The organism is Asticcacaulis solisilvae, assembly GCF_052327315.1.
GTDB classification, from domain to species: Bacteria; Pseudomonadota; Alphaproteobacteria; order Caulobacterales; family Caulobacteraceae; genus Asticcacaulis; species Asticcacaulis solisilvae_B.
In genome coordinates, this window is the sequence record NZ_CP166196.1 from 3,223,647 (window position 1) to 3,336,508 (window position 112,862).

Annotated in this window: 109 protein-coding genes (2 of these 109 cut by a window edge); 66 read left to right on the forward strand and 43 right to left on the reverse strand. The window is 64.0% G+C overall.

Going from position 1 to position 112,862, the window contains the following annotated elements:
• Positions 1–1,551 carry the 3' portion of an MFS transporter gene (locus AB8717_RS15300; protein WP_443748184.1) on the forward strand. It extends 39 nt beyond the left edge of the window, so only the last 1,551 of its 1,590 coding nucleotides appear in the window; the start codon falls outside the window, past its left edge; its stop codon occupies positions 1,549–1,551.
• 53 nt (positions 1,552–1,604) lie between these two features.
• On the opposite strand, the gene AB8717_RS15305 is transcribed toward AB8717_RS15300, so the two are convergent.
• Positions 1,605–2,615, reverse strand: a complete 1,011-nt coding sequence (locus AB8717_RS15305) for a sterol desaturase family protein (protein ID WP_443748185.1) — start codon at positions 2,613–2,615, stop codon at positions 1,605–1,607.
• A gap of 185 nt (positions 2,616–2,800) precedes the next feature.
• Between AB8717_RS15305 and AB8717_RS15310 the strand changes: the two genes are divergently transcribed.
• Entirely contained in the window at positions 2,801–3,829 is a 1,029-nt protein-coding gene (locus AB8717_RS15310; RefSeq protein WP_443748186.1) for an adenosine deaminase, read from the forward strand.
• Here AB8717_RS15310 and AB8717_RS15315 read toward each other — a convergent pair.
• From AB8717_RS15315 to AB8717_RS15330, 4 genes are all read right to left on the reverse strand, one after another.
• Entirely contained in the window at positions 3,791–4,366 is a 576-nt protein-coding gene (locus AB8717_RS15315; protein WP_443748187.1) for a hypothetical protein, read from the reverse strand. The two genes, AB8717_RS15310 and AB8717_RS15315, sit on opposite strands and share 39 nt — an antisense overlap.
• A gap of 7 nt (positions 4,367–4,373) precedes the next feature.
• Complete coding sequence (locus AB8717_RS15320; protein WP_443748188.1) at positions 4,374–4,973, reverse strand: DUF1287 domain-containing protein; 600 nt, start codon at positions 4,971–4,973, stop codon at positions 4,374–4,376.
• Positions 4,974–5,064: 91 nt separating this feature from the next.
• The gene (locus AB8717_RS15325; protein WP_443748189.1) at positions 5,065–5,190 is read right to left on the reverse strand and encodes an entericidin; all 126 of its coding nucleotides are present in this window, start codon (positions 5,188–5,190) and stop codon (positions 5,065–5,067) included.
• A 76-nt stretch (positions 5,191–5,266) separates the two neighbouring features.
• The gene (locus AB8717_RS15330; protein ID WP_443748190.1) at positions 5,267–5,395 is read right to left on the reverse strand and encodes an entericidin A/B family lipoprotein; all 129 of its coding nucleotides are present in this window, start codon (positions 5,393–5,395) and stop codon (positions 5,267–5,269) included.
• 134 nt (positions 5,396–5,529) lie between these two features.
• Between AB8717_RS15330 and AB8717_RS15335 the strand changes: the two genes are divergently transcribed.
• The 5 genes from AB8717_RS15335 to AB8717_RS15355 all read left to right on the forward strand — a co-directional run bounded on the left by AB8717_RS15335 (position 5,530) and on the right by AB8717_RS15355 (position 13,034).
• The gene (locus AB8717_RS15335) at positions 5,530–6,720 is read left to right on the forward strand and encodes a TIGR03862 family flavoprotein (RefSeq protein ID WP_443748191.1); all 1,191 of its coding nucleotides are present in this window, start codon (positions 5,530–5,532) and stop codon (positions 6,718–6,720) included.
• 62 nt (positions 6,721–6,782) lie between these two features.
• Positions 6,783–9,905 carry a bifunctional proline dehydrogenase/L-glutamate gamma-semialdehyde dehydrogenase PutA gene (gene putA / locus AB8717_RS15340; RefSeq protein ID WP_443748192.1) on the forward strand — a complete coding sequence of 1,041 codons (3,123 nt, stop codon included), beginning with the start codon at positions 6,783–6,785 and terminating at the stop codon, positions 9,903–9,905.
• A 228-nt stretch (positions 9,906–10,133) separates the two neighbouring features.
• Entirely contained in the window at positions 10,134–11,021 is an 888-nt protein-coding gene (gene cysT, locus AB8717_RS15345) for a sulfate ABC transporter permease subunit CysT (RefSeq protein WP_443748193.1), read from the forward strand.
• Positions 11,021–11,866, forward strand: a complete 846-nt coding sequence (cysW, locus tag AB8717_RS15350) for a sulfate ABC transporter permease subunit CysW (protein WP_443748194.1) — start codon at positions 11,021–11,023, stop codon at positions 11,864–11,866. The genes cysT and cysW overlap by 1 nt, the downstream gene beginning before the upstream one ends.
• A gap of 136 nt (positions 11,867–12,002) precedes the next feature.
• A complete protein-coding gene (locus AB8717_RS15355; RefSeq protein WP_443748195.1) occupies positions 12,003–13,034 on the forward strand; it encodes a sulfate/molybdate ABC transporter ATP-binding protein in 1,032 nt (343 codons plus the stop codon).
• On the opposite strand, the gene AB8717_RS15360 is transcribed toward AB8717_RS15355, so the two are convergent.
• Entirely contained in the window at positions 13,022–13,738 is a 717-nt protein-coding gene (locus tag AB8717_RS15360; RefSeq protein WP_443748196.1) for a hypothetical protein, read from the reverse strand. The genes AB8717_RS15355 and AB8717_RS15360 overlap by 13 nt on opposite strands.
• A gap of 210 nt (positions 13,739–13,948) precedes the next feature.
• On the opposite strand from AB8717_RS15360, the gene AB8717_RS15365 reads away from it, so the two are divergent.
• The 5 genes from AB8717_RS15365 to AB8717_RS15385 all read left to right on the forward strand — a co-directional run bounded on the left by AB8717_RS15365 (position 13,949) and on the right by AB8717_RS15385 (position 18,898).
• Positions 13,949–14,371 (forward strand): RrF2 family transcriptional regulator, encoded by a 423-nt coding sequence (locus tag AB8717_RS15365; RefSeq protein WP_443750899.1) that lies wholly within the window; start codon positions 13,949–13,951, stop codon positions 14,369–14,371.
• 49 nt (positions 14,372–14,420) lie between these two features.
• The gene (locus tag AB8717_RS15370; protein ID WP_443748197.1) at positions 14,421–14,642 is read left to right on the forward strand and encodes a YezD family protein; all 222 of its coding nucleotides are present in this window, start codon (positions 14,421–14,423) and stop codon (positions 14,640–14,642) included.
• A 177-nt stretch (positions 14,643–14,819) separates the two neighbouring features.
• Positions 14,820–16,196 carry an OprO/OprP family phosphate-selective porin gene (locus AB8717_RS15375; RefSeq protein ID WP_443748198.1) on the forward strand — a complete coding sequence of 459 codons (1,377 nt, stop codon included), beginning with the start codon at positions 14,820–14,822 and terminating at the stop codon, positions 16,194–16,196.
• Positions 16,197–16,258: 62 nt separating this feature from the next.
• Positions 16,259–17,269 (forward strand): sulfate ABC transporter substrate-binding protein, encoded by a 1,011-nt coding sequence (locus tag AB8717_RS15380; protein ID WP_443748199.1) that lies wholly within the window; start codon positions 16,259–16,261, stop codon positions 17,267–17,269.
• Positions 17,270–17,491: 222 nt separating this feature from the next.
• Entirely contained in the window at positions 17,492–18,898 is a 1,407-nt protein-coding gene (locus AB8717_RS15385) for a glycoside hydrolase family 125 protein (RefSeq protein ID WP_443748200.1), read from the forward strand.
• Here the strand turns inward: AB8717_RS15385 and AB8717_RS15390 are convergent.
• The gene (locus AB8717_RS15390) at positions 18,887–19,726 is read right to left on the reverse strand and encodes a LytTR family DNA-binding domain-containing protein (RefSeq protein ID WP_443748201.1); all 840 of its coding nucleotides are present in this window, start codon (positions 19,724–19,726) and stop codon (positions 18,887–18,889) included. The genes AB8717_RS15385 and AB8717_RS15390 overlap by 12 nt on opposite strands.
• 92 nt (positions 19,727–19,818) lie before the next feature.
• On the opposite strand from AB8717_RS15390, the gene AB8717_RS15395 reads away from it, so the two are divergent.
• Together AB8717_RS15395 and AB8717_RS15400 are read left to right on the forward strand one after the other, a co-directional pair.
• Positions 19,819–21,006, forward strand: a complete 1,188-nt coding sequence (locus tag AB8717_RS15395) for an acyltransferase family protein (RefSeq protein ID WP_443748202.1) — start codon at positions 19,819–19,821, stop codon at positions 21,004–21,006.
• Between the two features lie 25 nt (positions 21,007–21,031).
• Positions 21,032–22,759 (forward strand): tetratricopeptide repeat-containing sulfotransferase family protein, encoded by a 1,728-nt coding sequence (locus AB8717_RS15400; protein ID WP_443748203.1) that lies wholly within the window; start codon positions 21,032–21,034, stop codon positions 22,757–22,759.
• A gap of 163 nt (positions 22,760–22,922) precedes the next feature.
• Here AB8717_RS15400 and AB8717_RS15405 read toward each other — a convergent pair whose 3' ends face one another.
• On the reverse strand, positions 22,923–25,655 hold the full coding sequence (locus AB8717_RS15405; protein WP_443748204.1) for a TonB-dependent receptor: 2,733 nt from the start codon (positions 25,653–25,655) through the stop codon (positions 22,923–22,925).
• A gap of 400 nt (positions 25,656–26,055) precedes the next feature.
• Here AB8717_RS15405 and AB8717_RS15410 point away from each other — a divergent pair, with 400 nt between their 5' ends.
• From AB8717_RS15410 to nagA, 6 genes are read left to right on the forward strand one after another with little or no spacing between them, the layout of a single operon-like run.
• Positions 26,056–27,384 carry a sugar MFS transporter gene (locus AB8717_RS15410; protein WP_443748205.1) on the forward strand — a complete coding sequence of 443 codons (1,329 nt, stop codon included), beginning with the start codon at positions 26,056–26,058 and terminating at the stop codon, positions 27,382–27,384.
• Positions 27,385–27,406: 22 nt separating this feature from the next.
• Entirely contained in the window at positions 27,407–28,339 is a 933-nt protein-coding gene (locus tag AB8717_RS15415) for a BadF/BadG/BcrA/BcrD ATPase family protein (RefSeq protein ID WP_443748206.1), read from the forward strand.
• The gene (locus AB8717_RS15420; RefSeq protein WP_443748207.1) at positions 28,339–29,154 is read left to right on the forward strand and encodes a copper homeostasis protein CutC; all 816 of its coding nucleotides are present in this window, start codon (positions 28,339–28,341) and stop codon (positions 29,152–29,154) included. Before AB8717_RS15415 ends, AB8717_RS15420 begins: the two co-directional genes overlap by 1 nt.
• Complete coding sequence (locus AB8717_RS15425; RefSeq protein ID WP_443748208.1) at positions 29,141–29,881, forward strand: GntR family transcriptional regulator; 741 nt, start codon at positions 29,141–29,143, stop codon at positions 29,879–29,881. Before AB8717_RS15420 ends, AB8717_RS15425 begins: the two co-directional genes overlap by 14 nt.
• A 27-nt stretch (positions 29,882–29,908) precedes the next feature.
• Positions 29,909–30,976, forward strand: coding sequence for an SIS domain-containing protein (locus tag AB8717_RS15430; RefSeq protein ID WP_443748209.1), 1,068 nt, complete (start codon positions 29,909–29,911; stop codon positions 30,974–30,976).
• Positions 30,977–30,996: 20 nt separating this feature from the next.
• A complete protein-coding gene (gene nagA, locus AB8717_RS15435) occupies positions 30,997–32,148 on the forward strand; it encodes an N-acetylglucosamine-6-phosphate deacetylase (protein WP_443750900.1) in 1,152 nt (383 codons plus the stop codon).
• A gap of 35 nt (positions 32,149–32,183) precedes the next feature.
• Here the strand turns inward: nagA and AB8717_RS15440 are convergent, their stop codons facing one another.
• From AB8717_RS15440 to AB8717_RS15450, 3 genes are all read right to left on the reverse strand, one after another.
• Positions 32,184–32,576 (reverse strand): YdcH family protein, encoded by a 393-nt coding sequence (locus AB8717_RS15440; protein WP_443748210.1) that lies wholly within the window; start codon positions 32,574–32,576, stop codon positions 32,184–32,186.
• A gap of 122 nt (positions 32,577–32,698) precedes the next feature.
• Positions 32,699–33,154 (reverse strand): TIGR02444 family protein, encoded by a 456-nt coding sequence (locus AB8717_RS15445; RefSeq protein ID WP_443748211.1) that lies wholly within the window; start codon positions 33,152–33,154, stop codon positions 32,699–32,701.
• Positions 33,147–33,746 carry a UbiX family flavin prenyltransferase gene (locus AB8717_RS15450; RefSeq protein WP_443748212.1) on the reverse strand — a complete coding sequence of 200 codons (600 nt, stop codon included), beginning with the start codon at positions 33,744–33,746 and terminating at the stop codon, positions 33,147–33,149. Before AB8717_RS15450 ends, AB8717_RS15445 begins: the two co-directional genes overlap by 8 nt.
• A 162-nt stretch (positions 33,747–33,908) precedes the next feature.
• Between AB8717_RS15450 and AB8717_RS15455 the strand changes: the two genes are divergently transcribed.
• Positions 33,909–34,109, forward strand: a complete 201-nt coding sequence (locus AB8717_RS15455; protein WP_443748213.1) for a DUF465 domain-containing protein — start codon at positions 33,909–33,911, stop codon at positions 34,107–34,109.
• Between the two features lie 90 nt (positions 34,110–34,199).
• On the opposite strand, the gene AB8717_RS15460 is transcribed toward AB8717_RS15455, so the two are convergent.
• Positions 34,200–34,664, reverse strand: coding sequence for an Lrp/AsnC family transcriptional regulator (locus AB8717_RS15460; protein WP_443748214.1), 465 nt, complete (start codon positions 34,662–34,664; stop codon positions 34,200–34,202).
• A 140-nt stretch (positions 34,665–34,804) separates the two neighbouring features.
• Between AB8717_RS15460 and ald the strand changes: the two genes are divergently transcribed.
• Positions 34,805–35,902 (forward strand): alanine dehydrogenase, encoded by a 1,098-nt coding sequence (gene ald / locus AB8717_RS15465; RefSeq protein WP_443748215.1) that lies wholly within the window; start codon positions 34,805–34,807, stop codon positions 35,900–35,902.
• Between the two features lie 117 nt (positions 35,903–36,019).
• Here ald and AB8717_RS15470 read toward each other — a convergent pair whose 3' ends face one another.
• Positions 36,020–36,331: a hypothetical protein gene (locus tag AB8717_RS15470; protein ID WP_443750927.1), complete on the reverse strand. Its 312-nt coding sequence runs from the start codon at positions 36,329–36,331 to the stop codon at positions 36,020–36,022.
• On the opposite strand from AB8717_RS15470, the gene AB8717_RS15475 reads away from it, so the two are divergent.
• From AB8717_RS15475 to AB8717_RS15490, 4 genes are all read left to right on the forward strand, one after another.
• A complete protein-coding gene (locus tag AB8717_RS15475; protein WP_443750901.1) occupies positions 36,266–37,087 on the forward strand; it encodes a cation diffusion facilitator family transporter in 822 nt (273 codons plus the stop codon). The two genes, AB8717_RS15470 and AB8717_RS15475, sit on opposite strands and share 66 nt — an antisense overlap.
• A 99-nt stretch (positions 37,088–37,186) precedes the next feature.
• A complete protein-coding gene (trhA, locus tag AB8717_RS15480) occupies positions 37,187–37,849 on the forward strand; it encodes a PAQR family membrane homeostasis protein TrhA (RefSeq protein ID WP_443748216.1) in 663 nt (220 codons plus the stop codon).
• A gap of 46 nt (positions 37,850–37,895) precedes the next feature.
• The gene (locus AB8717_RS15485) at positions 37,896–39,500 is read left to right on the forward strand and encodes a peptide chain release factor 3 (protein WP_443748217.1); all 1,605 of its coding nucleotides are present in this window, start codon (positions 37,896–37,898) and stop codon (positions 39,498–39,500) included.
• A 57-nt stretch (positions 39,501–39,557) separates the two neighbouring features.
• Entirely contained in the window at positions 39,558–40,418 is an 861-nt protein-coding gene (locus AB8717_RS15490) for an aldo/keto reductase (protein ID WP_443748218.1), read from the forward strand.
• 136 nt (positions 40,419–40,554) lie between these two features.
• On the opposite strand, the gene AB8717_RS15495 is transcribed toward AB8717_RS15490, so the two are convergent.
• Together AB8717_RS15495 and AB8717_RS15500 are read right to left on the reverse strand one after the other, a co-directional pair.
• Positions 40,555–41,037, reverse strand: a complete 483-nt coding sequence (locus AB8717_RS15495; protein ID WP_443748219.1) for a YcgN family cysteine cluster protein — start codon at positions 41,035–41,037, stop codon at positions 40,555–40,557.
• A 34-nt stretch (positions 41,038–41,071) separates the two neighbouring features.
• On the reverse strand, positions 41,072–41,290 hold the full coding sequence (locus tag AB8717_RS15500; protein WP_443748220.1) for a hypothetical protein: 219 nt from the start codon (positions 41,288–41,290) through the stop codon (positions 41,072–41,074).
• Positions 41,291–41,384: 94 nt separating this feature from the next.
• Here AB8717_RS15500 and AB8717_RS15505 point away from each other — a divergent pair, with 94 nt between their 5' ends.
• The 3 genes from AB8717_RS15505 to AB8717_RS15515 all read left to right on the forward strand — a co-directional run bounded on the left by AB8717_RS15505 (position 41,385) and on the right by AB8717_RS15515 (position 44,123).
• On the forward strand, positions 41,385–43,190 hold the full coding sequence (locus AB8717_RS15505; protein WP_443748221.1) for an ATP-binding cassette domain-containing protein: 1,806 nt from the start codon (positions 41,385–41,387) through the stop codon (positions 43,188–43,190).
• Positions 43,191–43,308: 118 nt separating this feature from the next.
• Positions 43,309–43,719, forward strand: a complete 411-nt coding sequence (locus AB8717_RS15510; RefSeq protein WP_443748222.1) for a hypothetical protein — start codon at positions 43,309–43,311, stop codon at positions 43,717–43,719.
• Positions 43,720–43,748: 29 nt separating this feature from the next.
• Complete coding sequence (locus tag AB8717_RS15515) at positions 43,749–44,123, forward strand: hypothetical protein (RefSeq protein ID WP_443748223.1); 375 nt, start codon at positions 43,749–43,751, stop codon at positions 44,121–44,123.
• Between the two features lie 12 nt (positions 44,124–44,135).
• On the opposite strand, the gene AB8717_RS15520 is transcribed toward AB8717_RS15515, so the two are convergent.
• On the reverse strand, positions 44,136–45,215 hold the full coding sequence (locus AB8717_RS15520) for a helix-turn-helix transcriptional regulator (protein WP_443748224.1): 1,080 nt from the start codon (positions 45,213–45,215) through the stop codon (positions 44,136–44,138).
• A 245-nt stretch (positions 45,216–45,460) separates the two neighbouring features.
• On the opposite strand from AB8717_RS15520, the gene AB8717_RS15525 reads away from it, so the two are divergent.
• Together AB8717_RS15525 and AB8717_RS15530 are read left to right on the forward strand one after the other, a co-directional pair.
• Positions 45,461–46,489 carry a hypothetical protein gene (locus AB8717_RS15525; protein ID WP_443748225.1) on the forward strand — a complete coding sequence of 343 codons (1,029 nt, stop codon included), beginning with the start codon at positions 45,461–45,463 and terminating at the stop codon, positions 46,487–46,489.
• The gene (locus AB8717_RS15530) at positions 46,486–47,571 is read left to right on the forward strand and encodes a DUF2336 domain-containing protein (protein ID WP_443748226.1); all 1,086 of its coding nucleotides are present in this window, start codon (positions 46,486–46,488) and stop codon (positions 47,569–47,571) included. Before AB8717_RS15525 ends, AB8717_RS15530 begins: the two co-directional genes overlap by 4 nt.
• Before the next feature lie 42 nt (positions 47,572–47,613).
• On the opposite strand, the gene AB8717_RS15535 is transcribed toward AB8717_RS15530, so the two are convergent.
• Together AB8717_RS15535 and AB8717_RS15540 are read right to left on the reverse strand one after the other, a co-directional pair.
• Complete coding sequence (locus AB8717_RS15535) at positions 47,614–48,171, reverse strand: hypothetical protein (RefSeq protein WP_443748227.1); 558 nt, start codon at positions 48,169–48,171, stop codon at positions 47,614–47,616.
• 55 nt (positions 48,172–48,226) lie between these two features.
• On the reverse strand, positions 48,227–49,567 hold the full coding sequence (locus AB8717_RS15540) for a hypothetical protein (RefSeq protein WP_443748228.1): 1,341 nt from the start codon (positions 49,565–49,567) through the stop codon (positions 48,227–48,229).
• Positions 49,568–49,755: 188 nt separating this feature from the next.
• On the opposite strand from AB8717_RS15540, the gene AB8717_RS15545 reads away from it, so the two are divergent.
• From AB8717_RS15545 to AB8717_RS15555, 3 genes are all read left to right on the forward strand, one after another.
• The gene (locus AB8717_RS15545) at positions 49,756–51,603 is read left to right on the forward strand and encodes an alkaline phosphatase family protein (RefSeq protein ID WP_443748229.1); all 1,848 of its coding nucleotides are present in this window, start codon (positions 49,756–49,758) and stop codon (positions 51,601–51,603) included.
• A gap of 60 nt (positions 51,604–51,663) precedes the next feature.
• On the forward strand, positions 51,664–52,173 hold the full coding sequence (locus tag AB8717_RS15550) for a GNAT family N-acetyltransferase (RefSeq protein WP_443748230.1): 510 nt from the start codon (positions 51,664–51,666) through the stop codon (positions 52,171–52,173).
• 358 nt (positions 52,174–52,531) lie between these two features.
• Entirely contained in the window at positions 52,532–53,029 is a 498-nt protein-coding gene (locus AB8717_RS15555; protein WP_443748231.1) for a GNAT family N-acetyltransferase, read from the forward strand.
• Here AB8717_RS15555 and AB8717_RS15560 read toward each other — a convergent pair.
• Both AB8717_RS15560 and AB8717_RS15565 read right to left on the reverse strand, forming a co-directional pair.
• Positions 53,026–53,532: a CPBP family glutamic-type intramembrane protease gene (locus AB8717_RS15560; protein WP_443748232.1), complete on the reverse strand. Its 507-nt coding sequence runs from the start codon at positions 53,530–53,532 to the stop codon at positions 53,026–53,028. The genes AB8717_RS15555 and AB8717_RS15560 overlap by 4 nt on opposite strands.
• A gap of 9 nt (positions 53,533–53,541) precedes the next feature.
• A complete protein-coding gene (locus AB8717_RS15565) occupies positions 53,542–54,567 on the reverse strand; it encodes a hypothetical protein (RefSeq protein WP_443748233.1) in 1,026 nt (341 codons plus the stop codon).
• 105 nt (positions 54,568–54,672) lie between these two features.
• On the opposite strand from AB8717_RS15565, the gene AB8717_RS15570 reads away from it, so the two are divergent.
• The gene (locus tag AB8717_RS15570) at positions 54,673–55,095 is read left to right on the forward strand and encodes a MarR family winged helix-turn-helix transcriptional regulator (RefSeq protein ID WP_443748234.1); all 423 of its coding nucleotides are present in this window, start codon (positions 54,673–54,675) and stop codon (positions 55,093–55,095) included.
• A 60-nt stretch (positions 55,096–55,155) separates the two neighbouring features.
• Here AB8717_RS15570 and AB8717_RS15575 read toward each other — a convergent pair whose 3' ends face one another.
• The gene (locus tag AB8717_RS15575; protein ID WP_443748235.1) at positions 55,156–56,490 is read right to left on the reverse strand and encodes a tetratricopeptide repeat protein; all 1,335 of its coding nucleotides are present in this window, start codon (positions 56,488–56,490) and stop codon (positions 55,156–55,158) included.
• A gap of 184 nt (positions 56,491–56,674) precedes the next feature.
• Between AB8717_RS15575 and AB8717_RS15580 the strand changes: the two genes are divergently transcribed.
• From AB8717_RS15580 to AB8717_RS15635, 12 genes are all read left to right on the forward strand, one after another.
• Positions 56,675–57,310: a LemA family protein gene (locus AB8717_RS15580; protein ID WP_443748236.1), complete on the forward strand. Its 636-nt coding sequence runs from the start codon at positions 56,675–56,677 to the stop codon at positions 57,308–57,310.
• Positions 57,311–57,334: 24 nt separating this feature from the next.
• Complete coding sequence (locus AB8717_RS15585; protein ID WP_443748237.1) at positions 57,335–58,156, forward strand: TPM domain-containing protein; 822 nt, start codon at positions 57,335–57,337, stop codon at positions 58,154–58,156.
• Position 58,157: 1 nt separating this feature from the next.
• Positions 58,158–58,850 carry a TPM domain-containing protein gene (locus AB8717_RS15590; RefSeq protein WP_443748238.1) on the forward strand — a complete coding sequence of 231 codons (693 nt, stop codon included), beginning with the start codon at positions 58,158–58,160 and terminating at the stop codon, positions 58,848–58,850.
• Between the two features lie 101 nt (positions 58,851–58,951).
• Positions 58,952–59,257 carry a YerC/YecD family TrpR-related protein gene (locus AB8717_RS15595; protein ID WP_443748239.1) on the forward strand — a complete coding sequence of 102 codons (306 nt, stop codon included), beginning with the start codon at positions 58,952–58,954 and terminating at the stop codon, positions 59,255–59,257.
• Positions 59,254–60,135: an ATP phosphoribosyltransferase gene (gene hisG / locus AB8717_RS15600; protein ID WP_443748240.1), complete on the forward strand. Its 882-nt coding sequence runs from the start codon at positions 59,254–59,256 to the stop codon at positions 60,133–60,135. The genes AB8717_RS15595 and hisG overlap by 4 nt, the downstream gene beginning before the upstream one ends.
• Positions 60,136–61,434 carry a histidinol dehydrogenase gene (gene hisD / locus AB8717_RS15605; RefSeq protein WP_443748241.1) on the forward strand — a complete coding sequence of 433 codons (1,299 nt, stop codon included), beginning with the start codon at positions 60,136–60,138 and terminating at the stop codon, positions 61,432–61,434.
• Between the two features lie 32 nt (positions 61,435–61,466).
• Entirely contained in the window at positions 61,467–62,951 is a 1,485-nt protein-coding gene (gene hisB / locus AB8717_RS15610) for an imidazoleglycerol-phosphate dehydratase HisB (RefSeq protein WP_443748242.1), read from the forward strand.
• A gap of 34 nt (positions 62,952–62,985) precedes the next feature.
• Positions 62,986–63,573, forward strand: a complete 588-nt coding sequence (gene hisH, locus AB8717_RS15615; RefSeq protein WP_443748243.1) for an imidazole glycerol phosphate synthase subunit HisH — start codon at positions 62,986–62,988, stop codon at positions 63,571–63,573.
• A gap of 2 nt (positions 63,574–63,575) precedes the next feature.
• Positions 63,576–64,307: a 1-(5-phosphoribosyl)-5-[(5-phosphoribosylamino)methylideneamino]imidazole-4-carboxamide isomerase gene (gene hisA, locus AB8717_RS15620; RefSeq protein ID WP_443748244.1), complete on the forward strand. Its 732-nt coding sequence runs from the start codon at positions 63,576–63,578 to the stop codon at positions 64,305–64,307.
• Positions 64,297–65,064, forward strand: a complete 768-nt coding sequence (gene hisF, locus AB8717_RS15625; RefSeq protein WP_443748245.1) for an imidazole glycerol phosphate synthase subunit HisF — start codon at positions 64,297–64,299, stop codon at positions 65,062–65,064. The genes hisA and hisF overlap by 11 nt, the downstream gene beginning before the upstream one ends.
• 134 nt (positions 65,065–65,198) lie before the next feature.
• Positions 65,199–65,843, forward strand: coding sequence for a bifunctional phosphoribosyl-AMP cyclohydrolase/phosphoribosyl-ATP diphosphatase HisIE (gene hisIE, locus AB8717_RS15630; RefSeq protein WP_443748246.1), 645 nt, complete (start codon positions 65,199–65,201; stop codon positions 65,841–65,843).
• A gap of 85 nt (positions 65,844–65,928) precedes the next feature.
• Positions 65,929–66,429 carry a DUF805 domain-containing protein gene (locus AB8717_RS15635; protein ID WP_443748247.1) on the forward strand — a complete coding sequence of 167 codons (501 nt, stop codon included), beginning with the start codon at positions 65,929–65,931 and terminating at the stop codon, positions 66,427–66,429.
• Between the two features lie 7 nt (positions 66,430–66,436).
• Here the strand turns inward: AB8717_RS15635 and AB8717_RS15640 are convergent, their stop codons facing one another.
• Entirely contained in the window at positions 66,437–67,426 is a 990-nt protein-coding gene (locus AB8717_RS15640; protein ID WP_443748248.1) for a cupin-like domain-containing protein, read from the reverse strand.
• A gap of 134 nt (positions 67,427–67,560) precedes the next feature.
• Between AB8717_RS15640 and AB8717_RS15645 the strand changes: the two genes are divergently transcribed.
• From AB8717_RS15645 to AB8717_RS15665, 5 genes are all read left to right on the forward strand, one after another.
• Positions 67,561–67,791 carry a hypothetical protein gene (locus tag AB8717_RS15645; RefSeq protein WP_443748249.1) on the forward strand — a complete coding sequence of 77 codons (231 nt, stop codon included), beginning with the start codon at positions 67,561–67,563 and terminating at the stop codon, positions 67,789–67,791.
• Positions 67,792–68,065: 274 nt separating this feature from the next.
• On the forward strand, positions 68,066–70,681 hold the full coding sequence (locus tag AB8717_RS15650) for a tipN (protein WP_443748250.1): 2,616 nt from the start codon (positions 68,066–68,068) through the stop codon (positions 70,679–70,681).
• A complete protein-coding gene (gene dgcA / locus AB8717_RS15655) occupies positions 70,681–71,658 on the forward strand; it encodes an N-acetyl-D-Glu racemase DgcA (protein ID WP_443748251.1) in 978 nt (325 codons plus the stop codon). The genes AB8717_RS15650 and dgcA overlap by 1 nt, the downstream gene beginning before the upstream one ends.
• A gap of 115 nt (positions 71,659–71,773) precedes the next feature.
• Entirely contained in the window at positions 71,774–72,793 is a 1,020-nt protein-coding gene (gene pip / locus AB8717_RS15660) for a prolyl aminopeptidase (protein ID WP_443748252.1), read from the forward strand.
• 84 nt (positions 72,794–72,877) lie between these two features.
• Positions 72,878–73,681 (forward strand): MerR family transcriptional regulator, encoded by an 804-nt coding sequence (locus tag AB8717_RS15665; RefSeq protein WP_443748253.1) that lies wholly within the window; start codon positions 72,878–72,880, stop codon positions 73,679–73,681.
• A 128-nt stretch (positions 73,682–73,809) separates the two neighbouring features.
• Here AB8717_RS15665 and rodA read toward each other — a convergent pair whose 3' ends face one another.
• From rodA to AB8717_RS15695, 6 genes are all read right to left on the reverse strand, one after another.
• Positions 73,810–74,976, reverse strand: a complete 1,167-nt coding sequence (gene rodA, locus AB8717_RS15670) for a rod shape-determining protein RodA (RefSeq protein ID WP_443748254.1) — start codon at positions 74,974–74,976, stop codon at positions 73,810–73,812.
• Positions 74,977–74,983: 7 nt separating this feature from the next.
• Entirely contained in the window at positions 74,984–76,975 is a 1,992-nt protein-coding gene (gene mrdA, locus AB8717_RS15675) for a penicillin-binding protein 2 (protein ID WP_443748255.1), read from the reverse strand.
• Between the two features lie 9 nt (positions 76,976–76,984).
• Positions 76,985–77,578: a hypothetical protein gene (locus tag AB8717_RS15680; RefSeq protein WP_443748256.1), complete on the reverse strand. Its 594-nt coding sequence runs from the start codon at positions 77,576–77,578 to the stop codon at positions 76,985–76,987.
• Positions 77,575–78,744, reverse strand: a complete 1,170-nt coding sequence (mreC, locus tag AB8717_RS15685; RefSeq protein WP_443748257.1) for a rod shape-determining protein MreC — start codon at positions 78,742–78,744, stop codon at positions 77,575–77,577. Before mreC ends, AB8717_RS15680 begins: the two co-directional genes overlap by 4 nt.
• Before the next feature lie 116 nt (positions 78,745–78,860).
• Complete coding sequence (locus AB8717_RS15690; protein ID WP_443748258.1) at positions 78,861–79,904, reverse strand: rod shape-determining protein; 1,044 nt, start codon at positions 79,902–79,904, stop codon at positions 78,861–78,863.
• A gap of 311 nt (positions 79,905–80,215) precedes the next feature.
• Positions 80,216–80,887 (reverse strand): TVP38/TMEM64 family protein, encoded by a 672-nt coding sequence (locus tag AB8717_RS15695; protein WP_443748259.1) that lies wholly within the window; start codon positions 80,885–80,887, stop codon positions 80,216–80,218.
• Positions 80,888–81,137: 250 nt separating this feature from the next.
• Here AB8717_RS15695 and AB8717_RS15700 point away from each other — a divergent pair, with 250 nt between their 5' ends.
• Together AB8717_RS15700 and AB8717_RS15705 are read left to right on the forward strand one after the other, a co-directional pair.
• Positions 81,138–82,346, forward strand: a complete 1,209-nt coding sequence (locus AB8717_RS15700) for a pyridoxal phosphate-dependent aminotransferase (RefSeq protein WP_443748260.1) — start codon at positions 81,138–81,140, stop codon at positions 82,344–82,346.
• Positions 82,347–82,357: 11 nt separating this feature from the next.
• Entirely contained in the window at positions 82,358–83,461 is a 1,104-nt protein-coding gene (locus AB8717_RS15705) for a glycosyltransferase family 4 protein (RefSeq protein WP_443748261.1), read from the forward strand.
• Here AB8717_RS15705 and AB8717_RS15710 read toward each other — a convergent pair.
• From AB8717_RS15710 to AB8717_RS15725, 4 genes are all read right to left on the reverse strand, one after another.
• A complete protein-coding gene (locus tag AB8717_RS15710) occupies positions 83,421–83,948 on the reverse strand; it encodes a GNAT family N-acetyltransferase (RefSeq protein ID WP_443748262.1) in 528 nt (175 codons plus the stop codon). The two genes, AB8717_RS15705 and AB8717_RS15710, sit on opposite strands and share 41 nt — an antisense overlap.
• Positions 83,938–84,369 (reverse strand): alternative ribosome rescue aminoacyl-tRNA hydrolase ArfB, encoded by a 432-nt coding sequence (gene arfB, locus AB8717_RS15715; RefSeq protein WP_443748263.1) that lies wholly within the window; start codon positions 84,367–84,369, stop codon positions 83,938–83,940. Before arfB ends, AB8717_RS15710 begins: the two co-directional genes overlap by 11 nt.
• A 37-nt stretch (positions 84,370–84,406) precedes the next feature.
• On the reverse strand, positions 84,407–85,087 hold the full coding sequence (locus AB8717_RS15720) for a DUF2459 domain-containing protein (protein ID WP_443748264.1): 681 nt from the start codon (positions 85,085–85,087) through the stop codon (positions 84,407–84,409).
• A gap of 74 nt (positions 85,088–85,161) precedes the next feature.
• Complete coding sequence (locus AB8717_RS15725) at positions 85,162–85,629, reverse strand: Dps family protein (protein WP_443748265.1); 468 nt, start codon at positions 85,627–85,629, stop codon at positions 85,162–85,164.
• A gap of 325 nt (positions 85,630–85,954) precedes the next feature.
• Between AB8717_RS15725 and nadA the strand changes: the two genes are divergently transcribed.
• The 3 genes from nadA to nadC are packed head-to-tail and all read left to right on the forward strand — an operon-like array spanning position 85,955 to position 89,470.
• Positions 85,955–87,046: a quinolinate synthase NadA gene (gene nadA, locus AB8717_RS15730; protein ID WP_443750902.1), complete on the forward strand. Its 1,092-nt coding sequence runs from the start codon at positions 85,955–85,957 to the stop codon at positions 87,044–87,046.
• A 43-nt stretch (positions 87,047–87,089) separates the two neighbouring features.
• Entirely contained in the window at positions 87,090–88,652 is a 1,563-nt protein-coding gene (locus tag AB8717_RS15735; RefSeq protein WP_443748266.1) for an L-aspartate oxidase, read from the forward strand.
• Entirely contained in the window at positions 88,622–89,470 is an 849-nt protein-coding gene (gene nadC, locus AB8717_RS15740) for a carboxylating nicotinate-nucleotide diphosphorylase (protein ID WP_443748267.1), read from the forward strand. Before AB8717_RS15735 ends, nadC begins: the two co-directional genes overlap by 31 nt.
• A 290-nt stretch (positions 89,471–89,760) precedes the next feature.
• On the opposite strand, the gene AB8717_RS15745 is transcribed toward nadC, so the two are convergent.
• The 5 genes from AB8717_RS15745 to uvrC form a co-directional block, all read right to left on the reverse strand.
• Positions 89,761–90,741 carry an HlyD family secretion protein gene (locus tag AB8717_RS15745; RefSeq protein ID WP_443748268.1) on the reverse strand — a complete coding sequence of 327 codons (981 nt, stop codon included), beginning with the start codon at positions 90,739–90,741 and terminating at the stop codon, positions 89,761–89,763.
• Positions 90,742–90,765: 24 nt separating this feature from the next.
• On the reverse strand, positions 90,766–91,479 hold the full coding sequence (locus AB8717_RS15750; protein WP_443748269.1) for an ABC transporter ATP-binding protein: 714 nt from the start codon (positions 91,477–91,479) through the stop codon (positions 90,766–90,768).
• Complete coding sequence (locus AB8717_RS15755) at positions 91,476–92,612, reverse strand: ABC transporter permease (RefSeq protein ID WP_443748270.1); 1,137 nt, start codon at positions 92,610–92,612, stop codon at positions 91,476–91,478. Before AB8717_RS15755 ends, AB8717_RS15750 begins: the two co-directional genes overlap by 4 nt.
• A 123-nt stretch (positions 92,613–92,735) precedes the next feature.
• Complete coding sequence (gene pgsA, locus AB8717_RS15760; RefSeq protein WP_443748271.1) at positions 92,736–93,359, reverse strand: CDP-diacylglycerol--glycerol-3-phosphate 3-phosphatidyltransferase; 624 nt, start codon at positions 93,357–93,359, stop codon at positions 92,736–92,738.
• 67 nt (positions 93,360–93,426) lie between these two features.
• Positions 93,427–95,310: an excinuclease ABC subunit UvrC gene (gene uvrC, locus AB8717_RS15765; protein WP_443750903.1), complete on the reverse strand. Its 1,884-nt coding sequence runs from the start codon at positions 95,308–95,310 to the stop codon at positions 93,427–93,429.
• A 287-nt stretch (positions 95,311–95,597) separates the two neighbouring features.
• Here uvrC and AB8717_RS15770 point away from each other — a divergent pair, with 287 nt between their 5' ends.
• Positions 95,598–96,770 (forward strand): acyltransferase family protein, encoded by a 1,173-nt coding sequence (locus AB8717_RS15770; protein WP_443748272.1) that lies wholly within the window; start codon positions 95,598–95,600, stop codon positions 96,768–96,770.
• On the opposite strand, the gene AB8717_RS15775 is transcribed toward AB8717_RS15770, so the two are convergent.
• Positions 96,728–97,201 (reverse strand): NUDIX domain-containing protein, encoded by a 474-nt coding sequence (locus AB8717_RS15775; RefSeq protein WP_443748273.1) that lies wholly within the window; start codon positions 97,199–97,201, stop codon positions 96,728–96,730. The two genes, AB8717_RS15770 and AB8717_RS15775, sit on opposite strands and share 43 nt — an antisense overlap.
• A gap of 197 nt (positions 97,202–97,398) precedes the next feature.
• Between AB8717_RS15775 and AB8717_RS15780 the strand changes: the two genes are divergently transcribed.
• The gene (locus AB8717_RS15780) at positions 97,399–97,758 is read left to right on the forward strand and encodes a dihydroneopterin aldolase (RefSeq protein WP_443748274.1); all 360 of its coding nucleotides are present in this window, start codon (positions 97,399–97,401) and stop codon (positions 97,756–97,758) included.
• Positions 97,758–98,501, forward strand: a complete 744-nt coding sequence (locus AB8717_RS15785; RefSeq protein WP_443748275.1) for an SDR family NAD(P)-dependent oxidoreductase — start codon at positions 97,758–97,760, stop codon at positions 98,499–98,501. The genes AB8717_RS15780 and AB8717_RS15785 overlap by 1 nt, the downstream gene beginning before the upstream one ends.
• Here AB8717_RS15785 and AB8717_RS15790 read toward each other — a convergent pair whose 3' ends face one another.
• Genes AB8717_RS15790 through AB8717_RS15800 form a run of 3 tightly spaced genes read right to left on the reverse strand, consistent with a single transcriptional unit; the run spans position 98,502 to position 102,353 of the window.
• The gene (locus AB8717_RS15790) at positions 98,502–100,034 is read right to left on the reverse strand and encodes a helicase HerA-like domain-containing protein (RefSeq protein WP_443748276.1); all 1,533 of its coding nucleotides are present in this window, start codon (positions 100,032–100,034) and stop codon (positions 98,502–98,504) included.
• Positions 100,035–100,054: 20 nt separating this feature from the next.
• Positions 100,055–101,329 (reverse strand): acyltransferase family protein, encoded by a 1,275-nt coding sequence (locus AB8717_RS15795; RefSeq protein WP_443748277.1) that lies wholly within the window; start codon positions 101,327–101,329, stop codon positions 100,055–100,057.
• The gene (locus AB8717_RS15800) at positions 101,310–102,353 is read right to left on the reverse strand and encodes a polyprenyl synthetase family protein (protein ID WP_443748278.1); all 1,044 of its coding nucleotides are present in this window, start codon (positions 102,351–102,353) and stop codon (positions 101,310–101,312) included. Before AB8717_RS15800 ends, AB8717_RS15795 begins: the two co-directional genes overlap by 20 nt.
• A 252-nt stretch (positions 102,354–102,605) precedes the next feature.
• Here AB8717_RS15800 and AB8717_RS15805 point away from each other — a divergent pair, with 252 nt between their 5' ends.
• Positions 102,606–103,292 carry a tRNA1(Val) (adenine(37)-N6)-methyltransferase gene (locus tag AB8717_RS15805; RefSeq protein ID WP_443750904.1) on the forward strand — a complete coding sequence of 229 codons (687 nt, stop codon included), beginning with the start codon at positions 102,606–102,608 and terminating at the stop codon, positions 103,290–103,292.
• On the opposite strand, the gene ilvC is transcribed toward AB8717_RS15805, so the two are convergent.
• Positions 103,279–104,271 (reverse strand): ketol-acid reductoisomerase, encoded by a 993-nt coding sequence (gene ilvC / locus AB8717_RS15810; RefSeq protein ID WP_443748279.1) that lies wholly within the window; start codon positions 104,269–104,271, stop codon positions 103,279–103,281. The genes AB8717_RS15805 and ilvC overlap by 14 nt on opposite strands.
• 58 nt (positions 104,272–104,329) lie before the next feature.
• Here ilvC and AB8717_RS15815 point away from each other — a divergent pair, with 58 nt between their 5' ends.
• The 5 genes from AB8717_RS15815 (at position 104,330) to AB8717_RS15835 (ending at position 111,037) form a co-directional block, all read left to right on the forward strand.
• Positions 104,330–105,136: a thymidylate synthase gene (locus tag AB8717_RS15815; RefSeq protein WP_443748280.1), complete on the forward strand. Its 807-nt coding sequence runs from the start codon at positions 104,330–104,332 to the stop codon at positions 105,134–105,136.
• A 261-nt stretch (positions 105,137–105,397) separates the two neighbouring features.
• A complete protein-coding gene (locus AB8717_RS15820; RefSeq protein WP_443748281.1) occupies positions 105,398–105,826 on the forward strand; it encodes a hypothetical protein in 429 nt (142 codons plus the stop codon).
• Positions 105,826–106,356: a dihydrofolate reductase gene (locus tag AB8717_RS15825; protein ID WP_443750905.1), complete on the forward strand. Its 531-nt coding sequence runs from the start codon at positions 105,826–105,828 to the stop codon at positions 106,354–106,356. Before AB8717_RS15820 ends, AB8717_RS15825 begins: the two co-directional genes overlap by 1 nt.
• A gap of 9 nt (positions 106,357–106,365) precedes the next feature.
• Complete coding sequence (locus AB8717_RS15830) at positions 106,366–107,343, forward strand: M23 family metallopeptidase (RefSeq protein WP_443748282.1); 978 nt, start codon at positions 106,366–106,368, stop codon at positions 107,341–107,343.
• 217 nt (positions 107,344–107,560) lie between these two features.
• Entirely contained in the window at positions 107,561–111,037 is a 3,477-nt protein-coding gene (locus AB8717_RS15835; protein ID WP_443748283.1) for a glycosyltransferase, read from the forward strand.
• A 24-nt stretch (positions 111,038–111,061) separates the two neighbouring features.
• Here AB8717_RS15835 and AB8717_RS15840 read toward each other — a convergent pair whose 3' ends face one another.
• Positions 111,062–112,862, reverse strand: partial view of an alpha/beta hydrolase family protein gene (locus AB8717_RS15840; RefSeq protein WP_443748284.1) — the 3' portion only. Its footprint extends 176 nt past the window's final position; the window shows 1,801 of its 1,977 coding nt (coding positions 177–1,977); the start codon falls outside the window, past its right edge; its stop codon occupies positions 111,062–111,064.

Genomic DNA, 112,862 nt, shown 5'->3' on the forward strand with positions numbered 1-112,862 from the left:
GCCTTCGGCCTGGGCTGCGTGGCCGTAACCATCGGTGTGCTGCTCCATATTCCCATGTTCTGGATGGGCAAGGACATAGGCTTCAAACTGGCCGGCATGCCCATGGATCCAGGCATGATCTTCGGCATGTTCCTGATCGTCGCCGGTATCGGCGTCGCTGCCTACGGCCTGCTGCCCCAGAAGGTAACGCAGCAGATCCAGAACGCTTCGCGCATTTCGGTCCACGCGCCCGAAGACGCGCCGTTGAGCTTGGCGCACTGGGGGCTGATGGCCGTGCTGGTGGTGGCGCTCATCATCGACGTCATGAAACCCGCGGCGCTCGGCTTCGTCATGCCCGGCATGGTCAAGGAATACGCCGTCCCCAAGTCCCAGGCGGCACTGGTGCCCTTCTTCGCGCTGGTCGGCACGGTTACGGGGTCGATCCTGTGGGGCATCATCGCCGACATCTATGGACGCAAGGCGTCGATCCTCTTGTCGGCCGTCGTCTTTGTCGGCACGTCGATCTGCGGCGCCATGCCCTCGCTGCCGTGGAATATCGGCATGTGCTTCCTGATGGGCGCCGGGGCCGGCGGCATGCTGCCGGTCACCTATGCGCTGCTGGCGGAAACCATGCCGTCGAAGCACCGCGGCTGGGCGCTGGTCCTGGTCGGCGGCCTCGGCGCCGTCGGAGGCTACTTCGCGGCCAGCGGATTCTCGGCGCTGCTGGTTCCGACCTTCTCATGGCGCATCCTCTGGCTGCTCAATCTTCCGACGGGGTTGATCCTTATCCTGATGGGCGGCCTGATTCCGGAATCGGCCAAGTTCCTGCTGTCGCGCGGCCGCCGCGAGGAAGCGCTGAAGATGATGGCGCGCTTCGGCACCAGAAGCCACACGCTCGGCGAAGGCGAGGAGGACACGGATGATGTCTTCAGCCACGGGCATCATGACGGACCGCAGCCGAAACTCTGGACCGCCGGCCTGGTCGGCAAAACGGCTGCGCTGTCGATTGCCGCCATCAGCTGGGGCCTGATCAATTTCGGCCTGCTTCTCTGGTTGCCGAACGCCCTTGTCGAACAGGGATACGACATGGGCACGTCGTCGAAACTGCTGGCGGAATCGTCGCTGATCGCCTTCCCGACCGTCTTCCTGTGCGCCCTGATGTACAGCCGCTGGAGCACCAAGTGGGCGCTGGCGACCCTGGTCACCGTGACCCTGGCCGGTCTCCTGTGGGTGCTGCTGCTGGAAACGAAGCTGGGCGGCAGCCCGGTCTTCCCGGTGGCGCTGCTGATCGTCGGCTCGAACGGCCTGCTGGCCATCCTCCTGCCCTACGCGTCCGAATGCTATCCGCTCAAGGTGCGCGGCCGGGCGACCGGGTGGGTCGCGGCCTGCACCAAGGCCGGCGGCGTCCTGGCCCAGTCGCTCAGCATTACGGCGCTGGTGCCGCCGCTCGGCGTCGCGGCATTGATGATCATGGCGCCGATCGCGGTCGCGCTTTTCCTGATCGTCAGGTTCGGCACCGAGACGCGCGGGCTCGACCTGCGCGACCTCGAAAAACGAAAAGAGGCGGCCTGAGCCGCCTACCCGTAAAATCAAAAAGGCCGGTCGTCCTGACCGGCCTTTTTCGTTTAGTCTATCCGCTTCTTGCCGACGAAGACCAGCGCGTAGGTGCGCACGAAGTCGTAGTAGTCGCGGAACAGGTCGATGAAGAACAGGTAGCCATGGCGGTACGGCGTATCGACGCCAATCGGCAGGGTCTGGTCGGCCTCGCCTTTCCAGGTGCCGAACAGATGGTCCCATATGGGCGCGATGGCGAAATGGCCGACACCGTTCGACTTGTAGTCCAGGATATGGTGCAGGCGGTGGTGGTTGGGCGACTGAATGACCCAGCGGCCGAACCAGCCCCAGTTCGAATCGATCCCGGAATGGATGAACAGGCCGATCGTCATAACGATCAGGTTTACCGTGATCATGGCCGGCACCGGCGCGCCCATTATGGCCATCGGTACATTGATGATGAAGGTGCCGGTAAAGGCCGCCGGATGCGAACGCAGCGAGGTGATGACGCAGAAGTCGCGCGTCGAATGGTGATAGCGGTGCAGCGGCCAGAAGAAGTAGGTGTGGTCCAGCCGGTGCGTCCAGTAGTCGAAGAAGGTGTAGATCCAGAAGCAGACGAAGACCTGGGCAAAGGCCGGCAGCAGCGACAGGCCGAACTCGCCGCCGAAAGCATAGACCAGGCGGTCGTGGATCCACACGCCGACCGCCGCCGACAGGCCGAAGGTCAGAACCTTGCCGAGGACGGGAACGAGCGGCGTCTGGCCGGCGAACAGATAGGCCAGGTCCATGCGGATGCTGTCGTTGCGGTCGAACAGGATGCGGCGGACCGAGCTCTTGCCCCAGCCGACGGCGACCGCCTCGACGAAGAAGGCGAACGGCAGGATGCCGAGAAGCAGCAGAAGCGAATCGTGAATCTTTTGCGGGATATCATGCGCGGTGACGGTGCGTCCCGCGACATGGATCGAAAACTCGGCCGGAATCGAAGGCGCCACCCAGGCCCAGAGCGAACCGAGCCCCCACAGATAGGCGCCGAACACCAGGGCCGCCATGGCCCAGATCACCGGCCTGTGGGCCTTGCGCATAGGCTCTCGTGAAAACGTCTCGCTGCGGGCCATCGGCTGTTCGAGCATGAGCTTTTTGCGTCCTGTTTCGTGCCAAAGCGGCGTTTTTCCGCTCTCAGGCGAGTTCCGGTGCAAAAAATACGCCAGAACGGCCTTGCCAATCGTAAACACATGCCGTGACTATGGATTCCGATAGGAGCCTCCCCATGCCCGACACGCTTTCCGTCTCAGCCCTCGATGCCTTCGTCACCGGCCTGCCCAAGGCGGAGCTGCATCTTCATATCGAAGGCTCGCTGGAACCCGAGCTGATGTTCGCGCTGGGGCAACGCAACAAGGTCGACCTGCCCTTCGCCACCGTCGAGGCGGTGCGCGCCGCCTACGCCTTCTCGAACCTGCAGGACTTCCTCGACATCTACTACCAGGGCGCCGATGTCCTGCGCGAGGAGGAGGATTTCTACGACCTGGCCATGGCCTATGTCCGCCGCGCCGCCGCCGACACCGTGCGCCATACGGAAATCTTCTTCGATCCGCAGACCCATACCGATCGTGGCATTCCCTATGACGTCGTGATCAAGGGGCTCTTGCGCGCACAGGCCGACGCCAAGGCGATGGGCCTGTCGGTGTCGATCATCCATTCCTTCCTGCGCCACCTTTCGGAGGATGCGGCGTTCGACAGCCTGAAGATGGCCGAGCCCTATATCGACAAGCTGCTCGGTGTCGGGCTCGATTCGTCCGAGGTCGGCCATCCGCCGGAAAAATTCGCCCGCGTCTTCGCCCGCGCCCGCGACATGGGTCTTAAACTGACCTGCCATGCCGGCGAGGAAGGCCCGCCCGAATATGTCTGGCAGGCGCTCGATATCCTGAAGATCGACCGTATCGACCACGGGAACCGGGCGCTGGAAGATCCGAAGCTGGTCGAACGCGTCGTGAAGGACGGCCTGACCCTGACCGTCTGCCCGTTGTCGAACCACAAGCTGTGCGTTGTCGACGACCTGAAGGATCACCCGATACCGCGCATGCTGGACCTCGGGCTGAACGCGACGGTCAATTCCGACGATCCGGCCTATTTCGGCGGCTATGTGAACGACAATTTCCTGGCCTTGACCCGGCGCGGGCTGATCGGCCGCGACGCCTGCCTGACGCTGGCCCGCAACAGCATTACCGGGTCCTTTCTGGGGGATGCCGAAAAGGCGGTCTTATTGGCTGAAATCGAGGCGTACCCCTCTGCGCGGTGACGGCGGCGCTTTTTTCGCCGGAGCCTTCTTGCCGGATAGCCGTCCGTCGAGCCACTGGCCGAACAGCGCACTCAAGGCCGTGACGATCAAACCGCCGACCATCAGGGCGCCGGCCAGGATAACGCTTTGCAGGTCGGCGAGCTCGCGCAACCGCACCATCAGCACGACGGCGCTGACCACCAGCGCCAACAGGGCCTTGGCGACATAGCCGCGATGGCTGGTCAGGCAGGCAAAGATCGAGGTGAAAAGGTAGAAGCTCCAGAAATAGAACTGGATGCCGACGAGGTAGGCCGCGGCCTCGATCAGCTTCAGGGCGTATAGCCCCATCGATCCGCCCATGAAGGCGCGCGCCATATAGACGGCCTCGTCGAGCGACGACACAAGCTGGCTGTTCATCCCGGCGGTGAAGGCGCCGAGGCTGCGGAAGCTGTCGGGATCGGTCGGCAGGACGAACTTGGCGGCGACCAGCAGCAGCGACAGGCCCAGCCATTCGACCGCCTTTTCGACAATCCACGCCAGGAACCGCCGGAACGTCATTCAGCCCTCAAACCCTGTAGCGATAGTGACCCAGCAGCGGATAGCGCAGCAGGTCGTCATCCTGGCGCGTACTGAAGCCACAATTCTGGATAACCATCAAGCGCCCCGATATGGGCGAAATCACGTCGCTGACCACGGCGATGTGGGTGCCGCCGCCCGGCCGGTTGGTGATCAGATCGCCGGGCTGATAGGCCTTCGGGTCCTGGCTCATCGGCAGGACCTTGCCGAAGCGCGAGAAGAAGACCATCAGGTTGGGCACGCGGCGGTGGTCTATATTGGGATCGGGCCCCTTCAGGCCCCAGCGTTTCGGGTACAGGTCGAAATGGGCCGCCATGTCTTCGTGCACCAGCGCCTGGAGGTCGATGCCGATCGCGCGGTAGGCGCGAATGACCACGTCGGCGCAGACACCGCGCGACAAAGGCACATCGCCATTGGGATAGCCGATCTTGGTATATTTGCTGTCGTAGAGGACGAACGATTCGGTCTGACGGTGGGCGGCTTCGATCAAGGCCTTCGCCAGGCCCGTGGTCGCGACGACCTCGTCCTTTTTCACACAGGCGCTCAATCCCAGGGCCGGAAGTGCGGCCAGAAACAGGCGACGGTCCACGGCGATCCCCACTGTTCGACCAAAGGGATAGCACATCGCCAAGACGCCGTATCGATGAAAAAAAAGCCGCGGAAACCGCGGCCTTCTGGATTTACTTGGTGGAACGCTCCATGCCCTTACCGACAGCCGTAATGTCCTGGCCGACACCCTGAATGGTGTGGCAGGCGGCAAGGAGGGGCAGAAGGGCGATCATCGACAGGATGGCAATGCATTTCATGAAATCACTCCTCTCACTGAGCGACTGTCATAAACACGCTTTTTCACCGCTTGCCAAGATCGCCCCTGCTGGCTGCCTAGTGGGTGGCAGCGTCCGAGACGCCATGGCCCACGGCACTGATGTCCTTGCCCGCACCCTGGACGGTGTGGCAGGCGGAAATGACCGGCAGAAGGGCAATGAGCGAAACAATGACGAGGCGTTTCATGACTAGATCCTTTTCGTGTCAGCGACCTGGTTATCGTGCCGTCCGTTGCATAGAAATACGATGATGTTCACGGCCATTCACATTAAAAGCGCGAAAGCCGTTACATTTACCAAGCGACGCATTATGACGGCGCAATGACCCAGTCTTTTCCTCTGTCGGTCGCCGTGATCGGCGCCGGCCCAGCCGGTCTTATGGCGGCCGAGCGCCTGGCCGCTTCGGGCGCGCGCGTCGATGTCTACGACCGCATGCCGTCGACCTTGCGTAAGTTTCTGATGGCGGGCCGGGGCGGACTGAACCTCACCCATTCCGAGCCGTTCGAGCGCTTCGTGGCCCGCTACGGCAAGCGCGCGGGCAATTTGCGTCCGGCACTGGAGGCTTTCTCCGCAGACGCCTTGAGGAAATGGGCGGACGGTTTGGAGGCCGAAACCTTCGTCGGTTCCAGCGGGCGCGTGTTTCCGAAAGCGATGAAGGCCTCGCCGCTGGCCCGCGCCTGGCTTAAGCGGCTCGAAGCCTTAAGCGTGCGCGTCCATCTGCGCCACGACTGGACAGGCTGGACCGGCGGCGCCCTGGCCTTCGACACGCCGGACGGTGCGGTCGAAGCCAGTCCGGATATCACCATCCTCGCACTCGGCGGCGCCAGTTGGCCGAAGCTCGGCAGTACCGGTGGCTGGGGCGATATCCTCGCCGGGCGGGGAGTCGAGATCGCTCCCTTCCGTGCCGCCAATGCCGGCTTCCAGGTCGCCTGGAGCGCGCACTTCATGGACCGTTTCGCCGGCCAACCGCTGAAGACCATCGCGCTGATCTTTGGTGGCCGCACGGTGCGCGGAGAAATCATGCTGACGCGCTATGGCGTCGAAGGCGGCGCCGTCTACGCCCTGTCCGGGTCTTTGCGCGACGCCATTGCCCGCGACGGCCACGCCGATCTGGTGATCGACCTCAAGCCCGATATGACGGCCGGCCAGCTGGCGTCGAAGCTAGGCCGCGCTTCGCCGAAAGATTCGCTCAGCAACCGCTTGAGGAAGGCCTTAAGCCTGCCGCCCGCGGCCATCGGCCTGGTGCACGAAACGCACGCCGCCGACGTCAAGGCCGTGACCGTCCGGCTTGAGGCCATGCAGGGGCTGGAACGTGCCATCTCATCGGCGGGCGGCATCCGCTTCGAGGATTTATCAGCCGGTTTCGAGTTGAAGGCGCTTCCGGGTGTATATGCCATCGGGGAAATGCTCGATTGGGAAGCCCCCACCGGCGGTTATCTGCTACAGGCGTGTTTTTCCACCGCCGTCGCTGCCGCCGACAGTATTCTTGGCCGAAAAACAGGCGTATCCTGACCCTATCTTTTGTGGCGTAAAAGTCGTATCCACGGAAACAACATCCGCAGAACGGTGATGTCATGCCAGACTCAAGCCCCGCCCCTTCCGCCCTCTTCAGCTTCGACTGGGACAGCCTCGACAGCGAGAAATACCTGTCCGACGCGGAAATATGCATACGGCTGTTGCGTGACAATCCGCTCGACGACCAGACGCGCGCCGTCGTGCGCGCCGAAGCCGAATCGTTGGTCCGCGCCACGCGCAAGGCGGCGCAGCGCCAGGGTGTCGTCGAAAGCTTCCTCAAGGAATTCTCGCTGGGAACGCGCGAAGGCCTGGCGCTGATGTGCCTGGCCGAGGCCCTGCTGCGCACGCCCGACGAGGCGACGCGCGACCAGCTGATCGCCGAAAAGATCGCGCCGGCCGACTGGGCTTCGCACCTCGGCCATTCCGACAACTGGTTCGTCAACGCCTCGACCTGGGGCCTGATGCTGACCGGCCGCATCATCGACGTCGAGGACACCGCCAAGAAGGACCTCAAGGGCTACCTCCACGGCCTGACACAAAGGGTCGGCGAACCCGTCATCCGCGCCGCCGTGGCGCAAGCCATCCGCATCATGGGCGAGCAGTTCGTCCTGGGCCGCACGATCGAGGACGCGTTGAAGCGCGCGAAGAAGGACGGTTATCTGTGCTCGTTCGACATGCTGGGCGAAGGTGCGCGCACCGAGGCCGATGCCGAGCGCTATACGCAAGCCTATGCCTGCGCCATCGCAACACTCGCAAAAGTCACGACCGGCGGCCCGGAAGCGGACCACGGCATCTCGGTCAAGCTGTCGGCGCTCTATTCGCGCTATGAGGCGGTGAAGACACAAGACGTCTTCGATCACCTCTATCCGCGCTTGAAGCGTCTGGCGGTCCAGGCGGCCAAGGCCAATATCAACTTTACGCTCGACGCCGAGGAAACCGACCGCCTCGCGCTCAGCCTCAAGGTCCTCGACCAGTTGTGCCGCGAGCCCGAGCTCGGCGACTGGAAGGGCCTCGGCCTCGCCGTCCAGGCCTATCAGAAGCGCTGCCCGTCGGTCATCGCCGCCCTCAAGACCCTGGCGCAGACAACCGGCCGCCGCCTGATGGTCCGCCTGGTCAAGGGCGCCTACTGGGACACCGAGATCAAGCGCGCCCAGGTCATGGGCCGCGACGACTATCCGGTGCACACCACCAAGGCCGCGACCGACCTCAGCTACCTGGTCTGCGCCGCCGCGCTGATCGATGCTGCCCCGCACATCTATGCGCAATTCGCCACGCACAACGCCCACAGCCTGGCGGCCGTCCGCCGCATGGCCAAGGCGAAGAATGTCGTCGTCGAATTTCAGCGGCTGCATGGCATGGGCGAGCAACTGTACGCCGAAGCTTCCGAACAATTCGAAGCGTTTCCGCTGCGCGCCTACGCCCCCGTCGGCGGCCACGAAGACCTTTTACCCTATCTTGTCAGGCGTTTGCTGGAAAACGGCGCCAATTCCAGTTTCGTCAATGCGTTGCTGGACGAGGCCATCGACCCGAAAGACGTCATTTCCGATCCTGTCGAAAAAGTCCGCGTGCATCCCTTCCGTCATGCCCGCCTGCCCTTGCCCCGCGACATGTATGGCGACCGGCTGAACAGCCTCGGCCCAGACATCAGCATCGCTTCCGTGCGCGAACGCCTGGCGAAGGCGATCGCCAGGCTCGACGCGGAACCCAAGGAAGCCAACGCCCTGATTGGCGCCAGGCCGCACTCGACCTATGCCGCCCACGTCTATGCACCGGCAGCCCTCAACCGCATCGTCGGCGAGGTCCACGACGCCGACCCCGTCATGATCGCCGAAGCCGTCCAGCGCGCCCAGGCTGCGCAACCGGCGTGGAATGATGTGGGCGGCGACGGCCGCGCCAAGGTCCTGGAGGCCATGGCCGATGCCCTGGAAGGCAAGCACGACGCTCTGTGCGCCGTGCTGGTGCGCGAAGCCGGCAAGTCATGGCTCGACGCCATCGCCGAGGTGCGTGAAGCCGCCGACTTCTGCCGCTATTACGCAAAGCTGGCGCGCGAGCAGTTCAGCGGTCCGCTGACGCTCACCGGACCGGTCGGAGAGCGCAATTCGCATTCGCTTCACGGCCGCGGTGTCTTCGTCTGCATCAGCCCGTGGAATTTCCCGCTGGCCATCTTCACCGGCCAGATCGCGGCGGCGCTGGCCGCCGGCAATGCTGTCCTGGCCAAGCCGGCCGAACAGACCCCGCTGATTGCGCACAAGGCGGTCAAGATCTTCTATGGGGCGGGCCTGCATCCCGACCTGCTGGCGCTCCTGCCCGGCGACGGCGCGAAAATCGGCGCGGCGCTTGTGGCGCATCCCGGCATAGCCGGAGTCGCCTTCACCGGCGGCACAGATACGGCGCGCGCCATCAACCGGACGCTGGCGGACAAGGACGGCCCGATCGTTCCGTTCATCGCCGAGACCGGCGGACTGAACGGCATGTTCGTCGACACCACGGCGCTCAAGGAACAGGTGGTCGATGACGTCATTGTCTCGGCCTTCGGATCGGCCGGCCAGCGTTGCAGCGCGCTGCGCCTGCTCTTCGTGCCGAACGAACTGGCCGACGCCTATATCGAGGCACTGAAGGGGGCCATGGACCAGCTCCGTATCGGCGACCCAGCGCAGTTCGATATCGACACCGGCCCGGTTATCGACGCCGACGCCCTGTCGCTGCTCAATCTTCACCTCAAGACGCTGGAAGAGAACGGCCAGGTCTTGCACCGCACGCCCCTGCCCGCCGCCCTCAACGGCCATTTCTTCGCGCCGACCCTGGCCGAGATTTCCGGTCCCCAGGAACTGGAACGCGAGGTCTTCGGTCCGATCCTGCACATCGTGCGTTACGATTCTCAAAATCCGGAATCGATGACAAAGGCCCTGGCGGACCGTGGCTACGGCCTGACGCTCGGCATCCATTCGCGCCTCGAAGCCTTTGCCGAAGCGATCATGCACGCCGTGCCGGCTGGCAATGTCTATGTCAATCGCACGGTCACCGGCGCGGTCGTCGGCGTCCAGCCCTTCGGCGGCGAAGGCCTGTCGGGCACGGGCCCCAAGGCCGGCGGCCCGCTGGCCCTGACGCGCTTCGCATCGGAACGCGCCCTGTCGGTCAACATCACCGCCCAGGGCGGCGACCCGGCGCTGCTCAATCTTTAGCGATAACGCGCCTGTCACAACAAAGTGGTACGTCGAGATTAGGCGTGCTTATGCCTGCCGCCATGATTTCTGATATGACAGTATCGGATTCCTGCGATAAAAGGCATACTACACCGGTTTAGTTTGCTTTAGCGTTCTGAAAGCGCCGGTGGCCGATCGCGAGGGTACAAACCCAGGATCAGACGAAACAGTACCAACTAATCGCCTCTTCCCACGCGTCAGGCCTCCATGACCTCATCCGCTTCCCCTGCCCGGGCCCCTGCGCCCGCCGGCTTCAAACCGCCGCGAACGACCCTGCACACGACTCGTGTCCTGCCGGGCTTCAAATCGTCGCTGTCCCTGACCATTACCTATCTGTCGCTGATCGTGCTGATCCCCCTGGCCGCGCTGGTGGCGCGTCCGTGGGAACACGGCCTGCAGGGCTTCCTCTTCGTCTTGACCGACCCACGCGTCATCGCCTCACTGAAGCTGACCTTCGGCGTCGCGGCGGCTGCGGCGGTGCTCAACCTGTTCGTCGGCCTGATCATTGCCTGGGTGCTGACGCGCTACACCTTCCCGGGCCGCCGCCTGCTCGACGCCCTGGTCGACCTGCCCTTCGCCCTGCCGACCGCCGTCGCCGGCATTGCGCTTTGCACGCTCTATGCTCCGAACGGTTGGATCGGCGCCCTGTTCGCTCCGCTTGGGGTGAAGATCGCCTATACGCCGCTCGGCATTTTCGTTGCCCTGGTCTTCGTCGGCCTGCCCTTCGTCGTGCGCAGCGTCCAGCCCGTGCTGGCCGAGTTCGACGCCGAGGTCGAGGAGGCTGCGCAGACCCTGGGCGCCTCGCCTTTGCAGACCGCCTTCCGCGTTATCTTTCCGGCGCTCGGCCCGGCGCTGCTCTCGGGCTTCTCGCTGGCCCTGGCGCGCGCCGTGGGTGAATACGGCTCGGTCATCTTCATCGCCGGCAACATGCCGTACGTGTCCGAAATCACACCGCTTCTGATCGTTATCAAGTTGCAGGAATTCGATTATGCCGGCGCAGCCTCGGTCGCCCTGATCATGCTCGGCCTGTCGTTCGCTGTCCTGATCCTGCTCAATGCCGTCCAGCTTTGGCTGTCGCGCCGGGGAGCCCGCTGATGAGAGCCCGTCCCGCCGAAAACCCGAAAACCGCCGCAGGCCTCGGCCTGACCGCGTCGGCCGTCCTGTGGATGGGGCTGATCATCGTCCTGCCGCTGGTCGTCGTCCTGACGGAAGCCTTCAAGGGCGGCCTGCAACCCTATCTCGCCGCGCTCGACGATCCCGATACCATAGCCGCCATCCAGCTGACCCTGCTGGTCGCCGCCATCTCGGTTCCGCTCAACGCCGTCTTCGGCATCGCGGCAGCCTGGTGCATCACGCGCTTCGAATTCAAAGGCAAGGGCCTGCTGCTCACCATCCTCGACCTGCCCTTCACCATCTCGCCGGTCATCTGCGGCCTGGTGTGGATCCTGCTGTTCGGGGCCAACGGCTGGTTCGGCGGCTGGCTGCGCGACCACGACGTGAAGATCGTTTTCGCCCTGCCCGGCATGGTGCTGGCGACCGTCCTGGTCACCCTGCCCTTCGTGGCGCGCGAGCTGATCCCGCTGATGACCGACCAGGGCACGGATGAGGAAGTCGCCGCCGTGACCCTGGGCGCGCGCGGCTGGGACGTCTTCTTTCGCGTCACCCTGCCGAACATCAAGTGGGCCCTGCTATATGGCGTCCTGCTGTGCACCGCCCGCGCCATGGGCGAATTCGGCGCCGTCTCGGTCGTGTCCGGCCATATCCGCGGCCTGACCAACACCCTGCCGCTGCAGATCGAAATCCTCTACAACCAGTACGAAACGATCGCGGCCTTCGCCTGCGCCTCGATCCTCACCGGCCTGGCCATCATTACGCTCATCCTCAAGACAGTGCTCGAGTGGCGGTTCGCCGGCGAGCTCGCCGCTCACCGCAGACACTGATGCAGCTCAAACGCCGCATGGCTCCTCGCCCTCAAAGCGTTGTCCTAACGCTTCGCTCATTGAGGACAGTCTCGGGCGCGCAGTCGCGCTTGCGAACGGCGAGTAAGTCAAAGGCAATCGCCGTTGGAATAAGAAAATGTCCCTGATCGTCAATAACATCACCAAACGCTTCACCAACTTCGCGGCGCTCCACGAAGTGTCGTTCGAAGCCCGCCCGCGTGAATTCCTTGCCCTGCTCGGGCCGTCTGGCTCCGGCAAGACGACCCTGCTGCGCCTGCTGGCCGGGCTCGACACGCCGGATTCCGGCTCGATTACCTTCGAAGGCGAAGACTTCCTCAACCTCAATGCGCGCGACCGCCGCATCGGCATGGTCTTCCAGTCCTACGCCCTGTTCCGCCACATGACCGTGGCCGACAATATCGCCTTTGGCCTCAATGTCCGCCCGGCCAACGAGCGGCCATCCAAGGCCGAGATCAGGGCCAAGGTCGAAAGCCTCCTGGAACTGGTCCAGCTCCAGGACTTCGGCAAGCGTTACCCCAGCCAGTTGTCGGGCGGCCAACGCCAGCGCGTCGCCCTGGCCCGCGCCCTGGCCATCTCGCCGCGCCTGCTGCTGCTCGACGAACCCTTCGGCGCGCTCGACGCCCTGGTGCGCAAGGACCTGCGCCGCTGGCTGCGCCGCATCCACGACGAAACCGGCGTCACCACCGTCTTCGTCACCCATGATCAGGAAGAGGCGCTGGACCTCGCCGACCGCGTGGTGGTGCTGAAGGACGGCGAGATCGAACAGATCGGCGAGCCGCTGGAACTGTACCGCCAGCCGAAGACGGCGTTCGTCTTCGACTTCCTGGGGCACGCCAACCAGGCCCAGGGCAAGCTGTCGGGCGGCAACGTGCAGTTCGACGGCTTCAGCGTTCCGGCCGTATCGACGGCGGCGGACGGCGCCGTCACCGCACGATTCCGACCGTTCGAAAGCCACGTATCGAAAACCGGTCCGGGCTTTCCGGGCAAGGTCCTGTCCGTCCTGCCGGCGGGTTCCAGCCTGCGCCTCGAAGTCCGGCTCAGCGACGGGACGGTCTACGAAACCCAGCACGCGCACGATTCGGAAGCCGCAACTTTACGTACCGGCGACGACGTCGTTGTCCTGCCGACCAGGGTCTATGTATTCTGACACAGTGTATCGGCCAGCGATCGAAGCTGTTGCGCCGCATCCGCTTCGATCGGCTCGCCGTGCGATACGATCACCCGCCTCAGGCCGGGTTCGTCCGCCCAGCTAAGCAATTGATCGCGCAGACCGTCCTTGTCCTTCAGGGTCATCGATACCGGCAACGGGATATGCGGCTCGTTTCCTGCGAAGCGCATGGCGCGCAAAACCAGCCCGGCCCCTTCCGGCATGTTGCCGATAATGTCGTTGACGATCAGGGTGGTCCCCGCTGGCCTGCGCACCACCAGCGCTGCTTCATGGCCCGACATGCCGCGCACCGTAACGAAGCTGACCGCCGGATCGCCGAAATCGACATCGGTCGCATCGACAGGCACGGCCTCGTCCGCAGCGTCGCGGGCACCCGTTGGCGCGATTACCTTGATATCCGGATAGCGATCCTTCCAGATGCGCGCATCAAGGCGATGATGGTCTCCCGGCACGATCAGAAAAGCCGGGCGGCCTGCGTCCTCCAGCACCTTCATCTGTGTTTCGTCGAGCGCAATGGCGCTGTAGATCACCAGGGCGCGGCTGTTCAGGCGGACCACCGTCATCCGCCGCTCGAGCGGTGTCAGTGGCATATGCAGATCGCCGGTAACGGTCCATATGCCGTCGTCGATTTCCGTAAGACGGCCATGCGGCATGACAGTCCATTTTTCCAGTATCTTGGTCATGAAGGCCTCCGTTCAGGTGAAGCCTAACGGCCCGGCTGCAAAATTTCGATGCGCGGCAAGGCACCCGTTTGGGCCAGAAATTAGCCATTCTAATGCCTTCATCGAATATATACCGATTTAGTGCAGTTTAATCACCATTGACGTGATCGCCATTAAACCATATCAATTAGGTGTAGTTTACGGCAACGGGAGAGGCAACACGTGCTATCCATGAAGGCCAAGTATGCGTTGAAGGCGCTCATCCACATGGCTCAGACCGAGGCCGCGACGCTGCCGTCCAAGCAGATCGCCGAGGCCGAGAACATACCGCAGAAGTTCCTGGACAATATTCTCCAGGAGCTGCGTCAGAACGGCATCGTCGATTCGAAACGCGGTATCTTCGGCGGGTATTACCTGGCCAGGGACCCGAAGGATATTTTCCTGGGCGACATCATCCGCATTATCGACGGCCCTCTTGCGCCCATTCGCTGCGCGTCGCTCACCGCCTACCAGAAGTGCGACGACTGCGTGGACGAAACCGCCTGTCACCTGCGCCGCCTGATGCTCGACGTGCGTAACGCCATGTCGGCCATTCTGGACGGCCGATGTCTGGCCGATCTCGTAGCCGCCCCGGACCTTCTCCGGACCGCCTAAAAGTTCCGCGTAATTCCAGGTTTCACTGCTTTTTCAAGACGAGGATCACATGAGTGTATCGTCCGCCGCCCCCGTGCGCCCGCAATCCGACGCCCAACTGTTCCCGGCCCAGCTGACCGAGGTCGAGCGTCACATCCTGCAAAGCCTCCAGCAGATCCGCTTCGGCACGCTCGAGATCGTCATTCACGACTCGCGCGTCGTCCAGATCGAAAAGAGCGAAAAGGTCCGCTTCGACGTCAAGGGCAAGCCCCTGGCCGACGCGCTTTCGTAAGACTACCTGCACCAACCCTAACCAAAAAAACAACAGCTATTCCGGACTGCTAAGCAGGCCGGCAAGGCCGACCGGCCGCCCGAGCTTTATGCGAGGAGCCATGCGGCGCTTGAGCTACATAAAAAGTCCCCCACCGGACAGCCGGAGGTGACGCACGCCATAACCAGGAGCAAATCCGTGCGTTTCTTAAAAACCTCCATCAGCCTGGCTGCGCTCGCCGCCGGCCTTATCGTCACCCCTGCCTTCGCGCAGGACCAAAGCACCGACGCAGCCCCGCTGACCGTCGAACAAAAGATCGACAAGCTTCAGGAAGAACTCGATACCCTGAAGCGCCAGCGCGATCTCGACCAGGAACTGGCCGCCGGCGCCGCCGCCAAGACGCCCGTCGCCACGCTCGACAAGAAGGGCCTGGGCTTTACCTCGTCCGACGGCAAATACGCCCTGAACTTCAACTTCCAGGCCAATGTCGACGCCCACAGCTTCGGCAATGACGGCGGAACCCTGCGCGACGAAGTCGTCGACCGCCTGCTGCGTCCGACCTTCTCCGGCCGCGCCGGCAATGCGTCCTTCCGCCTGACCGCGGAACTGGGCGGTTCGTCCTCCGCCGCGTCGTCGATCGTCGACGGCTATGTCGAATACAAGGCCTCCGATCTCCTCCAGTTCCGCGCCGGCAAGTTCAAGTCGCCGATCGGCCTGGAGCGCCTGCAAGCCGACGCCGACGTCATCTGGACCGAGCGCGGCCATTCGACCAACCTGGTTCCCAACCGCGACCTCGGCTACCAGCTGTTCGGCACCGCGCTGTCCGGCAGCCTCGAATACCAGGTCGGCCTGTTCGACGGCGCGGCTGACGGCGTCAACCTGAACAACGACCTCGACAACAAGAAGGACGTCGCCTACCGCGTCTTCGCATCGCCGTTCGCCCAGACCGACCTCGTCTGGCTGCAAGGCTTCGGTATCGGCTATGCCGGCACCGACGGCGAACACCTCGGCAGCACGGCCAACACCCAGCTTCCGACCTTCAAGAGCCCGGGCCAGCAGACCTTCTTCAGTTACGCGACCGGCGCCTTCTCGAACGGCAAGCTGACGCGCAGCAACCCGCAGGCCTGGTTCTATCTCAACAATTTCGGCGTCCTGGCCGACTATATCGAGGAACAACAGGACGTGAAGCTGGGCGCGATCACGGGCCGCCTCAAGAACAAGGCGCTCGACGTGTCGGGGTCGTGGGTGCTGACCGGTGAAAACGTCGGCTACAAGGGCGGCGTCAAGCCGGCTCATGACTTCAATATCGACGGCTCCGGCTGGGGCGCGCTCGAACTGACCGCGCGCTACGGCTACACCGATGTCGATGACAAGGCCTTCACGCTCGGCCTGGCCTCGATCAATTCGTCGGCTTCCAAGGCCACTTCGACCGGTCTGGGCGTGGCCTGGTACTGGAGCGAAAACCTGAAGCTGATCGCCGACTGGGACACCACCAAGTTCGTCGGCGGCGCGGCCGCCGGCGCCAACCGCAAGACCGAGGACTTCGCCTCGGGCCGCATCCAGTTCCGCTACTGATCGAAAACTTATTTCCAACCGGGCACCCTTACTGCGGTGCCCGGAAACCAAGGACATCTTCCATGCAACGCAGACATATCCTGGCGGGTCTCGCCGTCTCTCTCAGCCTGCTTTCGGTGGCTCCGGCCTTTGCAGCGCCGAAGCCCGCCGAGCTCCTCAACGTCTCCTACGACCCCACCCGCGAACTCTACCAACAGTACAACACCGCCTTCGCCAAGTACTGGAAGGGCAAGACCGGCCAGGACGTGACGATCCGCCAGTCGCACAACGGTTCCGGGGCCTCGGCGCGCTCGGTCATCGACGGCGTCGACGCCGACGTCGTGACCCTGGCGCTCGCCGCCGACATCGACTCGATCTCGTCCAAGGCCGGCTTGCTGCCCGCCAACTGGCAATCGCGCCTGCCCAACTATTCGACGCCCTACACCTCGACCATCGTTTTCCTGGTCAAGAAGGGCAATCCCAAGGGTATCAAGGACTGGGACGACCTGATCAAGCCGGGCGTGTCGGTCATCACGCCGAACCCGAAGACCTCGGGCGGCGCGCGCTGGAACTACCTGGCGGCCTACGCCTACGGCAAGAAGCGCTGGGGCACGGACGACAAGGCCAGGGAATATCTCAAGAACCTCTATGCCCACGTGCCGGTGCTCGATACGGGCGCGCGCGGCTCGACCGTCACCTTCGTCGAGCGCGGCGTCGGCGACGTATTGATCGCCTGGGAAAACGAAGCCTTCCTGGCGACCAACAAGCTCGGCAAGGGCCAGTTCGAAATCGTCGTGCCGTCGGTGTCGATCGTCGCCGAACCGCCGGTCGCCGTCGTCGACAAGGTGGCGCTGAAGAAGGGTAACCTGGCCATTGCCAAGGAATACCTCAACTACCTCTACAGCCCCGAAGGCCAGGACATCATCGCCCAAAACTACTACCGCCCGATCGACAAGACGGTCGCCGCGAAGTACGCCTCGCGCTTCCCGAACATTCCGACCCTGGTCACCATTCGCGACTTCGGCGGCTGGACCAAGGTCCAGAAGGAACAGTTCGATTACGGCGGTGTCTTCGACCAGATTTCGAAGAAATAAGGTCCGGAGCGCCCCGCCGTTTTTTTGTTGTGCTAACGCTTCGCTCTAACAGCACGGCGGCGTCTTCGACCAGATTTCGAAGACGTAGTCCTTCTTCGTTTTCTCCCCCAGAGCCGGAGAGCATTCCCCTCCCCGATGCCTCAAACTGCGGCAGGTCATGAACCTGCCGCTTTTTTGTTGGCATTACGACGCATAAGGCGGTTTCGGGGGCGGCGGGCGACCATGGACAGACGGCAACTTCTTACAGGCCTCACGGCCCTCGCGCTGCTTCCCGTGACGGCGCGTGCCCAGACGGTGTCGCGGCGCCCCGCGCCAGCCGATCGCCGGTTCATCAGCCCCGCTATCGACGCCTGCATCGACGAGATGAAGCGCGTCATCAAAGACCCGGAACTGGCGCAGCTGTTCGAAAACTGTTTTCCCAATACGCTGGATACGACCGTCACCACAGGCACGGTCGACGGCAAGCCCGATACGTTCGTCATCACCGGCGACATCGACGCCATGTGGCTGCGCGATTCGTCGGCCCAGGTCTGGCCCTACCTGCCGTTCGCGGCGAAGGACAACGCGCTGCGCACCCTCTTCCAGGGCGTCATCCAGCGCCAGGCGCGCTCTATCCTGATCGACCCGTACGCCAACGCCTTCATGCGCGATCCGGAGGCCTCGACCAACCTTGTCTGGTCCTTGCACGACAAGACCGACATGAGGCCGGGCGTCGCCGAGCGCAAATGGGAGATCGACAGCCTGTGCTGGCCGGTGCGGCTGGCGCACGGCTACTGGCAGGCGACCGGCGACGCGACTCCGTTCGACGAGACCTGGCGGCAGGCCATGCGCCTCGTGCCAGTCACCTTCCGCCAGCAGCAGCGCAAGGACAATGACGGACCCTACCACTTCCAGCGCGCCGCCGAAAATCCGGTCGATACCTTGCCGCTGAACGGCTTCGGCGCCCCTTCGAAGAAGGTCGGGCTGATCCATTCCGGCTTCCGCCCATCCGACGATTCGTGCGTGCTGCCCTTCCTGGTCCCGTCCAACCACTTCGCCGTCACAAGTCTCAGGCAACTGGCGGAAATGGCCGGGCCGCTGGGCTTGGGCGACGGCTTCGCGCTCGACTGCAAGGCGCTGGCCGACGAAGTCACGGCCGCTCTGATGGTGTGGGGCCGCACGCACCTGCCGACCGGCGAGACCGTCTGGGCCTATGAGGTCGATGGCTACGGCAATGCCATATTCATGGACGACGCCAATACGCCGGGCTTGCTGGGCCTGCCCTATCTCGGCGCCTGCGGGAAGACCGACCCGCTTTATGTCGCGACGCGCAAGGCGGTGTGGAGCGCGGCCAATCCGTACTTCTTCTCAGGCAAGGCGGCTTCAGGCATCGGTGGCCCGCATATCGGCCGCGGCATGGTATGGCCCATGTCGCTGATGATGTACGCCCTGACCGCCACCCGCGACGACGACATCCGGATGAGCCTGAATACGCTGAAGGCGACGCACGCCGGCACGGGTTTCATGCACGAGGCCTTCAACACCGACGATCCCGCCAAATATACCCGGCCGTGGTTTGCCTGGGCCAACACCCTGTTCGGCGAACTGATCCTCGACATCTACAGGCGCAAACCCGCTTTATTGGCCTAAGGCTTCACGATAGCGCCGGCTGCCCGCGATCTCGCGGCCGTCGCTCAGCGTCACCGTGACATCGCCCGAATGCGTCGTCTCGATCGCACGGACATGGCTGCGATTGAGCAAGCGCGAGCGATGAATGCGGACGAAGTCGGCCGTTCCCAGCCGCGCCTCGTACTCGGCCAGCGTACCCCGCACCAGCAGAGCCGCCGGACGCCCGGCCACGTGGATTTCGACATAGTTGCCAGCCGCCTCGACCCACAGGATTTCGCCCGGTTCGAAATAAAGGATCCGGCCGTCGGCCCGCACCTCAAGGCGCTCCCGCGCTTTTGGTGCCTCCTGCGAGGCCGCCAGCCGGTCGGCAACCCAGAAAATACCGATATAGATGCCGTAGGACAGGCAGTCCTTGCGGCCTTCGTAAAGCAGTTCCAGCGGCAGATGCCCGCGTCCGAAATCGTAATGCATGCCGGCAAGCCCGTAACCGAGATGACGGACGACAACCATGCCGGCGATGTGCAGCAGGGAAAAAGCCACGACGATCGGCACCTGCAGCGCCAGGAATGGCACCAGCCCCAGCCGCGACGGGCTATAGCGGCGATAGAGGATAAAAATGACGGGACACAGGGCGAACAGCGCGACGATGCTGCTCACCTCCCACAATATGGGTTCCCAAAAATGGAGCGACGCTCCGTTGCTCGAATTTTCGATCAGGACCGAGGTGGCGTTGATAAAGCAGATGATCAGGGTCAGCACGATGATGAAAGCGTAGACCTTCGCAAAGGACGCCCCGCTCGTCCCTGAAACGCCGCCGTGTGTCCCGGTGATGCCGCCGCCCGTCCCCATTCGTCCCACCTGCCCGGCCGCTCGTGTCAGGCCGATGGCGGGCAGAATAGCGCGATGTTAGCCCCTGGACCACTCATTTCAGGAGCCTTTTCATGACCCGGCGCTACGACCTCGACTGGCTGCGTATCATCGCTTTCGGCCTGCTCATCTTCTACCACACCGGCATGTTTTACGTGACCTGGGGGTGGCACGTGAAGAGCGACCATGCCGGCCACGCCATAGAGCCGCTGATGCGCATCACCAATCCCTGGCGATTGGACCTGCTGTTCTTCATCTCCGGCGTGGCGATCCGCTTCATGGCGGACAAGACCACCGCCTGGCGGCTGGGCATGTCGCGCTTCAACCGCCTGTTCTGGCCGATCGTCTTCGGCATGGCGGTGATCGTGGCGCCGCAAAGCTTCTACCAGGTGCGCGAACAATACGGTTTTACCGGCGACTATCTCGCCTTCTACGGCAAGTACCTGACGCACTATCAAGGCTGGTGCAACGCCTATGGCTGCCTGTCCGTTCCGACCTGGAACCACCTCTGGTACGTCGTCTACCTGCTGGCCTACAGCCTGGTCTTCGCCGTCCTGTGGCCGGTGCTGAAACGCATTCCCATGGGCTGGGCCACGCGCCTGCCGGCCTGGCTTTACATCACCATCCCGTTCGGCTGGTACCTCTTCGGCGACTACCTGCTCGATCCCCTGTTCCCGCAAACCCATGCCTTTGTCGGCGACTGGTACGTGCACTACGACTCCGCCGGCTTCTTCGCCATGGGCGTTCTGGTCGCGCGCTTCGACCGCTTTTTCGAAATCGCCCGGAAAATTCGCCACGCCAGCCTGATCGTCGGCATCGGCAGCTATCTGGCGCTCGAACTGCTGCGCAAGCTGTGGGCCGCCGGGCAAATCACCCCATTCGTGGGCGAATTGATCGGCAACCCCATCGAGACGGCCCAGGCGATATTCATGATGCTGGCCCTGATCGGCTATGCCCGCCATCACCTCAGCCATGCCGATGGTCCGCTGCGCCGGACGCTGACCGAAGCCATTTTTCCGTTCTACATCGTTCACCAGACGATCATCGTCGTGGCGGCCTACAACCTCAACCTCTTGCATCTGCCGGTCGCGGTCGAGGCGCCGCTGCTGATCGCCATCACCGTCGTGGGCTGCTGGCTGACCTATGTCGTCGTGCGGCGAATTCCCGTCCTTCGCCCCCTCTTCGGCATGCCAGCGAAACCCGCGGTTGCCACCACTCGCCCCGGCATTTTGAGAGAATCGGAAAGTGGCTTACACTCCTGAAATATAGGGTAAAATCAGGTGTCCAGTGTCCGCTTCTCCCCATCCGCTCGTCCTTCGGGGCCGCCAGGCGTTTCAGGCCCGCGATTTCACGGCGGCGCTGAGCCTTTGCGGTATGCGGCTAAAGGAAGCGCCCGACGATCTCGACGCCCTGGAACTGAAGGCCGTCATCCAGCAATCGCGCGGCGACATGAAGGGCGCGGAGGACACCATGCGGCACGCGCTGGCGCTCGATCCGGCCAGCGCCTGGGCGGCCCACGACCTGACCCAGATGCTGCATGTCCAGGGCCAGACCAAGGCGGCCGAAATGGCGGCCCGCCACGCCCTGATCGCCCTGCCCGAGGATCCGCAGTCCCACCTGCAGCTGGCCGTCATCCTTGCGGAATATGACGACCTGCCGGCGGCCGAATACCACAATCGCCAGGCGCTGGAACTGGCCGGGCCTCACCCGCAGATCCTGGTGAACCTGGCTTTGTGCCTGTACAATCAGGGCCGGCTCGACGAGGCCGAAAGTCTCTTCCTTCAGGCCTGCCGCGTCGCCGAACAGCCGCCCGGCGCCCGCGCCATGGCCATGGCCCACCTGTCGCGCGTCTATGAGGCCAGGCGCGACATGGTCAATGCCTGGCTATGGCTCGACCGCGCCGAACAGACCGGCAAGCCTGCCGGCCAGGATTTCGCGCTGCTACGCGCCCTGTACCTGTCCAACACCGACAAGCCGAAGGAGGCGCTTGAACTGATCGACCGCGCCGGATCGCGCATCAGCCCCGCCGCCCTGCTCGACAAGGGCCGGTTGCTCGACCGGCTTGGCCGCTACGAGGAAGCCTGGGCCGCCATGGTGACCGCCAAGGCCAAACTGGCCCAGGAGGGCAAGCTCGCTTACGACGCTCCGAAAATCGCCGCCGAATTCGAAACCCTGCGCGCCGCCTTCACCGCGAAAAGCCTGGCGCGCCTGCCCCGGGCCGGAACGCGCACTGACGTGCCGCAACCGGTTTTCATCCTGGGGTTTCCGCGCTCGGGCACGACGATGATCGAGCAGATGCTGTCCAGCCACGACCATGTGGCGCCCGGCGGCGAACTGCCGTTCGTCCACGAATGGCAGGCCCTGTCGACGCGGCTGCTGCCGGGAACGGAACCCTATCCGCAACGCCTTGCCGAGGCCCAGGCCGCCGACTTCCATCACATTCCGACCGTGTTACGCGACTACTATCTCGGCCGCGCCGAAATTTACGGCGTCATGGGGGAAGGCCGCCGGCTTTTCACCGACAAGATGCCGCTCAACGACGCCCACCTCCCGCTGATCCGCCTGGCTTTTCCGCACGCGCCCGTCATCCGCATGCTGCGCCATCCGCTGGATGTCGCGATCTCGATCCTGTCGCATAACCTGACGCATGGCATGAACAGCGGCTTCGCCATGGAAACGATCGTGACGCACATGATCGCTCAGCACGGCCTCGATGCACATTACGACACTATTGTCGAACAGCCGCCGCTGGTCGTCCGTTATGAGGACTTCGTCGCTCACCAGGAGGCTGAAACGCGGCGCGTGCTCGACTATTGCGGGCTGGGTTTCGACGAGGCCTGCCTGCGGTTCCACGAGAACCGGCGCCACGCGCCGACTCCGTCCTATTCGCAAGTCTCGAAGCCCCTAAACGACCGCTCGATCGGCCGCTGGCGCAACTATGCCCGCCAACTGGCGCCGTGGATGGACCGCATCGCGCCGGTCGTCGAAGCCCTGGGCTATACCCTGGACCTCTGATCCAAAAAAAACGGCCGGTCCAGAAGACCGGCCGCAAGGGATATCCAACCGCCGCAGCCCTGGAGAACACCCGGCGGAAGAGGGATATAAACCGCCGAAGGAAATGACTGCGAAGGCAGGAGGGTTCGCCGGGCGGGGAGCGCCCGGCGAGGAGGAAGGCTGATCAGTACTTCAGGCGGACGCCCACGAACCAGGACTGGCCGTTGTCGTAATAGGCGCGCGGGATGCTGGGATTGCCCACGAAGTAGTACAGCTTCTGGTGGGTGAGGTTCTGCGCATCCAGGGTCAGGGCGATATTGCTGCTGAGGTTGTAGCTGAACGAGCCGTCGAGCGTGCCGTAGTTGTCCTGCCACATCGCCGTGCCGCGGTCGGTGCCCGACTTGAACTTCGAGCGGTAGTTATAAGCGAGACGCGCGCTGACCAGGCTGTTTTCGAAGTAGCCCGTCAGGTTGTAGGTCCACTTCGAATTGCCGTCCATCGGGCCGCCGTCGCTGCCCTTGCCGTTGGCGTAGGTGGCGTTGGCGATGAAACCGAAGCCTTCGCCGATCGGCTGCTGCAGGCTGACTTCGTAGCCGTCGACATTACCCTTGCCACCGTTGGCCGGTCCCTGCATCTGGAACGAGGCGCCAGTCGGGTTCTGCTGGTCGACGAAGGTCGCCGAGAAGACGTTGGTCGTGATGTAGTTCGAGAAGTCGATCTTGAACGCGGTGAACGAGACCATGGCCTGCGGCGCGTAGTAGTATTCGACGCCGAGGTTGTACTGCCACGCCTTGTACGGATCGAGGTCCGGGTTGCCCCCGGCGGTGCCGGTGTGGTTGGCGTCGTTCAGCGAATAGGCGCCGGCCAGCTGGGCGTAACCCGGGCGCGTCATGACTTCGGCGGCGGCGGCGCGGATGATCACGTCGCTGTTGACCTTGTAGGTCAGGTTCGCGCTGGGCAGGAAGTCCCAGTAATCGTGCGCCGAGTCGATTTCCGCATAGGCGCCGAAGACGCTGGGCGTGGTCGACGTGCCGGCCGCGACATTGGTGGTGTACTGGATCGACGTCGTCTTGGTGTGGACCGCGCGGACGCCGATATTGCCCTTCCAGCTGTCGCCGCCCAGGTGCGTCATCGCATAGTAGGCGTCGGTCGTTTCATGGACCGCGAAGCTGGCCGGAGCGTAGAAGCCGAACACGCGGCCGCCGTTATGCGTGTCTTCGTAGTTGAAGATCGAGCTGGCGCTGCCGAAGGTGTAGCCCGGGATGTTGCCCACGTCCTGCCCGTAGTCGCCCGGGGTGGATTCGCCGGCATAGACCGTGCCCAGATTGATGCCGCCGGTCTGGCTGTAGACGCCGTTGCCGCCCCACGAATAGGCGATGAAGTCCATGTCGCGGCGGTGATCGGTGTAGCGGGCGCCGAACTTGACGTCCTTGAAGATGCTGTTGTCGAGGAGGTAGGTAAAGTCGACCTTGGCGTAGGTTTCCTTGTCCGGCGACTTGACGTTGGCGCCCCACGACCAGTTGAACTTGTTCGACAGGTAGGCCGAAGAGGTCTTGTCGGTCGGCAGGTCCGGGTAGGCCACGGTGCTGGTCGGGTTGCCCAGCTTGAACGAAGCGCCCGTATTGTCCCAATAGGTTTCCCAGGCCGCCGAGTCGTCCGTCACGCCTTCACCGGCTGTGTAGCCGAGCTGGCCGGTAATCGTCAGCTTGTCGGTGGCGTGCCACTTCATGTCGACATTGATGTCGTACGAGTCGGAGTGCGCCTTGCGGACGATGTCATCCTGGACCAGCGAGCCGAAAGCCTGGCCTGCGGCATGCGATTCAGCAGAAGCAGCCTGGACCTGGGCCTTCGTCCAGGTGCCCGAAGTCAGGTAGGTCGTGCCGTCAACATCCTGCGTGGTATAGTTGCTGGGCAGATAGGTGGTGCTGAAATAGCCGCCGCCCTGCGCCGCACCGGCCAGCTTCGAACCCCAGAACATGTAGTTGTGGTTGTTGTTGTCGGCCTGGAGGTGCGTATAGAGGCCCGACACGTCGAATTCGAGGCGATCGGACGCCTTCCACTGGACATTGAGGTTGACGCCTTCACGGGTGCGCTTCTGCGTGAAGTATTCCGAACCGATCAGCGACGGCATGTAGACCGTCTTGCCGGTGCCGGCGAAGTTGCTGATGCCGGTGTAGCCCAGGACTTCCTGGCCGTCGCGGCGGAATTCGCGCGCCTCGTAATAGGCGCCGACCAGGACACCCAGGGTGCGCGCGTCGTTGCGCCAGGAATACATGCCCGACACGTTCGGGGTCGTCTTTCCCGGCAGCGAGGCGTAGAGCGCCTGGGCCGAGGCGGCGAAGGTGTTCGGCTTCAGATCCAGCGGGTTGCGGACGTGCACGTCGACCGTGCCGCCCATGCCGCCTTCGGACAGGTCGGCCGACGACGACTTGATGATTTCAATGGTGCCGACCACTTCCGACGGCAGCATGGTGTAGTTGAACGAACGGCCGCCGGCCTGCTGGTCCTGCACGAACCAGTCGCCGGTCGCCATGTTGTGGCCGTCCATCAGGGTCAGGTTCAGGTTCGGGTCGGTGCCGCGGATCGAGATGTGCTCGTTTTCACCGAAGCCGCCGGCCGCGGCCGAACCGGTGACGACGTTGACGCCCGTGGCGCGCGACAGCGAGTCGGCGACGTTCTTGTCCGGGAACTTGCCGACATCTTCGGCCGTGATGACTTCTTCGACGCTGTCGGCGTCGCGCTTCTGCTTCAGCGACGATTGCAGCGACTTGCGGATGCCGGTGACGATGACCGTATCCGAGGACGCCGGCGCGGTGGACGCCTGGGCGTGGACGGCGGCGACGCCGGCCGTCATTGACAGGCCCATGGCAAGACTGGCCACGGCGCTCGTCATCATGATGTGACGCTTGAATTGCATGTGTTGTGTTTCCCTTTTCGGCGGCCTTGCGGCGAAGGCCGGCCCCAAAACCGATGTCTGCCGCGTTTGTCCGGACAGGTCATAGATACCAAAACAACGCCACAAAGTACCAATGCCAGACCTGTCTCTGGCCGCGAAGTTAGTTTTGGTTTCAAATTTGTGTCAACAGGAATCTGATTGGTCTCAATTTGGCCCGCACTTCTGTTGCGTTTCTGTGACAAAAATACCGCTGCGGAATCCACCACCCCATTAATAAAGACGCGGGAAAGCCTAAGGGCTTATAGGATTTGCAGGAATCCGGATTTCGGTGTTAGATTCTTTTGTGAACCGGTTGCATTTCGGAATGAGATCAGCCATACCACTTATAAGAATTGGTACTATAAGAGCTAGGGAGCCGTAAATGCCAGGACCTTCCACGACATCGTCGACGACACAGAAAACGCCGCAGAAGACGCCTTGGGGCGCCGTGCTGTTGTTCTGCCTGCTGTTCGCCATATTCGGCTTCGTGACCTGGCTGAACGGCCCGCTGATCACCTTCTCGAAACTCGCCTTCTCCCTGAGCGATGTCGAAGCCTTCCTGGTGCCGTCGGTCTTCTATCTCTCGTACTTCTTCCTGGCCCTGCCCTCGGCCTTCATCCTGAAGAAGACCGGCATGAAGGGCGGCATGGCCCTGGGCCTTTTGGTCATGGCCGTGGGCGCCGCCTGCTTCGGGCAGTTCGCCTCGATGCGCATGTTCCCGCCGACGCTGGTGTCGCTGTTCCTGATCGGCGCCGGCCTGTCGCTGCTGCAGACCGCGTCCAATCCCTATATATCGGTCCTCGGCCCCATCGAATCGGGCGCCCAGCGCATCGCGCTGCTCGGCATCTTCAACAAGCTGGCCGGCGCCTGCGCACCGTTCGTCATTGGCGCGCTGATCCTGAAGGGCATCGGCGAGATGCAGGCCAAGGTCGATGCCGCCGCCAACACCGCCGCTCGCGAAGCCATCCTCAACGGCCTGGCCGAACGCATCCATATTCCATACCTGGCCATGGGCGCCTTCCTGGCCGTCATCGCGGTCTTCGTCTACAAGTCGCCCCTGCCCAATATCGGCGACGACGCCAACCCCGGCAGCGGCAAGAGCTTCGCCCAGGCTATCCCGCAGATGCTGTTCGGCTTCCTGGCCATCTTCTTCTATGTCGGCGTCGAGGTCATGGCGGGTGACGCGGTCGGCACCTATGGCCGCATGTTCGACCTGCCGGTCAGCCAGACCATCTTCTTCACCAGCTTCACCATGGTCACCATGTTGGTCGGCTATGTCTGCGGCCTGATCGCCATCCCGCGCTTCATCAGCCAGGAACGCTACCTGGTTCTCTCGGCGGTGCTCGGCATCCTGCTCAGCATCGGCGCCTTCCTGACCAAGGGCTACACCTCGGTCGCCTTCGTCTGGGCCCTGGGCTTCGCCAACGCCATGATGTGGCCGGCCATCTTCCCGCTCGGTATCCGCGGCCTTGGCAAGCATACCGAAATGGGCGCGGCCTTCCTGGTCATGGGTATCATCGGCGGCGCGGTCATCCCGCAGCTGTTCGCCCACCTGAAGGAAACCTTCAACTTCCAGCTCGTCTTCGTCACCCTGATGGTGCCGTCCTACGCCTATATCCTGCTGTTCGGCGCCTTTGCCGGCCGCGGCCGGCCCAAGGCGGAGCTTGCCGCCGAAAAAGCAGCCGCCGGCACCATCGCATCCGATTTCTAATACCCCGCAGCGGATTTCGCCTATGTCCCCCGTGCTTATTGCCGATAAAGCGCCCTCCCTCTTCGCCGGTGTCGACGGCGGCGGTACCCGCTGCCGCGTGCGGCTCCGCGACGCCTCGGGCGCCCTGCTCGGCGAAGGCGAAGGCGGCCCGGCCAATATCCGCCTCGGCCTCAACCTTGTCTGGGCGAATATCCTGAGCGCGCTCGACAAGGCCCTGTCCCAGGCCGGCCGCGCCAGCACCTCGTGGGACGAGATCAGCATCGGCCTGGGCCTGGCCGGCATCGCCGACGCCAGCGACGTCGACCGGACCCTTCGCGCCGGACCGCGTTTCGCCCGTGCCGACGCCTCGACCGACGCCCATACCGCCTGCCTCGGCGCCTTCTCAGGCCGGGACGGCGGCCTGCTGATCGCCGGCACGGGCAGCGCCGGCTATGCCTGGGTCGGTGGCAAGGGCTATCCGCTCGGCGGCTGGGGCTTCGAGGTCTGCGACGACGGTTCGGCCGCCAGCCTCGGCCGCGAGGCCATCCGCGCCGCCCTGCATGGCTGGGACGGGCTGGCGCCGGTCAGCGAATTCACCCGCGCCGTCATCAATCATTTCGGCGGCCATCCGGCAGACATCGTCCACTGGGTCACCACGGCCAAGCCGCGCGACTTCGGCCAGCTGGCACCGCTGACCATGCAGTTCGCCGAGGAAGGCGATGCCGTCGCCGTGTCGCTGGTCGAGCAATCGGCAACCGATCTCGGCCGCTATATCGCCCGCCTGCACGAGATGGGCGCGGAAAAGGTCTGCCTGGTCGGCGGCATGGCGGAACCGCTCGGTCCGTGGCTCAGCCCGTGGACGCACACCATTCTGGCCAAGCCCGAGGCCGACGCCGTCGAAGGCGCCATCCTCATGGCGCACGGCGGGGAAAACGGCATCGGCAACGGCTTTGCGTCCGCGCGGGAGACAGTGTGATGTCAGCCTCCGCACACCGTCGTGACGGGATAGTCTTCGAGGTCGTTACCGATACCATTGACGGCGTGCGCGCCGCTGTGGCCGGCGGCGCCGACCGGATCGAACTGGTCTCGGCGCTGGCGGTCGGCGGCGTCACCCCCTCCCCCGGCTTCATGCGCCAGGCCGCGCGCTGCGGCGTGCCCGTCCGCGCCATGGTCCGCCCGCGCCCCGGCGACTTCTGCTACGACAGCGGCGAGCTCGACATCATGCGCCACGATATCGAGGCGGCGCGCGCCGCCGGCATGGCCGGTGTCGTCTTCGGCGCCAACCTGCCTTCGGGCGAACTCGATCTCCATGCGCTGGGCCGGCTATGCGCCCATGCTTCGGCTCTGGGCCTGGAAACGGCGCTTCATCGCAGCTTCGACCTGGCGCCCGACGCCCTGGAAGCGCTCGACGCCGCCATCAGCCTCGGCATTGCCACCGTCCTGACCTCGGGCGGTGCGGCGACAGCGCGCGAAGGCACGGTGTCCTTGCGCCGCCTCGTCACCTACGCCGCCGGCCGCGTCGAAGTCCTGGCCGGCGTCGGCATCACGGCCGCCAACGTCGCCGATATCGTCGTGTTGGGTGGCGTCGCCAGCGTGCACGCCTCCTGCGCCACGGCGCCCGAAGTCACGGAAGGTCTTGTCGGACGATTGCGCACTCACCAGATGCTTACAGATGCGAACGCTGTTACGGCTGTCCGGTATATACTCGATTCGATAAATAGCCGTCGCGGCGCACAGGACGAAGATCCGGCGCCGAACGATGGGGGAGACAAGCATCATGTCATTTGCTGAAAGCGTCGGCCGGCTGGCCAAGGAAGACCCGGCACCGCTCTACCTGCAACTGCAACGCGTTCTTCGCGACGCGATCCAGAACCGCCAGCTGTTGCAGGACGACGCCATTCCGGCCGAACGCGACCTGGCTGAGGATTTCGACGTGTCGCGCATAACCGTGCGCAAGGCGATCGACGGCCTGGTCACCGAAGGCCTGCTGATGCGCCGCCGTGGCGCCGGCACCTTTGTCGCCAGCCGCGTCGAAAAGAGCTTCTCGAAGCTGTCCTCCTTCTCGGAAGACATGATGTCGCGCGGCCGCAAGCCGCATTCCGAATGGGTGTCCAAGTCGCTGGGCGCCGTGACGCCGGAAGAAGCCCTGTCGCTGGGCCTGTCGCCCGGTGCGCCGGTCTTCCGCTTCCAGCGGATCCGCTACGCCGACGGCCAGACCATGGCGCTGGAGCAGTCGGCCATTCCCGGCTATTGCCTGCCGTCGCTCGACGTGGTCACCACCTCGCTCTACCAGGCGCTGGAAAAGACGGGCCACCGTCCGGTCCGCGCCCTGCAGCGCCTGCGTGCCGTCAATTTCACGCCGGAACAGGCCGACCGCCTTATGGTCAAGCCGGGCGACGCCGGCCTGTTCATCGAACGCCGCGGTTTCCTGGCCGACGGCCGCACCGCCGAATTCACCCAGTCCTGGTACCGCGGCGACGCCTATGACGTTGTCGCCGAGCTCAACGACATCAGCTGATGTCCAAAAAAGTTTAGGAAGATTCCAATGCCCGCCTCTCAGACCGTTATCGCCCCGCCCGAACAGACGCTGATGTTTTCCGAAAGCGCCGAAGGCGGTGATGCGGTCCGCCGTTTTCTCGACCACAATGGCGAGACGCTGAAGCGCCTCGGTGCGTGGCTTCGCGCCAACCCGCCGCGTTCGGTGACAACGTGCGCCCGCGGTTCGTCGGACCACGCCGCGACCTATGGCAAGTATCTGATCGAGACCCTGGTCGGCGTTCCCACCAGTTCGGCGGCGCTTTCGGTATCGTCGATCTATGCCGCACCCGTGGTGGCCGGCGATTCCCTGTGCATCGCCATCTCGCAGTCCGGCCGTTCGCCGGACTTGCTGACCGCCGTCAAGGCGCACAAGGATTCGGGCGCCCACGTCGTGGTCCTGGTCAATGACGAAACCAGTCCCCTGGCGGCACTGGCCGACACGCTTCTGCCGCTCAAGGCCGGCCCGGAAAAGTCGGTCGCCGCCACCAAGTCCTATATCACGTCGCTGGCCGCGCTCGCAGCCATCACCGCGCACTGGGCGGAGGACGCCGAACTGGTCGCCTCGCTGGACGCCCTGCCGCAACAGCTGAAAACCGCCTTCGCCCGCGACTGGTCGGCGGCCCTGTCCGTGCTCAAAGGCGCGCGTAACCTGTTCGTCATCGGACGCGGATATGGCTTTGCGGTCGCCCAGGAAGCGGCGCTCAAGCTCAAGGAGACCTGCGCCCTGCACGCGGAAGCCTTCTCCTCCGCCGAGGTGCGCCACGGCCCCATGGCCATCGTCGACGACGGCTTCCCGATCCTGGCCTTCGCGACCTCGGACACGGCCGGCGACGGCGTGCGCGACGTCGCGGCCGAGTTCGTATCGCGCGGCGCCGCCGTGCTGCTGGCGGCGCCAGAAACGTTTTTTGCGGCGCTCGACGGCGCGGTCCATCTGCCGGCGGACACGGCATCCCCCGCCCTTGAACCGCTGTTGCTAATCCAGAGCTTCTACAAGCTGGCCAACAGCCTGTCGCTGGCGCGCGGCCTCGATCCCGACAGCCCGCCGCACCTCAACAAGGTAACGCAAACCCTCTAGAGCCTGGCCCTGTGACCCAAATGATTACCTTCACCAATGCCCGCATCGTCACGCCGGACGGCGTCGTCAACGGCTCGCTGGTCTGCGACCAGGGCCGGATCGTGCGTGTCGCCGACGGCAAGGCCAAGCCGGAGGGCCAGGTCGTCGATGCCGAGGGCGGTTATCTGCTGCCGGGTTTCATCGATACCCAGGTCAATGGCGGCGGCGGCGTCCTGTTCAACGACGAAACCACGGTCGACGGCATTGCAGCCATCGGCAAGGCGCACCGGACCTATGGCACCACTGGCTATCTACCGACCCTGATCAGCGATGAGCTTGAGGTCATCGATGCCGCCATGCGCGCCGTCGAGGCGGCCATCGAGCAGGGCGTACCGGGCGTCCTGGGCATTCATATCGAAGGCCCGTTCATCAGCAAGGACCGCAAGGGCATTCATAATCCCGAGCTGTTCCGTACGCTCGACGCCGAGTCGAAGGCGTTGCTGAAAAGCCTGAAGCGCGGCAAGACGCTTGTGACCCTGGCGCCGGAACGCTGCACGCCCGACGACATCCGCGAATTGGCCGAAGCCGGCGTGATTATCGCCGCCGGCCACACCAACGCCACCTATGCGCAAATGGTCGAAGGGCTGGATGCCGGCGTGACCGGCTTCACGCATCTGTTCAACGCCATGTCGCCCATGCTGCACCGCGCCCCGGGCGTGGTCGGCGCCGCGCTCGAAAGCCGGACGGCCTGGTGCGGGCTGATCATGGACGGCCACCATGTCGACTGGCCGGTGCTGCGCGTGGCCCTGCATACGCGCCCGGCAGATCGCTACATGCTGGTCACCGACGCCATGCCGACCGTGGGCTCGAAGACCAAGACCTTCACGCTGAACGGCCAGGCGATCCACGTCGAAAACGGTGTCTGCGTCGGTCCCGACGGCACGCTGGCGGGCTCGGACCTTGATATGGCGACCGCGGTCAAATATTGCGTGGAGCATGCGCACGCCTCGATCGGCGACGCCGCCATCATGGCCGCGCACGCGCCGGCGGCCTTCCTGGGCCTGCAAGCCGAGCGCGGCTCGCTGGTCGCGGGCCAGCGCGCCGACATCGTCTGGCTGGACGACGGTCTCAATATCAAGGGAACGTTTATCGGCGCGGGCACGGAAACCACCGCCCTGCCACTAAGTGCCTGACCCACAATTCCAACGGCGGCGGAATACCGCAGCTATTACGCGATGATATCCGGGCGGATCTTGTCTTCGATGGTCGAGATCTTGTCCCGGACCGCCAGCTTCTTGCGCTTCAGGCGCGCAATCAGGATCTGGTCGGGCATGGGCACGGCTTCGAGCGCGTGAATCGATTCGTCGAGGTCCTTGTGCTCCTGGCGCAGGACCGCCGCCTGGGTGCGCAGCGCGACCACCTCGGCGCTGATCGGCAGTTCGCGGACCGTGGGTTCCAGATCGTCGGCCTGGGCCGCGTCGGGAACCAGGTTCAACAGCGGCTCGCCGTCGCTGCGTTGCGCGACCCGTCTTTCCACATCCCCCTGAGCCACATCCTTGTCGGTCTTCACCAGATGAAGGCCTTCACCGCGCAATGTCCGGATGTTGCTGTCGTCGTGCATGGAAAGACGACTCCTTCGGGGCTAAAGGGCTGATCGGGAAAGACAAAGACGGCCGAAGCCGCCCTTAGGATCGTCCTATTATAGCGCAAAATTTCCCCTACCGGAAGGCTTTGCGCACGCCGTCAGACGCTTTCCTGCAAAAGCTCGCCGAGGCGGGCCAGAACCTCCACGGGAACACGGCCGCCCCAGGCCGCCGAAACCGTCAGTAGAGCCGGCAGGACGGGCCTCCCCGCCACGCGGCCGGGCGTCAAGGCCTCCAGCCCGGCCATCAGCGCCTGTTCCGCCGCCAGTTCGGTCGCCTTGACGCGTTCGCGCAGCGGCAGGCGGGCGTTGTCGTCGTCACGGCTGACCGGGGTCTTCAACCGCCGCCGGACCGCGCGCAGGGGCTCGATGATCTCAAGCCAGCTTCGCGCCTGCGCGGCGGCTTCCACGGCGACCTGACTGGACGTCTCCCCGCTCCAGGCCGCCCACAGCAACAAGGGCACGCACTGGCCGTGGGCGTCCTGCAGGCGCAGGCAGGCTTCCGCCACGCCGGGCCGTTCATAGACGGCGATCGCCCAGTCCCAGAAGTCAGTCATCTTGACCCAGGCCGATGTCCTCGCCCCATCGCGTCATGCCCGTGTCGATGTCGAAGAGGTCAAGTGCGCGCGCCACGGACTGGTCGATCACGTCGTCGAGACTTTGCGGCCGGGTGTAGAAGGCCGGCATGGGCGGGGCGACGACAGCGCCCATCTCGGTCACCGCCGCCAGGGTGCGCAGATGGCCGAGATGCAGCGGGCTTTCGCGCACCATCAGCACCAGCCGACGCCGCTCCTTCAGACACACGTCGGCGGCGCGGCTGATCAGCGACGAGGTCACACCGGTGGCGATCTCGCTCAGCGACTTGATCGAGCACGGCGCGACCAGCATGCCCAGCGTCCTGAACGAGCCTGACGCGATGGCCGCTCCGATGTCGGCGGGTTTGTAGACGACGTCGGCCAGGGCGTGGACGTCGGCCAGCGAGCGGTCGGTTTCGGCGCTCAGCGACAGGCCGGCGGCCTTCGATACGACCAGATGCGACTCGATGCCGGCGGTCCGCAGACGCTCAAGCGCGCGGATACCGTATATGGCGCCCGAAGCGCCGCTGATGGCCACGATTAAACGCGGCTTTACTGAATTTTTATCACTCATGATCGTTCCGGGAACGGACAAAATATCTTAACGGCAAGGCAACCAAAAATCTCCCGTTTCCGTGATCCTGATGAAACGGAATGTGACTCCACATTCTCCCCTTACGGGTGTTCCATAGGTCTGCCGGGCGCAGTGCCCGGGAGAGAACCGGAGATATCCGATATGACCATTGAAGCGAGAGTTCGCGAACTCGACCAACGTCATCAATCCCTCAAAACGCTCATCGCCCGCGAGGAACGCGCGCCGTCCGTAGACTCTCTATACTTAAGCGAGCTCAAGCGAAAGAAGCTTAAGCTCAAGGAAGAAATCGAAAGGATCAAGTCGGTCATGCGACAGGAAGTCTGCGAGCCGACGCTGCAGTGACATTCAGCGGATTTAATCCGATGGCCGGCGCCTGAACGGAGCGCCGTCGGGTTCAAAAAACCCCCGGAAGCTGGGCTTCCGGGGGTTTTTTCATCCCATCTTGACCGTGCGGATCGAGAACTGCGACACCAGCTTGGACACGCCGGGCATGGTCGACAAGACATCGCGGTGGACGTCCTCATAGGACAGGCTTTCGCGCAGGACGATCTTGAGCAGATAATCGGCTTCACCCGACATCAGGTGGCATTCCTCGATCGCCGCGCACTGGACGGCGGCGCGCTCGAATTTTTCGAAGGTCTCGCGGCGCTGGTCCTGAAGCGTCACGTGGACGAAGACCGTGCCCTGCTTGCCCTGGACGTTTTCGGCGATGACGGCGCGGTAGCCGGTAATGACACCCTTCTGCTCCAGGATCTTGACGCGGCGGTGCGCCGCCGAGGGCGACAGGCCGACCGCCTCACCCAGCTCCGCCGAGGTGGCGCGCGCATTGGTGCGCAGGGTCCGGATCAGTTCGCGGTCGAAAGAGTCCAGATCGGAAAATTTATCGCTGTTCGGCATATTTTGAAAATATATCCAACGCAGCGCCGTGGCAATGCCATACTTTTCGAAAATTTACCGCAGATAGTGGGATATAATTGATTTCAAATGCAACCGGCCGCCGGTTGGGCGAGCCCGTATATCCTGCAAGGAGTACCGCCATGAAGATCAGCGTGCCCAGGGAAATCAAGAACCACGAATACCGCGTCGGCCTTGTCCCGCATTCCGTCGCCGAGCTGACGCATCGCGGCCATGAGGTCTTCGTCGAAAGCCGGGCCGGTGCCGAAATCGGCTTTTCAGACGACGACTATATCGCCGCCGGCGCGAAAATCCTCGCTACCGCCGAAGAGACGTTTGCGGCCGGCGACCTGATCGTAAAGGTCAAGGAGCCGCAACTGCACGAATGCGCGCGATTGAAGCCCAACCAGACCCTCTTCACCTATCTCCATCTCGCCGCCGATAAGCCGCAGGCCGAAGCCTTGATGGCGTCGGGCGCGACGTGCATCGCTTATGAGACCGTCACCGAACCGCAGGGCGGCCTGCCCCTGCTGCGCCCCATGTCCGAAGTCGCGGGCCGTATCTCGGTCCATGTCGGTGCCACCTACCTGCACAAGGCCTTCGGCGGCCGTGGTGTCCTGCTCGGCGGCGTGCCGGGTGTTGCGCCCGGGAAGGTCGTCATCCTGGGTGGCGGCGTCGCCGGTATCAATGCCGCGCAGATGGCTGTCGGCCTGCACGCCGACGTCACCGTGTTCGACGTCAATCCGCACCGCCTGATCGAGATCGACACCGCGTACGGCGGCCGCGTCAAGACCGCCTATTCGTCGAAGGGCGCCATTGCCGACGCCCTTAAGGACGCCGACCTGGTCATCGGCTCCGTGCTGATCCCCGGCGCCGCCGCGCCCAAGCTGGTGACGCGCGACATGCTGAAGACGATGAAACCCGGAACAGTCCTGGTCGACATCGCCATCGACCAGGGCGGCTGCTTCGAAACAAGCCACGCGACCACGCACCAGGAGCCGATCTATCTGGTCGACGGCATCGTCCATTATTGCGTCGCCAACATGCCGGGCGCCGTTGCGCGCACCTCGACGCTCGCACTCAACAACGCCACCCTGCCCTACGTCGTGAAGATGGCGACCATGGGTGTGTCGGCGGCCCTGGCCGCCGATCCGCATCTGCGCGCCGGACTCAATGTCTGTGCCGGCAAGATCACCTACAAGGCCGTCGCCGAGGCCCTGCATCTCGCCTTCGCAGCGTAGTCCGCCCCGATTACGCTGCGACCGAAGCCGCCCGGGCGCCCCCTTCCCGGGCGGCTTTTTCGATCTGTTATGTTATTATCTTCCAACAGGTTGATTTCGCTAAATTTCTTTGTCCCTCTATCGCGCTGCGGCAAAAAAGCTTAAATCGGCGTCATGGCGCACGAAAAGCACGATCACCGGCATGATCACAAACATGACCATGGGCACGACCATGCTCATGACCATGGGCATCACCATCATAATCACGGCCACGGGCATGATCATGGTCACAGCCATGGACACGGGCATCACGGCCACCACCATCACGCCCCGACTGACTTCGGTGCGCGATTCCTGATCGCAGCCGCGGTCAATGCCGCCTTTATCGTCGCCGAAGTCTTCTACGGTTTCCGCGCCAACTCGCTGGCCCTGCTGGCCGACGCCGGCCATAATTTCTCGGACGCCATCGGCCTCCTCATGGCGTGGGGCGCCTGGGCGCTGGCCAAGGCCGCGCCGAAGCCCGCCTTTACCTACGGCTATCGTGGCGCCTCGATCATGGCGGCCCTGTTCAACGCCATCCTGCTGCTGATCGCCATCGGCGGCATCGTCTTCGAAGCCATCGACCGCTTTACGCACCTTCAGGCGGTGCAGGGTACCACCGTCATGTGGGTCGCTGCCGCCGGCATCGCCGTCAACGGCTTTACCGCCATGCTGTTCGCGCAAGGCCAAAGCGACCTCAATATCAAGGCGGCTTTCGCCCACCTGGCCGCCGACGCCGTAGTGTCCGCGGGCGTGGTTATCGCCGGTCTTGTCATGACGTGGACGCACTGGCTGTGGCTTGACCCGGCGCTCAGCCTCATCGTGTCCGCCGTCATCGTCTGGGGCACCTGGGGGCTCCTGCGCGATTCCAGCCGCCTGGCGCTGCAAGGCGTTCCGGCGGGCATCGACCACGAGGGCGTCAAGGCCTACCTATGCGCCCAGCCGGGCGTCGACGGCCTGCACGACCTGCATATCTGGGGCATGAGCACCACCGAAGTCGCCATGACGGCGCACCTTGTCATGCCCGCCGGCCATCCCGGCGACGGCTTCCTGCATGCGTTGACCGAAACGCTGGAAAGCCGCTTCAAGATCGGCCACGCCACGATCCAGATCGAACTCGGCGACGGTCCGCAGCCGTGCGAATTGATTCCGGACAGCGTCGTCTAAAATCCCTTTCCGTTACTTTACGTTCACGTAAAGTGATTGGCGGCTACGCGCAGGCACGCGTATAAGGGCGCGATACCCCCCTATTTTCGCGTGCCGCCCATGACCCTCAGCGATCTCAAAAAGCACTATCCGACCCTGGCCGAGCGCTATGCCGACCTGGTCGTGCATATTGTCGGCCTGGCCCTGGCCCTGTTCGCGGGCGGCGTCGCCCTGGGCCTTGCCATCCACTACGGGCTGGCGGGCCGCATCGCCTCGGTCATCGTCTATGCGCTGGGTTTCGCCGCCATGCTGTCGTTTTCCATGGCGTACAATTTCGCGCGCCCGCGCTGGCAACCCTTCCTGCGTCGCCTCGACCACGCCGGCATCTTCCTGATGATCGCAGCCTCCTATACGCCCTTCACCACCCAGGCGCTGACCGGCGGCTGGGCCTATGGCATGAGCATAGCGGTATGGAGCCTTGCCGGCATCGGCATCCTGGCCAAGCTGCTCCTGCCCGGCCTCGGCAAATGGTTCTGGGTGCCACTCTATCTGGTCCTCGGCTGGCTGATCGTCATCGCCATCAAGCCGATGCTCAACGACGTTCACCCCGCCGCCATGATCCTGCTAGCCGCCGGCGGTGTCGTCTATTCGATCGGCACCATCTTCTACATGATGAAGCGGCTGAAATTCCGCCGCGCCATCTGGCACGGGCACGTCCTGGCCGGCGCCTTTACGCACTACGCGGCGGTTCTGGTCGGGGTGGTCCTGGTGGCCGCCAAATAGGCTGTTTCCCTTTACTTTTAGCGGCCTACGCTATATCGCCTGCGCCATGTCCAATACCCCCGCCACCGAGGCCGCGCGCCGCCGGACCTTCGCCATCATCTCCCACCCCGACGCCGGGAAAACGACGCTGACCGAGCACCTGCTGCTCGCCGGCGGATCGATCCGCGCCGCAGGCCAGGTGCGCGCCCGCGGTGAAAACCGCCGTACGCGCTCGGACTGGATGAAGATCGAACGCGAACGCGGCATCTCGGTGTCGTCCTCGGTCATGACCTTCGAGTACGGCGACCTACTGTTCAACCTGCTCGACACGCCGGGCCACGAAGACTTTTCGGAAGACACCTACCGCACGCTGACCGCCGCCGACGCCGCCGTCATGGTGCTCGACGCCGCCAAGGGCATCGAGCCGCAGACGCTGAAGCTGTTCGAGGTGTGCCGCCTGCGCGACATCCCCATCCTGACCTTTATCAACAAGATGGACCGCGAGGCCGAGGATCCCCTGGCCCTGCTCGACGAGGTCGCGTCGAAACTGCAACTCGATCCGTCGCCGCTCTACTGGCCGGCCGGTTCGGGCAATCGCTTCAAGGGCATGGTCGAGATCAAGACCGGCCTGTTCTATCCCTATACGCGCCGCGAGTCGGGCGCCGAATACGACCAGGGCCACGACGCCCCCGTTCCGCTGGCCGAGACCGTCGCCAAGGGCTATCTCGACGAAGCCGAGTTGGCGGAACTGCGCGACACAGCCGAACTGATCGAGGGCGGGTTCAAGGAATTCGAGACCGACAGCTTCCTGGAGGGCCACATGACGCCGGTCATGTTCGGCTCGGCGCTGCGCCACTACGGCGTCAACCAGCTTCTGCAGGCGCTCGGCACCTTTGCCCCGGCGCCCAAGGCCGTCCGCGCCGAAAAGGCCGGCACCGAGACCGCGGTCGCACCGGCCGAGAAGGAAGTCACGGGCTTCGTCTTCAAGATCCAGGCGAACATGGACCCCAACCACCGCGACCGCATCGCCATGCTGAAGCTGTGTTCGGGCAAGTTCGAACGCGGCATGAAGCTGAAGGTGCAGAACACCGGCAAGCAGCTGTCGGTCAATGCGCCGATCATGTTCTTCGCCTCGGACCGCGAACTGGCCGAGGAAGCCTATGGCGGCGACGTCATCGGCATCCCCAACCACGGCGTCCTGCGGGTCGGCGACAGCCTGTCGGAATCGGGCACGATCCGCTTCCAGGGCCTGCCCAACTTCGCGCCGGAAATCCTGCAACGCGTCCGCGTCAAGGACCCGCTCAAGGCCAAGCACCTCAAGAAGGCGCTGGAAAGCCTGGCCGAAGAAGGCGTGACGCAGCTGTTCCGCCCGTCGATCGGGGCCGATTTCATCGTCGGCGCCGTCGGCCAGTTGCAGTTCGAAGTCATGGCCGACCGCCTGTCGAACGAATACGGCCTGGATGTGATCTTCGAAGCCTCGCCGTTTTCCGAAGCGCGCTGGCTGATCGGCGATCCCGTAAAGATCGAGGACTTCGCCGGCAAGTATCGTTCGGCTATGGGCGCCGACCTCGACGAAGCCCCGGTCTTCCTCGGCAAGTCGGCGTGGGAGATCAACTACGTCGCCGAACGCTTCCCCGACGTTCAGTTCCAGCGCACGAAAGAGCGGGGCTAAGGTTGAAACAGCGGTAGGCACGGCCCATCTGGGAAGGACCTGAACAAGGAGCCTCCCATGAGCACAGCCGCCGCTTCCGGAACCTTCGCCCTCGGCGATATCACCATCAACCGCCTGGGCTTCGGCGCCATGCGCATAACCGGCTCGGGCGTGTGGGGACCGCCCGCCGATCGCGACGAAGCGATCCGCGTGCTGAAACGCCTGCCGGAATTGGGCGTCAACTTCATCGACACCGCCAATTCATACGGTCCCGACGTCTCGGAAGCGCTGATCCGTGACGCGCTCCATCCCTATGAAGGCCTGGTCATCGCCACCAAGGCCGGCTTGGAACGCAGCGGTCCGAATATCTGGACGATGAACGGCCGGCCTGACGCTCTTGTCCGGGAAGCGAAGCGCAGCCTCGACAAACTGGGCGTCGAACAGATCGATCTCTGGCAGCTCCACCGCATCGATCCGAAGGTGCCGCGCGACGAACAGTTCGCCGCGGTAAAACAATTGTTAGACGATGGTGTTATCCGTTATGCCGGCCTGTCCGAAGTCTCGGTCGAAGAGATCAAGGCCGCGCAGAAAGTCTTTCCGGTTCATACGGTTCAGAACCGTTATAACCTGGTGGACCGTGGGTCCGAAGCGGTGCTTGATTACTGCGAACAGCAGGGTATCGGCTTTATTCCCTGGTATCCGCTGGCCGCGGGCGACCTGGCAAAGCCCGGTTCGATCCTCGATCAAATCGCCCATAAGCATAATGCCGAGCCCGGCCAGATCGCGTTAGCCTGGGTGTTGAAACGGTCGAAAGTCATGCTTCCGATCCCGGGCACGTCGAAGGTCAAGCACCTGGAAGACAATGTCGCGGCGGCCGAGATCGTGCTGTCGGACGAGGATTTCACCGCGCTGGATAAGGCGGCGCGCGCTTTAGCATAAGGCAACATTTCTCCTCCCCATCTTTGATGGGGAGGGAGACCCCGAAGCGGTGGAGGGGGCGAAGCTAAAGAAAGATACCCCTCCACCGCTTCGGGGTCCCCCTCCCCATGCTTCGCATAGGGAGGAGAAATACGGCTTACTCGTCCTCGAACGGTTCCCAGTCGCTGCGGTCCTCATTCAGGTCCCATGCGGCGAAATCGAGCGCATCCTCGACATCGGGCAGGGCCAGTTCGGAGATCGTCTGGCCGCGGATCGACACGCCGGCATTGTGCGTCGACTCCGGGTCGCCCGTGACCAACGGATGCCAGCGCGGCAAGGGCTTGCCTTCGTGCAGACGGCGGTAGGCGCAGCTCGGTGGCATCCATTCCAACGCCTCGATATTGTGCGGCGTCAGCTTGATGCAGTCCGGCACGTATTTTTTGCGGTTTTCGTAATCGGAACAACGGCACAGTTCGCTGTCGAACAGCTTGCAGTGGACGCGCGTCGGAATGACCTCAAGCGTCTCCTCGTCCTCGAACCGCACCAGGCAACACAGGCCGCAACCGTCGCATAGCGACTCCCATTCCTGGGCGTTCATCTGCTCAAGCGTTTTGGTTTCCCAGAAAGGTGCACTGCTCATGCGGCCCATATAGGCCGCCTGAGCGCAAAATGCACTAGTCGCGTCGATGCGGAACGTCGTGGGCAATTGCCGCCTGCGTTGCCTTCAGCGCTTCTTCATCGCTGAACGGCTTCGCGCCCGTATCGTCCTGCTGCACCGTCTTGTCGTCGGTGCCCTCCGGCGGGAAGGAATCGTTGTCGTCGTCTTCGGCCAGCCTTTCGGCGTGGCTCGCCACCTTGACTTCGCATTCGTCCGATTTGCTGTCGTTCGTCATGGCCGCCTCCTGTGCCACCATTTAACGCCCAGGCGTGTAAAGGCGCCATCAGAATTCCTTTGAATTTCCCACCTTCATTGCCTACATGGCCCACATGAACGCCCGCGCTCCCCTCCTCGCCCTCAAAGACGTCAAGCTGATGGACGGCCTGACGCCGTTGTTCGACGGCGTCGACATCGCCCTCGAACCGCGCGTCCGCGCCTGCCTGGTCGGCCGCAACGGCACCGGCAAGTCGACCCTGATGCGCATGATGTCGGGCCTGATCGAGCCGGATTCCGGCGAGCGCTTCGTGACGCAAGGCCTGCGCTTCGCCTTCGTGCTGCAAGAGCCCGAACCCAAGGGCGATACCCTGCTCGACTGGGCGACGTCCGGCGGCGCGGAAAGCCATATGGCGGAATCCGAACTGTGGGCCTTCGGCGTCGATCCATCGACCGGCACGACGTCGCTGTCGGGCGGCGAAAAGCGCCGCGCCGCGCTGGCCAAGGCGTTCGCCGAAGATCCCGACCTGATCTTCCTCGACGAACCGACCAACCACCTCGACATCTTCGCCATCGAGACCCTGGAAGACCGCCTGCGCAGCTTCCGCGGCAGCGCCCTGATCGTGTCGCACGACCGGACCTTCCTGGAACGCGTCACCCAGCGTTGCTACTGGCTGTACGACCGCCGCATCCTGCGCCTCGACGCCAGCTATGCCGGCTTCGACGAATGGGCCGCCAAGGTCGAAGCCGAGACGGCCGAATCCCTGCGCCGTCTGGAAAAGGCGATCGAGCGCGAAACCTATACCTTCTACCGTTCGATCACCGCGCAGCGCACACGCAACGAAGGCCGGGCAGCCCGCCTGCGCGCCATGCGGACCGATCACGCCGAGCGCATGCGCGCCATGGACAAGCCGATGGAAATGGCCATCGACAGCGGCAATATGTCCGGCCGACTGGTCGCCCAGTTGCGCGGCGTCGACAAGGCCTTCGGCGACAAGGTCCTGCTTAAGAACTTCTCGACGCGCATCATGCGCGGCGACCGGCTGGCCATCGTTGGACCGAACGGCGCCGGCAAGTCGACCCTGGTCAAGCTGCTGATCGGGCAGATTCCCGCCGACGCGGGTGAAATCAAGCTGGGCACCAATCTCGACGTCGCCTATCTCGACCAGGGGCGCGACGCTCTGAAGGGCGACGAGACCCTGTGGGACGTGCTGGCCAATTCCGGTTCGGATTCGATCATGGTGCGCGGCCAGCCACGCCACGTCGCCGCCTACGCCAAGGACTTCCTGTTCCGCGAAAAGCAGTTGCGCCAGCCGGTCAAGACCCTGTCGGGCGGGGAGCGCAACCGCCTGCAACTGGCGCGCGCCCTGGCGAAAGCCACAAACCTGCTCGTGCTCGACGAACCGACCAACGACCTCGATATCGACACGCTCGACCTGCTCGAAGACCTGCTGGCCGACTACGACGGCACGCTGATCCTGGTGTCGCACGACCGCGACTTTATCGACCGCCTGGCGACCTCGACGCTTGCGCTCAACGGCAACGGCCGCGCCGCCGAAACCCCCGGCGGCTGGCAGGATTTCATCCGCCAGAATACCGACTTCTTTGCCGAGATTTCGCAAAAGGAAGCGCAAAAGATCAAGGCGGATACCAAGCCCGCCCAACCCCAGCCCAAGTCTGCGCCGAAGAAGCTGAGCTACAAGGACCAGAAAAGGCTCGAAGACCTGAACGGCCTGATGCCGAAATGGTCGGCCGAGATCAAGCAACTGGAAACGGTGCTCGAGGACGCGACGCTCTACAGCCGCGATCCCAAACGCTTCGACGCCACGATGAAAAAGCTCGATTCCTTACGCGCCGAACTCGAAGCCGGTGAAATGGAATGGCTTGAGCTTGAGGAAAAGCGCGAGAGCCTGGCGGGCTAACCCTCCGCCTCACGGCCGCCTTATCATCCATATTGATGATGCGGCAGGCTTTGCCGTGGCCGTAAAACCCGGAATGCGAGACGCCCTGCAACAGGGCTCGCATTTGGGAGGGCAGCCTGTGAATTTATCGAAACGTTTTGCCGTTGTGGCCGTCTGCGTCATCGGCCTGGGACAGGCAAGCCTTGCGCACGCCGAACTCAGCGCGGCCGACGCCGACCGCTATCTGACCGCGCGGACGGATATTGCCCGCCTGAAGGACGAATCGACCCGGGCCTTTCAGGACGCCCAGGCCAGGTACAACGCCGGCGACGTCGCCGGCGCCTGCACGGATTTGCAGAGCTCCGCGGACAAGCTGGCGCAGATGGCCGCTGCCGAAGACGTCATCATCAGCCTGTCGGGCGACAATGCCGGCTCGGCGCAACTCCACAAGGACGAACAGGCCAGTCAGATCAAGGCGAGAGAGACGGTCCTGGCCACCATGGCCCGGATCTGTTCCGGAACGCCTGCCACGGGCACAGTCCCGCAATGACCGCCGCACGAACCGGGGAGACCACCGTTTTGAAAAAGATGTTCGCCATTCTCGCCGCCTGCGGCGCCTTGATCGCCATGCCGGCCGCCGCCGACAGCCCCGCCGATGTGCTTTCGCTTATCACGGACGCCAATGCCTTGATGAAGAGGGGCGTCGAGTCGCTGGACGAGGCCGAGACGCATTGGCGGCTCGGCAACACCTCACAGACCTGCGACTCGCTGGAGCAGGCGCACTCGGCCTTCACCCGGGCCTATGGCGAAGAACAGCAGGTCAAGTCCGACCTGGAAAGCGGGGACGTCCTCAGCGGCGAGGACGCCCGGTCAGTCCGCGAATGGGTCGACGAATTCGAATCCTATATCCCGCAGATTTCGGACAAGATGAAACGGTTCGGCGCGAATTGCTGATTTCGCCGGCGCCTATCGCTGGATACTTACCCCCGTCAGAAGGGCGACGATTTCGGCCTGACGTGTCGTGCCGGTCTTTTCCATCACCTGGCGCAGCTGGGTCCGCACCGTCGTCAGGGCGACACCGCCCTGCTCGGCTATCTCCTCCAGGCTTTCGCCGGCGGCGAGGCTGCGGGCCACACGCGCTTCGGACGGCGTCAGGTCGAACAAGGACCGCAGAAGTTCGACGGGCGGCGCTGTCCTGGCCGCGACGGGTGTCAGGACGACAAGCGCGTAGCTGCGCGCGAAAATGTCGTGCGCCGAGCGGCTGATCGGGACAATGTGCGCGACCATGGCCGGTCGCCCGTCAGGGTCGCGGACGGGAAAGGAATGGACGAGGCCGGCGCCATGGATTTGCAGCGCGTCGAGCGTGCGCGACAGCATTGCCTCCGCCTGCGGATCGGTCAGCGCGATCCTGTCGCCGGCGCGCCATGTGGCGTAGTCCGCCAGGTCGTCGACCAGGCCGTTGGCCGCGATGACGGCGCCGCCGGCATCGACAAGGAGCGTCGGCAAGCCCAGCAGGTTCAGCGTATCGTTGGCGCCCGCCGCGCGTTGCAGGCCCAGGCGCGCCGCCACGAAGGCCGCGCGCGCCAGATGTGGGCGCAGGGCATTCAGCCTGTCGACATAGGGCTTTTCGATCGGGCCGCGATCATAGGCGCGTTCGACGCTGAAGACGATATTGTCGCCCGTCGGCATCGGCAGGCCTGTTCCCGCCGACCAGCCCAGGCCCGCCGGGCGGAAGAAGTCGCGGTAGATCGGATTGGCGTCGATCTGCTCCTCGGTCCAGAAATCGTGCTCGACGTGAAAGGCCGGATGCTGGCTGCCGAACAGGCACAGCCTGCGACTGCACCGCCTGAACCAGCCGTCGGCGACATAGGCCTGGAAAATATCCTCCAACCCTTCCGACGAGGTCCAGTTCAGCACCTTGTCCCGCGCGGAAAACAGCAATCCGCCCCGGGAATCGGCGATACCGGCCAGTTCGTCGAGCACGCCTGGCCAGAGTTCCGGTACGAACGAGCATTCGTAGATGCGGTCGATCAGGTCGGCGTCCATGACAGCTCTGGAGCGAAGGGTGAATAGCGGCCGGCGAAATACTTACCCTTTGGACCGGAGCGGTCAATGGAAGCCTGCATGCGCGCCGTCCGGGAGTTGATCGTCCGCCAAGAACGCAACCGGCGGAAAGTGGTGCCGCGCAACGGACTATTAGGCGCTTATTAAACCGATTGCCTTAGTTTGGGCCAAAACAGTCCCTTTCCGCCGGTGTCATAATGCCATTTCGTCTTTGCCGTAGCCTCTGCGTGACGCTTGCGTCACTCAGCCTGCCCGGCATCGCGGTGGCCGACACCGGCTACCTCAACTGGCAGCACAAGAGCGACACGCAAACCCACGCGCCGACGGTGACCAGCGGCGGCCAGGACTATGCCGTGCCGCCGTCGCCCTACGGCCAGGTCGGCGATCCGTTCGCCCGCACGCTCAGCTGGTCCGGCAAGGGCCGCACCCAGGCGCCGCAACAACAACCGCAGCCCGAGCCACGCCCCGTCGCCGCCGATATCGCGCCGCAACGCACGCCTGTCCAGCGCCCGGCCGAGCCGCCGCGTCAGCAGATGGCCAATATCGAACCGCTGCCCGTGCCGCAACACCCCATTCCGCCGGTCACCGCGCCCGTTCCGGTACCGCAGCCCCGTCCCGTGACCGTGCCGGAAGCCGCGCTCAAGCCTGCCGTCAAGGCGCCGGCACAAGCCACGGCTCCGCAAAAGCCGGCTGCGCAGGCGCCTGCCGTCGCGGCCGCCAAACCCGCCCCCGTACAACCGGCTCCGACCCAGCCCGCGCCTGCGACGCAGACCGCATCGGCCGGCTACCAAGTGCCGGCGACCAGCAAGTACGCCGCCCGTATCGCGTCCGCCCGCGCCGCGGCCGACAGGCAGGAAGCCAATGCAACGCCGTCTACGGCCGACGCCAAAAAATCGGCCGTCAAACCGACCGACAAGAAAACCGATGCCAAGGCCACCGTGCCCGAACCTACGCCGCAGATGGCGACGGAAGAGACCGACCACGTCTTCATCCCGGGCGAGCAGTACAAGAATGCCTCGGACGCCCCGCGCCTCTACAGCCTGCACCGGGCCTACGGACTGACGCCCGATCCGATCACGGTCGACCACAATGCGACCGGCGCCATCCTGGATACGGCCGACCTCGACAAGGTCGAGGCCCAGGAAGACAAGGCGGCCGACGACAAGACCCCGGACGCAACGTCCAAAACCGACGACTCTTCTACCGCCAAAACGGCGGACGCCACCAAGGCGGACACCCGAAAGGTGACCCAATGAGTTCCTCCCTCATCAGCCTGATCGAACTGGCCAAGGAGCCGTCGAGCGAGAAACGCCGTGAACTGCTGCGTGAAGTGACCAGCATCTTCATGACGCATCCCGAGGAAATCGCGGAAGCCGAAATGGCGCTCTACGATTCGGTGATGAGCCAGCTGTCGTCCGACATGGAATCGATCGTCCGCGCCGAAATCGCCAACCAGATCGCCTCGGCCCGCGTGGCGCCGCTCGGCCTGCTGCGCCGCCTGGCCAGCGACGAGATCGAAGTCGCCGAACCCATCCTGACCCGGTCCAAGGCGCTGACCGAAAGCGACCTGATGCACGTCGTCGAAACCAAGGGCCAGGAGCACCTGCGCGCCGTGTCGCGCCGCGAGGACGTGCCGGAAAGCGTGTCGGGCGTGATCGTGCGCCGCGGCGACGACGATACACTGCATACCCTGTTGTCGAACGAAGGCGCCCGCCTGTCGCGCGCCAGCAATGAAGAGGTCGTGCAGCGCGCCCAGGCCAACCCGGCCCTGCACGAGGTCGTCGTCAACCGCAAGGACCTGCCCGCGGACCTGATGAACGACATGTATTTCGTCGTGGAATCGAAGCTGCGGGAACGCATCATCGCCGAAAACGCCAAGCTGGACCCCACCCTGGTCGAACAGGCCATTTCGAAGAGCCGCGACAAGGTTGCCGTCGCCTATGGCAGCTTCCCGGACGATTACGAGCAAATCTCCAAGGATGTCGGCCTGCTGCGCCAGAACAACAAGCTGACGCCGCAACTGCTGGCCAAGTACATGCGGGACCCGAACCCGACCTACTTCCTGTGCGCCCTGTCGCAGATGGCGGAAATCGACTTCCTGACCGCCAAGCACCTGTGCGAGAAAAAGGAAATCGACGCCCTGGCCATCGCCTGCAAGGCCGCCGGCCTCGACAAGGCGCTGTTCCTGACCTACGCCATGATCATGCTGTCAGACCAGCAGAACGCCATGGGCAAGGCGGCCGAATACGGCCAGCTCTACACCGACCTGCCGCGCGATACGGCCCTGCGCACTATCCGGTTCTGGCGGATGCGCCGTGTGGGTGGCCACGCGGCTTAATTCCAACGCACCGTTGGAATTAAGCCAGGCTATCAACAGTCGTTACGCCCGCTTCCTGCGGAAAAACGACGTCAGGTAGATCAGCGCGATCACCACGCCGACGATACCCTGCCAGGTGACCAGCAGCGAACCGTATTGCGAATGGATCTGCGGCAAGGCCCAGGCCGGGCGGTTCATAAAGAAGGCCACGACCTTGTCCGACAGCCCGCTGATCTCGTCGTAAATCGGTGAATGACCACTGATTTCGGCGTGGATAGCATAGCCGAAGGCCTTGAACGCCATCACCGGGGCGTAGATCAGCAGACAGATAACCGCTGCATTGAGCGCGATCAGCACAAGGAAGATCGGCCCCGAAGGACTGAACAGCTTCCGGCCACCCCGGAAAATCGCATAAAGCAGATAAAGCTCGTTGAGCAGAACGACGCCGATCTGGCTGGCCAGGGCGCCGTCGATCGACGAGACGAAGTCGAAATGGAAGACCCAGGTCGTCCAGATCGAATTGATCAGCGATGCGAAGAAGGTCGTCACCCAGCTGATGACATAGGCCTGCATGTTGCCGCTCAGCAACGCGAACATCGATTGCGATTTGTCTTTTGCCATAACCCGCCCCTGTTGGTTAACGGCAGGATTACAGCAAAACGCAGTTATCGCAAGCTCACTCCTCGGCGGCGCGGACCCGGTCCAACGTCTCGCGGGCTGTTACCGCCAGCGCCTTCATGCCGTGCTCGCCGAAGATTTCGTGCGCCGCTTCAAGGGCATAGGCCGCTTCGGCGCGCTCGATCATAAAGCCGGTGATATCGCCGCGCGCCACGTAAAGCCGCCCGAGATTGCTTTGCAGGATCGCCCAGCCGACCGGGTCTTCCGAAGCCCGGATGGTGCGCAATTCGGCCTTGAACGCCTCTTCCGCCTTGTCGAGCGCGTGCAGGTCCCCCTTCAGTTCGGCATAGCGCGCGATGCAGCCGGCCCGATTGTTGACCAGTTGCGCCCGCACCGACAAATGCTTCTGCAAAGGCCGCTTCAGCGTCAGGTCATAAACGGCCATGGCCTGTTCGTAGACCTCGTCGTTCTGCGTCAGCTCGGCCAGGGCCTGCAGGCCCAGCGCCAGAGCGTGCTTGTGCGCCACCCAGTCGAGCGGCGAATGTTCGTAGTCGAGGCCACCGTCGCCGGCGCTGAGAAGCGATACGCCCTCGCTGACCGCATTGGCTTCACCGTCGATCTGGCCGCCCCAGATATGGGCCAGGGCGAGGCGCAGAGTCACCCGCGCGTGGGTGATCGGCTCGTAGTCGGCGTCGATGCGCTGAACCAGGGCTTCGAAATCGGTGATAACCGCGCGCATCAGCGAGGAATCGCCGCGATCGAGCCCGACCAGCATCAGCAAGTCCGCGCGTTCGAACCGCGCCAGGGCGGCTTCGATCCGGTCGCGCGCCTGGCCTGTGGTGCGGACACGGGCATCGGCACGCTCGATGGCGCGATCGATGCGCGCCATGGCGGCCAGCGCCGGTTCCAGGTCCTCGACCCCGGCCTTGGCGGCCAGCCGCGCCAGCAGCCGGGCCTCGGTCTGCGACAGGCGGGCTTTCAGCGCCTCGTCGTTCCCCAGGGCCGCGCGGCCGCCCGACAGCAGGTTTTCAGCCGATTGCAGCAGGTCCCACGTTTCGAACAACTCGACGCCCAGTATGCAGGTTTCGGCCTGCTCCAGCGCGGCCATCACCGCCTCATCGGTCGTCTTGGCTTCCTTGCCGGCATTTTCGGCGGCATTGGCGGCGCGACGCAGGGCCACGGGGTCGCCGGTGCGGCGGGCATATTCGCGCCAGATCTGCGCGGCCTCGATATAGGGCGAAAAGCGGTTCTTGGTCGAGACGCGCCCGGCTTCGACGTCGAGATGGCGCCCCTGCCCGATCAGCAGCTTCAGGTTCAGCAGTTCATACAGGCTGGGATCCGTATCCAGCCGTCCGGAGTTGCCGAAGATGCGCCGCAGTTCACGCCCGAATTCAAACATGACATTCCCACCACCCCCAGAATGCGAAAAGCGTATCAGGACGATACGCCCTGTCCGGGGCTTGGTTGACAATGTGCAAACATGAGGCCCAGTTCGTGGTCGCAGGCTTCGGTTAAACTGTAACACAAGCGTCACACTGGCCTGATAGTCGGGGCACAACCCTCCCCTTTTCCTGCGTCAGGTCGCCGATGCTCCGTTCCGCCCTCAAAGCCGCCCTCTTGGCCTCCAGCCTTCTCGCCGCTTCCTCCGTGCACGCCGATCCGGCGGCGCAGAAGCCGCGCAACATCGTCGTCTTCGTCGCCGACGGGCTGCGCTATGGCATCGTCAACAAGGACACGGCTCCGACGCTTTATGAAATTCAGCAGAAGGGCGTGGACTTCCGCAATTCGCATTCGGTCTATCCGACGGTCACGACGGTCAATGCTTCAGTCATCGCCACCGGCCACGCGCCCGGCGACACCGGCGAATACGCCAACAACATGTACTGGGGCCAACGCCTCAAGGCCGGCGGCAGCGTGGTCGGCGACATGGAAGACGACGCCGTCCTCGAAGAGGTCAATGCGCGCCTCGGCGGCAACTATCTCAACGAAGACAGCCTGCTGAAGATCGCCCGCGACCACGGCTACCAGACGGCCGCCATCGGCAAGGAAGGCCCGGTCCTGATCCAGGACATCGCCGCTGTCGACGGCAAGAGCACCCTGGTCATCGACGACGAAACCAGCGATGGCAAGCATAGCCTGGGCGTGCCGCTGCCCGCCGATATCTTCGACGCGATGAAGGCCGCCGGCCTCGATACCCGCGCACCGGACCGGGGCCTGAACGGCTCGCCCGGCGCGTACAACATGCCGGGCGTCCTGGTGCCCAACAGCTACCAGCAGCAATGGTTCGTCGACGTGGCGACCAAGGTCGTGCTGCCGCGTTTCGCCAAGGCCGGGCAGCCCTTCGCCATCGTATACTGGTCGCGCGACCCGGACGGCACCCAGCACAATAACGGCGACAGCCTGAATAAACTTTCGCCGGGCATCAACGGCCCGACCTCGCTGGCCGCCGTGCGCAATGCGTCCGACAACCTGCAGGCCCTGATCGACGCGCTGAAGGCGCAGGGCCTCTACGACAATACCGACATCTTCGTCACGGCCGACCACGGCTTCTCGACCATCAGCCGCCAGTCCAAGACCTCCTACGCCGCGACGCTCAGCTTTCCCGACGACACGATGAAGGGCTTCCTGCCGGCCGGTTTCGTCGCCATTGACCTGGCGCACGCGCTCAACCTCCCGCTCAACGACGCCTACGGCCAGCCGCTCAACCCGCGCTTCCATCCGGGCGGCGTGTCGCTGATCGGCGCCGACCCGCAAAATCCCGACATCATCCTGGTGGTCGGCGGCGGCTCGGACATCATATATCTCAACCCCGCCAAGGCCAGGGACCTTGCGCCGAAGATCGTCGCCGCCCTGTCGAAGGAAGACTATACCGGCGCCCTGTTCGCCGATGAATCCCTCGGCCCCGTCAAGGGCGCGCTGGCGCTCAAGGACGCGCGGCTCAGCGGCACGGCGAAGACGCCGAAGCCCGCCATCTACATCTCGTTCGCCGACTACGCTCTCCCCTCGTGCGTCAAAAAGTGGCAGAACCCGGAAGTGTGCTCGATCCTGACGGTCGACGGCGGCCTGCAACAGGGCCAGGGCAGTCACGGCGCCCTGACCCGCGCCAACACCCGCAACTTCATGGCGGCCATCGGGCCGGACTTCAAGGCGGGCTTCGCCGACGCCTCGCCCGTATCGAACGCCGACATTACGCCGACCCTGGCGCATATCCTGGGCTTCCAGCTGGCGCCCAAGGGCACTCTGGTCGGCCGCGTGATCCATGAAGCCCTGCCGGGTGGCCCCGACGCCACGCCGACGACCACCAACGTCGTACGCTCGGACGCCGCCGCCAACGGCTTCAACACCGTGCTGGAGACGCAGAGCGCCGACGGTGAGACCTACCTCGACGCGGCGGGTATGCCCGGCCGCGTGGTCGGCCTCAAAACCAAGAAATAGGATTTGAAAAAAGCCCGTTTGTCGCCAATATATCTGAAAAAGATATAAGGGCGGCAAACTATGGCTTTCCAGGGCAACGGTCGAAAGGTCGATATTCGCAAGATCAGCGCGGGCGAACTCGAGGTGGTGCGCGAATTGGCGCTTGCCATCTGGCCCGGTTGTTACCGCAACATCATCGGTCCCGACCGCGTCGACGCCATGCTGGCCGTGCTCTACGCCACCGACGCCCTGGAAAAGGAAATGGTCGAGGAAGGCCACGTCTTCTGGGTGGCGCGTTTCGCCGACCGTGATGTCGGCTATGCCTCGGCCTATCGTGACGGCGAACGCCTGTGGCTCAAGAAACTGTATGTGCGCGACGACCATCGCGGCCATGGCATCGGCAAGGCCCTGACCGAGGCGGCCCTCGACTATTTCGCAGCCGGGGCGCGCCAGCTGGTGCTTTATGTCAACCGCGACAATACACCGGCCATCGACTACTACCTGCGCTCGGGCTTTACCATCGCGGCCGAAGTGCCGGTGACCATGGGACCTTACGACTTCACCGATTACATGATGCAGCGCGATATATAGTCGTCTGTTCTTTCGCAAGCGCGTACGTTTTTATCGCTCTCTTATAATGTGAGCGCTAACGGGATTAAATTTTTTACTTTACTTTATTCCGGACGCCCAAGGCGCAGTAAAGGCTTGATAGAGTCTTGCGCCACGGGACTATATCTCCAGTAAACATTCCTGTTACTGCGCCATTCTCGCCTGTCAGGCGCAATTTTTCTGTGGTACAAAATTAAGGTCTCGTTAAATCGTCCCTAACGACCGGTTAACGCGACAGGCGGCCGCAAGAATGCCCGCCTCCCCAATCCTGGAGTTGAGACGTCCCCAAAGCGACATCCTGACCTGCCCGTACTGCCCGTGTAGATAATGGGAGACAAAAATGCCCTATACGCCCCGTACCCGAGCGATCAGCCTGGCCGAACTCGAGATCGTCCGCGATCTGGCCCTTCAGATCTGGCCCAAATGCTATCGGCATATGATAGCTCCCGACCATATCGACGAAATGCTTGCCGCCCTGTTCGACCTCGATACGCTCGAGCAGGACATCACCCAGAAGGGCCACATCTACTGGGCGGTGCATGTCGGCCATCGCGATGTCGGCTTCGCCTCCGCGCACCTGGAGGGGTCGCGCGTGTGGATCACCAAGCTCTATGTGCTGCAGGACTATCGCGGCTTTGGCCTCGGCAAGGCGCTGATCCAGGCGGTGCAGGACTATTTCTCGCCCGCGCAAGCCATGTCGGTCTGCGTCCACAAGGACCAGGACGTCGCCGTGGACTTCTGCCTGCGCCGGGGCTTTACGGTCGACCGTGAAATCCCATTCGAGCTGGGGAATTACGGCTTTACCGACTACGTGATGAACAAGGACCTCCGGAATTAGCGGAGCAATTCCTGGATCGCCGGGCCGCCGAGCAGGACCTGCCAGGCGAAGACGACGAAGCCGTGGAACAGCACTGCCGGCCACAGGCTGCCCGTGCGGTAGCGCGTGACGGCGCATGCCAGGCCCATGAGGCCCGCGCAAAATAAAAACGCCGGATGCAGGAACAAGCCCGCGCCTGGCAGGATAATGGTGGCTTCGACGACATGCCACAGCACGAAGGCCAGGGTGCCAAACGCGATCCAGCGGACGGGGCTCTGGCCTTCGTTGCGTCCCGGGACCAGCAGGCCGCGAAACACCAGTTCTTCGGTAAAGGCCGGAATGATAAAAACGCTCAGGCGCAGGGGCCAAACGTCGAACCGTGGCTGCCAGTGGACCAGCCTGAAAACAAAGGCGACGGCCGCCATCGCCACCGTCGCCCCGCAATAGATCGCCAGGGATACCGCCCATTCACCAGCCCTGGGCCAGGTCAGAAGCGCGGATTTCAGGCGGAGAAGCATCGGCATGGGCCGGTCTTAGCCCCTCTTGCCTCCGCGCGCCAGCATCAGCCACAGCATCAGCAGGACGGCAATCGCATCGAGGATGATCTTGCCGTAGAGATCGACGGGCGCCGCGCCGTTGAAGGCCACGAACATGATGGCGAAGTTGCCGAGGGTAACGCCGTAGAGCGCGCCGATAGCGTGCCAGTTACCCCACTTTTCGTGCGCCATGAAGCCGGGCACGGTCATGATGAGGACCAGGGCCAGGACGATACCGGCAGCCACGGGCGCCAGCGGCGGCACTTGCGGCGCGATGCCGAAGGCCAGGATTTCGATGCCGAAGATCACCACCGCTACCAAAACACCCAGGACGAACAGAACAACGGGATGTGGCGGCGTCATCGGCTTCGCGGCGCCGGCAAAGGCCCGGCGCACCGGTCCGAGCGCGGCCAGCAGCAGGACGGCCAAAGCAACGGCACCGGCAATGGCCAGGTCCGGCGGGATATTATAGGCCGGCAGGTGGAAGACCTTGGTGCGGGCAATCTGGTTCCAGCCGAACCACGCCACGAAACAGGCCGGCAGGAAGAGCACGCAGATGATGCCGATGCCCCAGCCGCTCAGCCACGGCTGGTCCTTGCGGCCGCGGAAGATCAGCTCCGTCAGACCGACCGGCACAAGCACGGCGAACAGGGCTTCGTACAGCATTGCCCAGACGAAATAGACGTAGTTGAAGCCGTAGGCGCGGGCATATTCGACGCCCTTGAGTTTGATGATCAGCGGCGCGAACGAGGTCTGCTGGATCAGGCATTCCTCGGCGACCGCAAGGGCCAGCGCCAGCAGCAGCAGGTTGAACCAGCCCAGGCGATACCGGCGGACGAAGAAGCGCGCCAGAACCGCGCCCCCGCCCCAGATAATCGTCTCTATGGGAAAGAAGATCGCTGAACTGATCCGGGTGGCGCCGGGCAGAAGCTCGGTGATCAGCGCAGCCATCAGCATCAGCGTGATGCCGGGCAATGCCCTGTGGAACCACGACTTTTTCTGTACTTCGGCGACTTCCGGCATGGATTTGCCCTTTCCTTTGGAAGAAATCTTAGATATAATTATCTTATGTCTAAGATAAATTCAAGCCCCAAACCCACGCCTTCCGTTACGGACGACCCGCACCGCATGCATCGCGATCTTTCCGCCGCCATTATTACGTTTCATGAAACGGTGGCCCGCGCCCTGGGCATGTCGGCCCCGGAACGCAAGACCCTGGGCGTCCTGGCGGACATGGGCGTCGTGACGGCCGGCCAGTTGGCCAGCGCCACGGGCCTGACGACCGGCGCCATCACCGGCATCGTCGACCGCCTCGAAAAGCAGGGCTATGCCAGGCGCGTGCCCAATCCGAACGACCGGCGCAGCGTCCTGATCCATGCCCAGCAGGTCGAAAAGATCCGCGAAATCCAGGGACCGATCTTCGCATCACTGACGGCCGCCATGGACGACCTGCTTGGGCACTACTCGGCGGAACAGCGCGCCTTGATCATGGGCTATCTCGACGGCACGACCCGGGTCCTGCGCGAACAGACGAAAAAACTGAAACCCTAGGGCTCTTATTTCACATCCTGCCTATCCAAAAAGCGGCAGCGGCTTTTTGATACGCTGTATCTAGTCCGCGGGCTTGAACGCCTTGGCGGCGGCGTCCGCCTTGCCGGCGTCGAACATGGACAGGCTCTTGCGCAGCTTCGCCACAGCCGTCTTGGCGTCTTCATTGTCCTGGTTGGCCGACAGGATATACCACTTCAGCGCCTCGACCGGGTCCTGCTTTACCCCCAGGCCGTTCTCGTACATGACGCCCAGATGATACTGGCCGTCGTCGTCGCCGGCATTGGCCGACAGGGTCAGCCATTTGCGCGCTTCGGCATAGTCGACCTTGACGCCTTCACCCTTGGTGTACATGTCGCCGATTTCGTACTGGGCAGACGAATCCTTCTGGTCGGCGGCCTTGAGCAGCCACTTCATCGCCGCCTCGCTGTCGACGGGCAGGAAGTCGCCGAAGCGGTACATGATACCCAGGTCGCGCTGGCCTTCGGCATTGTCGCGCATGGCGCCCCGGGCAAACCACTTGAAGGCCTCGCCCATGTCGGGCTTGTCGATCTTGCCGAAATAGGCAAAGCGCCCCATGGCCACGATCGAATTGCTGTTCCACAGCTTGGCGGCGCGCTTGTAGTAGCTGAAGGCCAGCGGCAGGTCGACGGACTGCGCCGTGCCGAATTCCGCCATCTGGCCCAGGCGGTCGAGCGCCGAATCCTGGTCCTTCGCGGCGGCGGCCTTGTAAAGGCTGATCGCCTTGGCCTGGTCCTTCGCGACGCCGGTGCCTTCGTCATACATGGTGCCCAACAGGTACTGGCCGTAGGCATTCCCCAGGTCGGCCGACTGCTGGTACAGCTTGACGGCGGCGGCCTTGTCGGCCGGCACGCCGGCGCCGTTGTCGTACATCAGGCCGAGATTGTTCATGGCCGGCGCATAGTTCTGCGCGATCGCCAGCCGGTACCATTTCTGCGCCTCGACCGGGTCGTGGGTCACGCCCTCTCCGCGATCCAGCACCCAGCCCAGGCTGTTCTGGCCGTTGGCATTGCCTTGTTCGGCCGATTGCCGGTACAGGCGCACAGCCTCGTTGACGTCCTTTTCGGTGCCCTCGCCCCAGTAATAGAGGTCGCCCAGCTCGGCTTCCGCCTCGGCGTCGCCGGCATGGGCCGCCTTGTTAAGCCACTGGAAGGCCTTTTCATCGTCCTCTTCGACGCCGGTGCCCTTGCGATACGCCAGGCCCAGGTCACGTTCAGCCGCCACATCGCCGCCTTCGGCGCGTTTGGTCAGGACGGCGATGTCGGGCCTGGCGGCGACGGCGGGCGCCTTGGCGTCGTCGGCCCGGACCGGGCCGGCCAGCGTGGCGGATAAGGCGCAGACCGCCAGGATTGCAGCGAAAGATGCAGAGTGTTTCATGGTTCCCTCCCTTGCCGGAATTACCAGCAGAAAGCCGCCTCTTGCGCAAGTCCTTTGGCATCCCCTTTGCCACCCCTTCAAAATGGTTTATGACGTCACCACATTGGGTATGGCAGGGGGGATGAAGGCGTATACGCCGCCTCTGTCGCTTGGATGGAATTCAGGGACCACAGAGGAGCTCCCCATGATCTCGAAACGCGTTGTTCGTCCGGTCGCCGGCGTCGTGCTGACGGTGGCGATGGCCGCCAGCCTGTCGGGCTGCGGCATCAACACCATTCCGACCAAGGAAGAAAATGCCAAGGCCAAGTGGTCCCAGGTCGAAAACGAGTACAAGCGCCGCGCCGACCTGGTGCCGCAGCTGGTCGCAACGGTGAAGGGCGCCGCCGCCCAGGAGCGCACCACCCTGACCCAGGTCGTCGAGGCCCGCGCCAAGGCGACCTCTGTTACGGTCGACGCCAACACCCTGACGGACCAGGCCAAGTTCCAGCAGTTCCAGCAGGCCCAGGACGGCCTGTCCTCGGCGCTCGGCCGCCTGATGGTCATCCAGGAACGCTATCCGGACCTGAAGACCAACGCCAACTTCCAGACCCTCCAGGACCAGCTGGAAGGCACGGAAAACCGCATCGCCATCGCCCGCAAGGACTATAACGACGCGGCCCAGGACTTTAACACGTCGCTCCGCACCTTCCCGACCGTCGTCTGGGCCAAGACCATGTACGGCAGCTCGAAGCCCATGGCCTATTTCACGGCGCCCGCCGCCGACGCCAATGCGCCGACGGTCGATTTCTCGGATATCGGTGCATCCGCCGCATCGAAATAAGCCCTTTTGACAAGGCCTGAGCCCATGTCCCCCTTTCCGGTTAGCCGGCCCCTTCCCTGGCTGCAGTCCTTCGTGGCTGCCGCCATGCTGCTGCTGCTGGCGATCGCGCCGGCCGTCCGCGCCGACGACCTGAAATTCCCGGACCTCAACGGGCATCGGGTCGTCGACCAGGCCAATATCCTGTCGGCCCAGACCGAACAGGACCTGGAACAAAAGCTCAAGGGTGTCGAGGACGCGACCACCGACCAGGTCGTCGTCGTCACGGTAGACAGCCTGCAGGGCCATGAGATCGAGGACTACGGCTACCAGCTCGGCCGCCACTGGGGCATCGGCCAGAAGGGTGACGTCAAGGCGTCCAACGGCCAGACCTACAAGGACAACGGCCTGATCATCCTGGTCGCGCCCAACGACCGCAAGGTGCGCATCGAAGTCGGCTACGGCCTCGAACCGGTGATGACCGACGCCATGTCGTCGCTGATCATCCGCGAGGACATCCTGCCGAAGTTCAAGGCCGGCGATTATGACGGCGGGGTCGAAGCCGGCACCGACGCCGTCATTCAGCAGCTGTCGCTCGATCGCGGCGTGGCCATCCAGAAGGCGCAGGCCGCGGAACAGCAGCCCGTGCGTCATGAACGCGGCCTGCCGATCGGCGTCATCATCCTGATCATCATCGTCTTCGTGCTGTTCTCGCGCGGCTGGCTGCCCTGGTTCATCCTCGGCAACGTCCTGGGCGGCGGTGGCCGCGGCTGGGGCGGCGGCGGCGGCGGTGATTGGGGCGGCGGCGGCGGCGGCTTCAGTGGTGGCGGCGGATCGTTCGGCGGCGGCGGCAGTTCGGGGAGTTGGTAGGATGGGCCTGAAAATCGACCATAGCCGCATCAATGCGGCCATCGCCCAAGCCGAAACGGCCACATCGGGCGAAATCACCTGCGTCATCAAGGGCAAGGCGCTGAACTATGGCGAAACCCCGCTCGGCTGGGCGGCGGCTTCGGCCCTGGTCTTGCCACTGGTATTGGGCGCCACGGGTTTCCTGCCGCATCAATGGCTGGCCCCCGCGGTGAACGCCGTCCTCGGCTGGAACGGCATAGGCACGTCCGGCGATTTTCCCGTCTGGGAAATCCTGCTGGCCTACGCGGCGCTGCAGATCGTCGTCTTTGCGCTGGTCTATGTGCTGGTCAACTTCACCGGGCTCAAGCTGGCCCTGACGCCCCAGGCGACGCGCCGCAAAAAAGCGCACGAAAAGGCCATGGAGCAGTTCTACGCCCGCGGCCTGCATCTCACCCGCGGCCGCACCGGCGTCATGATCTTCTGTGCGCTGGAAGAACGTTTCGTCGAGGTCATCGCCGACGAAGGCATCTTCACCAAGGTCGATAAATCGGTGTGGAACAACACGATCAATGTCCTGCTGAAGAATATCAAGTCCGGCGACCTGACCACCGGCTTCGTCGAAGCCGTCGCCGCCTGCGGCGTATCGCTGGCCCAGCACTTCCCGCCCGACGCCGACAATCCCAACGAACTGCCCGACGTCCTGATCGAAATCTGATATCCGGCCGGGATATTTATCCTGAAAACCTTGCGTTCGGCGCTTGCATCGCCATCTGTGTTACTGTATCAGCACGCTAACACATTAACACGGTAACACAGATGCAGCCCAGCCCTCAGGATCTTTCCGACGACCAGGACGTGCTTGTGCGCGCCCTGCTATCGCTGGAAAGCGCCGAAGAGGTCAAGGCCTTCCTCAACGACCTGTGCACGCCCGCCGAGCTCCGCGCCTTTGCCGAGCGCTTCAAGGTGGCGCGCCTGCTCGATGAGGGACAGCTCAGCTATCGCGACATCGCCACCCGCACCGGCGCCTCGACGACGACGGTGACGCGGGTGGCGCGATTCCTGCGCGAAATGCCGCATCAAGGCTACCGGGTTGTCCTGGATAAACTGAAAGATTCGAAATGACCGAACCGCGTTTGCGTATTGCCGTCCAGAAGTCGGGCCGCCTGGCCGACCGCTCGCTGGAGCTGATCTCCGGCGCGGGCCTGCGCGTCATGAAGGGCATCAACGATCTGTTGTATCGTATCGAAAATCAGCCGATCGACCTGCTGCGTGTGCGCGACGACGACATCCCGACCTTCGTCGCCGACAATGTCGCCGAGCTGGGCATCGTTGGCCTGAACGTTTTGCAGGAACACTTCCCCGACGCCGATCTCGAAAGCATGATCGTCATGCGCCTGGGCTTCGGCGGCTGCACGCTGAAGATCGCCGTGCCGAACGACGTCGCCTATGACGGCCCGCAAAGCCTGGAAGGCAAGCGCATCGCCACCTCGTACCCCAATATCCTCGGCCGCTGGCTGAAGGACAAGGGCGTCAAGGCCGAGATCGTCGAGATGCGCGGCGCCGTCGAAGTCGCTCCGCGCATGAAGATCGCCCACGCCATCTGCGATCTGGTGTCGACCGGCGCCACGCTGGAAGCCAACGGTATGCGCGCCACCGACCTGGTGCTCAAGTCGGAAGCCGTACTGATCAAGGCGCCGCATGCCCCGCCGCCCGAACTGGCCCACCTCTACGACATCGTCGTGCGCCGCTTCGACGGCGTCGTTGCCTCGACGGGCGCCAAGTACGTCATGCTGAATGCCCCCAAGGCGCACCTCGACGACATCATAAAGCTGATCCCCGGCGCCGATGGCCCGACCATCATGCAACTGGCCGGCCGCGACGATACCGTGGCCGTCCACGCCGTCTGCCAGGAAAACGTCTTCTGGGAGACGCTCGACAAGCTGAAAGCCGCTGGCGCCTCTGCCATCCTGGTGCTGCCGATCGAAAAGATGATGAAGTAGATGAAGACCTTCGTCTGGAAAGATTTGAGCCCGGCCGAGCGCGTGACGGCCCTGGCCCGGCCGGAAAACCGCCGCGACCCGGCGGTCGCTGCGCGCGTCAAGGCGATCTTTGATGATATCGAAGGCCGGGGCTTCGAAGGCCTCGCCGACTGGGCCGTCAGGCTCGACGGCCACGCGCCCGACGCCGTGCGCCTGGATGCCAAGACGGTCGACGCCGCGCGCGCGCGCCTGACAGCCGACGACCTTGCCGCCATGGAACTGGCGGTCGAAAACGTCCGCGCCTTCCAGGCCGCCGAACTGCCGGGCGACGGCCCTGTCATCGCGCCGAAGCCGGGCCTGAGCCTGCAACGCGTCTATCGTCCGCTCAACACTGCCGGCCTCTATGCGCCGGGCGGTACGGCGCCGCTGTTCTCAACCCTGATCATGACGGCCGTGCCGGCCCTGGTTGCCGGCGTGAAGAACCGCGTCTGCATCACGCCGCCCGCCCGCGACGGATCGATTCACCCGATGATGATCGCCGCCGGTGCGGCGTCCGGCCTCGACAGCGTATGGCGCGTCGGCGGCGCCCACGGCATCGCGGCCCTGGCGCTGGGCGTGCTGGAAGGCATTCCCGCCGCCGACAAGATCTTCGGCCCGGGCAACAAATACGTCGCTGAAGCAAAAAGATATGCCACAGAGCGCGTGTCAGGCCTGGCCATTGACATGCCTGCCGGCCCGTCGGAGCTGCTGGTCATTGCCGACGACAATGCCAATGCGAAACTCGTCGCCGCCGACCTGCTCAGCCAGGCCGAGCACGATGCCGACGCTCAGGTCGTTCTGGTCGCCCTCTCGAGCGATATCGCAGAAAAGATCGTCATCGAGGTTACCGCCCAGGTCGAGCGCCTGCCGCGCGCCGCCATCGCCAAGGCCTCGCTCGATCAAGCGCGCCTGTTTGTGGTGTCATCGATCGCCGAAGCCGCCGAGGTCTCGAACCTCTACGGCCCGGAACACCTGGCGATCCAGGTCGGCGATCTCGACGGCATCATTCCGCAGCTGAGCGCCGCCGGCACCATCTTCGCCGGCACCTATGCCGCCGAAACCTTCGGCGACTATGCCGCCGGCCCCAGCCACGTCCTGCCAACCGACGGCGCCGCCAAGGCGTGGGACGGCATCACGGTGCGTTCCTTCCTCACCAGCTTCGTCGTCCAGCGGGCCACCAAGGCCGGCGCCGCGTCGATCGCCCCGGCCGCCGCCCGCCTGGCGCGCCTAGAAGGGCTCGAAGCCCACGCTCTTGCCGCGGATTTCCGACTGGAAGTCTAACAAACGTTTTACACAAAAAGACCGTTTAACCGATGTTCAATTCGCCCTTCTCTTCCTTGAACGCCAGCGGCTCGGGCCTGGAATCGCTGCCGCCGTCGCTTGAGCCCCTGCGGGAACGCATGGCCGATTTCTACGGCGTCGAGGCGCATCAGCTGATGGTGACGCGCGGCGCTTCGCACGCCATGGAGGTGCTGATGCGCCGCCTGCGCGTCCACGGTCACGAATTCGTCTGGGCCGGCGCCGACCACTATGTCGAAGATCTGTCGGCGGTCTATAACCTGACCGTCCGCCAGCCGCCGCAGTCCGGCCCCATCCCCAAGGGCGGCGGCTTCTACCTGGCGCACAATCCCAGCCAGCGCGACGGCAAGGCACTGGACCTGATCGCCGCGCGTACGCTGGCGGTCGACCTGTTCCCGTCGATCCTGGTGATCGACGAAAGCTATTTCGATGCCGCCACCGCGGCATCCATGGTTGAACTGGCCGTGACCGAGCCCAATGTCGTGGTGCTGAAAAGCCTGTCCTACCTGTTCGGCATGGCCGGCGCCCGCGTCGGCGCCCTGATCGCCAACACCAAGACGCTGCAAGGTCTGCTGAAATATTGCGAGCCGCACCCCATCCCGACGCCGTCGGTGCGCGCCGCCGAAGCGTCGCTGTCTCCGTCGCGGTCGCTGAGCGTCCAGTCGCGCATCGACCTTATTCGCGCCGAACAGGCGCGCGTGCGCGACGCCCTTTCGCGGTCGCCGCAGCTCGACGGCTTCGACCTCAACGATGGCCCGTTCATGCTGCTGCGCCCGGTCAACCTGCTGAAGACCCAGACTGCGCTGAAGAAGCTGGGCCTGTCGGCGCAGAATACGCCCAACGGCCTGCTGCTGGCGCTCGGCGATGCCGCGACCAACAACCGTATCCTCAAGGCGCTGGACGTTCCGGCGACCGAAAAGGCGCCGCGCCTCGGCGAAATCCTGCGCGACACCAAGGAAACGCGCATTTCGGCCCTGGTCAATCTCGATGACCCGAAGCCCGTCAAGGTCAATACCGGCATCGGCTTCTTCGATCACATGCTGGATCAGGTCGCGACCCACGGCGGCTTCTCGCTGCAGCTGGCCTGCGAGGGCGACCTGCACATCGACGGCCACCATACGGTCGAGGATTGCATGCTGGCTTTCGGCCAGGCGCTGAAGATCGCGCTGGGCGACCGCGTCGGCATGGCACGTTTCGGCTTCGTGCTGCCGATGGACGAGACCGAAGCCAAGGTCTCGGTCGACCTGGGCGGGCGGCCGTTCTGCGTCTTCAAAGGCACGTTCGAAACGACGCATATCGGCGACTACCAGACCGAGATGACGGCGCACGCCTTCCGCTCGCTGTCGGAGACGCTGGGCGCCTCGATCCATGTCGAGGTCGAGGGCGGCAACGACCACCACAAGACCGAGGCCTGCTTCAAGGCGCTGGGCCGGGCGCTGCGCCAGGCGACGCGCATCGAAGGCGATGCCCTGCCGTCTACCAAGGGAATGCTTGCGTGATTACCGTCGTGCTCAAGGAGCGAAGCGTTAGCACATGATTACTGTTATAGAGCTTGGGTGCGCCAACACGGCCTCGGTGCTGTTCGCGCTCGACCGCCTGGGCGCCGAAGCGAAATTGTCGTCCGACCAGGCCGAGATCAAGGGCGCCAGGAAAGTCATCCTGCCGGGTGTCGGCGCCGCCGGCTTCGCCATGAACCGCATTCACGAACTGGGGCTTTACGACATCATCCGCGGGCTCGAAGTCCCGTTGATGGGCGTGTGCCTGGGCCAGCAGCTGCTGTTCGACCGCTCGACCGAGGGCAGCGTCGAATGTCTGGGCCTGATCCCGGGCGAGGTGACGCAGATGGTGGCCAGCCGGGAAATGGTCGTGCCGCACATGGGCTGGAACCAGCTCGAAATCAAAGCCGATGACCCGCTGAACGCCGGCTTACGGGACGGCGACTTCGCCTACTTCGTTCACTCATACGTGTGCCCGGTCACCGAACATACCCTGACCACGGCGACCTATGGCCAACCTTTCGCCGCCATGGTGCGCAAGGACAATGTCTGGGGTTGCCAGTTCCACCCCGAACGATCCAGCGCCGCCGGCGCGCAGATCCTGAAGAATTTCGTCGAGTTGTAATTATGATCCTCTACCCCGCCATCGACCTGATCAACGGCGAATGCGTACGCCTGGCGCAGGGGCGTTTCGACGCCGTGACGCGTTACGATTCCGATCCGTTCAAACGCCTTTCCCTGTTCAACGACGAGCACGCCGAATGGGTGCACATCGTCGATCTCGACGGCGCCAAGGCCGGTTCGCCGCAACAGCACGAACTGATCGGCCGTCTGGCGGCAGCGTCGAAAGCCAGGATTCAAACGGGCGGCGGCGTGCGCTCGCGCGAGCATGTGCAAACCCTGCTCGACGCCGGTGTTTCGGCCGTCGTCGTCGGCTCGGCGGCGGTCAAAAACCCCGAAGAGGTGCGCGGCTGGCTGAAGGACTTCGGCAAGGACCGCATCACGCTCGCGCTCGACGTCCTGCCGACCAAGGACGGCGATTTCGACGCCGCCCTGCATGGTTGGGTCGAAGGTTCGGGCATCTCGCTGTGGGATGTCCTAGACTACTATCCGGCCGGCACCGCGCAGCGCATCCTGGTCACCGACGTGTCGCGCGACGGCATGCTGATGGGCCCGAACATGGAGCTGATGCAGGCCCTGCGCCGCAAGCGTCCGGACCTCGACATCCAGGCCTCGGGCGGCGTACGTTCGGTCGACGATCTTTATGATTTGAAAGCTTTAGGCGTGCACGGCGCGATCGTCGGCAAGGCGATTTACGAAGGTCTGATCGACCTCAAGGCAGCGATCAATGTTGGCTAGACGCATCATCCCCTGCCTCGACGTCAAGGACGGCAAGGTCGTCAAGGGCGTGCAGTTCGTCGGCCATGAAGTCCTGGGCGACGCCGTCGACCTGGCGCTGCGCTACCGCGACGAAGGCGCCGACGAGCTCGTGCTGTATGACATCACCGCCTCGTCGGAAGGCCGCACGGTCGATTACAACTGGGTGCGCGACATCGCCCGCGCGCTCGACATCCCGTTCTGCGTGGCCGGTGGCTTGCGCACGGCGGAACAGGCGGTGCGCTGCCTCGATTCCGGCGCCGACAAGGTGTCGATCAATTCGCCCGCCCTGGAACGCCCGGACCTGATCGACGAACTGGCGGAAATGGCCGGCTCGCAATGTGTCGTCGTCGGTATCGACTCGCGCGAAATGGACAACGACTATTACGTCCACCAGTATTCCGGCGATCCCGACAAGATCCGCCAGGCCGGCCGCCGCACGCTCGACTGGGTCGTCGAGGCGCAACGGCGCGGCGCCGGCGAGATCGTGCTCAACTGCATGAACCAGGACGGCGTGCGCAAGGGTTACGATCTGAAGCAGCTCAAGCTGGTGCGCGACCTGCTGCATATTCCGCTGGTGGCTTCCGGCGGCGCCGGTGCGCCCGAACACTTCCGCGACGCCTTCGTCGAGGCGGATGTGTCCGGTGCATTGGCCGCCAGCGTATTTCACAAGAAAATCATCGCCATTCCCGACCTGAAGCGACAGCTTCGGGCCGACGGGATCGCCGTCAGACTATAGCAAGATACCCCTCCACCGCTTCGCGGTCCCCCTCCTCATCTTTGATGGGGAGGAGCAAGATATCTCCTCCCTACGCGCAGCGTGGGGAGGGGGACCGCGAAGGGGTGGAGGGGTCTTTTTACAAGGCAGAGATAATGCCCGAAGCCCACCACATACCCAACCCGCTGACCAAAGACGACGTGGCGCGGATCGATTTCAACAAGGACGGCGGTCTTGTGCCGGCGGTCGTGCAGCACGCCGATACGCTGCAGGTGTTGATGCTCGGCTATATGAACGCCGAGGCGCTGACCAAAACGCTGGAAGACGGCCTCGTCACCTTCTGGTCGCGCTCGAAAGGCCGGTTGTGGACCAAGGGCGAGACGTCGGGTGATACGCTGGCGCTCGACTGCGTCCTGACCGACTGCGACGAAGACGCCTTGCTGGTCTATGCCCGTCCCGCCGGCCCGACCTGCCACACCAAGACGACCTCGTGTTTCGGGCACGAAGACGCGCCTGGCATCGGCTTCATGGGTGAGTTGGCCGGCGTCGTGGCCGAACGCGCCAAGGCCGATCCGGCCGACAGCTACACGGCGCGCCTGATGCACAAGGGCATTGCCAAGATCGCGCAGAAGGTCGGCGAGGAAGGCCTGGAAACAGCCCTGGCCGGCCGCGCCGGCGACCTCGACGAACTTCACAACGAAGCCGCCGACCTGCTTTATCACCTGAGCGTCCTGTTGATGGCGCGGGAAACCTCGCTCGACGCCGTGCTCGACATCCTGCGCGAACGGCACAGGGGTTAGGCCTTCTGGGGTTAGGCTTTTCGGAGCTGAACTTTACAGAACGGCGATATCATCTATAGTCCCTCGTGTTTTCGGGGGAATGGCGATGATCGATCTGTCATGGAACAGCCGCGGCCGCATCGGCGTGGCGGAATACAAGAAGGCGCGCTGGCGCCATTTTGCCTTCTGCATCATTCCGATCGCCTTGTTCATTGCCGGCGGGGTCGGCTTTACGTCCATTCCCGTATGGGCCAGCAGCGCACTGTGGGCCGTGGGCTTTGTCCTGTTGTCCTACTACCGCTACCGTTTCTTCCAGATCATGGTGCGCCGGCTGCACGACCGCAACCTGTCCGGCAAGATCATACTGCTGAGCCCCGTGATCATTCTCGTCGCCCTCGGCGCGATCGGCGCCGTCGCGGTTTCCGCGGCGACCGGCACCGGCATGCCGCAATGGCTGGTCGACGGCAGCACCTGGATCTGGGTGTTCATCCTGCCGTCGATCGGCTTCAACGTCTTCCTGCGCTATCAGTTGAGCCAGGCCGGCAAACCCGTGCCCAACCGTTACGGTCCTCCACCGGGCGCGGCCGCGGCCGCGGCGGTATTCTAAGCCGCGTCTAGTCTTCCGACAGGTTCCGTCCCAGCTGTTTGCGAATAGCGGCGCGCTGTTCGTCCGTCAGTTCGCCCTGCAGGCCGCGCATGGTCTCAGGCAGGTGCTGCCCCGTCTGGCCACCGAACACGAAATGGTCGAACAGCGCCTTCCAGCCAGCGGCATAGTGCGGCGGCAGGTCGCGGACGGCCAGCATGGCATGGAACAGGGCATGGATAGGCTGGCCGAGCCCCGTCCGGCTGTCGTCCCACCAGAAATTGATCTGGGCGTTTAAGGCTCCGTCCGACACGACATGGTGCCACCACATGTACGGAATGTAGAGAACGTCACCGGGTTCGAGATCGGCGACAGTCGCATGCTTCAAAGCCTCTTCGAAGCGCGGATGCTTTGTAAAATCAGGATTTTCCAGGTCGGCCATGGCGGTCGGCACGCCGGACACCGTGGCCTCGAACGGTCCCATATAGAGGTTGCCGACCTGGTCCGGCGGGAACAGCACGAAGCGCTTCCGCCCCGCCACCATGCAGGCCAGGTTGTCGTAAAGATCGAAATGGATTTGCGTCTTCGAGCGGTTGCCGATCCAGATGCGCGGCTCGGCCGCGATCCCCGGCACGGCGTTCTCGGCCTTCACCATCGGCAAATGATCCTTGAGCAGGGCCGACTGGATATAGATCGGTTCTGCATCGGAACGCCCCAGACGATCGAGCACCGCCGGCAGGGGAATGGCCGCCCGGGCAAAGTTGAAGCCCGTCATGTCACCGTCGTAAAAGTATTTGCCGTCGCCATCGGGCGCCTGGCGGAAGGTCTCGACCGGCCGGCCGGCATCGCGCGCCTTGAGGTAATCGATCACAGCCCCTGTTCCCTGCCGGGCCGCCGCAACGATCGGCCAGTCCGCCACTGCGCCCTTGAAAATCAATGGCGTGTCGCGTCCCGCCACCGCCGCTTTCAGCCGGGATGCGATCACGCCGCTTATGCTTTCGGCCGGCGGAAACTGATGCATGGAACCCTTTCAGGACAGGCCGCAGCGTGTCCAAATTGCCGCAAGGTCAGGGCAACATACACGCGCAGCGATATGGATTGTTGCGGGCGAAAGCAACCGGGCGCATAGCTTAACCATCCTGGATCGATTCCACTATGTCTACCCTTTTTGACATGATCAGCGCCATCGTGGCGTTTCTGATGTCGGCTGCCCTGCTGCATTTCGGCGGGTCGGCGGCGCCGCGCCAGGACAATGCCCCCACCGAGGTCAGCCGCTCCCGCGCCGACGACAGCTCGGCGTCGCGGGCGAATCAGCGCGAATCGATGGCGGCCGGCGACCATCGTCCCCAGGAGTCCGGGGACCGCGACCATTCCGGCCAGCTATAATTTGCCTTGATCCGTGCAAGGACTGGCGATGCCGCGTTCCTCCCCTGCGGCAGGACGGCGATCTTGACGAAATCCTTTGCTAAAATGCCAAGTTGGGGCTAGCTTTCCCCTGATGGGAGAACCCGTTCCGGCGGGACCGACCCATGCTTTTTCGGACTCGCTCCCTCTGGCCGTATGGCCCGCTGCGAAGGGGCTGCAGGACACGTATATGAGAACACGACGCCCCCCTTTGAACCTGTCCGAGACGAAGTCGCGAATCCGGTCCAGAGGTGCGGTGGATGTGCCTGAAGCCCAGTCGGAAATCGCGGAGGGCGAAGACGTGTCCGAAGACAATGCCGCCGACGATCTGCTGGAAGCGCCTCTGACCGAAAAGGTCGCCGAGGCGGCCCCCGAAGCCGGGCCCGAGGCTCAGCCGGAGCCCACGTCCGTGACGCCGGAGCTCGACCGCGCCGAAGACGCGTTTTTCATCCCCGAAGCGGCTGCGGCGGCCGATCTGCCGCCGATCGCGTCCGAAGGCCTGCCGCCGGCGCGCCGGGAAAAGAGCGCGCCGACGCCCGAAAAGACGGGTTCGCGCAATGTGCCCGTGCGCAAGGTGGAAACCGAAGGCGTGCTGAAGGCGACCGGCGCTTCGCCCGTCGTCTTCTGGGGCACCGTGACCTTCATCAGCGTCCTGTGGGCGTGCGGCATGACCGCTTTCGTCCTGGCGGCGCAAAACAACCTGACGGCCTTTGCCGCGGCGCCGGTGCGCATCATCGTGCTGGGCTTCCTGGCCCTGTTCCCCACGGCCCTGATCTTCGCTTCGGCCTTTGCCCTGCGCAGCGCCGCCGCCCTGTCGCGGCAATCGGCGCGGGCTGCCGCCCTGGCCGACTCCATGCTGGCGCCCGCCGCCTCGGCCGCCATGCAGACCAATGAACTGGTCGACGCCCTGCGCAGCCAGGTCGACCACGCTGTCCGTGCCGTCCGCCTGGCGCACAACGACGTCGCCGAGCTGTCGGCCAAGCTCAAGGCCGAGACAGAGCGCCTGCAGGACGCCGCCCAGATCGCCCGCGCCACCACCAACAGCGTCACGCGCTCGATCGAGCACGAACGTGTCGCCGTGCAGCAGATGAGCGCGCAGTTGAGCGACCAGTCGAACGGCATCATCGAGGCCGTCGACCGCCAGGCGCGCATGATCGCCGATGCTTCGGACCTGGCCCAGACCCAGCTGCGCGAGGCCGAGGCGACCCTGGCCGTGCGGTCTTCCGACATGATGACGGCGGCGACCGACGTGTCGTCGACGGCGCGCAAGGTCAGCGAGGACCTTGACCGCCAGACCCAGCGCCTGGAAGCCGCCGGCTCCGGCGTCGCCGACCAGATCCGCGTCGTCGAGGAAGGCCTGTCGCAGCAGCGCGCCGGCCTGGTGTCGGCCGCCCTGTCGCTGCGCGCCGACCAGGAGGACTTTGCCGTCCATATCGAGAACCAGCGCGCCCAGTTGACCGAGGCCCTGGCCATTACCCGCGTCGCCACGGTCGACCTGGGTGAAACCTCGGCGCGCGGCGTCGATGTGCTGCGCGACATCGTGCTGTCGGCGCAGGAAAACTTCCGTGGCGTGATGAACGCGGCCGAAAACGAGCGCACGGCGTTCGAAACGCGCATCCACGCCACCCTGTCGAACATTTCGGTCATGGCGGCCGATGCCCGCGACGACCTGATCGCCGAGACCCGCCGTTCGCTGGAACAGCTGATCACCGCTGCCGCCGAGACCAAGAAGGCCGCCGACACAGCCGCGCAGGTCGCCCAGCAGCGCGTCGACCGCCTGAACGAGACCATTTTCGAAGCCAGCAAGAAGGCCGACGAGGTCTTCGATGCGCGTTTCAACGCCGCCCGCCGCCTGATCGAGGACTCGGCCGGGCTGATCATCGAGGCTGGCGACCAGACCGCCGAAAAGCTCGACGCCAGCTTCGAGCACACGCGCCAGACCATCGCCGAGGTCAACGAGGCGCTGAACGAACTGACGGCCAGCGCCGACCAGTTGCCGTTGATGGCGCAGGACCGCCTGCACGACATCCGCAAGTCGGTCGAAGACGGCCTTTCCGCCATGACGGCGGCGGCGCGCAAGGCCGCGCTGGAAACGGAAGCGGTCGACCAGGCCTTCCAGGAACGCGTCCGCCGCAACTACGACATGCTGACCGAAGCCGTCCGCCTGATGGGCGTCATCTCGGGCGGCGAAGGCGGCAACCGTCAGGCTGTGACAGCGCCTCCGGCCATGCCGCGTCCCGTTCCGCCCACGCCTCAAGCCGCGCCTGCGCAGCCCGCGCCGCAGCCGGAACGCGCGCGCCTGCGCCTGTCGCCGATCAGCGCCGAAAGCCGCCCGTCGCCGCAACCGCAACGCCCGGCGCCGCAAGGCAGCCGTGCCGGGGAATCGAATGGCTGGTCGTGGCGCGACCTGCTGAACGGCATGGACAGCAATGGCCAGCCGATGCAGGCCCAGCCCGCCGCGCAACCGCAAATCCAGCCATCGGCCGCACCGCTGCCGCCGGCCGACGCCGATTTCGACAATCTCGACGACATGATGGTCGGCGAGGTCAGCGCCATGGGCGTCGATGCCCAGGCCCTGCTCAGCCGTTCGCGCATCGACGAAGCGATCCTCGCCATCATGTCGGAAGACAATGAAGGCGCGCGCAACCTGGTCCGCCGCGTGGCGCCGGCCGCCATCCGCCGCCTCAGCCGCCGCCTGGTCTCCGATCCCGTACTGCGCCAGCAAGCCAACGACTTCACCACCGCCTACGACCAGCAGATCAACATCGCCCTGATGTCGAAGGACGTGGCGCGCGGCCTGCAGGAAGTGCTGGGCAATGATCGCGGCCGCGCCTATCTGCTGGTCGACGCCGCCATCGCCGACCTGATCTGATGCGGTTCGCCCACCGCGGCGAGACCTTTCCGATCGCCGGGCACTTCACCATTGCGCGCGGCTCGAAGACCGAAGCGCACGTCCTGTATGTCGAACTAAGAGACGGCGGCTGCACCGGACACGGTGAAAGCGTGCCCTATGCGCGCTACAGCGAAAGTCTCGACAGCGCGGCCGCCGAACTGGAAGCCGTGCGGCCCCGGATCGAAGCCGGCGTGACGCGTGAGGCGCTGCAAGGCCTTCTCAAACCCGGGGCGGCGCGCAATGCCGTCGACTGCGCGCTGTGGGATCTCGAAGCCAAGCGCAGCGGCATTCCGGCCTGGCGGGCGGCCGGCTTGAAGCGCCTCGATCCCCTGAAAACAGCCTATACGCTCAGCCTCGATACACCCGAAGCCATGGGCGCGCAGGCTGCCGCCAATGCCCGGCGGCCGCTGCTCAAGCTCAAGATCGGCGGCGCGCACGATATCGACCGCGTCGAGGCCGTGCGCGACCACGCGCCCAAAACCCGGCTGATCGTCGACGCCAATGAAGGCCTGAGCTTCGACGACCTGGTCCGCATCGCGCCCGATCTCGGACGCCTGGGCGTCAAGCTGATCGAACAACCGATAAAAGCCGGCGAAGACGAACAGCTCAAGGGTTATGACTGCCCGGTGCCCTTGTGCGCCGACGAAAGCCTGCATACGCGCGAGGAGCTTGCGCACTGCGCCGCGCTTTATGCCTGCGTCAACATCAAGCTCGACAAGACGGGCGGCCTGACAGAAGCCCTGGCCTTGAAGGCAGCCGCCAGTTCTAGGGGTCTGAGGATCATGGTCGGCTGCATGGTGGCGACGTCACTCAGCATGGCCCCGGCCATGCTGGTCGCGCAGGGCGCCGACTTCGTCGATCTCGACGGGCCGCTGTTGCTGGCGCGCGACCGCGAACACGGCCTCGAAATTACCGGCTCGATGCTGGCGCCGCCTAAACCCGAATTGTGGGGCTGACCCTGCCTTGTGAACAGTTGGGGGTTGTGGCCAATGTTGTTTGCGTCGTAAGCTTCGGAAAACATCGGGTTCCGGTTTGCGGGGCGCGCCGGAGCCAGCCTATTTTCAGAAGACCATGATCGATTCCGCAAACCCCAGCTATTCCGCCCGCTCGCGCACCCCTGCCCCACGCGGCCTCTATCCCGACATCGAGCCCTATGACAGCGGCCATCTGACGGTCGGCGGCAAGCACCGCATCTATTACGAGCAGTGCGGCAATCCGGCGGGCGTGCCCGTCGTCGTGCTGCACGGCGGCCCCGGCGGCGGCGTGTCGCCCAATCTGCGCTGCTACTTCAATCCGGACGGCTATCGCATCATCCTGTTCGACCAGCGCGGCTGCGGCAAGTCGACGCCGCACGCCTCCGAAAACATCTCGCTGGAAGACAATACGACCTGGCACCTGGTGTCGGACATCGAAGCGCTGCGTGAAAAGCTGGGCGTCAGGCAATGGATGGTGTTCGGCGGGTCGTGGGGCTCGACCCTGTCGCTGGCCTATGCGCTCACCCATACCGACCGCGTGCTGGGCCTGATCCTGCGCGGCATCTTCCTCGTGCGGCAGTCCGAGCTCGACTGGTTCTACCAGGAGGGCGCCAGCCATATCTATCCGGACATCTGGGAGAAGTTCCTGGCCCCCATTCCCGAGGCTGAGCGTGGCGACCTGCTGAACGCCTATATCAAGCGGCTGAACGGCCCGGACAAGGCGGCGCAGCGCGCCTGTGCCCTGGCGTGGAGTGGCTGGGAAGGCGATACTCTGTCGATCGAGGGCCCCACGGAGGCCGGCACCAAGTTCTCCGATCCCGAATTCGCGCTCGCCTTTGCCCGTATCGAGTCGTGGTACTTCAAGCACCGCGGCTTCTTCGAGAGCGACAACTGGGTGCTGGACAATATCGGCAGGCTGCGCGACGTGCCGGCCTGGATCGTCCAGGGCCGCTACGACGTTGTGACGCCGATGCGGACAGCCTGGGACCTGCACCGCGCCTGGCCCGAGGCGCGCTTCAACCTGGTGAAAAAAGCCGGCCATTCGTCGAGCGATCTCGGCATCCTGGAAGGCCTGGTCGCCGCCGCCGACGAAGCGCTGACCCTGCTGGCAAAGTGACCGCACACACGCTTCAAACTTTTCGCTTGCGCCGGCCCCTGGGGCCGCCCCGATAGGTCGAAGGGTTCGAAGAAGGAAGCGGCCTTGCACAAGACTGGACCCTATTTCACCGTCGCGGAAACCTGCCGCCGCCTGGGCATCAGCCGAAAGGCCTTGCGGCTTTATGAGGCGCAAGGCCTGGTCAGCCCGGAACGTACGCAATCCGAATGGCGGGTCTATGGACCCAGGCAGATTGCGCGCCTGCATCAGGTCCTGGCACTGAAACGTTTCGGCTTCCCGCTCAACCGGGTCGCCGAAATTCTCAATGACAAGGTCCCGGATATTTCAAGCCTGCTGGCGCTTCACGAGCAGGTCGTGAAATCCGAACTGGACTCGCTGCAACGCGCCGCACGTCTCTTGCATGCGGCACGCGCCAAGCTGGCGACGCAGGGCCATCTTTCGACGGACGATCTCATCTTTCTGACAAAGGAGACCGTCGTGACGGAAAAGCGTACCCACGCCTTGAACCATATCTACGAAGACATCGCGGCAAAGCATCTGTCCGCCGAAGACCGCTCGGTCCTTGCCCGGAACGGCACGGCCAGCCTGCTTCAGCCCGACGCCGACTGGCCGGCCCTGCACGCCGAGGCCCAGCGCCTGATGGAGACCGGCGATCCCACTTCGCTGGAAGCCATGGACCTCGCCAAACGCTGGATGGAAAAGGTGTTTCAGGCGACCGGCGGCGACCCGGGCCTGACCCGGAGGGTCCGCGACGTCGTGCGCGATCTGAACGACGATCCGACATTCCAGAAGGCGTCGATGTCGTCGAACACGATGATGGACTTTATCCAGAAGGCCTACGGCGCCGCCATCGAAGCGGGCATTATGCCGAAGCCAGCAGACGCGTAAGTTACCTAGCCTCCCGCTCCAGGCCGTAAAAGTCGGAGATTTGAGTCGAGCAGCAGGAGCCGAGCGCCGCCTGTATCCTTAATACAGGCAAGCGAAGGCGACGAACTGACCGGCCAAAGACCCGGCTTTTACTCAAACAAGCGCGAGAAGAACGAATCCTTTTTGGGAAGCTCCTGGTATCTGTGCACGCGCACGCCCAGGACCAGCCCGAAGCCCGTCATCACCATTAGCATCGCCGAGCCGCCGAAGGATACCAGCGGCATGGGGACGCCGACGACCGGGAAGACGCCCATGACCATGGCGCCGTTGATCAGCACATAGAGCGCGAACGTCGCCGTGGCGCCGGCGGCGGCCAGCTTGCCGAAGTGCGAATGCGACACCGCCGCCATGCGCAACGCCATCAGGATGATAGCTCCATAGAGGAACAGCACGGCGAACCCGCCGATAAAGCCCAGTTCCTCGCACACGGCCGCCATGATGAAGTCGGTATGTTTTTCCGGCAGAAAGTTGAGCTGCGACTGTGAGCCCAGGCCCAGCCCCTTGCCCATCAGGCCGCCAGACCCGATGCCGATCTTGGACTGCAGGATGTGGTAGCCGTCGCCCGACGGATCGCCTTCGGGATTGAGGAAGGTCAGGATGCGCTTGCGCTGGTAGTCGTGCATCAGGAACTTGAACGCCACCCAGCCCGCCGGAATGATGGCGACGGCCCCTGCGGCGATAATCCGCCAGTTCAGCCCGGCCAGGATCATGACGGTCAGGCCGGTCAGTGCGATCAGCACGGCGGTGCCGAGGTCGGGTTGTTTCAACACCAGCAGCACGGGCAGGCCGATCATCGCCAGGGGGATCAGCAGCCACAGGCTGAAGTTCGCGTCCTTGGCGTCACGGTCGTGATAGAAGCGCGCCAGGGCCAGCACGATGGCCAGCTTCATGAATTCCGAGGGCTGGACCTGGATCGGCCCGATATCGAGCCAACGCTTAGCGCCGTGGCTGACCGAGCCGTGCACGGCCACAGCCAGCAGCAGCAGCAGCGATATGCCGTAGACCGGATAGGCCAGCCACAGCCAGCCGCGCAGGTCGAGCAGCGACAGGCCCAGCATCAGGATCAGGCAGGCGGCAAAGGTGATGAGCTGCTTATAGGCCCAGGGCTGCCAGTTCATGCCGCCGACGCTGTACAGGACCAGGATGCCGATGCCGGTCAGCGCGATCAGAAGGCCGACGAACACCCAGTTGATCTGGGTGAGCTTGCTGTCGTAGCGCTCGCGCTGTCCGGGACGGGTAAGGGCGGATTCGGCCATCTTTGCCTCAGGTCGTTGGAGGAGCGGCCGGCGTCGTGGCGTCGCCGGCGGCCGTGTCGGGATCGGTCGAGGTCGCGTCGTCCATGGGCGGCGGCTTGTCCTCGATATTGACGCCGACAATGCGTTTCTGGATGTCCGGGTCCTTCAGCAGGGCCGTGCGCATGATTTCGCGTGCCTTGGGGGCGGCCGCCGCGGCGCCGAAGCCGCCGTGCTGGACGATGACGGCCATGGCGTATTTCGGATCGTCGGCGGGCGCGAAGGCCACGAACCAGGCGTGGTCGCGGCGATCCCACTGGCCCACGGCGCCGTGGGCGGTACGGCCACCACCGGCGCCGACCGACTGCGCGGTGCCGGTCTTGCCGGCCATCTTGACCGGGCCCAGGCCCAGGTCGGCGGCGCCGCGGGCGGTGCCGCTGTTGACCACGTCGGCCATGGCTGCGTGCACGAAGGCGATATGCTGCTCATTGAACGGCAGGTCTTCGGGCACGACCTTCGACACCTGGTCGACGCCATCGATCGACTTGACCAGGATGGGGTTGACCGCCTTCTTGCCGTTGGCCAGGCGCGACACCATCACGCAGTTCTGCAGGGCGTTGACGTTGGTAAAGCCCTGTCCGATGCCGAAGGACGGGGTTTCGCCCGGCCACCATCGCATATTGGCCGGATTCCGCTTCTCGAAGTATTTCTTCTTCCAGTCGAGCGTCGGCACCAGCCCGGCCTTTTGCCCGTCGATCCCGATATCGAAAAGCTGGCCCAGGCCGAACTTCGTCGCCACCTTGGCGACCGGATCGGGCCCGCCCATCGACAGGGCGCACTGGTAGAAATAGACGTCGCACGACGTCACGATCGCCTGGTGCAGGTTGATCGTACCGTGGTGCTGGTCGCACTTGAAGACGTGGTTGCCGAACGGGAAGGCCCCGTTGCAGGTATGGGTGATGTTCGGGTCGTAGCCGTTTTCCAGCGCCGCCAGGGCCACCATGGTCTTGAAGGTCGAGCCCGGCGGAAAGGTCGCCGTCAGCGCCTTGTCGAACAGGGGGTTGCGTTCGTAGTCGTGCAGCAGCTTGTAGGTATCGGACGGAATGCCCGACACGAACAGGTTGGGGTCGAAGCCCGGGCTGGACGTCATGCACAGGACTTCGCCCGTGTGGATGTTCATCATGACGGCCGCGCCGGATTCGGTGCCGAAGACATCGATGGCGCGCTGCTGGATGTCGGCGTCCAGCGTCAGGACGATTTCCTTGCCCGATTGGGGCGAGATCGAACCCGCCGGATCTTCGCGCACGACCTGGCCGCGAGAATCGACCTCGACCTTGCGGCCGCCCTTGGTGCCGCGCAGGTCCTTGTCGTACGCCTTCTCGATCCCCTGCTTGCCGATGCGGAACGACGGGTGGTGCAGCAGGTCGCTGTCGGCGTCCGGCGCTTCCAGCTCGCGCGTCATGTCCTTGTCGGAAATCTTGGAGACGTAGCCGACGACATGGCTAAAGGCGCCGCCGTAATAGTAGGCGCGCACCCAGTCCATGTCGGCCACGACACCGGGGATATCGTTGGCGTACAGACTGACGCGCGAGAAGTCGTCCCACGACAGGTCCTGCGCCACGATGGTCGGCACCGAACGGCGGTTCTGGTTGATGTCGCGCAGTATCCGGCGCCGCGCCGTCAGGGTCTGCGGCAGGATGTAGGACAGCTGGTCCAGCGTCTCGTCGATATTCTTGACTTCGTTGGCCTCGATCATGACGCGGAAGGACGGCCGGTTGCCGGCGATCAGCTTGCCGTTGCGGTCCAGGATATTGCCGCGCGGCGGCGCGATGAGGCGGAAGTTGAACTGGTTGGCGGCGGACAGTTTTTGGTACTTGCTGCCCTGCACGATCTGCAGGCTGGCCAGGCGCCCGGTCAGGGCGAACAGGCCGAACGCCACCACGCCGCCCATGATGAAGGTGCGGCGGTGGAACGCCCCCTGGCGTTCATTGACATCGGTAAAGACGATCGAGGGTTCGGGCATTGCAGGACCCTACTGGAAGCGGACGTCGGCGTTGACGTACTTTTCCAGCATGTACAAAACGAGCGGAAACAGGGCAGTCGTCGCGACCATCTGCTCGAACACGCCCCACAGCCGGACGACGGAGCCCGTGTCGAGCGCCAGGAACAGGACGCCGATGGTGAAGAAGGCGAGTTCGGCGGCAAGGTAAGCGCCGAAGACGACGCGCCAGTCCTGGCCGGCGACATAGGCGCGCGCCAGGATCAGCACACCGTAGATAAGCATCAGGTTCAGCGTATAAAAGCCCCCCGGCGTCGACCAGTAGAAGTCGAGAAACAGGCCGAGCGCCCCCAGCACCAGGGGGGCGATATAGGACGGACGGATCAACGGCCACGCAAAAGCCAGGACCAGCGGCCAGACGGGTTCCGGCAATTGCAGCCCGAAAGGCTGGAACGGCGTGCCCAGCACGACGGTCGCCACGATAGCCGCCAGCGCCGGCAGGAAGATCCAGTCCCATGGACCGATGACCCGCGACGCCATGCCATTGCGCAGGGACTTTCCGCTCAACCTGGCAAACTTCTTCGCGTTATCGCGGCTGAAAAAACCCCGGTCGAGCGGCGTTTTCATTGGGCGCCGCCCCCCGAAGAAGAGGTCGCCGACGACGGCACGAAGGGCCTCAGGTCGCCAGCCGCCGGGGCGGTCGAGGACGACGATCCCGCGGGCTTGGGCTTGGCCGGCTTAGGCGTGACAGGCTTGGGCGTCACTGGCTTAGGCGCCACCGATGACGATACAGTCGCCGTGGCAGGCTTGGCAGCGGACGACGCCGCGGAGGCCGAGGCGCTGCCGCTCGATGCGCTTGCGCTGCTGTTGGCGGCCACCTTGGGCATGGCCGGCGCCGGCAGGACCTGATTGACCGGCGGCGACCGCAGCAGGCTTTCAGCATTGGGAAGCTGCGAGAAGTCTTTGAACAGCAGCACCTTGACGAAGTCGATCGGCGCGCGGTCTGCATAGAGCCGGACGCGCCAGCCGCCGTCGATGCCCTGGACCGCTTCGCCGACAGGCAGGCCGCGCGGGAAGATACCGCCGTCGCCCGAGGTCAGGATCTGGTCGCCCTTGCGCACGGAGTCCTTACCGCGCACCCAGTCGAGCTTGGGGTAACCACCGCCGTCGCCGTCCATCATGGCGCGCGCATCGGTGCGCATGACCATGATCGGCACGTGGCTGTTGACGTCGGTGACCATCAGGACGCGCGAGACGCTGCCGCTGACGCCGACAACGCGGCCGACAAGGCCCTGGTCGGTGATGACCGGGTTGCCGAAGGCGATCCTTTTGCTTGAGCCGGCGTCTATCAGGCGGTTGTTGTTGAAGGGACCGCGCGCCACCGACACCGACCGCGCCGTCACGGTTTCGACCGGCGGTTCGGTGCGCAGGTTCAACAGCGCCTCATAGCGCGTGTTGATGTCCTTCATTTCGACGTAGGAGTCGCGGTATTGCGACAGCTCCGCCACCTTCTTCTTGAGGATGCGGTTTTCGCGTACGGCGAAGAAATAGTCGTCGATCCAGGACGTTCCGGCACCGACAGCGTGAACCGGTACCGAAAGGACCCCATTTGTCTTTTCAGCGGCAGCGTCGAAGCCCGACCGGTCGCCGAAGGTCTTGGAATCAACCTCCTCGCGCCGGTCGCCCAGGAACATGAGCGCGGCAATGATGCTGACCACGACGACGATGCCCATCACCGCCCAGGTGACGGGCAGTTTCAGATGCTCGAAATGCTTGTTGTCCCCGTAAGACACGCTAACTTCCTTTGCCCGCCCGGGGCCGGAGAACTCTCTGGTTTTGTGTCAGTATCGTCTTCCCGTGTCGGCTTTGTGTCAGATACGCGACGACTCAGCCTCGGGTTACATCCTTATCACGACAAGGTCGCGTCGAGGATGCCCTTCATCCAGCGCGGGTGCTCGAGCACGCGGCCGCAGCCGATGGCGACGCACGACAGCGGATCCTCTGCAACCGACACCGGCAGGCCGGTCTGGTCGCGGATTTCGACGTCGAGGCCGCGCAGCAGCGCGCCGCCGCCGGTCAGCATGATGCCCTTGTCGGCGATGTCGGCGGCCAGTTCCGGCGGGGTCGCCTCCAGCGCCACCTTGACGGCGTCGATGATCTGGGCGACCGGCTCGGCCAGGGCTTCCGCCGCCTGGCGTTCCGACATGCGGACTTCGCGCGGCACGCCCTGCATCAGGTCGCGGCCCTTGACCTCGATCGCCATGCCTTCGCCGTCGTGCGGGACACGGGCGGTGCCGATGTCCTTCTTGATGCGCTCAGCGGTGGTTTCGCCGATCAAGAGGTTGTGGTTGCGGCGCATGAAGTTAGTGATGGCTTCGTCCATCTTGTCGCCGCCGACGCGGACCGACTTGGAATAGACGATGCCCGACAGCGACAGGACGGCGACCTCGGTCGTGCCGCCGCCGATGTCGACGACCATCGAACCGGTCGGCTCGTGGATCGGCAGGCCGGCGCCGATGGCCGCGGCCATGGGCTCGTCCAGCAGGCCGACGCGGCGCGCCGAGGCGTTGAGGCAGCTGTCGTTGATGGCGCGGCGTTCGACGGCGGTGGCGCCCGAAGGCACGCAGACGATGACCTTGGGGTTCACGAAGCCCTTGCGGTTATGAACCTTGCGGATGAAGTACTTGATCATCTCTTCGGCGACTTCGAAGTCGGCGATGACGCCGTCGCGCATGGGACGGATGGCTTCCATATGGCCGGGGGTGCGGCCCAGCATCTGCTTGGCCTCGATGCCGACGGCGTGAACCATCTTGCGGCCGCCGACATTGCGCAGCGCCACGACGGACGGTTCATTCAGGACGATGCCGCGTCCCTTCATATAGATGAGCGTATTGGCCGTACCAAGGTCGATGGCAATATCGTTGGAAAAACCGCCTAAGAAGGACTTTAACATGGACTGGGCTGCCTTGGTGTTCCGAGGTGTACGTTTTGGGGTGGCCGGAAAGGGACGGAAGGTTCAGGTAGGACGGCGCAAAGCCAAGCCTTATTGAGGGGCTTGAATCACAGGTTTGCCTTCCGGAAAGCCATCACTTGCCCTCACTTTTTGCGAATTTCAAGGGGCTTGATGAAAAAGATGGTTTCAACCTACAAGCGAAATAGTTAATTTATTGTTTTTGCTTGTAAATCAAAGCCTGTTGCGCAGCATAATCACGAAAAATGTCATCGTTTCACGAGCGCGGGATCGGGCGGCGCGAAAAGCGCCTGTCAGCCTTGCGCGCCGCGGGCCTTTCCGGCCTCGTACAGCTTGCGCGCACCCAGCATCAGGCCCAGCCACACAAAGGCCAGGCCGGCCATCAGCAGCATCATTTTCCAGTTGCCCTTCATCAGCGCCTCATAGGACTGGCCGAACATGGCGACCAGCGCCGTCTTCGGCAGGACGCCCAGTGTGCAGCCCAGGATGAAGGACAGGAACGGCGCCTTCGCCGCCCCGAAGGCCATGTTGACGACGATGAACGGGGCCGACGGCAGGTTGCGGATGATGAACGAGGCCGAAAAGGTGTTCTTGCCGATATAGGCCTTGAGCTTGTCGGTGTGATTGCCGCCGAACTTGTTGAGCACGCCCGTCCCGAACAGCCGCCCCATGAAGAAGGTCAGGGCCGCCGAGATGACCGTGGCGATCCAGCTGTACAAAAAGCCCCACCACGCGCCGAAGACATGGACGCACCCGGCGATCAGGATGAATTGCGGCGCGCCGATCAATGCTGCAACGCAAAACACCAAGGTGACGATCAGGACGGCCAGGGGCGAATGCTGGTACTGGGCCATCCAGCCGTTCAGTCCGTCCATCAACGCCTTGCCCCACGGGGACTTCCCCGCCAGGAAGACCGCGACCACCAGTCCGAAAAGGGCGAGCGTCGCCAGGATCGCGCGGTACATTTTTGCATCGAGATGGACGAAAAACCCGCTGAGGCGGCGCCACGTCTCTTGTAACCTGTTGTGCATTGCACTCAACTCATGCCGGGCGGGATTTGCGCCCCGCATAGCACGATATTTGAAGCGAGAAGCGAAAAAGATGCACGATGACGGTTGGACAAACGAGCGCGTCCGAGTAAAGAGGGGCCTGCATTTTGGCACATCACCGACACAGGGCCCGAAACAGGGCTCAACAGAGGCGAAGAGCGACCCGATGGCTGCGTTTTCCGAATCCGACACGCTGAAGCGCGTGAAACCCTCCCCCACCCTGGCCGTGACGGCCAAGGCGCGCGAACTGGCGCGCCAGGGCAAGAAAGTCATTTCGCTGGGCGCCGGCGAACCCGACTTCGACACACCGGAGAACATCTGCGATGCCGCCGTCAAGGCGATCAAGCGCGGCGAGACCCGCTATACGGACGTCGACGGCATCCCTGAGCTGAAGGCCGCCATCTGCGAGAAATTCAAGCGCGAGAACGGCCTGGACTACAAGACGACCCAGGTCCACGTCGCCCCGGGCGGCAAACCCGTCATCTATAACGCCATGATGGCGTCGCTGAACCCCGGCGACGAAGTCGTCATCCCGGCGCCGTACTGGGTGTCCTATCCCGACATGGTGCTGCTGGCCGGCGGCACGCCCGTTTTCGCGGTCGGCGAAATGTCGACCGGCTTCAAGCTGCTGCCCGAGACCCTGGAAGCCGCCATCACGCCGAAGACCAAGTGGCTGATCCTCAACTCGCCGTCGAACCCCTCGGGCGCCGCCTATACGGGCGCCGAGCTGAAGGCCCTGGGCGAAGTGCTGAAGCGTCACCCGCAGGTGTGGATCCTGACGGACGACATGTACGAGCACCTGACCTTCGACAATTTCGAATACACCACGATCGCCCAGGTCGTACCGGAGCTGTACGACCGCACGCTGACCATGAACGGCGTGTCGAAGGCCTATTCGATGACCGGCTGGCGCATCGGCTATGCTGCCGGCCCCGAGCCGCTGATCAAGGCGATGCAGAAGATCGAGTCGCAATCGACGTCCAACCCCTGCTCGATCGCGCAGTGGGCCGCCGTCGAGGCGCTCAACGGACCGCAGGACTTCATCGCCGAGCGCGCCGCCATCTTCCAGAAGCGCCGCGACCTGGTCGTCGCCATGCTCAACAACGCCAAGGGCATCCACTGCCCGACGCCGGAAGGTGCCTTCTACGTCTATCCGACGATCAAGGACCTGATCGGCAAGCAGGCGCCGTCGGGCAAGATCATCAACTCGGACGAAGACTTCGCCGGTGAGCTGTTGCAACAGGAAGAAGTCGCCGTGGTCCACGGCGCCGCCTTCGGCCTGTCGCCCTTCTTCCGCATTTCGTATGCGACGTCGGAGGCGGTGTTGACCGAGGCCTGCTCGCGCATCCAAAGGTTCTGCGCCAGCCTTAAGTAAGCGCGTTCCCAGTGACCCCGGTCCTGCCTCAGGTATGGCTTGTGCCGCCGGCGATTCTCGCCGGCGGCTTTTTCGCTGCCTTCCTGCTGGCGCTTGTGCTGGGGCTGCTGGTCGTGTGGTGCGGTCCGGTCGACAAGCCCCGGTCGCGAGGCGCGCACAGCCGGCCCACGCCGACCAGCGGCGGCATGGCGGTCATCGCCGCAACCGCCATTCCGCTGGCCGTTATCCTGTGGACCTGGCGGACGCAAATCCCCGGTCCGGGCTTCGACGGCCTGCTGCTGTTCGGGTTCGCCGCCTTGATGGGATTGTCTGGCGGCATCGACGATGTCTTCGGCCTGCCGGCGCGGGCGCGATTGCTGTTCCAGATCGTTCTTTGCCTGATCTTCGCCCTCTTCTATCGCGTCACCTCGCTCGATTTCGGCTTTGGCCCCAGCGTGCATCTGTGGCCGCCGATCGGCCTGGTGGGCAGCGCGGCCTGGCTGATCCTCGGGATCAACGCCATCAACTTCATGGATGGCTCGAACGGCCTGGCCGTCGGTGTGCAGAGCATATCGCTGATCGTTATCGCGGGGCTGGCCATCGTCGTCGCCCCCCTGGCGCCGCTGGCCTGGTATCTGGGCGTGCCACTGGTCGTCTGGGTCTGCGCTGCCGGCGCTCAACTCGGCTTCCTTCCGCTCAACCTGCCCATGGGCCGCGTCTTCCAGGGCGACTCCGGCGCCCTGTTCGGCGGCGCTCTGGTGACCGGTGCCTGCCTCCAGGTCAAGGCCTATGGCATTGCTTCGGTATGGCTGGGCGGTTTTCTGCTGGCGCCGCTGTTCGTGGATGTCGTCCTGACCCTGATCGTGCGGGCGCGCAAACGCCGCAACCTGTTCACGCCGCACAAGGAACACCTCTACCAGCTGTGGCTGCAACACCGCGATCCCGGGCACGGCCGGCTGGCTCTGCGGGTCTGGGCGCTGTGCGCACTATCTTCGGTCGCCGGCGTCTTCGCCCGCTTCTACGGCAAGGCCGTGGGCGTCGACCTGAGATTCCCCGCCCTGGCGGCGGTCGTAGTCATCCTCAGCCTCGGCTGGCTTATCCTGCGCCGGAAACTGCTGAAAACCGCAAGGCCATGAGGAGATCATCGGCGATAAAGCCGCGCTCGTCTTTGACCCGGCCGACCAGCCTCCCCTCCTCGACAAAGCCTTGTGACCGGTAAAGCGCAATGGCGCGCGCATTGTCCGCGCGGCAGAACAGCTCGACCCGTTCGACGCCGCCGAAACGTTCGCGAACGCGCCCGAGGAAAGCCGCGAACAACAGGCGGCCGACACCCTGCCCCTGGGCGCACGGCGATATGGCGATGGTCAGGTCGCTCATGACATGAAACAGCTGGCGGATATTCGGAACCCAACCGTGCAGTTCGCCGACGACATGACGGTCTTCATCGATGGCTACGACGGAAACACCGCGAGCCAGGCTGTTTTCCATGACTTTTCGAATGTAGTCCGGGCTGACCTCGGCCTCGCGGCGCAATAGCCCACCCGGCACCGCCGCGACCTCTCGGTAAAGATGGAACAAGGCCTCGAAATCGCCGAGGTGGCCGTCACGGACTTCAATCTTCATCTTCGCCCGTTACCTTGCCGCGGTTGGACTTGATCGTCGAGCGGATCGCCTTGCCCACCAGCCGGCGGCGTACGGATCCTTGTGTCGGCTTGGTCTTGATGCGCGGCGGCGGCGGGGGCTCGGCCGCCTTGCGCACCAGTTCGACGAAGCGTTCCAGCGCGGCCTTGCGGTTCATCTCCTGGGTGCGGTGGACCTGGACGAACAGAACCAGTTCGCCTTCGGTCGTCACACGCCGGCCGCCCAGCCTGGTCAGCCTTTGCTTGACGTCGTAGGGGATGGTCCAGTTGTTGGTGATCGAGAAGCGCAGCTCGACCGCGCTCGACACCTTGTTGACGTTCTGCCCGCCAGCGCCCGACGCCCGCACGAAGCTTTCGTGCAGTTCATCGTCCGGAACGCTGATTTTGGGCGTGATGAAAACCATGCGGCCTTTTGCGGGAAAAGGCCCTAAACCGCAAGAGTCAGCGGACTTTTGTCCTGAGACGCAGGTCCAGCCGGAACAGCGGCTCAAGCCCGTCGAGCATGGGCGCGGTGGGCAATCCTGCCGCGTTCAGCTGATCCGCCGTCCAGTTGTTGCAGTCGCGCGCGATCGAGAAGTGCTCGCGGCTGTCATAGAAGGCATCGGTCGTACCGGGCACGGGATAGACAACAGGGCGCCCGTCTTTCTCGACAAACGACGCCTGCATATGGGCGATCATGGCGGTGAAACCCGCCCGCGACAGGGTCACTGGCAGGGCGGTCTTGCGGTCGTAAAGCCGGCCGGGATCGTTGGAGACGCCGAAGACGCGGATGACCGAAGGGTTGTTGATCCAGAACAGGGCGCGCAGCCCGTCGACCGCACGCGCCGCCGAAAAGCCTTTGGCGGTATAGAAGCCGGCGTCGCCCCACCCGATGACCAACCAGGGCGCCCCCGCCGCCGGCTGCGCCGCCTCGGCCAGCAGGCTGCCCGGCGCGACCTCATTAGCGGGAATGGCGATATCGGTATGGAAGCCGTTGTCGATGACGTAGACCGTGACGGTATCGCTCTCCGCCGGATAAAGTGCGCGGTCGCCGTGGCGCAGCGTTACCAGGGCAAGGACAAGGTACAGACCGCATAGCGCAAGAAGCCCGCGCAGCCAGACGGTCTTCGGCCAATAGCGCATGAAAAATCCCCTCCGTCGCCATGAGGAAATCATGCGACGAAGAGGATGTCTACTTAATTATCACGAATTCGTGATCACGCTTCCAGGCTGGCCTTCAGCATCCAGCGGTGCTTTTCGTGCGCCGTAATCCGTTGCGTGCACAGGTCGTTGGTCGAGATGTCACCCGCCTCATCGGCCACGTCGGCCGCATGCTTCAGCGTGGCGATGGTGACTTCGTGGCCGTCGACCAGGTCCTTCAGCATCTCCTTGGCCGAAAGCGTCGGATCGCCGTCCTTGATCGAGGTCAGGTTGCCCAGCGCGCCATGGCCCATGGGGGCGAACTGGTCGAGCGCGCGGATGCGCTCGGCGATCTCGTCGACCGAGGTCCAGATTTCGTTATACTGTTCTTCCAGCAACAGATGCAGACCGCGGAAGTTCGGTCCGCGCACGTTCCAGTGGTAACCGTGGGTCTTCTGATAGATGGTAAAACTGTCGGCCAGGACCTTCGACAGTTCGTGGGCGACGCCCTTGTCGGTATCCGCGGTTTTTGCTGCTGCAGCCATGTTGCCGGCTCCTCTCAAAAGTTGGCAAAGCCAGATATGATATAGGTTTGTAAGGATTCAAGTCGGTTTCGAACCTATGCCCGGGAATGTTGCTCCCGGGCCGCCCCATCCGAGTCGATGTCACACGATAGCGGCGTATTGTGACAAAATATGTGATCGTCTCCACCACAAACCCTCTTGCATCCTGCGCCTCAGGGTCTATTTTAAAGTCACCTTATGCTGAATTTGAGCATAAGCCTCTGCCGCTCCGGACACGGACGAAAGAAGACTTCAGGAGATGCGCATGCCGCACACCGTCATCACTTTGGACGCGCCGAAGGGTGAGATGAAGACCAGGGCCACAACGCCTTTCGCCTTCACGCCCGAGGTCGAGGCCGCTACCGCGCCGATCTATGAAAAGCTGAAGACCAAGGTGTCGCCGCTGGAATGGCAGCTCCAGGCGCCGCTGATCTTTGAAATCAACCGCCTCAAGAAAGATATGAACGCCGTCATCCTGGCGCACAACTACATGACGCCCGACATCTTCCACGGCGTCGGCGACTATGTCGGCGACAGCCTGGGCCTGGCGCGCGAAGCGGCGCGCTGCGACGCCCAGATCATCGTCCAGGGCGGCGTGCACTTCATGGCCGAGACGTCGAAGATCCTGGCGCCGGAAAAGACGGTGCTGATCCCCGACCTGCGCGCCGGCTGTTCGCTGGCCTCGAGCATCACAGGCGCCGACGTGCGCCTGATCAAGCAGCGCTATCCCGGCGTGCCCGTCGTTACCTACGTCAACACCACGGCCGACGTGAAGGCCGAAACCGATATCTGCTGCACCTCGGCCAACGCCGTCCAGGTCGTCGAATGGGCGGCAAAAGAATGGGGCACCGATCGCGTCATCCTGATACCCGACCAGTTCCTGGCCAAGAACGTGGCGCGCCAGACCGATATCAAGATCATCGCCTGGGCCGGCGCCTGCGAGGTGCACGAACGCTTCGACGCCGACGATATCGCCGAGGTCCGCGCCGCCTATCCGGGCGCGGTCGTCCTGGCGCACCCCGAATGTCCGCCGGACGTCATCGCGGCCTCGGACTTCACCGGCTCGACGACCGCCATGGGCGATTTCGTCACGAAGTCGGGCGCGAAGCAGGTCGTATTGATCACCGAGTGCTCGATGTCGGACAACGTCACGGCCGACGCGCCGGGCGTAGAATTCCTGCGCCCGTGCAACCTGTGCCCGCACATGAAGCGCATCACGCTGCAAGGCATCTATGACAGCCTGGTCAAGCATCAGTACGAGGTCACGGTCGATCCCGCCATCATTCCGCGCGCCGCCCTGGCCGTGCAGCGCATGATCGACATGCCGCCGACAACGACGCCCGCCCGCTATGACATGGTCAAGGCGCGCCACCACGTCGATGTCGAGATGATCAGCTGATTTTTCAGTCCGTCTTCAGGGCGGACGTTACAGGAGGCCTGTCATGGCCCTTGAAACCTACATCCACAACGGTCCTCTCGTCATCGGCGCCGGCCTGGCCGGCTTGTCGGTCGCGCTTCACGCAGCACCGGCCAATGTGCTGATGCTGGCGCCCGTAGCCCTCGGCAAGGCGTGCTCGTCGGCCTGGGCGCAGGGCGGGATCGCCGCCGCCCTGTCTACCGAGGATTCGCCTGCCGAGCACGAACGCGACACGATCGCCGCCGGGGCCGGCATCGTCGATCCGCTGGCAGCCAGGACTCTGACCGAAATGGGCCCCGATGTCGTGCGCGCGCTCGACGCCATGGGCGCGCCGTTCGACCATACGCCCGATGGCGGCTTCGTCCTCAATCGCGAAGCGGCGCACGGCCGTGCCCGCGTCGCCCGCGTCGGCGGCGACCTGGCCGGCAAAGCCATCCTGGAAGCCGTCGTCGCAAAAGCGCTGGAAGCGCCGCATATCGAGATCTGGGAACCGGCTTTCGCGCTGGGCCTGATTACGGCCACGGACGGCGCCGTCGTCGGCGCCGTCGTCGAACACGAGAGCCGCCGCATCGCGGTCTACGCGTCCGCCGTGGTGCTGGCCAGCGGCGGTCTCGGCGGCCTGTTCGCCGTCACGACCAATCCCGCCAATCTGCGTGGCGAAGGCATGGCCATGGCCGCCTTGGCCGGCGCGGTCATCGCCGATCCGGAATTCGTCCAGTTCCACCCGACCGCCCTCGATTTCGGCCGCGATCCCGCGCCCCTGGCCACCGAAGCCCTGCGCGGCGAAGGCGCCATCCTGGTCGACAAAAACGGCGTGCGCTTCGTGCTGGAAGACCATCCGGACGGCGAGCTTGCGCCGCGCGATATCGTCGCCCGCGCCGTGCATAAGGCCAAGATGTCGGGCCGCGGCGCGTTTCTGGACGCGACCACGACAATCGGCGCGCACTTTGCCGACGAATTCCCGACCGTGTTTGCGTCCTGCATGAACAACAGCGTCGACCCGCGCGTCGAGCCCATGCCGGTCGCCCCGGCGGCCCACTATCACATGGGCGGCGTCGCCACCGATATCTTCGGCCGCACCTCGCTGAAGGGGCTTTATGCCGCCGGCGAATGTGCCTCGACAGGCGTGCACGGCGCCAATCGCCTGGCGTCGAATTCGCTGCTCGAAGCCGCCGCCTTCGGCGAACGCGTCGGCGCACAACTCCGTGACCTGACGGGCGTCGAAGCTATTGGCGACACTATCATGCCTGCCCTTCCCGGCCGCCTGGGCGACAGCGACCTGAAGACCTTGCGCGAAGCCATGAGCCGCCATGCCGGCCTGGTGCGTGACGAAAGCGGCCTGAAGGCGCTTCTGGCCCTGATCGACAGCCTGGAAATCAAGGCTCCGGGCGCCCTTGCGCTGATCAGCGCGCGTCTCGTTGCAGAATGCGCCTTGCGCCGGCACGAGAGTCGCGGTTCTCATTACCGCAGCGACTATCCGCAGACAGCCGCGAAGGGCGACCGCGCCTTCGTCATGTGGGCGGACATTGCAAAGAGTGTGAACCAAGGGGAAACGCCATGTTTATCACCGGACTGCCTGACCTGCTGATCGAGCCCGTCGTCCGCGACGCCCTGAAGGAAGACCTGGGGCTGGCGGGAGACGTTACGGCCTCGGCCGTCATCCAGCCCAAGGCGCGCTTCAAGGCCGAATTCCGCGCCCGCGAAGCCGGCGTTTCGGCCGGCATCGACTGCGCCCGCCTGGCCTGCACCATGATGGATTCGCAGGTCCGCTTCGAAACCCTGCTTCCCGACGGCAGCCCGGTCGCCGCCGGAGACGTGCTGGCACGTGTCGAAGGCAAGGCCCGCGCCATCCTGGCCGCCGAGCGCGTGGCGCTGAACCTGTTGTGCCACCTGTCGGGCATCGCCACCCTGACGGCGCAGTATGTCGCGACGGTCGACGGCCTGAAAACCAAGATCGCCTGTACGCGCAAGACCCTGCCCAACCTGCGCGCCTTGCAAAAGCACGCGGTCAAGTGCGGCGGCGGCCATAACCACCGCTACGGCCTCGACGACGCCATCCTGATCAAGGACAACCACATCGCCATCTGCGGCGGTGTCGGTACCGCCATGGAGCGTGCCCGCGCCGGCGTCGGCCACACCATGAAGATCGAAATCGAAGTCGACTCGATCGCCCAGCTTAAAGAAGCCCTGCCGTTCAAGCCGGACGTCCTGCTGCTCGATAACTTCACCCTCGACATGTACGCCGAGGCCGTGAAGCTGGCGGCCGGCAAGACGATCCTGGAAGCTTCCGGCGGCGTAAATCTCGATACGGTCCGCGCCATCGCCGAAACCGGCGTCGACGTCATTTCGGTCGGCGCGTTGACGCACTCGGCGCCCAATTTCGATATCGGACTGGACGCGGTCTAAGCGGTTATCGTCGATGCGGGTAAAGGTCGTCAAACGGGGGAGATCACTGGCTGTGCTCGGCTTGAAACCGGGGGACGATATCGATATCCGCATCGCTCCGACGACGACATCGGAGCAACGCCAAGCGTCGCGTGATGATCTACTGGATCAGTTGCGGCAATTCCGTGGTCGGCTTCCCGCGGACTTTACGTTCGATCGAAACGAAGCCGACCTAAGGTAAATTCAATATTTTCATGGAGTTCGGCCCTCCCCGCTTCGCAGGGAGGGCCAAGATGCTTCTACAACGCTTATTAGTTCGGCTGAGCCGGAGCCGCCGGCCCGGCACGCTTGATGCCCGCCTTTTCACCCGGCTTCATGAACTTTACCAGGACGCGCTGGCCGATCAGGAACGGTGTGTTCTCGGCGGACACCACGACCTCGACCACGCGTTCGTCGCTGGCCTCGTTGCCGGTGTCCGACTTGAGCTTGCGCGCGCCGAAGGTCGCGGCAATGCGCAGCACCTTGCCGACATAAAGCTTCTCGGGGTCGGCTTCCGGGATGATTTCGGCTTCCTGGCCGATCGACACCGACGGAATGGCGCTTTCGACGATTTCCGAACGGATGATGTGCGGGATCGCCGGCTCGATATCGAACATGGTCGAAACGTTCAGCGTCGAGGCGCCGACACCCGGCTGGGCATAGCGGCGGATGATCTTGCCGTCCATCGGCGCACGGATGATCGTCAGTTCCTGATCGTATTCGGCCTGGGCCAGCTGGGCCTGGGCCGTGGCGACAATGGCGCGCTGCTGGACCAGGGTCGCCTGGGCGCTGTCGATGGCGTCCTCGGCCTGGTCGAGCTTCTGCTGCGCCACGAAGTTGGTCGGCGCCAGCTTTTCCAGGCGGTCATGTTCGCGCTGGGCTGATTTGAGCTGAACTTCCGTCAGGCCGAGCGCCGCCTGGGCCTGCTGGACCTGGGCGCGGCCGCTGGCGATGGCCAGTTGCGTATCGCGGTCTTCCTGCTTGGCCAGGATCTGGCCCTTTTTGACGACGTCGCCTTCCTCGACATAGACGTCGGAGACGACGCCCGCGCGGCGGGCGGCGACGCTGACGACACCGCCTTCGACATCGACCTTACCCGAAGCGATGGCCGCATACGGGCTGGGCGGCGCCTTGACGACGGCCTGGGCGCCCTTGCCGCCCGGACCAGGTTTCTGGCAGGCGGTGAGCGAAGTTCCGGCCAGCGCCAGGGCCACAACGGTCAGAGCGGTTGCGGAAACGAATTTGCGGGACATCGGGTTTCTCATTGAGGCGTGCGATTAGGAAATTGAAGGCGGTTCGGCGACCATGGTGTCGCTCAGGATTTTTCCGTCTTCCATGTGGATGACACGGTCGGCATAGGCTTCGAGGCGCGGATCGTGGGTCACGACGACGACCGCCGCCCCGCGTTCCTTGGCCGCCTGGTGCAGAAGCTTGATCACCACCTGGCCGCTGACCGAATCGAGCGCCGAGGTCGGTTCGTCTGCGAAGATCAGCTGCGGCATCTTGGCAAGCGCGCGGGCAATGGCGACGCGCTGCTTTTCACCGCCCGACAGTTCGGCCGGATATTGCTTCAGGCGATGCCCGAGCCCCACGGAATCCAGGACTTCCTTGGCGCGGCGGTGCGATTCGGCCTTGGGCACCTTGCAGTACTTCAGGACCTGCTCGACCTGCTCGGTGGCGTGCAGCGCCGGGAACAGGTTGAAGCCCTGGAAGATGAAGCCGCAGTGATCGAGGCGAAACTTGTCGATCTTGCCGCGGCTCTTCTTCCACAGGCTTTCGCCCAGCGCCATGACCTCGCCCTCGTCGGGCTTCATCAGGCCGCTGAGGGCGGCGATCAGGGTCGACTTGCCGGAGCCGGACGGCCCCATGACCATGGTGACCTGGCCGTGATAGGCATTGAAGTCGACGCCTTTCAGCACCTGCTGTTTCAGCTTGCCGATCTTGTAGCCCTTGGACAGGGCCTTGGCTTCGAGTGCTAGTTTTCCGGTCATCGCAACAGGTCCGCAGGCTGGCTCTTCTTCAGGACGCCGAGCGAGAACATGCCCGACAGGATGGCGATGATCATCAGGCCGATGGCGACCGGAATGTCGACGAACAGCGGGAAGTCCATGGGCACGCCGCCCATCTTGGCCAGCGCCGCCACGCCGGCGACCAGGCCGCCGGTGAGCAGCAGGCCGGCGACACCGACCCAGATGCTGAGCTCCATGATGATCATGCGCAGGCTGCCCATCGAGACGCCGAGCGCGCGCAGGCTGGCGAACTCCTTGATATTGGCCATGATGGCGCCCTGCAGGGTCTGCCAGGTGATGACGATACCGATAAAGACGCCGACAAAGGCCATGAAGCCGAGGATGACGGCGATGCCGCCTTCCTTGAGCATGCCGATCTGCGAGCTCTTCGACAGCTGCTCGCGCGTCCAGGCCTTGAACGTGCCGCCGCCGATGACATTCAGTTCGGCCGCGACCTGCTTGGCGCGCGTGGGGTCGCGCAGCTTGACCAACAGCGGGCCGACCTTCGGGCCCTCGTTATAGACGTAGATCAGCTTGGCGGTCTGGTACGAGGTGAAGACCTGCGTGTTGAACATGTTGGGATAACCGTCGACGACGCCCGCGACCGTCACGGTCATGCCGTTCATCTTGGCCTTGTCGCCGACCTTGACGCCCAGCTTGCCCAGGCTGGTGCGGTCGATGACCACCGCGAAAGGTTCCTTGAGCGCCTCGACGGTGTCGTCGGAGAAATCCAGGGGAAGGGTCACGGCGCCCTTGACCGGATCGACCACGACGACGCGGACGCCGTCGCCCTTGGACGGCTGGCCGTCCTTGGGGAAGTTCGACCAGAAGGCCCAGTTCATCACCATGGGCTGGACCTCGACGACGTCGGGATGCTGGTAGATCTGCGGAATGATACGGCGCGCCTGGCCGGTATCGCCCATGATGCCATCGGCCTGCGGCGGCAGGATCATGATCTGTGCCGGGGAGTGCTCGATCGTGGCGGTGAAGGATCGCGCCATACCCATGAACATGCCGGTCATGGCCAGGACGAGCAGGCCCGCGACGGCCAGCGCGATTACGGCACCGAAATACCGGCGCCATTCGTACAGGATGGTGGAAAGGGCGAGGGACATACGACCACTGAGCGGTTTAGAATGCCCGTAACATCTGCGACTTTGTTATGAACGTCTAATTAAATCGGCGTAACAAACGCATCGCTTCCTTACCGGCGGAAAAATTTTCCGCCATGTGGGATTTTACAGGTCTTTCCGGGCGGCCGCGAAGTAGGCGAAACCGGTCCAGACCGAAATGAGCGCCGCAATCCATATCAGCAGGTAACCGACGGTGAAAACGAGATCGCTGTAGCTCGACGGCGGCAGGTTGAAGGCCGTCCAGCTTTCGGCGAACAGCAGCACGCCCAGGGCCACCAGTTGCACCGTCGTCTTGATCTTGCCGAGGAAGCTGACCGGCACCTTGACGTGCTGCGCGGCCGCGGCTTCGCGCAGGGCGCTGACGGCGAATTCGCGGAACAGGATGAAGGCTGCCGGCAGGGCGAACAACGGATTGCCGGTATTGATGCAGAACAGGCCGAGGATGGTGCCGCAGACCAGGATCTTGTCGGCGATCGGGTCGAGGATCGCGCCCCAGTGGCTTTCGGCATGCAGCTTGCGCGCCAGCACGCCGTCGAACAGGTCGGTCAGGGCCGCAATGACGAAGATATATACGCCCCAGCGCTGAAGCGGGTACAGCCGGTCCGACGTAACCTCAAGGAAGGGAATGCCGCCGACGGAACCGGCCAGCAGAATGAACATGACGATGCCCGCGATCAGCCGGATCAGGGTCAGGATGTTGGGGATCGGATTGACTTGCTCGCCGGTCATGAAGGCACCTTGGTTGTTCGCGCCTATTCTAGCCGGGCAAACCGCCGCAATGGAAGGGGTTTTCGCGTCACCCGCCGTGGAAGAAGTCGTAGATCTTCTGCGCCAGGGCCTCGTTGACGCCTTCGACCTTGCGCAGGTCTTCGAGACGCGCCGCCGCGACATCCTTGCCCGAGCCGAACGCGGCCAGCAGCGCCTTTTTCTTGCGCGGACCGATTCCGGGGATTTCGTCGAGCGGGTTTTTCGTGATGGCGGCGTCGCGTTTCTGGCGGTTGGCGCCGATGGCGTAGCGGTGGGCTTCGTCGCGCAGGCGCTGAAGATAATAGAGGACTGGCGACTTGGGCTCCATCATGAAGGGCAGCCGCCCCGGCATGAAGAAGCGCTCGAGGCCGGCGTCGCGGTCCGGTCCCTTGGCGACGCCCACGATCGGAATGTCGTCGAGCCCCAGGTCGGCCATGACCGCCAGAACAGCGTCGAGCTGCCCCTGCCCGCCGTCGACCAGCACCAGGTCGGGCGCGCCGAAATTCTTCTCGCCTTCGGGCAGGTCCTTTTCCTTGATCAGGCGCATGAAGCGGCGGCGGAAAACTTCGGCCATCATGGCGTAGTCGTCGCCCGGCTTGGTGTCGAGGTCGCGGATGGTGAACTTGCGGTACTGGCCCTTCATGAAGCCTTCCGGGCCGGCGACCACCATGCCGCCGACGGCGTGCGTGCCGCCGAGGTGCGAGTTGTCGTAGACTTCGATGCGCACCGGCGGGGCGTCGAGCTCGAAGGCTTCGGCGACCCCGATCAGCAGCTTCGACTGCGCCGACTGTTCGGCCATGCGGCGCCCCAGAGCCGCCCGGGCGTTGTTGAGCGCGTTGTTGACGGTGTCAGCCTTGCCGCCGCGTTGCGGGCGCTGGATGACGACCTTGCGGTCGGCCTTGAGGCTGAGCGCTTCGGCCATCAGTTCGGGTTCCGACAGGTCGTGCGAGATCAGCAGCAGCTTGGGGATGGGCCGGTCCTGGTAAAACTGGCCCAGGAAGGCGTCGAGGATCTGGCCTTCGGTATCTTCCGAATCGACACGCGGGAAATAGGCGCGGTCGCCCCAGTTCTGGCCGGCGCGGAAGAAGACCACCTGGACGCAGGCCGCACCGCCCTCGGCACAGACGGCGAAGACGTCGGCCTCTTCCCCCTGCAGATCGACGGACGACGACATGACGACGTGGTTGAGCGCGCGGATACGGTCGCGGATGCCGCCGGCGCGTTCGAACTCCATGTCCTCGGACGCGGCCATCATGTCCTGGGTCAGGCGCTCGATCACCACCCGGCTCTTGCCGCGCAGGAAATCGGCCGCCTGTTGCGCCAGGCCATTGTAGTCGTCGAGGCTGACCTCGCCCGTGCACGGCGCCGAACAGCGCTTGATCTGGTGCAGCATGCACGGCCGCGTGCGCGAGGCGTAGACGCTGTCGGTGCAGGTGCGCAACAGAAACGCCTTTTGCAAGGTGTCGAGCGTGCGGTTGACCGCGCCGGTCGAGGCGAACGGCCCGAAATAGTCGCCCTTGATCGAATGCGCCCCGCGGTGCTTCGACACCTGGGGCGCCTCGTGGTCGCGGCGCACCAGGATTTCTGCGAAGCTCTTGTCGTCGCGCAAAAGCACGTTGTAGCGCGGGCGCAGCGCCTTGATCAGGCGCGCTTCCAGCAACAGCGCCTCGCCTTCGGTGTCGGTGCGCATCAGCACCATTTCGTGCGTCAGCGACACCATGCGCGCGATGCGCTGGGCATGGAAGCGGCCTTGCGCGTATTGCAGGACGCGCTTCTTCAGCGACTTGGCCTTGCCGACATAGAGGACTTCGCCGTCGGCGCCCAGCATGCGGTAGACGCCGGGCTTGTCAGGCGCCAGCGAGGCCTCGCGCCGGATCAGCGCCGCGCCGACCAGCTTGTCGCCGGGGGCGGCCTCGGGACCGGTGTTGTCCATATCGATGATGATGTCGTCGCTCAAAGCGTTTCCGAAGCGGTGTGATTTGGGAAAGCCGCGAAAGCGGTTCTGGCTTCCGGCAAGTCTCTTGGAACAGGTTTCCGCCGGTTTTTGGCAGCAACGTCCGCAGACGACAAGATGATGTCCGGCGAACAGAAAAGCAACACCCAGTCGTGATAAGTCCACAACCCTTGAAACAATTTCTTATTGATCTGTGCTCCATACACACTTGCGTGACCGGCCAGATAGATTAGATGGACACTTTCCGCCGTCCGTATTGGTTTTTAATGTCCGCAGTTCCTGCTTTTGCGCCCAGCGCCGCAATCGAAACGCCAGTCGCCGGCGAAACGGTCGCGCCTGCCCCTAAGGGCGAAATCAAGGCCCTGACCGGCCTGCGCGGCATCGCGGCGCTGTACGTCGTCATCTTCCACGTCAACGGCCATTACAGGTTCTTTCCGACCTTCCAGCCCTTCATCCGGCACGGCTACATGGCCGTCGACCTGTTCTTCATCCTGTCGGGCTTCGTCATGGCGATGACCTATGCCGGCATGTTCAGCGACGGCTTCTCGATCAAGACTTTCAAGCAGTTCCTGCTGCTGCGCCTGGCGCGCATCTATCCGCTGTTCGCGCTGATGACCCTTTTGACGGCCGTGCTTATCGGCACGGTCATGACCAAGGTGTCGACCGTGCCCGACCTGCCCAAGGGCCTGATCTACAATTTCGCGCTGATCCAGGCCTGGGGGTTGTCGAATTCGATCGTGCCGCCGTCGTGGTCGATCAGCACGGAATGGACAGCCTATCTGCTGTTCCCGCTCAGCCTGTGGGGCGCGCTGAAAGTGCCACGACGCTGGACGCTCGTCGGCCTGGTCCTGTCGTTCGGCGTACTGGCGGCAATCGCCTACGGCCCGCAATGGATCGCCAAACAGCCCCTGGCCTATCGCCACGGCCCGCTCGACATCGCCAGCTCCTACGCCATCGGCACGTCGCTGCGCTGCCTGGCGTCGTTCTTCATCGGCCTGGTCGCCTATCGTTTCCGTGAGCATATCCCGTCGCGCGCCAGCCTGGTCCTGCTGGGCCTGACGATCGTCCTGCTGTGCTTCAAGGGTTCGGACCTGTTCCTGGTGGCCGTCTTCGCCCTCCTGATCATGGCGCTCAGCCACGACGAAGGCCCGGTGGCTCGCTGGCTGCATACGCCCTGGGTCTACTGGCTGGGCCTGGTGTCGTATGCGCTCTACCTGATCCACGACCTGGTGCTGCGCATCGTCTTCAAGATGCTGCCGGGCTGGGGCGTGCACGGCCTGCTGCCCGAAGCCTGGGTCGCGGTCGCGCTGGTCGTATCGATCGGTCTGGCGGGCCTCAGCCACTACGCGTTCGAGAAGCCGTCGCGGCGCTGGTTCCGCAAATTCCTGGTCGGCAACTACCAGACAGGGTCGGCTTCCGCCCCCATCAAAGCTTCCTGAATCCGGCGGCGCGTGCCGCGGTTCGTATTTTCCGGCAACGCATCCGGCGCAAAGAAACCGACGGCCTTGATTTCGCCGTGCGAGGTCATGTCGCAGGGTTCCCAGCGGTCGACGCGGAACAACAGGACGTGGTCGCCGGGGAAGAAGGTCTCGTTCGAGTGCACGGACAGCAGTTTCGGCGTCTCGAGCGGATTGACACCGGCCTCCTCGCGCAGTTCGCGCGCCACGGCGGCCTGGGTGGTCTCGCCGGCGTCGACTCCGCCCCCCGGCAGCCACCAGCCTTCGACATAGGTATGTTCGACCAGCAGGACCCGCCCCTGGTTGTCGAGCACGAGGCCGCGCACTCCCAGCGTCTTGCCGCGCGTCAGCCGCGAATACGCGAAAAACAGCGGGCGCGAGTACGGCTCGACGATGCGTTTCCAATCCTTCATGGCTTCTCTTTACGGGGACGCGCCGGACGCTGGCAAGCGCGCCTGCGACAAAAAAGCCCTCTTGTGCCTGACCATTTCTGCCGCTAACACGGAACGACGTTTCGCGGAGTCTTTCGAATGCTCGCTATCGCCATCATGGCCACCTTCCTCATCGTCGTCGCCCTGATCAACCTGGTCGATTTCGGCCGCATCGACTGATGCTGACCGGCGATTACACGGCCGCGGTCCTCGAAACCATCGAGGTCCATGTGCGCTGTGGCCTGCACGCCTTCGAATACGAACGTCCCAACCGCCTGTGGGTCAGCGTCTGGCAGTATGGCCGGCTGAAACCCGGCGAATTCATCGACTATGACCTGATGCGCAACGCCGTCGTGGCATGGGAGACGCAGGATCACGTCGAACTGCTGGAAACCCTGCTTGAAGACGTGATGGCGACGGCCTTTTCCAATCCCCTGGTGCTGGCCTGCCGCGCCCGGATTCTCAAACCCGATATTTTCCCCGACACGCATGGCGCCGGCGTCGAAATGGCGCGTTTCCGCCCGGGATTTGCCGCGTAATGCGGCCGGTCGTGCTGGTCACCGGCGGCGGCCGCCGCGTCGGTGCGGGCCTGTGCCGAGACCTGTCAGCCGATTACCGCATAGCCATCCACTATCACCGTTCGATCGCGGAGGCCGAGGCGCTCGAAACCGAGCTGAAGGCCTTGGGCCGCGACGTGGCCCGCTTTGCCGCCGACCTGGCGGCGCCAAACGAACGCGCGGCGCTGATCCCGGCGGTCAAGGCGCATTTCGGCAGCGTCGACGTGCTGATCAACTGCGCCTCCCTGTTCAAGTACGACGCCATCGACAGCCTGACGCCCGAGCTGTGGCAGGCGCATATCGACAGCAACCTGACCGCGCCGGTCTTTCTGATCAAGGCGCTCAGCGAAGCCGGCGGGCGCGTGGCGATCAACATCCTCGACCAGAAGGTCGTCAATCCCAATCCGGATTTCCTGTCCTATACGGCGGGCAAGGTGGGACTGGCGGGTTTGACCCAGCCTCTGGCCATGGCCCTGGCGCCAAAGGTGCGCGTCTGCGGCCTTGCGCCCGGCTTGGTGCTGCCGAGCGGAGACCAGTCCCAGGCCGATTTCGAAGCCGCCGCACGCGCCACGCCCTTAGGCCTGACATGCACGATCGCGGATCTGGCACGGGCCGCGCGCTTCATGATCGACACGCCGAGTTTTACCGGCCAGATTGTCACGGTCGACGGCGGCGAGAGCTTGACCGGCCGCCCCCGCGACGTGGCGTTCGACGTCCGCGGCTGATTAGCGTCGCCTGGTATTCCCCATCATCCCGCGCAACAGTTCCTTGCCCAGCATGATGCCCATGGACCGGATGATCGGCACGGCGACCGATGTCACTGCCTTGATCGTTTGCTGTGTGGCGCGGGCACGCTCTTTTTCTTCCAGCTCATGCTGGCGCGCCTCGGCCCTGGCCGCCTGCTCGGCCGCTTTCGCCGCGGCCTTTTCACCCGCGCTCGACCCCGTTTCGGGTGCAGGCGCCTGGGCTGCCCCGGCGCGTCCGGCCAGGATTTCATAGGCCGACTCGCGATCGACCGGCATGTCATAGGTGGCGCCAACCGGAGACCCCGCGCGGATGGCGGCGCGTTCGGCGTCGGTTACCGGCCCGAAGCGCGACGCCGGCGGGCGGATCAAAGTCTTTTCCGTAACCGTCGGCCGGCCCCTGTCGTCGAGCAGCGAGACCAGCGCCTCGCCGACGCCGAGGTTCTGGATGGCGTCCTCGGTATCGAAGGCCGGGTTCGGGCGGAAGGACTGCGCCGCCGCCTTCAGCCCCTTCTGTTCGGCCGGCGTGTAGGCGCGCAGGGCGTGCTGGACGCGGTTGCCGAGCTGGGCCAGCACGGTGTCGGGGATGTCCGCCGGGTTCTGCGTCACGAAATAGATGCCCACGCCCTTGGAGCGGATCAGGCGCACCACCTGCTCGATCTTTTCCAACAGGGCCGGGGACGCCTCCTTGAACAGGAGATGCGCCTCGTCGAAGAAGAAGACCAGTTTCGGCTTTTCGGGATCGCCGACCTCGGGCAGTTCCTCGAACAGCTCGGACATCAGCCACAGCAGGAAGGTCGAATAGAGCCTGGGGCTTTCGATCAGCTTGTCGCCGGCCAAAAGGTTGATATAGCCGCGCCCGTCCGGCGCCGTGCGCATCAGGTCGGCCAGCTTCAGCGCCGGCTCCCCGAAGAAGCCGTCGGCGCCTTGGGTTTCCAGTTGCAGCAGCCCGCGCTGGATCGTCGCGATCGAGGCCGGCGACACCGCGCCATATTGCGCGCTGATGTCCTTTGCGTTTTCCGACACGTGAGTCAGCATGGCGCGCAGGTCGGCGAGGTCCAGCAGCAGCAGGCCCTGCTTGTCGGCGACGTGGAAGACGATGTTGAGCACGCCTTCCTGGGTGTCGTTCAGCTCCAGCAGCCGCGCCAGCAGCAGCGGCCCCATCTCCGAGATGGTCGTGCGGATCGGGTGACCCTTCTTGCCGAACAGGTCCCAGAAGATGACCGGCGCCGCCTCGGGCTTCAGGTCGACACCCATATCCTTCGCCCGTTGCAAAATCTTGTCGTTGGGCGCGCCGGCCGCCGCGATGCCCGACAGGTCGCCCTTCACGTCGGCAGCGAAGACCGGGACGCCTGCGTCGGCAAAGCCCTGGGCGATCGACTGCAAGGTAATGGTCTTGCCGGTGCCCGTGGCTCCGGCCACCAGGCCGTGGCGGTTGGCGCGGCCGTAGAGAAGGATTTGCGGCAGTTTGTCGGCGCTGTCCGCCTGCCCCACCAGAACGCCCGTATCGCTCATCACCGTCTCCTTTGGAAAATTCAGGCCGCCTCTTCAGGCTCCGCCTTCACAGCGGTACCAGACAACCGGCGCGTCAGCCAGGTCTTGATCCATTCGCGCATCGGCATCTCAAAATAGGTGAAACTGAGCCGCGCCAGGCCCGCGGCGACGCCCAGGAAGGCGACAAGCATCAATGGCGACGAGAAGATGGCAACGCGGGTGGCGAACGGATAGTGCGCCATCAGGATCATGATGCCGATCTGCAACGGAAAATGGATCAGGTACAGCGAATAGGAAATGTCACCGATCCAGGCAAAACGATGCAGCCGTTCCGGCGTCAGGACCTTTGCTTCCCACTGCCCCTGTTTCAACCCGAAGAGAAGCAGGGTCAGCGGCACGACGGCATAGACGAAGCCCGCCGAGCCAAACACCGTCCACAGCGGATTATCGGGCGACGCGGCCTGCATCTTGTCCCACAGGGCCGACTGGCCGCGCACATAGCTGAGCAGCCAAAGGCACGGCAGAAGCCAGAGCAGGCCAAGCGATACGCGCTTCTGCCAGACCTCGCGTCCCGGCATGCGCAGGGCCGTGACGGCATGGAAGGCCAGGCCGCCGAGGAAGAAGCTGGCAACGCCGCGCGCGATCCCCGACACGTTCTCGATCGAATGCGTCATGTTGAAGCCGACCGCCAGCGCGGCCAGGCCGGCCAGGATCAGCGGGTGGTTCAGCCGCTTCGACGCCAAGGTAAAGAACAGGATGTAGAGAAAGACCTCGACCGACAGCGACCAGGACGGGCCATTGAAGGTCTGCTCGGGGTGCGGCAGCCACTGGTGCACCATGAACAGGTTCAGCACGAACTGCAGCGGCGTATTGTGCTGGTAGATATAGGTCTGGCCATAGAGGCCGAAGAAGATAAGCTGCATGACCGCCACCGCGATGAAGGTGACGAAGAACAGGGGATAGAGCCGGGCAAAACGCGCGATGAAGAAGCGCTGCGCCCCCAGCCGCTTTTCCGAGACGGCCTCGGAATAGAGCCAGAAAAAGACGTAGCCCGAGATCGAAAAGAACATTTCGACGAACATCAGCCCATAGACATAGATGGGCATCAGCACCGTATGGAACGGCAGGTGGTCGTAGTCGAAGTTGATCGCGTCTTCGGTCAGGAAGTGCTTGTAGTGGAAGGCGACCACCAGGAAGGCGGCCAGCCCGCGCAGGATATCGAGTTCGTAGAAGCGTGCCTCGACGACCCGTTCATACTGCGTTGCGGGCTCTGCCGTCGCCTCGGACGGTATGTCCTCAGGTCTGGCGCTCGACACTGTATACGGCCAGGTTTTCCAGCGCCTGGCGCCACGGCCCCGGCGTAAAGACGGAAAGCGCCGCCCGCGCCTTATCGGCGAAATCGCGCGCCACGGCACGGGCTTCATCGAGCGCGCCGGATGCCTTCATCAGGTTTTGCGCATGCTCGAAATCGCCCGGCTTCTGCTCGCGCTTGCCGATGGTGCGGTCCCAGAAGGCGGCGTCGGTGGCGCGGCTGGCGCGCATGGCCAGGATCAGCGGCAGGGTCGACTTGCCTTCGGCGAAGTCGTCGCCAGCATTCTTGCCGAGGTCGGCGGCCGATCCCTGGTAGTCGAGGATGTCGTCCTGGATCTGGAAGGCGAGGCCGAGGTTGAGGCCATAGTCGTACAGCGCCTGGACCTGCTCTTCCGGCGCGTCGGCCGCCACGGCGCCCGACTGCGACGCCGCCGAAAACAGGGCCGCGGTCTTGGCCGAGATGATCTCGATATAGTCGTCCTGCGACAGGTTGAGGTCGAAAGCCTTCATCAGTTGCAGGACCTCGCCCTGGGTGATGACGGCGGATGCCTTCGACAGAATGTCGAGCGCACGCAGGCTGCCGGTCTCGACCATCAGCTCGAAGGCGCGGGCAAACAGGAAGTCGCCGACCAGGACCGACGACGGCGCGCCCCAGATCAGGTGGGCGGCGACCTTGCCGCGGCGCAGTTGCGACGAGTCGACGACATCGTCGTGCAACAGGGTGGCCGTATGGATGAATTCGACGGCGGCCGAAAGGTTATGGTGACGCGTATTGCCGGTGCCGCACAGGCGCGCGGCGGCGACGCAGAGCAGCGGCCGCAGACGCTTGCCGCCGGCGGCGATCAGATGCGCGGCCAGGGCCGGAATGACGGCCACGTCCGACTGCATGCGCTCGGTGATCAGTGCGTTGATCTGCGCCATGTCCGGCTGGCACAGGCTGACCAGGGCATTTACATCTGCCTTGGAAGACTGCGTGTCGCGCTCAGGCGCGGTCGATTTGCGCACCGCGTCGATATTGGCCGAATCCAATGCGTTAACTCCTGACTATCGGCCTAGGCCATAAACCGGCTTCGCGGCTTAGTCTATGCCGAAACGTGGGATATTCTACGGAAACATGCTAGCTATATACGAACCCACCGGGAAACAGTTTTGACCATCGACGCCGCCAAGACAACCGAAACCGCGCCGGAACCTGTCGCCGCCGCCGGACCTGCGGCTTTTACGCACCTGCTGGGCAAGCGGTTACAGCTGCGCCAGCCTTTGCAAGGCTATCGTGTCGGCATGGACGGCGCATTGCTGGCAGCAGCGTGCGCCGGCGCCCTGGCCGAACGAAGCCCTCAGCGCAGCAAAGCCTTGTCAGGATTGGAACTGGGTTGTGGTGCGGGCGGCGCACTTTTGTCGCTGAAGTGGCGCTGCGAAGGGTTGCATCTCACCGGCATCGAGCGCGAAAGCCTCTACGCGGACCTGGCGCGGGATAACGTGCTTTTGAACGGCATGCACAATGTCGAGATCGCGAACGGCGATATCGGTCTGGGCTTTGCGGCGGCAAGCGTCGAACGCGCCGACCTCGTCTTCTCCAATCCCCCCTATTTCGACGATCCCGAAACGCTGCGGGCGCCCGCTGCGGCAAAACGTCCCGCCTGGATCGCCGACGACGGATTGCAGGCGTGGCTCGACTTTGCGCTGGCCGCCGCCAAAGACGGTGGCGACATCGTCTTCATTCATCGCGCCGACCGTCTGGGCGATATTTTAGGCGGCCTGTCGTCGAAGGCGGGCTCGTTCCAGATCCGCCCGGTCCAGCCCTTCGGCGATGCGGACGCCAAGCGCGTCATCGTCCGCGCCAAACGGCTGGGCAAGGCGCCATTGCGCTTGTTGCCGCCGTTGGTGCTGCACGACGGCGGCGTGCGCAAGCATACGGACGCAGTGGAAGCGATCCTGCGGGGGGATGCGGTACTCAGCTGGGCTTAGCGACGCCATCCAGATAGCGCTTGGTGCTGTCTAACAGATTGTCCTTCAACGCTTCACGCCGCGCCAGCAGGTCTGGGCTGCCGGCGTCGTAGTCGGCCATCAGCTGTTTGACGAAGCGGCCCGACTGCACGTCGTCGAGCACGGCCTTCATCGCCGCCTTCGATGCCTCATTGATGACGCGCGGGCCGGTCAGATAGGCGCCGTATTCCGCCGTATTGGAAATCTTGGCGAAGCCGCCCGACATGCCAAGCTCCCAAAGAAGATCGACGACCAGCTTCAACTCGTAGCACGTCTCGAACCACGCCACCTCCTCGGGGTAACCGGCGTCGACCAGGGTCTGGAAACCGTTGACCACGAGTTCGCGCGTACCGCCGCACAGCACGACCTGTTCGCCGAACAGGTCGCTTTCGCATTCGGCCTTCATGGTGGTTTCGAGAATGCCCTTGCGCCCGCAGCCGAGCGCGGCGGCGTAGGACAGGCCAAGGGCCTTGGCGCGCCCGGTGGCGTCCTGGTGGACGGCGAACAGGCAGAACACCCCCTGGCCCTCGACGTAGATGTCGCGGATGCGCGGGCCGATGCCCTTGGGCGAGACCAGCAGCACGTCGACATCGGCCGGCGGCACGACCAGCCCGAAATTGACCGACAGGCCGTGAGCGAAAATCAAGGCCTGCCCGGCTTTCAGCGACGGCGCGATCTCGTCTCGGAACAGCGATTGATGCGCTTCGTCCGAGGTCAGGACCACGATGACGTCGGCCCATTTTACACCATCGGCCACCGTCACCACCGTGAAGCCGTCGGCCTCGGCCTTCATGCGCGTCGCCGAACCCGGCTTCAGCGCCACGCGGATATCGCTCACGCCGGAATCGCGGGCATTCAAGGCGTGAGTGCGTCCCTGGCTGCCGTAACCGATGATAAGAAGCTTGCTTGTCCGGATCAGGGACAGGTCACAATCGCGGTCGTGATAGACTGGCAATGGCATCAGGGTCGGCCCTCAGCTATACTGTTCGAGAATCGTTCCCCCAATAAAAGCGCGCACCATGTTTGACCATCCCGAATATCAGTATCTCAACCTGGTCCGCGACATCATCGACAACGGCATCAAGCGTGAGGACCGCACGGGCACCGGTACGCTGGGCCTGTTCGGCCGCCAGATCCGCTTCGACCTGTCCCAAGGCTTTCCGCTGCTGACGACCAAGAAGGTCCATTTCAAATCCATCGCGGTCGAGCTTCTGTGGTTCCTGCGCGGCGACACCAATGTCAAATACCTGCACGACCACGGCGTCAGCATCTGGGACGAATGGGCCGACGAAAACGGCGATCTCGGCCCCGTCTACGGCAAGCAGTGGCGGTCGTGGGCAGCGCCCGACGGCCGGGTCATCGACCAGATGCAGAACCTGGTGACTAACCTCAAGACCAATCCCTATTCGCGCCGTCATGTCATCTCGGCGTGGAACCCGGCCGAGGTCGACGACATGGCGCTGCCACCGTGCCACTGCCTGTTCCAGTTCTTCGTCGCTGACGGAAAACTGTCCTGCCAGCTCTACCAGCGTTCGGCCGACATCTTCCTCGGCGTGCCGTTCAACATCGCCTCGTACGCGCTGCTGACCCACATGGTGGCACAGGCCGTGGGGCTGGAGCCCGGCGACTTCGTGCACAGCTTCGGGGACGTGCACCTCTACCTCAACCACATGGAGCAGGCGCAGACGCAGCTGACGCGTTCGCCCATGGCCTTCCCGACGCTGAAACTGGCGCCGAAGACCGACCTGTTCGGTTTCGACTATGCCGACCTCACGGTCGAAAACTACCAGTCGCACGGGGCGCTGAAGGCGCCGGTCGCCGTATGATCGGAACTCGGAACAAATCAACAACAAAGATTGCTTTAGGAAGAGTTTCGGGGTACCTCGAAGTATCTTTCTTGGAGAAGAATCATGACTGATCAGAAGAAGACTAGCGTCCCAGTAAAACCTACCCCCACTAACGATAGCAATGGAAAGTCCGCCGGCCTCAATAATGGGCGTGGAGCTCAGGACGGACGTTCGGGCACTACGAGTCAATATGAAGTTCGTCCCCCAAACAAAAAATAAGCCGCGTGCCTAGGGGCAAATATGACAGTAGATCACTGGTTACCGATTGCCATATCTTTATTTGCCCTCGCTCTCGCGGCTATTAACGCGTTAAAACCTAAAATTGACTCTGAGTTCAACCTGTGCATATCGCTCTTGCGGACAAGTTCAGAGCTATGGGAGAAATATAATTGCCCATCCGAAGAAGACGATTATCATGAAAAATTATTATTAAAAATACTGAATAATGCGGAATGGTCCTTTATATACATAAACTCAAGATTGGTTTTTATGAAAAGCGATCCATTAACACACTTAGAACAAGAAGTAATAGAGCCATTCGTTAGGTGCTTGAACCAAGATAACGAAACCTCACAATATTTGAGATCATTGATAGAAAAACATACAACCAGCAAAAAGACATTTGCCGCACTAAAAAAAGGACTCAAGCGGAAAGGCATTAAATTGTGATTGCGAAAGTCCGCCTGGCGCTGGTCGTCGCGATGAGTGAAAACCGCTGCATCGGCAAGGACGGCGGCCTGCCGTGGCATATCCGCTCAGACCTCAAGCGCTTCAAGGAAATCACCCATTCCAAGCCGATCATCATGGGCTCGACGACGTGGGATTCCCTGCCGCGCAAGCCGCTGCCGGGGCGTCTGAACCTTGTCGTCAGCCGCGACCTGAAGTTCGAGGCCGAGGGCGGCATCGCCTGCGGCTCGCTGTTCGAAGCCCTCGATATCGCGCGTGAACACGCGGTCGAAGACGGCGCACCGGCGGCTGCCGATCTCGAAATCTGCTGCATCGGCGGCGCCAATGTCTTCGGGCAACTGCTGCCCAAGGCCAACCGGCTCTATGTCACGCACGTCCACGCCACGGTCGACGGCGACACCTTCTTCCCGGAGATCGATCCGGCCGTATGGACGGTCGTCAGCGAAGAAGACCTTCCCAAGGGCGAGCACGACGACTATGGCTGTACGCTGAAGGTGTACGACCGCAAATAGGAGACGGCTATGCGCATCCTGTGGCTTCTGGTCCTGGCTTTCGCGCTGCCCCTTCCCGTCCGCGCGGAAACGCCCGCCTTTCAACTGCAAAAGCCGATCGCCTGCACCCTCGGCCAGGACTGCTTCATCCAGCAGTATCCCGACCACGATCCCGGCCCCGACGCGAAAGATTATCGCTGCGGCATCGCGACCTATGACGGCCATGACGGCACCGACTTCCGCATTCCGGACAAGGTCGCCCAGGCCGGCGGCGTGGCCGTCCTGGCCGCCGCACCGGGCGTCGTGAAGGCGATCCGCGACGGCCAGCCCGACTTCGACGTCGGCGCCTTCGACAAGGCCAGGGTCAAGGGCATCGAATGCGGCAACGGCGTGCTGGTCGAGCACGCGGACGGCTGGCAGACCCAGTATTGCCATATGCGCCAGGGGTCGGTCCGGGTGAAGGCGGGCGACCGCGTCGCTGCCGGAACTCCGCTTGGCATGGTCGGTCAGTCGGGCGGGGCGGCCTTCCCCCATCTGCATCTTACCGTTCGCCGCAACGGCAAGTGGCTCGATCCGTTCGCCGACGGCGGCCCCTGCGGCCAGGGCCAGTCGCTGTGGAAGGCGGACGATCGCGCCGAATTGGCCTATCACGACAACGATATTCTCAACGCCGGGTTCGCGGGCAGCCCCGTCACCGTGGACGATATCGAGCGCGGCGGCATTGCCGCGCCCACGCGCGCCAGCCCCGCCCTGGTCGTCTATGTCCGGGCGCTCCACCTGCATCAGGGCGACATCCAGCGCATCCTTATCAAGGGCCCGGACGGCCAGACCCTGGTCGATTCGGCGTCGCCGGCGCTGGACCACGACAAGGCGCAGGCCATGGTCTTTTCCGGCAAGAAACGTCCCGGCGCCCTGTGGCCGGCGGGTTCCTATTCGGCCGTCTATACGGTAACGCGCGCCGGAAAGGTGATCCTCAGCAAAACCCTGTCGCAAAGCTTCGCCCCGTAACGGAAAATCGATCGCGATCCGGATGATCGCCGGATACCCCGGAAGCGGAATATGGCAGTATGGAACTTCCCTGCCCAGGCGAAGCCCAAGGCGCTGTTACAAAATCGCAATTCCGCCGAGAATCGCGCTGGTAATTGCCACAAACTGGGCCTAAAGCGCGAGTTAAGGGCCGAACACCATTAGGGTTTCGGGCCTGACAGTCCGGGGCGTTCCGTATATGCAAAAACCTGTCTTCTATGACCCGTCGGGAAAGCGCAAAAAGGCCTCGCTGATCGGCCTGATCGTGCTGGTCTGCATCGGCGTCGCCCTGTTCGTCGCGCTGCTGGCGTCGATTCTCTACGTGCCCGTGCCCAAGGGCCTGGACCTGCACATGGAGTATCCCAAGCCGCAGGCGTCGAAGATGACGGCCAACCACGCCAATCCGCGGCGGCGGCCGATCGTCGTGCGCGCCGGCCATTCGACCGTGCAACAGACCCTTGCCGGCTTCTACCTGCCCGGTGACGACGCCTCGATGATGTCGCTGCAGAAGCACGTCAACGACCTCGACATGGTCATTCCGGCGCTGGCCTATGTCAACGGGCCGGACAACCGGTTCGTCTACCTGGCGGACAACCAGTTCAAGTACGTGCTGCAGAACGCCCAGCACAAGCCCGCCCAACTGATCATGGTGCAGAATCTCCAGCCCGGCGGCGACCCGCAGCGCCCGGCCGGCTGGCAGGGCCCGAACACGGCGAAGCTGGTGGCCAATCCCGCCGCCCGCGCCAAGCTGATCGGCCAGATCGCCAACATGCTCGCCGCTGAAAAGGCCCAGGGCGTGGTCTTCGACTTCGAAGTCATGCCGGACAATGCGCTGAACAACTACCTGACCTTCATCCGCGAGGCGCGCGCCTACCTGTCCGTCCGGGGCTACCAGGTGACCATGACGGCGCCCGTCGATACCGAAACCTGGAATCTCAAGGCGTTTGCCGGCGCGGCCGACAAGCTGTTCCTCATGATCTACGACCAGCATTCGGCCGTCGACGAACCAGGCCCCATCGCGTCGCAATCCTGGTTCGAGGAGCGCCTGGCCTGGGCGCTGAAGCGCGTGCCGGCGGCGAAGGCCATCATCTGCATCGGCAACTATGCCTATGACTGGCATCCAGTCGACGGCAAGATGCAGGGCGAGCCGCAGAGCGTCGCCGACGCCTGGCGCAACGTGCGCGAATCGAGCACCTCGATCCAGTTCGACCCCGTGTCGGGCAACCCCTACTTCCTGTACGACGAAAACAATATCCACCACCAGGTGTGGATGCTGGACGCCGTTACCGCCTGGAACCAGATGCTGGCCATCGACGCCACCGACGCCACCGGCATAGCCCTGTGGCGCCTGGGTTCCGAGGACTCGGCGATCTGGCGCGGTTTCCACCACTTCGAAACCAACGACCTGCCCGACCTCAACAAGCTGACGGCCATCGGCGACAATATCGCCGTCGGCAACGGCGAAGTCGTCAATATCGAGTCGACGCCGCACGACGGCAGCCGTGTCGTCACCTTCGACAAGGACCGCGTGGCGCAGAACGAAGTCTACCAGTCCTTCCCGACGCCCTTCATCGTCCGGCGCACCGGCTACCAGCCCGGCAAGATCGCGCTCACCTTCGACGACGGCCCCGACGGGCGCTGGACGCCGGAAATCCTGAAAATCCTCGAGCGCGAGCACGTGCCGGCGACCTTCTTCGTCATCGGCGAAAAGGCCATGGCGCACCCCAACCTGCTCAACCGTATGATCGCCGACGGCGACCTGATCGGCAACCATTCCTACAGCCACCCGGACATGTCCAAGGTGCAGGACTGGCAGATCCGCTTCGAGCTCAACACCACCCAGCGCATCGTCGAGGCCTATACCGGCCGCTCCATGCGCCTGCTGCGCAACCCGCTGTTCGGCGACGCCGAGCCGACGACATCCGACGAACTGCACCCGGCCCTGATCGCCCAGCAGCTGGGCTACACGAATGTCGGCCTGCACGTCGATTCCGAGGACTGGCAAAAGCCCGGCGTGCCGAAGATCATCAGCAACGTCATGGACGGCGTCCAGCAGGGCATGACCAGCGAAGCCAGCGACCATTGCCGCGACGAACCCGACGAATGCCGTTCGGGCTCGATCGTCCTGCTGCACGACTCCGGCGGCGTGCGCACCGAAACCATCACGGCCCTGCCGACCATCATTCACCAGCTCAAGGCTCAGGGCTTCCAGTTCGTCACGGTCGGCGACCTGATCGGCATGACGCCCGAACAGGTCATGCCGACGCTCAGCGGCGCCGAACTGGCCGAGGTCCGCTTCGACGTCGGCATCTTCATGGCCCTGGCCTGGCTGGCCGAGGCGCTGAAATGGCTGTTCATCGTCGCCATCGTGCTCGGCATCACCCGCGCCCTGGTCCTGTCGGCCCTGGCCATCTACGCCGAGTACAGCGGCCACATGGACCCGCCGGAAAAAACGGATGAGGTCGATCCAGAAGCCTTCGTGGCCTCGACCTTCGTCAGCGTCATCATCCCGGCCTACAATGAGGCCCGCGTCATCGAGGCCAGCGTGCGGCGCGTCCTGCAAAGCACGGGCGTGGAACTTGAGATCATCGTCGTCGACGACGGCTCGAAGGACGAGACCTCGCCCATCGTCGCCAACGCTTTCAAGCGCGACAAGCGGGTCCACCTGATCACCCAGGTCAATGCCGGCAAGGCCGTGGCCGTCAACAACGGCATAAACGCAGCCAAAGGCGAGATCATCATCGCGCTGGACGCCGACACGCAGTTCGAGCCCGAGACCATCGCCCGCCTCGTCCGCTGGTTCGTGCGCCCGGAAATCGGCGCGGTGGCCGGCAACGCCAAGGTCGGCAACCGCTTCAACTGGGTCACGCGCTGGCAAGGTGTCGAATACGTCACCGCGCAGAACCTCGAACGCTCGGCGCTCGCCATGTTCGGCGCCATGATGGTGGTGCCGGGCGCCGTCGGCGCGTGGCGCCGCACCGCGCTGAAGGAGGTCGGCGACTACCCGCACAATACGCTGGCTGAGGATCAGGACCTGACCATCGCCATACAGCGCCGCGGCTGGCAGGTCGCCTACGACCAGGAGGCCGTGGCCTGGACCGAAGCGCCGGAATCGTTCGGCGCCCTGATGAAGCAGCGCTTCCGCTGGGCGTTCGGGACACTGCAATGCCTGTGGAAGCATCAGCGCATCTTCAAGACGCGTAAACCCCGTGGCCTGGCCCTGATCGGCCTGCCGCAGGCCTGGCTGTTCCAGATCGGCTTCTCGGTCATCTCGCCGATCATCGACTTCGCGTTGGTGGTCAATATCATTGCCACCGTCGTGCGCGTGCAGCAGCACGGCTGGGCTGCCAACGACACCGATATCGGCCGCATGCTGATCTACTGGCTGGCGTTTTTGACCATCGACGCCATCTGCGGCGCCATCGCCTACTGGCTGGAGCCGCGCGAGAAGTCGTACCCGGTCTTCTGGCTGCTGTCGCAGCGCTTCGTTTACCGCCAGATCATGTACTATGTCGTGCTGAAGGCGCTCTATTCGGCGGTGCACGGCCTGCGCGTCGGCTGGGGCAAGCTGGAACGGTCGGGCCGCATCGACGCCCCGTCCGTGCCGCATATGCCCGAGATCGAGCGCGAGGTCGAGGACAGTGAAGCTCCGCCCAGGACTCCGGCGGCGGAATAAGGCCGCCGGCTCTCCTGTCGCGCTCTAGGCAGGGTTATGCTTCATGATGAAGTCCAGGCTGGCCTGCATCATGGTAATGCGCGCCGACGGAATGGTTTCCCAGTGATCCTGCCCCTTGTAGGTGATGAACTCGACGTCCTTGCCGGCCGCCTTGAGCGCCTTTTCCATCCGCCGGCTCTGGTCGATCGGCACGACCGTGTCGTCGGTGCCGTGAATCAGCAGAATCGGGCAATAAGCCCTTGCCGCCTGTTTCGCCGGTGAAGCATCGTCCCATGTCTTCTGGTCGCCGAACTGGGTCTTCCAGTACCGGACCATGCTGCTGTCGACGCGCCCGCTGTCGTCTTCCCTCGCCGATATGAACGACTTGAGATCCGAAATGCCGGCAATGGCGACCGAGCACCGGTAGACGCCCGGGTCGAGCGTCGCCCCGGCCATCGCGGCATAGCCGCCATATGAGGCGCCGAAGATGGCCACGCGCTTGAGATCGACAATCCCCTTCTGCGCCAGGTAGCGGACGCCGTCCGAGAGGTCGGTCTGCATCTTGCGCCCCCACTCGCCCTGGCCGGCGCTGATAAAGGCGTCGCCATAGCCTTCGGAACCGCGGTAGTTGGGCTGGAGCACGGCATAGCCGCGCGAAGCAAAGACCTGGGTCTGCCAGTCGTAATCGAGCGTGTCGCGCGCCTGCGGCCCGCCATGCGGCAGGACGATCAACGGCAGGTTCTTCGCCTCCTTGAACGGCGGCAGCGTGAGGTAGGCGTGGATATTGAGGCCGTCGGCCGCCTTGTAGTCGATGGCCTGCTTGGAGGTGATCCATTCCTCGGCCAGGTCGGGATAATCGAAGGCGATGGCCGTAGTGTCGCCGTTGGAAAAGTCGATAAAGGCATAGCTGCCGGCGTCGCTGGCGCTCTGCGAATAGACGATCATCTTGCGCGGATCTTCGGCGAAGTCGACGATATAGCTGCGCGCACCGTCCCCCACGACTTGCGGAATCGCTTCGTTCAGCTTCTTCATCAGCGGGTCGTCGTAGCTCTTCACCACCTGGTCGTCACGGTGCGAGAACCCGCACAGGCGCCAGGTCGTCGGATGGAATAGCGGCGTGTGATCCTTGTCCTTGCTGTCCGCGTCCAGCGCCGGCCCCAGCGCCCCGTCGGCCGAGATTTCGTGATAGGTCGCGACCACGCCGTCGGCATAGGTCCGGATCACCACCGACTTCCCGTCGCGCCCCAGCCCCTCCAGGCTGGTGTAGCGGCCGTCTTCCTTCTTCTTGTAGATGGCTTCATAGCGGCTGTGGCCGGGCGTGCCTGTATTATAATACAGCGTCCACGTCTTGCGGTCCTCGTCGTATTCAGAATAGGCGACGGGCTCCCCCTGAGGTGTGGTCAGGAAGGTCTCGGCGTACTGGCTGCCGGACATGATTTCGTGGCCGTGGCCACTGTCGGCCGCGAAACTGTACAGGTATTCGTCGAAGGGCGGGTTGCGCTTGAAGTTCGAAGCCGTGACCCGGTATTCGCCATTGACCTTGATACGGCGGATGTCGCCTTCGACGATGTTGTAGAACTCGTCGTCGCGCGAGAAGAAGTTGGCCATCTTCAGCGTATTCAGGTCCAGGCAACTGGCGAGATAGAGCTCGCTCTTGCTGGCCGCCAGTTCCGGCAGCGAGGTCGTCACCGAATTGATGATGACCACATGGTCGTTGTCGGCCCATAGAAGGCCACGCATCTTGCCGGCGCCGAGCCCGACTCTTTTGGGCTTGCCGCCGGCAATGTCGAAAAAGACCAGGAAGTTGGTGTCGTCCTTCTGGTTGATGAGGGCGACGCGCTTGCCA

Bases quoted from the DNA above. Each gene is read 5' to 3' on its own strand.
- AB8717_RS15305 (WP_443748185.1), bottom strand. From the start codon at position 2,615: ATGCGCAAGGCCCACAGGCCGGTGATCTGGGCCATGGCGGCCCTGGTG.
- AB8717_RS15310 (WP_443748186.1), top strand. From the start codon at position 2,801: ATGCCCGACACGCTTTCCGTCTCAGCCCTCGATGCCTTCGTCACCGGC.
- AB8717_RS15315 (WP_443748187.1), bottom strand. From the start codon at position 4,366: ATGACGTTCCGGCGGTTCCTGGCGTGGATTGTCGAAAAGGCGGTCGAA.
- AB8717_RS15325 (WP_443748189.1), bottom strand. From the start codon at position 5,190: ATGAAATGCATTGCCATCCTGTCGATGATCGCCCTTCTGCCCCTCCTT.
- AB8717_RS15330 (WP_443748190.1), bottom strand. From the start codon at position 5,395: ATGAAACGCCTCGTCATTGTTTCGCTCATTGCCCTTCTGCCGGTCATT.
- AB8717_RS15335 (WP_443748191.1), top strand. From the start codon at position 5,530: ATGACCCAGTCTTTTCCTCTGTCGGTCGCCGTGATCGGCGCCGGCCCA.
- putA (WP_443748192.1), top strand. From the start codon at position 6,783: ATGCCAGACTCAAGCCCCGCCCCTTCCGCCCTCTTCAGCTTCGACTGG.
- cysT (WP_443748193.1), top strand. From the start codon at position 10,134: ATGACCTCATCCGCTTCCCCTGCCCGGGCCCCTGCGCCCGCCGGCTTC.
- cysW (WP_443748194.1), top strand. From the start codon at position 11,021: ATGAGAGCCCGTCCCGCCGAAAACCCGAAAACCGCCGCAGGCCTCGGC.
- AB8717_RS15355 (WP_443748195.1), top strand. From the start codon at position 12,003: ATGTCCCTGATCGTCAATAACATCACCAAACGCTTCACCAACTTCGCG.
- AB8717_RS15360 (WP_443748196.1), bottom strand. From the start codon at position 13,738: ATGACCAAGATACTGGAAAAATGGACTGTCATGCCGCATGGCCGTCTT.
- AB8717_RS15365 (WP_443750899.1), top strand. From the start codon at position 13,949: ATGAAGGCCAAGTATGCGTTGAAGGCGCTCATCCACATGGCTCAGACC.
- AB8717_RS15370 (WP_443748197.1), top strand. From the start codon at position 14,421: ATGAGTGTATCGTCCGCCGCCCCCGTGCGCCCGCAATCCGACGCCCAA.
- AB8717_RS15380 (WP_443748199.1), top strand. From the start codon at position 16,259: ATGCAACGCAGACATATCCTGGCGGGTCTCGCCGTCTCTCTCAGCCTG.
- AB8717_RS15385 (WP_443748200.1), top strand. From the start codon at position 17,492: ATGGACAGACGGCAACTTCTTACAGGCCTCACGGCCCTCGCGCTGCTT.
- AB8717_RS15390 (WP_443748201.1), bottom strand. From the start codon at position 19,726: ATGGGGACGGGCGGCGGCATCACCGGGACACACGGCGGCGTTTCAGGG.
- AB8717_RS15395 (WP_443748202.1), top strand. From the start codon at position 19,819: ATGACCCGGCGCTACGACCTCGACTGGCTGCGTATCATCGCTTTCGGC.
- AB8717_RS15405 (WP_443748204.1), bottom strand. From the start codon at position 25,655: ATGCAATTCAAGCGTCACATCATGATGACGAGCGCCGTGGCCAGTCTT.
- AB8717_RS15410 (WP_443748205.1), top strand. From the start codon at position 26,056: ATGCCAGGACCTTCCACGACATCGTCGACGACACAGAAAACGCCGCAG.
- AB8717_RS15415 (WP_443748206.1), top strand. From the start codon at position 27,407: ATGTCCCCCGTGCTTATTGCCGATAAAGCGCCCTCCCTCTTCGCCGGT.
- AB8717_RS15420 (WP_443748207.1), top strand. From the start codon at position 28,339: ATGTCAGCCTCCGCACACCGTCGTGACGGGATAGTCTTCGAGGTCGTT.
- AB8717_RS15425 (WP_443748208.1), top strand. From the start codon at position 29,141: ATGTCATTTGCTGAAAGCGTCGGCCGGCTGGCCAAGGAAGACCCGGCA.
- AB8717_RS15430 (WP_443748209.1), top strand. From the start codon at position 29,909: ATGCCCGCCTCTCAGACCGTTATCGCCCCGCCCGAACAGACGCTGATG.
- nagA (WP_443750900.1), top strand. From the start codon at position 30,997: ATGATTACCTTCACCAATGCCCGCATCGTCACGCCGGACGGCGTCGTC.
- AB8717_RS15440 (WP_443748210.1), bottom strand. From the start codon at position 32,576: ATGCACGACGACAGCAACATCCGGACATTGCGCGGTGAAGGCCTTCAT.
- AB8717_RS15445 (WP_443748211.1), bottom strand. From the start codon at position 33,154: ATGACTGACTTCTGGGACTGGGCGATCGCCGTCTATGAACGGCCCGGC.
- AB8717_RS15450 (WP_443748212.1), bottom strand. From the start codon at position 33,746: ATGAGTGATAAAAATTCAGTAAAGCCGCGTTTAATCGTGGCCATCAGC.
- AB8717_RS15455 (WP_443748213.1), top strand. From the start codon at position 33,909: ATGACCATTGAAGCGAGAGTTCGCGAACTCGACCAACGTCATCAATCC.
- AB8717_RS15460 (WP_443748214.1), bottom strand. From the start codon at position 34,664: ATGCCGAACAGCGATAAATTTTCCGATCTGGACTCTTTCGACCGCGAA.
- ald (WP_443748215.1), top strand. From the start codon at position 34,805: ATGAAGATCAGCGTGCCCAGGGAAATCAAGAACCACGAATACCGCGTC.
- AB8717_RS15470 (WP_443750927.1), bottom strand. From the start codon at position 36,331: ATGGCCGGCGTCGGCCAGCAGGGCCAGCGAGTTGGCGCGGAAACCGTA.
- trhA (WP_443748216.1), top strand. From the start codon at position 37,187: ATGACCCTCAGCGATCTCAAAAAGCACTATCCGACCCTGGCCGAGCGC.
- AB8717_RS15485 (WP_443748217.1), top strand. From the start codon at position 37,896: ATGTCCAATACCCCCGCCACCGAGGCCGCGCGCCGCCGGACCTTCGCC.
- AB8717_RS15490 (WP_443748218.1), top strand. From the start codon at position 39,558: ATGAGCACAGCCGCCGCTTCCGGAACCTTCGCCCTCGGCGATATCACC.
- AB8717_RS15495 (WP_443748219.1), bottom strand. From the start codon at position 41,037: ATGAGCAGTGCACCTTTCTGGGAAACCAAAACGCTTGAGCAGATGAAC.
- AB8717_RS15500 (WP_443748220.1), bottom strand. From the start codon at position 41,290: ATGACGAACGACAGCAAATCGGACGAATGCGAAGTCAAGGTGGCGAGC.
- AB8717_RS15505 (WP_443748221.1), top strand. From the start codon at position 41,385: ATGAACGCCCGCGCTCCCCTCCTCGCCCTCAAAGACGTCAAGCTGATG.
- AB8717_RS15520 (WP_443748224.1), bottom strand. From the start codon at position 45,215: ATGGACGCCGACCTGATCGACCGCATCTACGAATGCTCGTTCGTACCG.
- AB8717_RS15530 (WP_443748226.1), top strand. From the start codon at position 46,486: ATGAGTTCCTCCCTCATCAGCCTGATCGAACTGGCCAAGGAGCCGTCG.
- AB8717_RS15535 (WP_443748227.1), bottom strand. From the start codon at position 48,171: ATGGCAAAAGACAAATCGCAATCGATGTTCGCGTTGCTGAGCGGCAAC.
- AB8717_RS15540 (WP_443748228.1), bottom strand. From the start codon at position 49,567: ATGTTTGAATTCGGGCGTGAACTGCGGCGCATCTTCGGCAACTCCGGA.
- AB8717_RS15545 (WP_443748229.1), top strand. From the start codon at position 49,756: ATGCTCCGTTCCGCCCTCAAAGCCGCCCTCTTGGCCTCCAGCCTTCTC.
- AB8717_RS15550 (WP_443748230.1), top strand. From the start codon at position 51,664: ATGGCTTTCCAGGGCAACGGTCGAAAGGTCGATATTCGCAAGATCAGC.
- AB8717_RS15555 (WP_443748231.1), top strand. From the start codon at position 52,532: ATGCCCTATACGCCCCGTACCCGAGCGATCAGCCTGGCCGAACTCGAG.
- AB8717_RS15560 (WP_443748232.1), bottom strand. From the start codon at position 53,532: ATGCCGATGCTTCTCCGCCTGAAATCCGCGCTTCTGACCTGGCCCAGG.
- AB8717_RS15565 (WP_443748233.1), bottom strand. From the start codon at position 54,567: ATGCCGGAAGTCGCCGAAGTACAGAAAAAGTCGTGGTTCCACAGGGCA.
- AB8717_RS15570 (WP_443748234.1), top strand. From the start codon at position 54,673: ATGCATCGCGATCTTTCCGCCGCCATTATTACGTTTCATGAAACGGTG.
- AB8717_RS15575 (WP_443748235.1), bottom strand. From the start codon at position 56,490: ATGAAACACTCTGCATCTTTCGCTGCAATCCTGGCGGTCTGCGCCTTA.
- AB8717_RS15580 (WP_443748236.1), top strand. From the start codon at position 56,675: ATGATCTCGAAACGCGTTGTTCGTCCGGTCGCCGGCGTCGTGCTGACG.
- AB8717_RS15585 (WP_443748237.1), top strand. From the start codon at position 57,335: ATGTCCCCCTTTCCGGTTAGCCGGCCCCTTCCCTGGCTGCAGTCCTTC.
- AB8717_RS15590 (WP_443748238.1), top strand. From the start codon at position 58,158: ATGGGCCTGAAAATCGACCATAGCCGCATCAATGCGGCCATCGCCCAA.
- AB8717_RS15595 (WP_443748239.1), top strand. From the start codon at position 58,952: ATGCAGCCCAGCCCTCAGGATCTTTCCGACGACCAGGACGTGCTTGTG.
- hisG (WP_443748240.1), top strand. From the start codon at position 59,254: ATGACCGAACCGCGTTTGCGTATTGCCGTCCAGAAGTCGGGCCGCCTG.
- hisD (WP_443748241.1), top strand. From the start codon at position 60,136: ATGAAGACCTTCGTCTGGAAAGATTTGAGCCCGGCCGAGCGCGTGACG.
- hisB (WP_443748242.1), top strand. From the start codon at position 61,467: ATGTTCAATTCGCCCTTCTCTTCCTTGAACGCCAGCGGCTCGGGCCTG.
- hisH (WP_443748243.1), top strand. From the start codon at position 62,986: ATGATTACTGTTATAGAGCTTGGGTGCGCCAACACGGCCTCGGTGCTG.
- hisA (WP_443748244.1), top strand. From the start codon at position 63,576: ATGATCCTCTACCCCGCCATCGACCTGATCAACGGCGAATGCGTACGC.
- hisF (WP_443748245.1), top strand. From the start codon at position 64,297: ATGTTGGCTAGACGCATCATCCCCTGCCTCGACGTCAAGGACGGCAAG.
- hisIE (WP_443748246.1), top strand. From the start codon at position 65,199: ATGCCCGAAGCCCACCACATACCCAACCCGCTGACCAAAGACGACGTG.
- AB8717_RS15635 (WP_443748247.1), top strand. From the start codon at position 65,929: ATGATCGATCTGTCATGGAACAGCCGCGGCCGCATCGGCGTGGCGGAA.
- AB8717_RS15640 (WP_443748248.1), bottom strand. From the start codon at position 67,426: ATGCATCAGTTTCCGCCGGCCGAAAGCATAAGCGGCGTGATCGCATCC.
- AB8717_RS15645 (WP_443748249.1), top strand. From the start codon at position 67,561: ATGTCTACCCTTTTTGACATGATCAGCGCCATCGTGGCGTTTCTGATG.
- dgcA (WP_443748251.1), top strand. From the start codon at position 70,681: ATGCGGTTCGCCCACCGCGGCGAGACCTTTCCGATCGCCGGGCACTTC.
- pip (WP_443748252.1), top strand. From the start codon at position 71,774: ATGATCGATTCCGCAAACCCCAGCTATTCCGCCCGCTCGCGCACCCCT.
- rodA (WP_443748254.1), bottom strand. From the start codon at position 74,976: ATGGCCGAATCCGCCCTTACCCGTCCCGGACAGCGCGAGCGCTACGAC.
- mrdA (WP_443748255.1), bottom strand. From the start codon at position 76,975: ATGCCCGAACCCTCGATCGTCTTTACCGATGTCAATGAACGCCAGGGG.
- AB8717_RS15680 (WP_443748256.1), bottom strand. From the start codon at position 77,578: ATGAAAACGCCGCTCGACCGGGGTTTTTTCAGCCGCGATAACGCGAAG.
- AB8717_RS15690 (WP_443748258.1), bottom strand. From the start codon at position 79,904: ATGTTAAAGTCCTTCTTAGGCGGTTTTTCCAACGATATTGCCATCGAC.
- AB8717_RS15695 (WP_443748259.1), bottom strand. From the start codon at position 80,887: ATGTACCGCGCGATCCTGGCGACGCTCGCCCTTTTCGGACTGGTGGTC.
- AB8717_RS15700 (WP_443748260.1), top strand. From the start codon at position 81,138: ATGGCTGCGTTTTCCGAATCCGACACGCTGAAGCGCGTGAAACCCTCC.
- AB8717_RS15710 (WP_443748262.1), bottom strand. From the start codon at position 83,948: ATGAAGATTGAAGTCCGTGACGGCCACCTCGGCGATTTCGAGGCCTTG.
- arfB (WP_443748263.1), bottom strand. From the start codon at position 84,369: ATGGTTTTCATCACGCCCAAAATCAGCGTTCCGGACGATGAACTGCAC.
- AB8717_RS15720 (WP_443748264.1), bottom strand. From the start codon at position 85,087: ATGCGCTATTGGCCGAAGACCGTCTGGCTGCGCGGGCTTCTTGCGCTA.
- AB8717_RS15725 (WP_443748265.1), bottom strand. From the start codon at position 85,629: ATGGCTGCAGCAGCAAAAACCGCGGATACCGACAAGGGCGTCGCCCAC.
- nadA (WP_443750902.1), top strand. From the start codon at position 85,955: ATGAAGACCAGGGCCACAACGCCTTTCGCCTTCACGCCCGAGGTCGAG.
- AB8717_RS15735 (WP_443748266.1), top strand. From the start codon at position 87,090: ATGGCCCTTGAAACCTACATCCACAACGGTCCTCTCGTCATCGGCGCC.
- nadC (WP_443748267.1), top strand. From the start codon at position 88,622: ATGTTTATCACCGGACTGCCTGACCTGCTGATCGAGCCCGTCGTCCGC.
- AB8717_RS15745 (WP_443748268.1), bottom strand. From the start codon at position 90,741: ATGTCCCGCAAATTCGTTTCCGCAACCGCTCTGACCGTTGTGGCCCTG.
- AB8717_RS15750 (WP_443748269.1), bottom strand. From the start codon at position 91,479: ATGACCGGAAAACTAGCACTCGAAGCCAAGGCCCTGTCCAAGGGCTAC.
- AB8717_RS15755 (WP_443748270.1), bottom strand. From the start codon at position 92,612: ATGTCCCTCGCCCTTTCCACCATCCTGTACGAATGGCGCCGGTATTTC.
- pgsA (WP_443748271.1), bottom strand. From the start codon at position 93,359: ATGACCGGCGAGCAAGTCAATCCGATCCCCAACATCCTGACCCTGATC.
- uvrC (WP_443750903.1), bottom strand. From the start codon at position 95,310: ATGGACAACACCGGTCCCGAGGCCGCCCCCGGCGACAAGCTGGTCGGC.
- AB8717_RS15770 (WP_443748272.1), top strand. From the start codon at position 95,598: ATGTCCGCAGTTCCTGCTTTTGCGCCCAGCGCCGCAATCGAAACGCCA.
- AB8717_RS15775 (WP_443748273.1), bottom strand. From the start codon at position 97,201: ATGAAGGATTGGAAACGCATCGTCGAGCCGTACTCGCGCCCGCTGTTT.
- AB8717_RS15780 (WP_443748274.1), top strand. From the start codon at position 97,399: ATGCTGACCGGCGATTACACGGCCGCGGTCCTCGAAACCATCGAGGTC.
- AB8717_RS15785 (WP_443748275.1), top strand. From the start codon at position 97,758: ATGCGGCCGGTCGTGCTGGTCACCGGCGGCGGCCGCCGCGTCGGTGCG.
- AB8717_RS15790 (WP_443748276.1), bottom strand. From the start codon at position 100,034: ATGAGCGATACGGGCGTTCTGGTGGGGCAGGCGGACAGCGCCGACAAA.
- AB8717_RS15805 (WP_443750904.1), top strand. From the start codon at position 102,606: ATGGACGGCGCATTGCTGGCAGCAGCGTGCGCCGGCGCCCTGGCCGAA.
- ilvC (WP_443748279.1), bottom strand. From the start codon at position 104,271: ATGCCATTGCCAGTCTATCACGACCGCGATTGTGACCTGTCCCTGATC.
- AB8717_RS15815 (WP_443748280.1), top strand. From the start codon at position 104,330: ATGTTTGACCATCCCGAATATCAGTATCTCAACCTGGTCCGCGACATC.
- AB8717_RS15820 (WP_443748281.1), top strand. From the start codon at position 105,398: ATGACAGTAGATCACTGGTTACCGATTGCCATATCTTTATTTGCCCTC.
- AB8717_RS15830 (WP_443748282.1), top strand. From the start codon at position 106,366: ATGCGCATCCTGTGGCTTCTGGTCCTGGCTTTCGCGCTGCCCCTTCCC.
- AB8717_RS15835 (WP_443748283.1), top strand. From the start codon at position 107,561: ATGCAAAAACCTGTCTTCTATGACCCGTCGGGAAAGCGCAAAAAGGCC.